An 84934-nucleotide genomic window follows, 5' to 3' on the forward strand; every position below is an offset into this window, starting at 1 on the left:
CCAGCCGGGATAATGATGACGCCGCACTGGCAACGCTGCATCGCCTGCCTGAAACGCAGTGGAACAGCAATATGCATGAGCTGGCTGACCGGCTCGGGCAGGATAAAATTTTTGCCAGCGCCGAAGCGCTTCGTGCGGCAGGGCAGGAGCGGGCAGCGGTGACGCTGCTTTACCAGCAGCCGGTTTCCAGCCGACGCGACCTGACGCTGGCCGACTGGGCGCTGGCTCGCGGGGACGCACAGCAGGCACTGGAGACCTATCAGCAGGTGCTGTCGCGCGAGCCGGATAGCGGCGATGCGGCGCTGGGACGAATCGAAGCGCTGGTCGCGCTCCAGCGCAACAGCGAAGCACGGCAGGCACTTGAGCAGCAGCCAGCCCAGCCCAATACTCTTAATGCCGATCGCCGCGCCGCGCTGGCATGGCAGGCGGTGGGCGAAACCACGCAGGCTGCCGTGCGCTTTGCCAGCCTGAAGCAGCGCGCTGCGTCACTGGCGCCATCACAGGATAAGGCACTGGTGTTTCGTGATGCGGCACGGCTGGAGCGCGCACAGCAGCAGCCAGAGATCGCGCTGGCGGATTATCGTCAGGCGATGACGGCCAGCGGTATCGGCAGCGGCGAAAGTATCAGCCGCGCGACACGCTCTCAGGAACAGGATGACTGGCTGAAGCGCAGTATTCGCAGCGACACCGCAGATCTCTATCGTCAGCGTGAGAGCACACTGACGGTGCAGCAGGACTATTCACGTAATAAGGGTACGGCTGGGGTCTCCGATTTTACTGCCCATACCACCATGCTGCAGGCGGAAAGTCCATTTGCCGACGGACGCGGCTTTTTCCGTCTCGACCGGGTGGACGTCTCGGCAGGGAGTTTTACCACCCGTAACGGCAGCTTCGACGAGCAGTTTGGTAGCTGTGACGACGCCAGTTCCGGCGGATGCAGCCGCGATGCCAGTCAGCGCGCCGAGGGCACTGCGCTGGGCGTCGGCTGGCATAATGACCGCTGGTCAGCGGATCTGGGTACCACGCCGCTGGGCTTTGAGGTGACCAACTGGACCGGCGGCCTGAGCTGGAAAACTGACGTCAGGGATCTTGGCGTGACGCTGACCGCCTCGCGACGGCCGATCGCCAGTTCGCTGCTTTCCTATGCGGGCGCGCGCGATCCATCAGCCAACGGTGGAAAAAGCTGGGGCGGCGTAGTGGCAACGGGTGGCAGCATCGGGCTGAGTTACGATCAGGGCGGCGCACACGGTGTCTGGGGCGACATCAGCGCGCATCAGATCACCGGTAAAAACGTTGCGGATAACAGTCGCGAGCGCTTAATGGCCGGCTACTACTACAAGCTCATTAATAGCGATAATCGCCGGGCCACCGTCGGGCTGAACAGTATGCTCTGGCACTATCAGAAGGATCTCAGCGATTACACCTTCGGTCAGGGCGGCTACTACAGTCCGCAGCAGTATCTCTCTTTTTCCGTGCCGGTCACCTGGCGACAGCGGACAGAAAACTGGTCGTTCGACCTGGGCGGCTCGGTTTCCTGGTCACATTCGAAAACCGATGCGCAGCAGCGCTATCCGGTCAATCCCGGCTTTACCCTGGCCAGCAATCCCGTTTCCGCCAGCAGCACCGGCAGCGGCACGGGGTATACGCTGCAGGGCGTGGTTGAACGTCGTATCACGCCCGCCTGGTTTATCGGGGTGGGCGTCGATATTCAACAGGCGAAAGACTATACCCCAAGTCACGGGCTTATCTACGTGCGTTACTCTGCCGCAGGCTGGGAAGGGGATCTGGATATGCCGCCACAGCCGCTGACCCCTTACGCAGATTTCAAATAATCCCGGCCGGGAAAAAGCCGGACTTTTCAGACGGTAAAAAAGTCAGTTTATGGGATATACTGGCGGGCATTGTACTGTCTGCTATCTGGGCTTTTTTCATCGTCAGGAGAATATTTTTGCGCGTAAGCCGGTCACTTACGATAAAGCAGATGGCGACAGTTTCGCTGGTTGCGGTTATCACCATCAGCATCTTTATCGTCATCCAACTGTTTCATTTTGTGCAGCAGCGCAGGATTGACTATGCCCAGCAGATGGAGAATATCGCACACACCGTCCGCCAGCCGCTGTCGGAAGCGGTACTGCGCGCCGATATTTCTCAGGCTGAACGTATTCTCCATTCACTGAAACCTGCCGGTATTTTATCGCGCGCCGATGTGGTGTTGCCGAATGCGTTTCAGGCTCTGCATGCCGACTTCGAAACGGAGAAACCGGTGCCGCGTCTGGTGGCGCGACTGTTTGAGCTGCCGGTGCAGATTACCCTGCCGCTCTATTCAGTGGAAAATACCGGGATGCCGAAACCGCTGGCCTATCTGGTGCTGCAGGCTAACTCGACGCGCGTCTACCAGTTTATTCTCAGCACGCTCTCGACCATGATTATCACCTATCTGCTGCTGGCACTGATCCTGTCAGTGGCGATCAGCTGGTGTATCAACCGGCTGGTGGTGCATCCGCTGCGCAATCTCTCGCGGGAGCTGCAGGAGCTGCCGCCGCAGTCGATTCTGACGCATAAGCTGTCACTGCCGCAGAGCCACCGCGATGATGAAATCGGCATGCTGATCCGCAGCTACAACCGCAATCAGCAGGTGCTGGAGTCGATACATGATGAGATGAGCCGGCTGACCACCCATTTTCCCGTGACCGATCTGCCCAACCGTACCCTGTTTCTGGCGCTGGTCGAGCAGTTCATGAGCAGCCCGGAACAGCCGCTGGGGCTGATGGTGATCCGCATTGAAACCCTGCAGGAAGCCAACGGCGTATTGAGCGATGAGCAGCGCGATACGCTGATGCTGACGCTGGTGGAGAAGATCCGTAATACGCTGGATGACCATACTCTGCTGGCGCAGACCGGGACCAGCGACTTTGTTCTGTTAATGAAGCGCGCCAGCAATCCATTCCGCGCCCTGCGTCTGGCCCGTAACCTGATGATTCGCCTTAATCAGCCGGTCAACCTCTATCAGCTGCAGCTGCGTCCTAACGTCAGCATTGGTCTGGCGCTGCGCGACGATCAGCCGCTGAGCGCCAGTGATCTGCTTGGCCGCGCGACCTCAGCGATGATGTCGGCCCGTCATCAGGGCAAAAATCAGATCCTGTTCTTTGACGCCGCGTTAACCGAGCGCGCGCAAAAACGTCTGACCCAGGAGCATGATATTCTGCAGGGGTTGCACAATGAGCAGTTCGCCCTCTATCTGCAACCGCAGGTCGATATGCGCACCGGCACGTTAGTCGGCGCGGAAGCGCTGCTGCGTATGCGCCAGCCAGACGGCAGCTACGGTCTGACCGAAGAGTTTATTGCCAGTGCCGAAGAGATTGGCGTGATTAGCGCGATTGGCCGCTGGGTATTTGAAGAGGCGTGCCGCATTCTGGCAGGCTGGCAGCGACAGGGCATTATGTTGCCGCTGAGTGTGAATATTTCCGCTGTGCAACTGCGTGACACGGGCGTGGTCTCTCATCTGCAATCCCTGCTGACGCGCCACCGCATCGCACCTGGCACCTTCGTGCTGGAAGTGACAGAAACGGCTCAGCTTGATGATGCTGAACAGGCGATATCGATGCTGCGGATGTTGCAGCAGACCGGCGTAGCCGTGGCTCTGGACGATTTCGGCATGGGCTACTCCAACCTTAACTACCTCCATCAGCTGAAAGCGTTGCCGGTTAACAAGCTGAAGATGGATCGCAGCTTCGTGGCGGCGCTGCCGCATGACGACACCATGGTCTGCATCGTGGCGGCCATCGCCGAGATTATCCATCTGGAGGTGATTGCCGAAGGCGTGGAGACAGCGGAACAACGTGACTGGCTGCTGGCGCGCGGCATCTCTATCGGACAGGGCTATCTGTATGCTGAAGCGCTGCCTCTGACCCGATTCAATCAGGCATGGATCGAAAACTCCTCACTACCGCAATAATTGCCTGATTCATTGATTTTGCGAGAATTTTAGTTACAAAACCCCCTGCTGAAGCGTTTCAGTTCAGAATTACGATCCCCGGGTTTCCTGGGCGTTTGTCACCCTGTATTAATCACGTAAACAGAGTGTTATTTTCGGGTTACTGTCAGGCGCCACCTCTGTTGCCCGCCAGTCACAATAACGAATCCGACAACATCACCTCACGGCGTTAGTGGACACCTGTTTATGAAAACCTCACTTTTTAAAAGCCTTTATTTCCAGGTGCTGATGGCGATTGGCATCGGCGTTTTGTTAGGCCATTTTTACCCGGAGTTAGGGACCCAGATGAAGCCGCTGGGAGATGGCTTTGTTAAGTTAATCAAGATGATTATCGCCCCGGTAATTTTCTGTACCGTGGTGACCGGCATCGCTGGCATGGAAAGCATGAAAGCGGTAGGACGGACCGGCGCGGTTGCACTGCTCTATTTTGAAATTGTCAGCACCATCGCGCTGATTATCGGCCTGATCGTGGTGAACGTGGTGCAGCCAGGTGCCGGGATGAACGTTGATCCTGCCACGCTGGATGCCAAAGCCGTGGCGATTTATGCGCAACAGGCAGAACAGCAGGGCATCGTTGCTTTCCTGCTGGATGTCATCCCCAACAGCGTGATTGGCGCCTTTGCCAGCGGCAATATTCTGCAGGTGCTGCTGTTTGCCATTCTGTTTGGTTTTGCCCTGCATCGTCTGGGTAACACTGGCACGCTGATTTTCAACGTGATTGAAAGCTTCTCAAAAGTGATTTTCGGCATCATCAACATGATCATGCGTCTGGCACCGATAGGGGCATTTGGCGCGATGGCGTTCACTATCGGCAAGTATGGCGTGGGCTCACTGGTGCAGCTCGGCCAGCTGATTATCTGCTTCTACATCACCTGTATTCTGTTTGTGGTGATCGTGCTGGGGCTGATTGCACGCCTGTTCGCCGGATTCAGCATCTTTAAGTTCATCGCCTATATCAAAGAAGAGCTGCTGATTGTGCTGGGCACTTCCTCTTCCGAGTCTGCGCTGCCGCGTATGCTGGATAAGATGGAGAAGCTGGGCTGCAAGAAATCGGTAGTAGGGCTGGTGATCCCCACCGGTTACTCCTTTAACCTGGACGGCACCTCGATTTACCTGACCATGGCGGCAGTATTTATCGCTCAGGCGACCAATGCGCACATGGACATTTTCCATCAGATTACGCTGCTGGTGGTGCTGCTGCTCTCCTCCAAAGGTGCGGCAGGAGTAACCGGGAGCGGATTTATCGTGCTGGCGGCGACGCTCTCTGCGGTGGGACATCTGCCGGTGGCGGGTCTGGCGCTCATTCTCGGTATCGACCGCTTTATGTCCGAAGCCCGTGCGCTGACCAACCTGATCGGTAACGGTGTGGCGACCGTGGTGGTGGCGAAGTGGGTCGATCAGCTGGATCATAAACAGCTGACCGACACGCTGGCAGGCCGGAATAAGGAGAATAAAGCGTCTGAATCTTCAATTTAATCATTGAATTTCACTTAAATCCCCACAAATGCCCGCTGTCGCTTGCCCTGACAGCGGGCATTTGCATAATAAACCCCACTTGTTTTTTTTGACGTTTTTCACTTCGTTACGCGACATCCTGAGCTTCCTGTGGTCAAACACTTTGTTGTTGGATAACAGCGCGATTCGGCGCCAGCCGAATCGTTAATAACAGCGGCAATATGCGCCAGTGATAACGATATTTGAATTATTTGAGTAGGGGTTCACATGCAGGGCACCAGAATTCGGCTTTTGGTTGGTGGATTAGTGCTGGCAAGCAGCTTTGGTCTCCAGGCAGAAACGCTGCAACCGGATCCGGCCTGGCAGGAAGGCAAGCTGGATAATGGATTTAACTGGCAGTTACTGGCCACACCGCAACGCCCCAGTGACCGTATTGAACTGCGGCTGGTGGTGAATACCGGCTCGCTGGTAGAGAGTGCGCAACAGGCCGGCTTCAGCCATCTGCTGCCGCGTCTGGCGATGGTGCACAACACCGCGCTTGATAACCATCAGCAGCGCGCGCTATGGCAACAGGCGATGGATCCTCAGCATCCGCTGCCACCTGTGATCACCTCCTATGATTCCACCCAATATAATCTGAGCCTGCCGAATAACCGCCCCGAGTTGCTGAAAGAAGCGCTGAACTGGCTGGCGGCCACGGCGGGCAATATGGCCATCACCGAACAGGTGGTCAATACCGCGCTGGCGGCATCGGATCCGGTGGCGACCTGGCCGAAAGATACCCAGGATGTCTGGTGGCGCTACCGCCTGAAAGGCTCCGCGCTGCTGGCGCATGACCCCGCAGCGCAACCACGCGCGCCGGTTGATTTAACCCAGCTCAATGATTTTTATCATCAGTGGTACACCCCGGATGCGATGACGCTCTACGTGGTAGGGAATGTTGACAGCCGCAACCTCTCTGAGCAGATCAATAAAACCTTCTCGGCGTTAACCGGTAAACGAGAAACGCCTGCGCCACTGCCCACCCTGTCGCCGCTGCCGCACGAGCCGGTAAATCTGGTCAGCAGCAGCATGACGCAGGATCGCCTCTCGCTGGTATGGGATACGCCGTGGCAACCGATTCGTGACTCCCAGAATCTGCAGCGTTACTGGCAGGGCGATCTGGCACGTGAAGCGCTGTTCTGGCATGTCCAGCGTGCGCTCAGTGACAGCAAGGCACAGGGCATACAGGTGGGATTTGATTGCCGTGTGCTCTATCAGCGTGCGCAGTGCTCCATCAACCTGGATGGACGCAACGAAAATCTGGCGCAGAATATGAACCTGGTGGCGCGTGAGCTGGCAAACGTGCGTGATAAAGGCTTGCCGCAGGAAGAGTTCGATGCGCTGATGGCGCAGAAGCTGCTGGAGCTGAACAAGCTGTTTACAACCTATGCCCGCACCGATACGGATGTGCTGATGAGCCAGCGCCTGCGCTCCCAGCAGAACGCCGTAGTCGATATCGCACCTGAGCAGTATCAGAAGCTGCGTCAGACTTTCCTGGCCGGCCTGACCCGCGAACAGTTAAACCAGGAGCTGCGTCAGCAGCTGACGCAGGAACTGATGATGGTACTGATTCAGCCGGAAGGCGAAGCGGAAACCAACGTGAAGAGCCTGCAAAACAACTGGGACAAAGTGATGGCACCACCAGCGGCACCGGCGACCAGCAATGAAGCCAGTCCGCCGGATAGCAACGTCAAAGACGTTCCGCCAGCCGCATAAAGTCAGGTTTTTGCCCTGAGCCACTCGGTCACTAACATCGGCCAGCTGGCGAGGGGCAAATCTGCCACGCCGCGGATACCAAATCCGTGCCCGCCTTTCTGATAGAAATGCACCTCTGCCGGGACCTTATGCTCACGCAGCGCGCCAAAAAACGCCATGCTGTGATTCACTGATACATCGTCATCGTCGGCTGCGTGGATCAACAGCGTTGGCGGCACCAGCGGATGAACCCGGGTTTCCATTGAATAAGCGTCAATGGTTTTCTGATCGGGCCAGGCACCCAGCAGGCGGGTTCTGGCTCCTTCATGGGCGATGCCGTCCCGCATGCTGATTACCGGATAGACCAGGACCATCGCATCCGGACGCGGCGAGAAGTTTTCTGCGCCATCCTGCACCGGATAGAGTTTCTCTGCGAAACGCGTACCCAGACTGGCAGCCACGTGGCCACCCGCCGAAAAGCCCATCATGACGATATATTTACCATTCAGGCCGCGCTGCGCCCGTTCACGCAGGACGCGTACCGCGCGCTGAGCATCGGCCAGCGGCGCGTCGGGACCTTCGTGATGTCCATCATAGGGCAGGCGATAGGTCATCACCGCCAGGGTGTAACCCATTGAGGTAAAGAATGTCGCCAGGGCGCTGCCTTCACGATCGATCATCACGCGCTGATAGCCACCGCCCGGTGCGACCAGCAGGGTAATCCCGTTTGATTCGACCGGATGCCAGATCGCCATCTCCGGGCAACGTACGCCGGTAGCGGCCCGATCGTAAGGCTCATACTCTTTTGCCATGTCGACAATCTGCGGCTGTGCGCGCGAATCGCTGGCGCCTGGCGCATCACCGTGTGGCCAGATATTAATAATTTCTGTGTGCATAAATAGATCCTGATGCGGGGAATATTTTAATTGTTTTGTTCGCGGCCGGAGAGAACAGCGTCCTGCTGTCTTTTGATTAAAAGATGGTCTTTTTTCAGGCAGTCGTCCATCCGAAAAGGGGGGATCTGACCAGATTCGGACTATGCCTGGTGGTGGATCTGTTTGTTTAACTTATTAATTTTAATCAATAAATTATAAGAGAGATTGAAGGGGGAGACCGCAGGGGATCTGTTATTAACCACAATTTTTCCGCTTAAGGTAAATAGCTGGCACGGCCCGCTTTATTAGCCGCAATTTACCGGATATCACGCTGTGCGTTCTTAAGGCGACATAATGATTTTAGCGTCAGGATCACACCGTCACGCTGCAGGGGCTAACGTGCCAGTCTCATCTGGGAACGGATAGCATCGGTTACAGTCACGCAGCCAGACGTTACCAGCAGCCTAAAAAAATGCGCCCTCGGGCGCATTTTCTGGCATCGGCACGATCAGTGCCTGTATCAACGACGCTGGCTAGCGCTCTGTCAGTCAGGCATCGCCTCTGCCGGAATAATCGCGCCGCGATGCTGAATCACGGTGCTGGCAGTCAGGTGTCCGCGCTGCGCGGCGACCTCTGCAGAGGCGCCGGTCAGACGGCGAGCCAGATAACCGGCACTGAACGAATCACCGGCTGCGGTGGTATCGATCACTTTCTCTTTCGCCAGACGTACCGCAGGTACATCAATCAGCGGTGCGTCGCCGGTGACCACCAGGCAGGAGTCTGCACCGCGCTTAATCACGATTTCGCTGGCACCCGCCTGACGGGCACGCGCGATAACATCATCCAGCGGCTCTTCGCCCCAGAGCAGATGTTCATCATCCAGTGTCAGGAAGGCGATATCGGTGCAGTTGAGCATGGCGCGATAAGCGGCCTGCGTGCTGGCCCGATCGGCCCATAAACGTGGGCGGTAGTTGTTATCGAAAATTACCTTGCCGCCATTAGCCCGGCAGCGCGCCAGCAGCACCATCAGCTTTTCACGACTGGCAGGCGGCAGAATCGCCAGGCTGATGCCGCTAAGGTAGAGATAATCGTAGTGCGACAGCTGCTCAGCTATCTCTGCTGATTGCGGACTGTCGAGCCAGTAACGCGCGGCGGCATCACTGCGCCAGTACCAGAAGGTACGCTCACCGTCGGCATCGGTTTCAATGAAATACAGGCCCGGCATTTTATTATCGAGCCGCTGAATCAGGTCGGTATTGACCTTCTCCTGCTGCCAGGCTGCGATCATTTGATCGCTGAACGAATCCGTACCCAGCGCAGTGACATAATCGACCCGTAACTGCTGCTCATCAACCTGGCGGGCGAGATAAACGGCCGTATTGAGCGTATCGCCGCCAAAGCCACGTTTAATGTTCTCACCCTTTTCGGACAGCTCAATCATGCATTCGCCGATGATGGCGATTTTTTTCTGCGTCATGGTTTCAGACCTGTAGTGAAATATCGCCTTAGTCTCGCGTCTGGTATGGCAGACGTCAATGGTTTTAAAACAGTGTTTTAATTTACCTTTTAAGGTGGCCATTAGTCCTGGTCTCGGGGATAAACGCCGGGAATGTCGGCTTTTTTTACCGCTTATGCTAACGAAATGACTGAGAAACCCCTTTTTCTGAATTGAATCATCTTACTATCCCGCTTCCCTGATGCTGTTGCCCGCGGTCTCGACTATCTTTAACGCAGACCGTGAATGTGCAAGGAGAAAGCGTAATGTCGCGTACCGGGAAAATAGTCAGCTGGGTAGCAGGAATTCTGGTGTTGTTGATCGTGGTGATTATCGTCGTCATCGCGACCTTTGACTGGAATCGCCTGAAGCCCACCATCAATCAAAAAGTTTCAACCGAGTTAAACCGTCCCTTTGCGATACGCGGGGATCTGGGTATCGACTGGGCGCGAAATCGCGACGAGGCAGGCTGGCGGCGCTGGGTGCCGTGGCCGCAGATCCATGCGGAAGATATCATGCTGGGGAATCCGCCTGACATTGCCGACGTCACCATGGTACATCTGCAGCGGGTCGATGCCACATTGTCACCGCTGTCGCTGCTGCATAAAGAACTGTTCATCCCGTGGATTAAATTGCAGCGGCCGGATGCGCGTCTGATCCAGACCGCGGATAAAAAGAACAACTGGACCTTTACCCTTGCCAATAGCGGCAAGGATGAGAAGAGTGCTGCGCCATCGGCCTGGTCATTCCGTCTGGATAATATTCTGTTCGATCAGGGCCAGATTCGTTATCGCGACGCCATTAACCGCGCAGATGTCACGGTGCAGGTTAATCCGCTGGGTAAACCGGTGCCGTATACGCAGATTGCCGGAGGCAATGATCAGCAGAAGGGCGCAGGCGACTTCGTCTTTGGCTGGCAGGCGAAGGGCACTTATAACAATGAGTCACTCAGCGGCGACGGTAAGATTGGCGGCATGCTGTCACTGCGCAGTCAGAACACCCCGTTCCCGATTCAGGCCGATCTGCGCAACGGCACCACCCGCGTTCAGGTGACCGGCGGTCTGCAGGATCCGATGAACCTCGGCGGGCTTAACGTGCGACTGCGCTTCTCGGGCGATACGCTGGCCAATCTCTATGGCCTGACCGGCGTCCTGCTGCCTGACACGCCACCTTATGAAACCGACGGCCATCTGATTGCTAAATTCAGCGGCGAAAAGGGCGCGGTCTACCGCTATGAGAAATTCAACGGACATATTGGCGACAGCGATATTCATGGGTCGCTGATCTACAGTCAGGTTAAACCCCGCCCGACACTCAGCGGCGAGCTGACCTCTGAGCAACTGCGCATGGCCGATCTGGGGCCGCTGATTGGCGTCGACTCTGGCAAAGGCAGTGAAAAAACTGCGCAGGCCAAAGCCCGGCGCGGGGAGAAATCGAATCAGCCCGCAGACCGCGTGCTGCCACACGATAAATTCGAAACCAAAAACTGGGACGTGATGGATGCCGACGTGAAGTTCAGCGGCAAACGGATCGAACACAGCAATTCACTGCCGTTAAGCGATCTCTATACCCATTTACAGCTGAAAAACGGTGATCTGCTGCTGGACCCGCTGCGTTTTGGTGTGGCGGGCGGCAATCTCAACAGCACTATCCGGCTGGAGGGCGATCGCTCGCCGATGCGTGGTCGGGTTGATCTTCATGTCCGTAAGCTGCAGCTGCGTCAGCTCTTCCCGAATGTGGAGGCGATGAAGAACAGCCGTGGCCAGCTCAATGGCGATGCCAGCTTTACCGGCACCGGTAACTCCGTAGCCGATCTGCTGGCGACCAGCAACGGGCAACTTAAGCTGCTGATGAATGATGGTCTGATTAGCCGCAGCCTGATGGAAATTGCCGGACTCAACGTCGGTAACTACGTGGTGGGCAAACTGTTTGGCGATGACCAGGTGCGTATCAACTGCGCCGCCACCGATCTCAAACTGCAGAACGGTGTGGCGACGCCTAACCTGTTTGTGTTTGATACCGAGAACGCGATTATCAATGTGTCAGGCAACGCGAACTTCGCCAGTGAGCGGCTGGATCTGTCGGTGAATCCGGAGAGTAAGGGCGTCCGCATCGTAACGCTGCGCTCCCCGCTCTACGTACGCGGCACCTTTAAAAATCCTGATGCGGGCGTGAAAACGGGGCCACTGCTGGCACGTGGTGCCGCTGCCGTGGCACTGGGCGCAGTAGTGGGCCCGGCGGCGGCGCTGCTGGCACTGATCTCTCCTAGTGATAACGAAGACAACCAGTGCAGCACCGTCCTGCAGCAGATGAAGCAGAAGAAGTAACTAGTTGCGATAGAGTACTTTGATAATGTGATAACCAAAGCCGGTCTTTACCGGCCCGTAAGGCGTCAGCAGCGGGCAGGTAAAGACCGCTTTATCAAAGGCCGGCACCATCTGTCCCTGCCGGAACTCGCCCAGATCGCCGCCATTCCGGCCGGAAGGACAGGTTGAGTGCTTCTTTGCCAGCTGCTGGAAATTGCCACCCTTCGCCAGTTTCGCCAGAATCTCTTTTGCCAGCGCTTCCTCTTTGACCAGGATGTGTAAAGCCGCCGCGGTTTTCGCCATGTTGGTATCTCGGTTGTGTATAATTGCCGCCCAGTATAAACCCCTTTCTTTTGATTCAATCAGGCGATTTCTCCTATGCGTTTAAACCCCAGCCAACAACGTGCCGTCGAATTTGTTACCGGTCCCTGTCTGGTGCTGGCGGGCGCGGGATCGGGCAAAACCCGCGTGATTACCAATAAAATCGCCCATCTGATCCGTGAATGCGGCTATCAGGCGCGCCACATCGCCGCGGTGACCTTTACCAATAAAGCCTCGCGCGAAATGAAAGAGCGTGTGGCGCAGACGCTGGGCCGCAAAGAGGCGCGCGGTCTGCTCATCTCCACCTTCCATACGCTGGGGCTGGAGATCATCAAACGCGAAACCGCGGCGCTGGGCATGAAGTCAAACTTCTCGCTGTTCGACGATCAGGATCAGCTCGCCCTGCTGAAAGAGCTGACAAAAGAGTGGCTGGAAGAGGATAAGACGCTGCTACAGCAGCTCATCTCCACCATCTCGAACTGGAAAAATGATCTGATCGATCCGCAGGGCGCCGCCGCGCTGGCGCGATCACAGCAGGATAATATTTTTGCTCACTGCTACGCCCTCTACAGCCAGCATCTTAAGTCGTGCAACGTGCTCGATTTCGACGATTTGATTCTGCTGCCGACGCTGCTGCTGCAGCGTAATCAGGAGGTGCGTGAACGCTGGCAGCAGCGTATCCGCTATCTGCTGGTGGATGAGTATCAGGATACCAACACCAGCCAGTATGAACTGGTTAAGCTGCTGGTGGGCGCTCGGGCGCGCTTCACGGTGGTGGGCGATGATGATCAGTCTATCTACTCCTGGCGCGGCGCACGCCCGCAGAATCTGGTGCTGCTGAATCAGGATTTCCCGGCGCTGGAGGTGGTGAAGCTGGAGCAGAACTACCGCTCTTCGCAGCGCATACTGAAAGCGGCAAATATCCTGATTGCCAATAACCCGCACGTCTTTGAGAAGCGGCTCTTTTCGGAGCTGGGGCAGGGCAGCGAGCTGAAGGTGCTCACTGCCAACAGCGAAGAGCATGAAGCGGAGCGGGTCACCGGCGAGCTCATCGCGCATCACTTTATCAACCGGACGCAGTACAAAGATTACGCGATTCTTTATCGTGGTAACCATCAGTCCCGGACCTTTGAAAAGTTTCTGATGCAGAACCGCATCCCTTATCGCATCTCTGGCGGTACTTCGTTCTTCTCACGGCCCGAGATCAAAGATCTGCTCGCCTATCTGCGCGTGCTGACCAATCCTGAGGATGACAGCGCGTTTCTGCGCATCGTCAATACGCCGCGCCGTGAGATTGGCCCGGCCACGCTGCAGAAGCTCGGTGAGTGGGCCAACCTGCGCAGCAAGAGCCTGTTTAACGCCAGTTTTGATGTCGGTCTGGGGCAGACGCTGAGTGGCCGTGGTCTGGAGCATCTGCAGCGCTTCACCCACTGGCTGAATGAGATTATCCAGCTGACCGAACGTGAGCCGGTAAACGCAGTGCGTGATTTGATTCGCGGCATCGACTACGAAAGCTGGCTGTTCGAAACCTCCGGCAGTCCGAAAGCCGCAGAGATGCGGATGAAGAACGTCAACACGCTGTTTCAGTGGATGACCGAAATGCTGGAGGGCAGCGATATCGATGAGCCGATGACGCTGGCGCAGGTGGTGACGCGCTTTACCCTGCGCGACATGATGGAGCGCGGTGAAAGCGATGAAGAGCTGGATCAGGTGCAGCTGATGACGCTGCACGCCTCCAAAGGGCTGGAGTTCCCCTATGTGTTCCTGGTGGGCATGGAGGAGGGGCTGTTACCGCATCAGAGCAGCATCGATGAGAATAATATCGAAGAGGAGCGTCGCCTGGCCTACGTGGGGATCACACGGGCGCAGAAAGAGCTGACCTTTACCCTGTGTCGCGAACGCCGGCAATATGGCGAATTAATCCGGCCGGAGCCGAGCCGTTTTCTGCTGGAACTGCCGCAGGACGATCTGCAATGGGAGACCGAGCGCAAAGTGGTCAGTGCGGAGGAGCGGATGAAAACTGGTCAGAGCCGGGTGGCCGGTCTGAGAGCGATGCTGGATAAGGCGAAAAAGAGTTAAACCAGTGCAGGAGGCGAAGGAGATTCGCCTCACGCGACGGCAATTAAGACAGGGTTAATAACCAGTGGACGTAAGACTGATAATGGCTTTCCTGCTCCAGCAGCTCACTGCGCAACGGATGGGCCTCCAGCCAGCCCGCGGGCAGGGTCAGATACAGGGCATCATCGTCTGCCTGTAGCCGCACCGCAGGCAGGGTGTCATCGCGACGGCGGGTGGAGAAAATAATCGCCAGCCGCAGCAGACGGCACATCCGTTCCGCCAGCCGCGGCGGCAGGGCGTTCTGCTGAGTCAGCAAAGCCAGATCGATGCTGCCGCTCTGGTTTTGCAGTAAACAGGCCAGTAGCTTCTTCTGTGCCGGTGTGAAACCAGGAAGATCGAGGTGACGCACCAGATACGCCGCATGCTGCGGCGCATGACGGAAGTCAACGCTCAGGCCGATTTCGTGGATCGCGCAGGCGCTGAGCAGCAACTCACGACAGCGCTGATCCAGCTTCCACAACGTGGAAACCTGACGGAAAAAGCTCTCCGCCAGCTGACGCACGCGATCCGCCTGCTCGACATCAATGCTGAAACGGCGCTGGACGTTATGCAGCGTACGGGTTCGGATATCCCGGTCAATGGGCAGATGCAGCATGCCGTAGACCAGTCCTTCACGCAGTGCGCCGCCCGCCAGCGTCATGCTATCGATACTGAGCTCCTGGAAGATGGCGATCAGAATCGACAGGCCGCTGGGAAACACCAGCGCCCGCTCCAGCGTCAGCCCTTCGATTTCCAGCTCTTCCAGTTTGCCGCACTGAATGGCGCGCTGCTTCAGTTGCTGCAGCTTATTCAGCGTGATGCGCTCATCCATGCCCTGCGCCACCATGATCTCCTGCAGCGCCTGAACCGTGCCAGAGGCACCAACGCAGGCCTGCCAGCCCTGCTCACGCAGTTGCGCTGCAATGGGCTGGATCATTTCACGCGCCGCCAGCTCGGCCTGGTCAAAGTTCTCTTTTGCCAGATGACGATCGCTGAAGAAGCGCTCCAGCCACGTCACACAGCCCATCGACAGACTGAACAACACCGACGCGTGCGAACCATCGCCGGTAGCCAGCTCGGTGCTGCCGCCGCCGATATCGACCACTAAACGCTGGTCGGAACCGCCGGTGGTGTGGGCCACGCCCTGATAAATCAGGCGCGCCTCTTCTTCACCGCTGATGACGTTGATGGTACAGCCAAGGATCTGTTGGGCGGTGTCGAGGAAGGTCTGCGCATTGGCAGCCAGACGCAGCGTGGCGGTCGCCACCACGCGAATCTGATCGGGGGGAATATCCTGCAGTTGTTCAGAGAACAGTCTGAGGCATTGCCAGCCTCGCGACATCGCGTCGGCTGACAACAGGTTATTTTTATCCAGACCGGCAGCAAGGCGAACCTTGCGCTTAATTTTTGCAACGGTCTGGATACTGCCAGAGACCTCGCGCACCACCAACATATGAAAGCTGTTAGACCCTAAATCAATCGCTGCATAAAGTGACGATGCGCTTAGCATGGTGGCCTTAACCTGAACGTTTACGGTTGTTGTTGCGTGGAGCACCGCGACGATTGGCGTTATTCCCTCCGCGACGTGGGCCATTGCCGGAACGGCTGCGTTGCAGACGCTTAGGCGGTGGTAAATCCGTTAACAACGCTTCGCTGCTGTACTTGCTGACCGGGATGCTGTGGCCGATGTACTCTTCAATTGAAGGCAGATTCAGCGCGTATTCTTCACAGGCCAGGCTGATTGAATGACCGCTGGCGCCTGCACGACCGGTACGGCCAATACGGTGAACGTAATCTTCACAGTCGTCTGGCAGATCGTAGTTAAAGACGTGGGTAACAGCCGGGATGTGCAGACCGCGAGCAGCCACGTCAGTGGCGACCAGAATATCCACATCACCTTTGGTGAAGTCATCCAGAATGCGCAGGCGCTTCTTCTGAGCAACGTCGCCGGTCAGCAGGCCGACACGATGTCCATCGGCAGCCAGGTGGCCCCAGATATCTTCACAGCGGTGCTTGGTGTTGGCGAAAATAATGGCGCGATCGGGCCACTCTTCTTCCAGCAGGGTCTGCAACAGGCGCATTTTCTCTTCGTTAGACGGATAGAAAAGCTCTTCCTGAATGCGATGGCCGGTTTTCTGTTCCGGTTCCACTTCCACATATTCAGCACTGTTCATGTGCTCAAACGCCAGTTCACGGACGCGGTAGGAGAGGGTCGCCGAGAACAGCATGCTCAGACGCTGAGTCGCCGGCGGCATGCGACGGAACAGCCAGCGAATATCTTTAATAAAGCCGAGATCAAACATGCGATCGGCTTCGTCCAGCACCATGACCTGAATAGCACCGAGGTTGACGTGATTCTGTTTCGCGTAGTCGATCAGGCGACCGGTGGTAGCCACCAGAATATCAACGCCCTGCTCCAGCACTTTAAGCTGTTTGTCATAACCGTCTCCGCCATAGGCGAGACCCAGTTTCAGGCCGGTTGAGGCGGTAAGGGGTTCTGCATCTGCATGAATCTGCACAGCAAGTTCACGCGTCGGCGCAAGAATTAATGCCCGTGGCTGGTTAACCTGACGACCTTCCGCCGCAGGATGAGAGAGAAGATGATGAAACGTTGACGTCAGAAACGCCATCGTTTTGCCGGTACCGGTTTGCGCCTGGCCTGCAACATCACGCCCTGAAAGCGTAAAAGGCAGAGCTAACGCCTGAATCGGCGTGCAGTATTGAAAGCCTTTAGTATCAAGGGCTTCCACCACTTTTGGGTGCAGGGCGAAGTCGGAAAACTTCTGTTCAGTTAAGTGTGTTTTGCTCATAGTGTGGTAGAATATCAGCTTACTATCGCTTTACGAAAGCGTATCCGATGAAATAAAGTCAACCAACATTGGTATATTTTACGCCAATTCGCCAGGCATAATCTTGTGGAGTAAAACATGAGCAGCGATAAAATCGTTCATCTGACTGATGACAGTTTCGACACCGACGTGCTGAAAGCCGACGGCGTTACACTGGTAGATTTCTGGGCTGAATGGTGCGGTCCTTGCAAAATGATCGCGCCAATCCTTGATGAAGTTGCAGAAGAGTATGATGGCAAGCTGACCATCGCTAAGCTGAATATTGATGATAACCCAGGCACGGCACCGAAGTATGGCATTCGTGGTATCCCGACGCTGCTGCTGTTTAAAAATGGCGAAGTCGCCGCGACCAAAGTGGGCGCGCTGTCTAAAGGCCAGCTGAAAGAGTTCCTGAACGCCAATCTGGCGTAATTCAGGGCTGAATGTCCGGCAGTGGTGAATTTATCTCCTGCTGCTGGACGTTCGCTTTCAGGCGTGCTAATTTACCAGCACTGCATTACGAACTTACCTTGTAGTTAGCATCTAAAAGTTTTCCCTTGTTGAACCCTGTCGCCCTGTACCTTATAAAGATAGAACGGTTCAGCAATCTTACGGTTAGCTCCAACTCTGGCATCACATTCGGACATCTCCCTGCATACCGATCGCCATTCCATACGATGATCGTCAGGAAGAGCCGAAAAGAGCCATTAACGGCATGGATTAGTTGCCATACCATTCACGACAAACATTCCGAGTATTACCCCGAGTTTAAGAACCCATCACTATGAATCTTACCGAATTAAAGAATACGCCGGTTGCTGAGCTGGTTACTCTCGGCGAAAATATGGGACTGGAAAACCAGGCTCGTATGCGCAAGCAGGACATTATCTTTTCAATCCTGAAGCAGCACGCGAAAAGCGGCGAAGACATCTTCGGTGATGGCGTGCTGGAGATCCTTCAGGATGGATTTGGATTCCTCCGTTCCGGAGACAGCTCCTACCTCGCCGGCCCTGATGATATCTACGTTTCCCCTAGTCAAATCCGCCGCTTCAACCTCCGCACTGGTGACACCATCTCTGGCAAAATCCGTCCACCGAAAGAGGGTGAACGTTATTTTGCGCTGCTGAAAGTTAACGAAGTTAACTACGACAAGCCGGAAAATGCGCGTAATAAGATTCTGTTCGAAAACCTCACGCCGCTGCACGCAAATAAACGTCTGCGTATGGAGCGGGGTAATGGCTCAACGGAAGATTTAACCGCTCGCGTACTGGATCTGGCATCGCCAATTGGTCGTGGCCAGCGTGGTCTGATTGTTGCACCACCGAAAGCCGGTAAAACCATGCTGCTGCAGAACATCGCGCAGAGCCTGGCGCACAACTATCCGGACTGTACCCTGATGGTACTGCTGATCGATGAGCGCCCGGAAGAAGTCACCGAGATGCAGCGTCTGGTGAAAGGTGAAGTTATCGCCTCAACCTTCGATGAGCCAGCTTCACGCCACGTTCAGGTTGCTGAAATGGTGATTGAAAAGGCCAAGCGTCTGGTTGAGCACAAAAAAGATGTCATCATCCTGCTCGACTCCATTACACGTCTGGCACGTGCTTACAACACCGTGGTTCCTGCTTCAGGTAAAGTCCTGACCGGTGGTGTGGATGCCAACGCCCTGCATCGTCCAAAGCGTTTCTTTGGTGCTGCACGTAACGTGGAAGAGGGCGGCAGCCTGACCATCATCGCGACTGCGCTGGTTGATACCGGTTCGAAGATGGATGAAGTGATTTACGAAGAGTTTAAAGGTACCGGTAACATGGAACTGCATCTCGCCCGTAAAATCGCTGAAAAACGCGTCTTCCCGGCGATTGATTACAACCGCTCTGGTACGCGTAAAGAAGAGCTGCTCACCTCTCAGGAAGAGCTGCAGAAGATGTGGATCCTGCGTAAGATTATTCACCCGATGGGCGAAATCGACGCAATGGAATTCCTCATCAACAAGCTGGCGATGACCAAAACTAATGATGAATTCTTCGATATGATGAAGCGTTCTTAATCCGATACTGCCTGGCCGAACCACAGATTCGGCTTTTTTAGTCCAGATGCGCAGAAAATCGACCTCACGCCACGTCTCAACGTGGCGTTTTTCATTTGTGAGCTATAGGATTGAACACTGGCAGGAGCATTTATAATGACTGTGGTAGCGATGGCGAACTTTTGACCGTTCGTCTGTCTCTTTATGCAGAATTCGGAATCCGACACAGCGATAGGCGCGTTTTTTCGCGTATTGTTGTGCGGGATGTTAGCTGAGAGCGTTTAACGTGAATTTACTCACTATGAGTACTGAGCTTGGTTTAATTTTTCTCTTTTCCCTGGCTTTCCTCTTTTTTGCTCGAAAAGCAGCTAAAAAAATTGGTTTAGTTGATAAGCCTAACTCACGTAAACGCCATCATGGCGCGATTCCGTTGGTGGGCGGCATTTCTGTGTTCGCAGGTATCTGCTTTACGTTTGCCATTACCAACTACTATCTGCCTCACGCGCTGCTCTATCTGGGCTGCGCCGGTGTTCTGGTGCTGGTTGGCGCACTGGATGACCGTTTCGATATCAGCGTCAAGATCCGCGCGGTGGTGCAGGCGATTGTCGCACTGGTGATGATGTTTGGCGCAAAACTCTATCTGCTTAGCCTGGGCTTTATCGTCGGCCCGTTCGAGCTTATCGTGGGGCCGTTCGGCTATGTGCTGACGCTGTTTGCCGTCTGGGCCGCGATCAACGCCTTTAATATGGTGGATGGGATCGATGGTCTGCTGGGCGGGCTCTCCTCGGTCACTTTTGCCGCCATGGGGATCATCCTCTACTTCGACGGCCAGACCAGCCTCGCGATGTGGTGTTTTGCGATGATTGCCGCCACGCTGCCCTATATCCTGCTTAACCTCGGCTTCCTTGGCCGTCGCTTCAAAGTTTTTATGGGCGATGCCGGCAGCACCATGATCGGGTTCACCATTATCTGGATTCTGCTGGAAACGACGCAGGGTCTGAGCCATCCCATTACACCCGTTACCGCACTGTGGCTTATTGCCATTCCTCTGATGGATATGGTGGCGATTATGTATCGTCGCCTGCGTAAAGGCATGAGTCCGTTCTCGGCTGACCGTCAGCACATCCATCATCTGATTATGCGTGCCGGCTTTACCTCCCGTCAGGCCTTTGTACTGATTACCGTTGCGGCGGCCATTCTCGCCGGTATCGGTGTGCTGGGCGAATATCTGGCATTTATCCCGGAGTGGGTGATGCTGCTGCTATTCCTGGGCGCGTTTATGGTTTACGGCTACTGCCTCAAACATGCGTGGCGCGTGGCGCGACGTGTCCGCCGCATTAAGCGCCGTCTGAGCCATCATCGCGAAGCAAAAAACAAATTACCCTGAAAAGAGCTGATAAAGGATACCTCTGCCATGCCTTCTGACGTTGTGGACAACGAACTGGATATTCGCAGCTTTTGCTGCCGTTTATGGCGTGGCAAGCGCTGGATTATCGGGCTGGCGCTGCTGTTTGCTCTGGTCGCCTGGCTGGCCACGCTGCTGCTGAAACAGGTCTGGAGCACCACGGCGATCACCGATCGTCCGACGGTGAACATGCTGGGTTCTTACTATGCACAGCAGCAATTTCTGACCAATCTGGATGCGCGCAACAACGCCTTAACCCTGGCCGCACCTTCACCTACGGTGATGGATCAGGTTTATCAGGAGTTCACCATGCAACTCGCCTCCTGGGATACGCGTCGTGAGTTCTGGCAGCAAACGGATTATTACAAGAGTCGTAAAACCGGCAATGCGCATAATGATGCCGCGCTGCTCGACGATATGATCGGCAATATCCTGTTCACGCCCGCTGACGCGGCACATAACCTGCCCGATAACGTCAAACTGAAAGCGGAAACCGCAGGCGACGCCAATAATCTGCTGCGTCAGTACATCGCCTATGCCAGTGAGCGCGCCGCGCGTCATCTGAATGATGAGCTAAAAGGTGCCTGGCGGGCGCGTACCGACCAGTTGCAGGCGCAGGTGAAACGTCAGGAAGATGTGGCTAATGCGGTGTTTCAGCGCCAGCAGCATCGGCTGGAACAGGCGCTGAAGATCGCCAGCCAGCAGGGCATCAATGAGAAACAGACGCGTGAAGCGGGTGAAAATCTGGCAGACAGCGACCTGTTCCTGCTGGGCCAGCCCGTTTTACAGGGACAGCTGGATACGCTGCGCGCTACCGGTCCGGAGTTTGATATCAGCTATGATCAGAACAGAGCAATGCTGACCACGCTGCAGACCGGGCCAAAACTGAACAGCCAGTTCCAGACCTACCGTTATCTGCGTACGCCGGAAGAGCCGGTATCACGTGACAGTCCGCGACGTCTGTTCATGATGATTATGTGGGGTGCCATTGGGGCATTAACAGGCGCGGGAGTGGCGCTGGCACGTCGTCCGCGTCTGATGTCAGACACGCATGAGTGAGAGAAACAGTGTGAAAGTTCTGACGGTATTTGGTACTCGTCCCGAAGCGATCAAAATGGCACCGCTGGTTCAGGCGCTGGCGCAGGATCCCGCTTTCGAATCGCGACTGTGCGTCACCGCACAGCATCGCGAAATGCTCGATCAGGTGCTGCGCCTGTTCAAGCTGCAGCCGGACTATGATCTCAATATTATGCGTCCCGAGCAGGGGCTGACCGAGATCACCTGCCGCATTTTAGAGGGCATGAAAACCGTCCTGCTCGACTTCAAACCGGACATCGTGCTGGTGCATGGTGACACCACCACCACACTGGCGGCGAGCCTGGCGGCATTTTATCATCAGATTCCGGTCGGGCATGTGGAGGCCGGTCTGCGTACCGGCGATCTCGCCTCGCCATGGCCGGAAGAGGGTAACCGTAAACTTACCGGTCATCTTGCCCATCTGCATTTCACCCCCACCTCCCGATCGCGTCAGAATCTGTTGCAGGAAAATCTGCCCGATGCGCGCATTATCGTGACCGGCAATACGGTCATTGATGCGCTGCTGTGGGTTCGCGACAGGGTGCTGGATGACAGCAATCTGAATGCACAACTGGCGGCGCGCTATCCGTTTCTCGACCCGGATAAGAAACTGGTGCTGGTCACCGGACATCGTCGCGAAAGCTTTGGTGGCGGCTTTGAACGTATCTGCAGCGCGCTGGCGCAGATTGCCCGCCAGCATCCCGAGGCGCAGATTGTCTATCCGGTGCACCTTAATCCCAATGTCAGCGAGCCGGTAAACCGGATTCTCAGCGGCATTGAGAATATCATTCTGATTGAACCGCAGGAGTATCTGCCTTTTGTCTGGCTGATGAACCGCGCCTGGCTCATCCTCACTGACTCCGGTGGCATTCAGGAGGAAGCGCCTTCGCTGGGTAAACCGGTGCTGGTGATGCGTGACACCACCGAGCGGCCTGAAGCGGTCGACGCCGGCACCGTCAAACTGGTGGGGACCGATATCGCCCGAATCGTGGCGGAGGTCAGCAGCTTGCTGACTGACGACGCTGCCTGGCAGGCGATGAGCCACGCCCATAATCCGTATGGCGATGGCAAAGCCTGTGGTCGTATTTTACAAGCCTTAAAAGATAACCGAGCCGAATTATGAGTTTTGAAACCATCTCCGTGATTGGACTGGGATACATTGGGCTGCCGACGGCAGCCGTTTTTGCCTCAAAGGGAAAAAAAGTGGTGGGCGTGGATATCAACGCGCGCGCCGTTGAAACCATTAATCGTGGCGCGATCCATATCGTGGAACCCGATTTAGATCAGGTGGTGCATGCGGCCGTTACGCGTGGCGATCTGCGCGCCACCACGCAGCCGGAAGCCGCCGACGCTTTTCTTATCGCCGTACCGACCCCTTTTAAAGATGAGCATCAGCCCGATCTGCGCTTTGTGAAAGCCGCGGCGGAGTCGATTGCGCCGGTACTGAAAAAGGGCGACCTGGTGATTCTGGAGTCGACCTCACCGGTGGGCAGCACCGAACAGATGGCCGACTGGCTGGCGGCGGCGCGTCCCGACCTGCGCTTTCCTCAGCACGGTGATACGCCCGATATTTTTGTGGCCTACTGTCCGGAGCGCGTGCTGCCTGGTCAGGTGATGGTTGAGTTGATTAACAACGACCGGGTGATTGGCGGCATGACGCCAGCCTGTTCCGCCCGCGCCAGCGAGCTTTATCGGCTGTTTTTAAAAGGCGAATGCGTTGAAACCAACGCCCGAACCGCCGAGATGTGTAAGCTGACAGAAAACAGCTTCCGTGACGTGAATATCGCCTTTGCCAATGAGCTGTCGCTGATTTGTGCCGATCAGGGGATTAACGTCTGGGAGCTGATTGCGCTGGCGAATCGCCATCCGCGCGTCAACATTCTGCAGCCGGGCCCAGGCGTCGGCGGTCACTGTATCGCCGTCGATCCCTGGTTCATCGTGGCGCAGAATCCTGAATTAGCCCGCCTGATCCGCACCGCGCGCGAGGTCAATGACGCCAAGCCGCAGTGGGTGCTGGACCAGGTGAAAACCGCGCTGGCGGACTGCCTGACACAGACCGGCAAGCGCGCCAGCGATATCACCATCGCCTGCTTTGGCCTGGCCTTTAAACCCAATATTGACGACCTGCGCGAAAGCCCGGCGGTGGGCGTGGCACAGAAAATTGCAGAGTGGCACAGCGGCACCACCTGGGTGGTTGAACCCCATATTGAGCAGCTTGCTGACGCACTGGCCGACAAAGCCGTGCTGGTCTCTGCCGGGCAGGCGCTGGAACAGGCCGATATTCTGGTGATGCTGGTCGATCACCGCGCCTTCCGCGCCATTGATGGCGCCAGCGTTCAGCAGAACTGGATTGTCGACACCAAAGGTGTGTGGCGATGAGGCGTTTTCTGATCACGTGCGGTGCCGGGTTTATCGGTTCTGCACTGGTGCGCTTTACCGTATAAACGGCTTACATGTGTGGGTGCCTGGCGTAACAGCTGGCTGAGTGATGACCAGTTGCGGGCCGCGGGTGAAGCGCTGACAAAAACCGGCTACGGCCAATACCTGCTGGATTTATTACATGCCCGTCCACGTCAATATTAATCCCCTTAGCTGGGAGAGCGCATTCTTCGGTGTTGATACCGTGCGGCTGGAGCCGCAAGGTGACATTCCGCTGGAACAGGCGCTGCGTCATCCCTGTGCGCTGATGCAGATAAAAGTCGCTGCCAGCGAGACGGCACTGATTGATACGCTGCAGCAGCATCAGTTCCGGCTGGCAGAAGGCGAAGCAGATCTGACGCTGGCGGTGAAACAGACTGAACGGCAGGCGGGAATTCGCATTGCGCGCGAAGCCCAGATCCCGCTACTGCGCGATGCTGCCTCACAGCTCTTCAGCCAGAGTCGTTTTCGCGCGCCCTGGTATGCGCCGGACGCCAGCGGACGCTTCTATGCGCAGTGGATTGAAAATGCGGTACGCGGGGCGTTTGACGATCAGTGTCTGGTGGCAAGCGATGCCGCGGGTCAGCTGCAGGGATTTGTTTCGCTGCGCGCGGTGGATGGCGACGCCCGCATTGGCCTGCTGGGCGTACTGCCCGACGCGCAGGGCCAGGGGCTGGGTCAGCGACTGATGCTGGCGGCGGCAGACTGGGCGCGGGTACGACAGCTGGCTCAGCTTCGGGTTGCTACCCAGCTCAGCAATCTCACGGCGATGCGCCTCTATTTACGCAGCGGTGCCCGGCTCGACAGCACCGCGTACTGGTTTTACAGGAAAGGTCATGATTCCATTTAATGCGCCCCCGATTGTGGGCACAGAAATTGAGTATATGCAGTCGGCGATGAACAGCGGCAAGCTGTGCGGCGATGGTGGATTTACCCGTCGCTGTCAGCAGTGGATGGAGCAGCGGTTTGGCAGCAAAAAAGTGCTGCTGACCCCCTCCTGTACCGCTTCGCTGGAGATGGCGGCGCTGTTAATCGATCTGCAGCCCGGCGATGAAGTGATTATGCCGAGCTACACCTTTGTCTCTACCGCCAACGCCTTTGTGCTGCGCGGCGCCCGCATTGTGTTTGTCGATGTGCGCCCGGACACCATGAACATTGATGAAACGCTGATCGAAGCGGCCATCACTGAAAAAACCCGCGCCATTGTGCCGGTGCATTACGCAGGCGTGGCCTGTGAAATGGACACCATTATGGCGCTGGCGGCAAAGCATAAGCTGTTTGTGATTGAAGATGCGGCGCAGGGCGTGATGTCACGCTACAAAGGTCGTGCGCTCGGCACCATCGGTCATATTGGCTGCTTCAGTTTCCACGAAACCAAGAACTACACCGCTGGCGGCGAAGGTGGCGCGACGCTCATTAACGACGCCAGCCTGGTCGAGCGCGCCGAGATCGTGCGGGAAAAAGGCACCAACCGCAGTCAGTTCTTCCGGGGTCAGGTCGATAAATACACCTGGCGCGATATGGGATCGAGCTATCTGATGGCCGATCTGCAGGCAGCCTATCTCTGGGCGCAGCTGGAAGCCGCTGAACGTATCAACCAGCAGCGGTTACGCATCTGGCAGCGTTATTACGATGCGCTGCAGCCGCTGGCGGCTCAGGGACGCATCAGCCTGCCGGTGATCCCCGCCAGCTGTGAACACAATGCGCACATGTTCTATATCAAACTGCGCGATCAGGACGATCGTCAGGCGCTGATAAACTGGATGAAAGAAGCCGAGATACTGACGGTGTTTCACTATATTCCGCTGCACAGCTCGCCCGCCGGTGAGCGGTTCTCGCAGTTTGTCGGCGACGATCGCTTTACCACGCGGGAAAGTGAACGCCTGCTGCGTCTGCCGCTGTTTTATAACCTGTCGGATAATAATCAGAGCACGGTTATCAGCTCACTGCTGAGCTTCTTTTCCTGATGTCATTAGCCAGAGCCTCAGTGTGGACCGCATCGTCCACGCTGGTAAAAATTGTGGCCGGCCTGCTGGTCGTCAAACTGCTGGCGGTCAGCTTCGGACCCGAGGGTGTCGGCCAGGCGGGGAACTTCCGTCAGTTGATCACCGTGCTGGGTGTGCTGGCGGGCGCAGGCATCTTTAATGGCGTCACCACCTATGTGGCGCAGTATCAGCAGCAGCCCGAGCAATTGCGGGCGATGGTGGGCACGGCATCAACCATGGTACTGGGCTTTTCCGGTGTGCTGGCGCTGCTGTTTCTGCTGGCGGCGGCACCCATCAGCATCGCGCTGTTTGGTCACGACCGCTATCAGGGCGTCATCCGCGTGGTGGCCTTTCTTCAGCTCGGCATCGCCTGGGCCAACTTTACCCTGGCGCTGCTGAAGGGCTATCGCGACGCGCGCGGTAATGCGCTGGCGCTGATTCTCGGCAGCCTGATTGGCGTGGCGGGCTATCTGCTCTGCTGGTGGCTGGGCGGCTATCAGGGCGCGCTGACGGGTCTGGCGCTGGTGCCGGCTTTGCTGCTGCTGCCTGCACTCCTGATGCTGAAACGCCGTGCGCCGCTGCCGCTTAGCTGGCTGCGACCGCAATGGCATCCTGAGCTGGCCCGTAATCTGGCAAAATATACGCTGATGGCGCTGATCACCGCCGTGACCCTGCCGGTCGCCTGGGTGCTGATGCGTAATCTGCTGGCGGAGCAGCAGGGCTGGGCACAGGTCGGATTGTGGCAGGGCGTCACCAGCATTTCCGATGCCTATCTGCAATTTATTACCGCGACGTTTAGCGTCTGGCTGCTGCCGACGCTGGCGCGGCTGGATAACAAACGCGACATCGCGCGCGAGATTGGCCGTGCACTGCGCTTTGTCCTGCCCGCCGTAGCGGTTGCCAGCCTGGGTGTCTGGGTACTGCGCGATTTCGCCATCAGCCTGCTGTTCTCTGAAGCGTTTCGCGGGATGCGCGATCTCTTTGTCTGGCAGCTGTGCGGCGATGTTTTTAAGGTCGGCGCCTATGTTTTCGGATATCTGGTTATCGCCAAAGCCTCGCTGCGCTTTTATGTTCTGACTGAGATCAGCCAGTTCCTGTTGCTGACCCTGTTTTCACGCTGGTTGATCCCGTTACATGGCGCGGCGGGTGCGGCGCAGGCCTATATGTTTACCTATATGGCTTACTTTGCCCTGTGTTGTGGCGCTTTTATTGTTTACTGCCGGAAAAAATGACTTTAATTCACGTTTTGGGATCGGACATTCCCCACCACAATCTTACGGTGCTGCGCTTTTTCAACGACGTACTCAGCGTTGAGCAGCCTGCGGCTGCGCAACGCCATTTTATGGTGGTGACGCAGCAGCCCGAGAGCCTGACGCCGTTCAGTGCGTTGCAGATCGAGTGCTTTACCAGCAAGAAAGCGCTGGCGCAGGCGGTACTGCAGCGCGCCAGAAATCGTCAGCAGCGTTTTTTCTGCCACGGACAGTTTAACCCGTGGATCTGGCTGGCGTTACTCAGCGGTAAGCTGCGTCGTTCACAGCTCTTCTGGCACGTCTGGGGCGCCGATCTTTATGAAGATTCGCGCAGCCTGAAGTTCCGCCTGTTCTATCTGGTCCGCCGGATAGCGCAGGGGCGGGTTGCACAGGTTTTTGCGACCCGGGGCGACCTGCATCACTACCAGCAGCGCCATCGGCGCGTACCCGGTTCACTGCTCTATTTTCCCACCAGAATGCCCGCCGCAGCCGTTGAATCTGTCCCGTCGGAGCCTTTTACGCTGTTGCTGGGCAACTCGGGCGATCCGAGTAACCGACACATCGAAGGCTTAAAAGCGATTCACGCGCAGTTTGGCGAGCAGGTGCGTATCGAGGTCCCTTTGGGCTATCCGCCAGGTAATGAGGCTTATATCAGCCAGATTAAGGCCGCTGCCGATGCGCTGTTCCCGAACGGGCAGGTGAATCTGATGCGTGAAAACCTGGCGTTTGATGATTACTTAGCCCTGCTGGCGCGCTGCCATGTCGGCTATTTTATGTTTGAACGTCAGCAAGGGGTGGGAACACTCTGCCTGCTGATTCAGGCCAACGTGCCGTTTGTCCTGACCCGCAAAAATCCATTCTGGCGTGATGTGGCAGAGCAGCAGCTTCCGGTATTGTTCAGCGAAGATACGCTGTCGCCTGCGGTGATCGCCGAGGCACGTCGTCAGCTGATAAGCTGTGATAAACAGGCTATCGCCTTTTTTGCGCCGGGTTATCTGGCGGGCTGGCGAGCCGCGTTACAGCTCAGCGAAGGGGAGTTGTCATGAGTCTTATGCAGTTTGGCGGCCTGCTGGTGGTCTATCTGCTGTCGCTGGTTTTTATTCTGACCCTGACCTGGCGGGAGTTTAAGCGCGTCCGTTTTAACTTTCATCTGTTCTTCACGCTGCTGTTCTTACTGACCTTTTACTTCGGCTTCCCGCTGACCTCCGTGCTGGTGTTTCGCTTTAATGTTGAAGTGGTGCCGGTTGAGAACCTGCTGGAGGCGCTGCTGTCGGCCACGGCGTTTTACGCCATTTATTACGTCAGCTATAAAGTGCGGCTGAAACCCGCCAGCGCGTCTCCGGCGAAGCCCTGGCTGCAGATGAATCGCGTCGAAACCCATCTGACCTGCGTGATCCTGGCGCTGGTGGCGCTGGGTACCGTGACGGTGTTCTTCATTCATAACGGTTTTCTGCTGTTCCGCCTGACCGCCTATAACCAGATTTTCTCCAGTGAAGTGTCGGGTGTAGCGCTTAAGCGCTTCTTCTATTTCTTTATTCCGGCGATGCTGATCCCCTACTTTTTGAGCCCGACGCGCCGCAACTGGCTGCTGTTCCTGGTGGTGACCGTTGCCTTTGGTTTACTGACCTACGCGCTGGTGGGCGGTACCCGCGCCAATATCATTATTGCGTTTGCCCTGTTCCTGTTTATCGGGATTACCCGTGGCTGGATCACTTTGTGGATGCTGGCAACGGCGGGCGTGCTGGCGATTGCAGGAATGTTCTGGCTGGCACTGCGCCGCTATAACCTCGACGTTATGGGCGATGAAGCGTTCTATACCTTTCTGTATCTGACGCGTGATACCTTCTCGCCGTGGGAGAATCTCGCCTTGCTGCTGGATAACTACGCCAGAATTGAGTTTCAGGGGCTGGCACCGCTGTGGCGTGATTTCTACGTTTTCATTCCGACCTGGCTCTGGCCGGATCGGCCGCTGGCAGTGTTAAACAGTGCTAACTACTTCACCTGGGAAGTGCTGAACAACCATTCTGGCCTGGCGATTTCACCCACGCTGATAGGGTCGCTGGTGGTGATGGGCGGCGTCTGGGCGATTCCGATCGGTGCGGTCGCGGTAGGGATGATTATAAAAGCCTTTGATGCAATCTATCAGCGTGGCTGTCTTGAGACCAACCGTTACACCGGCGCCATCCTGCAAAGCTTCTGTTTTGGCGCGGTCTTTAACATGATCGTGCTGGCACGCGAAGGCCTTGATGCGTTCGGTTCACGCGTGGTGTTTTTCTGCATCATTTTTGCTGCCTGTCTGGGCATGGCTAAATTACTTTTCTGGTTACTGGATCGCGCAGGTTTGATTCGCGACCGCAGCAGGCGGGTGTTGCACAGCCCGCTCTGAGTAGCCTCTGGGATTGACGGAAGATATGACAAAGTTAACTGAGACGCCGCAGTACCGGATCCGCGGCGTTGAGTTGTATGGCTTCGAAAACATGCCGTCGGCGGTGAATTTTCTGATGCCGCCGCACAGCGTACGCAGCGGTATTTTAGTGGCGATTAATGCGGAGAAGATCCTGACCGCTGAGCGGGATGAGGGATTACGCACGCTGTTAGCGCAGGCGGAATATGCATACGCCGATGGCATCAGCATTGTGCGCTCGATTCGTAAAAAGTATCCACACGCGTCGGTGCAGCGCATTGCGGGTGCTGATTTATGGGAAGCGCTGATGGAACGCGCCGGGCGGGAAGGGACGCCTGTATTTCTTATCGGCGGTCGTCAGCAGGTGCTGGATGAAACCTGCGATAAGCTACGTCGTCAGTGGAATGTGAATATTGTCGGGGCGCAGGACGGCTATTTTGCGCCAGCCGATCAGGATGCGCTTTTTGCCCGGATTGCGGCCAGCGGCGCGAAGCTGGTGACTGTAGCGCTGGGGTCGCCCCGTCAGGAGCTGTTGATGCTGGCGTGCCGTGCGCACTGGCCTGATGCGCTCTATATGGGCGTGGGTGGAACGTACGATGTTTTCACCGGCCATGTGAAGCGAGCGCCTGAGATTTGGCAGCGGCTGGGGCTGGAGTGGCTCTATCGTCTGATTCGGCAGCCTGGCCGCCTGCGCCGGCAATTAAAACTGCTTAAATATTTGCGCTATCACTGGCGTGGCGATCTCTGATATTGCTGATAAATGCCGCATTTTTACGCGTTGTGAGAGAGGAAATGCACTATTTGTCGACAAAATGCACAAAGCGTAATCAAACGCGTCTTTTTATTTAAAAAGCACTAGACACGATGGGCGCTTATCTCTAGTATGCACATCCGCAACGGCGCTACGCGCCCGTAGCTCAGCTGGATAGAGCGCTGCCCTCCGGAGGCAGAGGTCTCAGGTTCGAATCCTGTCGGGCGCGCCATATCGTTTGTGCGCATGAGCTTCGGTGGTTGATTTACCGCGGTTGGCAGTAGAGATTTAAATGCTGCAGGTTTTTAACTTGTGACATTAAGTATTGTGGTGGCTATAGCTCAGTTGGTAGAGCCCTGGATTGTGATTCCAGTTGTCGTGGGTTCGAGTCCCATTAGCCACCCCAGATTTTGCTGGGAAACGCGAAGGTGGCGGAATTGGTAGACGCGCTAGCTTCAGGTGTTAGTGTCTTAACGGACGTGAGGGTTCAAGTCCCTCTCTTCGCACCAGGCAAAACAGTTAAAAAAATCGGCGAGTAGCGCAGCTTGGTAGCGCAACTGGTTTGGGACCAGTGGGTCGGAGGTTCGAATCCTCTCTCGCCGACCATTTTAGAAACCTGTCTGAAAAGACAGGTTTTTTTTCGTCTGCAGAAAAGAGGATGAGGACCTCCGAAGGAGGTTTAGGTGGGTACAGCTAAATAAGTTTGCTGTAAATCCGAGCCTGCGAAGGGAACATGGTCAGATCGGAAAGTCGCTTAAGCCATCCATGGCCGCTCGGCCCACGCCGTCCCTGGCGTGGGACGCTTTCCTCTTCTGACCATGCTCCCTGCGCGTTGAGCTTATGCGCTGTGGTCAGATGCATCCGGGTTTAGATCTGTCATTTGTCTGAAGCGTCCTTGTAAGTATCAGATGCGTCTGCCATACGTGAAGCGAAGGGAGCATACGCCTGTAGCAAAGCATCGCGCCGCCCGGATAAAAACGCCGGGAGCGTTTTTGAACAACGCAAAGCGTTGGCCCGACTACGGGCGCACCTCAGGGATGAGGTGCGTAATCGCCCGCGCTGAGGATGGCGTCTTTTGACGTCTTTGCGTAAGACGTATGCCTCCCTGAAGCCCGCACAGCAGTGAGAGCGGGCTGCTTGTTAGCTAATCCTTTGATGCCAGCTCACCCTTGATTTCGCCAGTTGTCAGATAAAGTTGCTTAAACAGGAGCAACAGCGTCGTGAATTGCCGACAAATAAGTCATTGTTATTGTTGATTTCACAGAGAGATTGACCTTGCTGTCTCCATTCAGAGACAGAGAAAATGCCAGCTGTCGCTGGATACCGACATTTCCCGACAGGCCTGTTAAATGAAGCTTTGAGCTAATTCTTTAACCTACTGATTTATTGTGATTTTAAAAATAATCATAAACCTGGCACGGCTTGTGCAATACTTCTGCTGTAGATGCTCATTCCACCTCTTATGTCTGCTGATGCTACATAAACCTGGGAATGATGCAGAGCCAATTTTAGGTACCTGTTGTCTGCCTGCCTGTATCGCGAAAGCCTTACAGGGTTAACAGACACCACGTTGAGTCAGGTACCTCCCGGTTGTCTTACCGACCTGATCTTACACCTGCCAGTGGCAGGTGTTTTTTTTTTGCCTGCGAAAGCGTGCTGGCAGATTGCGGGCACAAAAAAGCCGGGCAAGCCCGGCTTTATCAGGTATGAAAAGAGGATCAGGCGTTGGGATTGTTCTTCAGTGTGAGTAACAACCCTTCACGACGCATCTTCGCCGCTTCTTCCGGGCGACGCAGACGATCATAAACATCCGCCAGCCATGCATAATCAAACGCGTCAGGACGCTGTGCCAGCGCCTGCTGCAGTGCCTCAGCAGCCTGCTGCCATTCACCATGACGCATCAGCAACTGCCCCAGCGTACTGTGCAGCAGCGGTGTTGCGCCGTGTTGTTTGATTTGCTGGCGCAATACTTTCTCCAGCGCTTCCGGATTACCGCTTTTGATACGAGGCATCAACAGTACCAGACGATCGTCATAATGACGCTTGAGGCCCTCCAGCACGATCGATTGCGCGGTGTCGTGATCGTTGCATTCAATCAGATGATCCGCCATGGCCACCTGCAGCGTCGTTTCCTGACGGGTTTTGCGGCTCAGATCGTTCCACCAGCGCTTCAGCCCATCGCTGCCCTGGTCAGCCATCGCCTGATTCATCAGACCCAGCCAGGCTTGCTGCTGTAATGCATCACGATGCAGCTCATCGCCGACCTGCGCCTTCTGCATGGCAGGCAGAATATCCAGCAATGCACTCCAGGCACCAGTACGGACATACGCCTGTTCGGCCAGGCGCAGCACTTCAGGATGACGCGGTGCCACTTCCAGCAGACGGTCAATGCTATGACGCGCAGCATGATCTTCGTTACGTGCCAGCTGAATACGTGCGCGGGCAATTTCTACCGGAATGGTGTTGCTCTCCGACAGCTCTGCAGCACGTTCAAGATGCTGATTGGCACGGATTTCATCACCACGCTGTTGCGCAGCTTCTGCTGCCAGCAGGTAGTTCGCCACCGGCACATCAGCGTGATCGGCATCTTTAGAAAGCAGTTTTTCCACCTGACGGTGATCGCCTTCTGCCAGCTTCATCAGCGCCGACTGAGTATGACGCTGGGCGCGACGGCGTTTACGTCCGGTAAACCAGCCACGGGTACGCGCGCCGGTGTGCAGCACGCGGCGCAGCAGCCATTCCACGGCCAGAATCACCAGCAGGCTGAGGATGAGGATAATGACCAGGCCGGTGACGCTGGTTTCGATGTTCCAGTTATCGGTCTGAATCAGCACGTAACCCTGATGACCGGCAATCATCGGTCCCAGCACCACGCCAGCAATCAGCAGGATAAAGAGGATAAATACCTTAAGCATGCTTAGCCTCCCTGCTGATTAGCAGCGGCAGAAGGTTGCGCTAACAGGTTCCGGACGCGGGTCTGCATCAGCTGTTCCAGCAACGGCTGACTTTCCAGGTTATCCGGCAGATCCATATTGATGTTCTGCTGGCTCAGCTCATCCAACTGGGCAAGGAAGGCTTTGGTAGCGGCATCATTGGTGTCGTACCAGGCGCGAACCCACGCGGACACGGTGTCGATAGATTGTTTATAAATCTCATCCTGATGACGCGGTACCGCCTGAGCAGCAATCAGCAGACGCGAGCGGATATTCTCACGCAGGTAAACATCCTGATTAGGTGCCAGCAGCGGCTGGGCGGTGTTATCGCGGCGGCGGATGGTAATAAAATCATCCATAAAGTTATGCCAGCTTTTCACCAGATTCTGACGCCATTCGCGCACGGAACCTGACAGTTCACCGCCATCGCTGTCCATCGGCGCATCATCGCTGTCGTTATCGGCCAGACGCAGATTATCAACGTTGTTCGACAACTGGTTCAGTTTGAGGATCACGCCGTCATAATCGACCTGCGTAACCGAAGAGAGGTTACTGATATCCTGGGTCAGCGCACGACGCACATTCATGACGCTGGGATCATTCATGTCGGCCAGGCTGGCATCGGCGCTTTTCAGCAATGCAGCGGCGGTGGTGACATCCTGGTCGCTCCAGAGTTTGCGGCCAGCCAGTTTCACCAGATAGTCCGCCTGTGCCAGCAACCAGCTGCGCACGTCGTTGCCAGAAATCACGGCCACTTTTTCACGCAGGGTTTCCAGCTCTTTTGCTGACGCGTTCTGCTGTGTCTGGGCTGTCTGCAACGCGGTTTCAGCGCCGCTCAGTTGCTGAGTCAGCTGCTGTTTGTCGCTGCTGGCCTGCTGTTGCAACGCGCTTAATTGTTCGCTCAGCTTCTGATTGGTTTGTGCCTGTAAATCAGCCTGATGTTTCCCGTTAAGGTATAAACCCGCACCAATCGCCAGCGCAATCACAATCGCAACTGCACCCAGCACCATGCCACCATTTTTCGCATTACGCGGTGGTGTGCTGTTGCTGGAAGGAGAGCGGTCGACCGCTGGGGTGGTTTCTTCAACCATGGCGGAGGAGTCTTTTTGTTCCGTCATATGTGGCACATCCCATTGTTAAAGTTCAGCGTAACGCGCGCAGCAGCGCATCGTTATCGGCACCATCGGCTACCTGAATATCCTGCCAACCCAATCCTGCGGCCAGGGTAGCCAAACGTTCACTGACGACAACCAGTCGGCAGTTGAGCAGCCATTCCTCGCGATCAACTGCGGGGAACAGCGAAAAAAGCTGTTGTAACATTTCACCGCTGGTCACCACCAGCACGGAGACACCGCGATCGCGCCAGCGGCGTCCTTCAACGGGTCCATCATAATACTTCTGGCAGCGCTGATAACAGGCTGCAAACGACACCTCAGCACCTCGCCGGGTTAGCGTCTGAGCCAGCAACTCGCGTCCGGGATCGCCACGCAGGATCAGCGCACGTTTACCCGCAACCTGCTGAAGGGTATTCAGCCGGATCAATTCTTCACTGGTTTCATGCGTATGAGGCCAGGTCACCTGCTGTCCGCTGGCGGTATGAAACGCCAGTGCGGTGCTGCGACCAATTGCATAATAGTCCAGCTCAGCGGGCCATGCTGTGACAGTGTGTTGTGCGTAATGTATAACCTGCTGAGAAAGGATAAAAACCAGGTCGCCAGGGCGAAGTGCGGCGAGCTTTTGTGGCAGAGAGGTGAGATCAGCGCCCGGCGCAAATTCAATCAGCGGCAGGCTCCACGCCTGTTTGCCAAGGGCATGCAGGCGTGACACCAGCTCTGCCGCTGCGGGTTCCGGGCGCGTCACCAGAATGGTCATGCCGGCGGCTGCCCCTGGTAAACTTCTTTCAGGATTTCACGCGCGCCGCCATTCAGCAGTTCATCGGCCAGTGAAATACCCATCTGTTCAGCCTGAGCGCGGGGACCACGACGTTCGCCGCTGACCATGACCCGGCCATCCGGTGCGCCGACCATGCCGCGCAGCCAGAGGTCATCGCCTTCCAGCACCGCGAAACTGCCGATTGGCACCTGGCAGCCACCCTCTAAACGGGTATTCATGGCGCGCTCCGCTCGGACACAGACTTCGGTATCATCGTGATTCAGCGCCTGCAACAGGCTGATTAAGGTGGTGTCGTCCAGACGGCATTCAATGCCGACCGCACCCTGACCCACGGCGGGCAGGGAAACTTCGGCAGGCATCGCCTGACGAATGCGATCTTCCAGTCCCAGGCGTTTCAGCCCGGCGACAGCAAGAATAATCGCGTCATACTCTCCGGCATCAAGCTTGCCGAGGCGGGTGCCGACATTGCCCCGCAGCGAGCGGATCACCAGGTCCGGACGGCGCGCACTAATCTGGCACTGACGGCGCAGGCTGGACGTGCCGACAATGGCACCCTGTGGCAGCGCGTCGATGGAGTCATAATGATGAGAAACGAACGCATCGCGCGGATCGTCGCGCTCGCAGATGGTTACCAGGCCCAGACCTTCCGGGAAATTGACCGGCACATCCTTCATCGAGTGCACCGCCATATCGGCACGGCCATCCTGCATCGCCAGCTCAAGCTCTTTGACAAACAGCCCTTTGCCACCCACTTTTGCCAGCGGCGTATCAAGGATGATGTCACCTTTCGTGACCATAGGCACCAGCTCAACGCGCAGTCCCGGATGGGCACTCATGAGTCGTTGCTGTACATAATGTGCCTGCCATAATGCGAGCGGGCTTTGTCTTGTAGCAATTCTGAAAATTTTGTCTAACATGCTGTTAACCATTTTTATCGTTCACTGAATATCCTATCATCTCTGGGTGAAGACTGTCAGTTTCAACGGATTGAAAACGGCCTGCGTGCGGTTTCAGGCCGGTTTATTAAGCCATAACGTGGGAACCAGAGCTGAAAAGGCGGGAAGCTGGTAAGAACGTGCTAAACTGTCAGGTAGCGCAACTTTCTTTACGGTCAATCTGCAGGGTGTTAGATTGATCACGTTTCCAGCAATTATCTGCCCACTTTTTTACTTTATAAGCGGCAGAGTGTGGAAACAGGGTGCTTAAACACTGGGACAATCAGGCGAAACGTCTTGTACCTCTACATTGAGACACTGAAACAGAGACTGGATGCAATTAACCAGCTGCGCGTTGATCGTGCGCTGGCTGCTATGGGACCCGCTTTTCAGCGCGTCTACAGTCTGCTGCCAACCTTATTACATTATCAACATCCGCAGATGCCGGGTTACCTTGAAGGTAGCGTTCCACATGGCATCAGCTTCTTCACGCCTGATGAAAATCAGCGTCAGCTGCTGGCCGATCTCACCGGCGACAGCGATCTGCGTCATGCCGATGCGCCGAAAGGCGAAATGCCGATCACGGCTATCTATTCTATGGGCAGCACCTCATCTGTCGGCCAGAACAGCGTCTCGGATCTCGATATCTGGGTCTGCCATCAATCCTGGCTCGATAATGAAGAGCGTCTGAATCTGCAGCGCAAATGTACGCTGCTGCAGAAGTGGTGCGTTTCGATGGGCGTAGAGGTGAGTTTCTTTCTGATTGATGAAAACCGCTTCCGCCACAACGAAAGCGGCAGTCTGGGCGGTGAAGATTGCGGTTCAACACAACACATTTTACTGCTGGATGAGTTCTACCGTACGGCAGTTCGTATGGCGGGTAAACGGATCCTGTGGAATATGGTGCCGGGCGAAGAAGAGCACAATTACGACGACTACGTAATGTCGCTCTACGCCAAAGGCGTGCTGACCCCTAATGAGTGGCTCGATCTTGGCGGCCTCGGCACGCTGTCGGCGGAAGAGTATTTCGGCGCCAGCCTGTGGCAGCTTTATAAAAGCATCGACTCCCCGTATAAAGCCGTACTGAAAACGCTGCTGCTGGAAGCGTACAGCTGGGAATACCCGAATACGCAACTGCTGGCGATGGATATTAAACAGCGCCTGCATGACGGTGAAATCATCTGCTTCGGGCTTGATCCTTACTGCATGATGCTGGAGCGCGTTACGCACTATCTGACCAGCGTTGACGATCAGCCGCGTCTTGACCTGGTGCGTCGCTGCTTCTACCTCAAAGTGTGTGAAAAGCTCAGCACCGAAGATCATCAGCACCGCACCGGCTGGCGTCGCGAAATTTTATCGCAGCTGGTCAAAGAGTGGGGCTGGAACGAAGAGAAGATTGCCATTCTGGACAACCGCGCTGAGTGGAAAATCGAGCGGGTGCGCGAAGCCCACAATGAATTGCTGGATGCGATGATGCAGAGTTATCGCAACCTGATCCGCTTTGCCCGCCGCAATAACTTAAGCGTCAGCGCCAGCCCGCAGGATATCGGTGTGTTGACCCGTAAACTGTATGCCGCGTTTGAAGCGCTGCCGGGCAAAGTGACGCTGGTGAATCCGCAGATTTCGCCCGATCTCTCCGAGCCCAATCTGACCTTTATTCATGTGCCGCCTGGACGCGCCAACCGTTCCGGCTGGTATCTCTATAACCAGGCGCCGGACATGGATTCGATTATCAGCCATCAGCCGCTGGAATATAACCGCTACCTGAACAAGCTGGTGGCGTGGGCGTGGTTCAACGGACTGCTGACCCGTAAAACCCGGCTGCATATTAAAGGCAATGAGGTTTGCGATCTGGCGCGTCTGCAGGAGCTGGTTAACGATGTTTCCAGCCACTTCCCGCTGCGTCTGCCTTCGCCGACGCCAAAAGCGCTCTACAGTCCGTGCGAAATCCGGCACCTTGCGATTATTGTTAACCTTGAACACGATCCGACGGCGGCCTTCCGCAATCAGGTGGTGCACTTCGACTTCCGTAAGCTGGATGTCTTTAGTTTTGGTCAGCAGCAGCAGTGCCTGATTGGCAGCATCGATCTGCTCTATCGCAACTCCTGGAATGAGGTGCGTACGCTGCACTTCAGCGGCGAACAGGCGATGATCGAAGGGCTGAAAACCATTCTCGGCAAGATGCATCAGGATGCTGCACCGCCCGATACGGTGGAAGTGTTCTGCTACAGCCAGCATCTGCGCGGTCTGATTCGGACGCGGGTACAGCAGCTGGTCTCAGAATGCATTGAGCTTCGCCTCTCCAGCACACGTCAGGAGCCGGGTCGCTTTAAAGCGCTGCGTATGGCGGGTGAGACATGGGGCCTGTTCTTTGAACGCATGAGCGTTTCGGTGCAGAAGCTGGAAAACGCGGTTGAGTTTTATGGCGCGATCTCCAACAACAAGCTGCACGGACTGTCGATCAAAGTCGAAACGAATCAGACGCCGCTGCCACCCGTGGTCAACGGTTATGCCAGCGAAGGCATTATTCAGTTCTTCTTTGAAAACACCACCGATGAGCGCGGCTTCAATATCTACATCCTCGATGAGACCAATCGGGTTGAGGTCTATCATCACTGTGAAGGCAGTAAAGAGGAGCTGGTGCGCGATGTCAGCCGGTTCTACTCCTCATCGCACGATCGCTTTACCTATGGTTCAAGCTTTATCAACTTCAACCTGCCGCAGTTCTACCAGATTGTGAACACCGGTGAGCGATTCCAGGTGATTCCGTTCCGTAGCCAGACGCTGACGCAGCTGTGTACCTCGCAGCCTGATAACGACAACAGCGACTATCAGCCACGCTATCAGGTGCACTGATGCTGACGGGCTGCCTGCGCTCTGCAGGTGGCCGCTATCTTCCCGGCTTGTCACCCGCTTCACGCTATTTGCGGGCATTTCCTGTTGCTTTTCCACCTTCAACTGCGATGATAAGCATCCAGGTAAAGGACATGAAGAGCATAAAGAATGAAGAAAGTAATAAGCCTGTTGGCCATGACACTGGCAGTAATCAGCCTTGCAGGTTGTGGTCTGAAAGGACCGCTCTACTTCCCGCCGAAGGATCAGCCGAAGAAACAACAAGCCCCAACCGACCGCCAGAAAGCGGATGCCTCTAAAGCCGATGTCGGCGGGCTGGTTACCGGCAATTCAGGCGTAAAAGCGAACTAATCTGATGGCTTATCCGGCGGAGCAAAAAATGCAGTTCTCCAAAATGCACGGTCTCGGCAACGATTTTATGGTTGTGGATGCGGTGACACAAAACGTCTTCTTTTCGCCGGAATTGATCCGCCGGCTGGCCGATCGTCATCTGGGGATCGGTTTTGATCAACTGCTGATTGTTGAACCGCCTTACGATCCCGATCTTGATTTCCACTATCGCATTTTCAACGCCGACGGCAGTGAAGTCGCACAGTGCGGCAACGGTGCGCGCTGCTTTGCCCGCTTTGTTCAGCTGAAAGGGCTGACCAACAAAAGTGACATCCGGGTCAGTACGCAGAATGGCCGCATGGTGTTGACCGTCACGCCTGACGACCAGGTGCGCGTGAACATGGGCGAGCCAAACTTTGAGCCTCAGCAGGTGCCGTTCCGCGCCAACAAAGCCGAAAATCTCTATCTGCTGCGCGTGGCCGAACAGACGGTGATGCTGGGTGCGGTTTCGATGGGCAACCCGCACTGCGTTATCCAGGTCGAAAGTGTCAAAACCGCGCAGGTTGAACTGCTGGGTCCGATTCTGGAGAGTCATGAACGCTTCCCGGATCGCGTCAATGTCGGTTTTATGGAGATCATCAATCCCGAACATATCCGCCTGCGCGTCTACGAACGCGGAGCGGGTGAAACGCAGGCGTGCGGCAGCGGCGCCTGTGCTGCCGTTGCATGTGGTATTCAGCAGGGCATTCTGGCACCCAAAGTGCGTGTCGACCTGCCTGGCGGAACGCTGCACATCACCTGGAAAGGCGCCGGTCAGCCGCTCTATATGACCGGGCCTGCGACACACGTCTACGATGGGTTTATTCATCTATGAAAAATATCGAAGAGCAGGCTGACAGTTCGGTTCTGCTGGACGATCAGGCCGTCAGTGATTATCTGCGGCAGAATCCCGATTTCTTTATCCGCAATGCCCGTGCAGTTGAACAGATGGCCGTGCCGCATCCGGTGCGTGGCAGCGTCTCTCTGGTCGAATGGCATATGGCACGGCAACGCAACCATATTCAGCGGCTGGAAGAAGAGATCACGCTGCTGATGGAGCAGGCCAGCGCTAACCACGAACTGTTTGATCGTCTGCTGTCGCTGGAGAGCCATCTGGCCGCGGCTGACTCGCTGCAGGATATGCTCAACCGCCTGCATCGCTGGGCGCGTGAGCTGGGCCTGGCGGGTGCCAATGTGCGGCTGTTCAGTGATAAATGGCTGCTGGGCGCGCCCTCCGATTTCTTTCAGCTGAGCCTCTCGCGTCAGGCGTTTGAACCGCTGCGTATCCAGCGCTTCGGTAACCAGCATCACTATCTTGGCAACATTAACGGGCCGGAACTGCTGCTGCTGCTGCCGCAGGCCAAAGCGATCGGGTCGGTTGCCATGTCGCTAATGGGTGAGGAGGGCGATCTCGGCGTGCTGGTGTTCAGCAGTCGTGACAGCCAGCACTATCAATCGGGCATGGGGACACTGCTGTTGCAGCATCTGTCGCAGATGATGCCTGATCTGCTCTCCCGCTGGGTTGAACGCGCATGAGCAGCGCGCTGCAGGAGGCCGTCGACGGATTTCTGCGCTACCTGAAAGTGGAGCGCCAGCTCAGTCCGTTAACCCAGAGCAGCTATGCGCGCCAGCTTGCCGCGCTGGTGGCGATTGCTGATGAGATGAAGCTCAGCAGCTGGGCGCAGCTGGAACCGGCGCAGGTGCGCAGCATGGCGGCGCGCAGCCGTCGCGCCGGACTGGCCGCCAGCAGCCTCGCGCTGCGGCTCTCCGCCCTGCGCAGTTTTCTCGACTGGCAGGTGAGCCAGGGTTTGCTTTCTGCCAACCCGGCCAAAGGGGTGATGACGCCGCGTAAAGCACGCCATCTGCCTAAAAACATTGATGTTGATGAAGTAAATCAGCTGCTGGAGATCGACCTTAGCGATCCGCTGGCGGTGCGCGACCGGGCGATGCTGGAAGTGATGTATGGCGGCGGTTTGCGTCTCTCTGAACTGGTGAATATGGATTGTCGCCACGTCGATCTCGATTCAGGCGAAGTGTGGGTAGTCGGTAAGGGCAGCAAAGAGCGCCGGATACCGATTGGTCGCACGGCGGTCGCCTGGATCCAGCACTGGCTGCCGCTGCGTGAAACCTTTGGCGGCCAGGATGATGCGCTGTTTCTTTCGACGCGCGGCAACCGCATCTCGCCACGCAACGTGCAGAAACGCTTTGCCGAATGGGGCATCAGACAGGGCGTGGCCAGCCATATCCATCCGCATAAGCTACGACACTCATTTGCCACGCATCTGCTGGAATCCAGCGGTGACCTGCGCGCCGTGCAGGAGTTGCTGGGTCACGCAAACCTGTCGACGACCCAGATCTATACCCATCTCGATTTCCAGCATCTGGCTTCGGTGTATGACGCTGCGCATCCCCGCGCCAAACGAGGAAAGAACGAATGAAGTTTTATCGTCCGCTGTCGGCCATAAAAGCCATGACCTTCGACCTTGATGACACTCTCTACGATAACTACCCGGTCATCCGTCGTACCACCCTGGAGTCCCATGCCGCGTTGCAGGCTTTTCATCCGGCGCTGCGTGACTTCACGCCGCAGGATTATCAGCAGTTGCGCGATGAGCTGCTGCAGCGCGAACCTGATATCTATCATGATGTTTCGGAGTGGCGACGCCGTTCGGTTGAGCTGGCGATGCTGAATATCGGCCTCTCTGCCGCTGAAGCCACTGCGGGTGCGGCAGAAGTGATGGCGGTCTTCCATCAGTGGCGGAGTCAGGTCGAGATGCCGGATGAGACGCACCAGACGCTGAAAACCCTGGCGGAGAAAATCCCGCTGGTGGCGGTCACCAACGGCAACGCCTGCCCGGAAAAAATGGGCATTGCCGAATACTTCCGCTTCACGCTGCGGGCCGGGCCAGACGGGCGCGCCAAGCCGTGGCAGGATATGTATCAGCTTGCCGCGCAACGCCTTGATATCGCGCCACACCATATTCTGCACGTGGGTGATGACCTGACCACCGACGTGGCGGGCTCACTGCGCTGCGGGCTGCAGGCCTGCTGGATTAACCTGCGACAGGGCAACCTGATGCATATCCCGGATGCGCGCCTGTTGCCGCACGTCGAAATTTCGCGGTTGGCATCACTCACCTCACTGCTATAATGGCTGTAAATTTATCCAGTCGTCTCCACTTTTTGTTTTGCCGCCGTCCCTTATCCGGCACCTGTGTCGCCGCCTGACTGGCAGCGATAACGCCCTGCGGCAGGCGGAATAATCAGTGTGACGACGGCGTTTTTTTCTTTGGTAATCGGTGCTTATGGACGTTTCTGAACTGCTCGATGGTTTGAATGACAATCAGCGCGCTGCCGTTGCGGCACCGCGCAGTAACCTGCTGGTGCTGGCAGGCGCGGGCAGTGGTAAAACGCGGGTGCTGGTGCATCGTATTGCCTGGCTGATGTCGGTGGAGAACTGCTCGCCCTATTCGATTATGGCGGTGACCTTTACCAACAAAGCGGCAGCGGAGATGCGTCACCGTATCGAGCATCTGATCGGCACCAGTCAGGGCGGAATGTGGATCGGAACCTTTCACGGTCTGGCGCACCGCTTACTGCGCGCCCACCATCTTGACGCCGGTCTGCCACAGGATTTTCAGATCCTCGACAGCGAAGATCAGCTACGTCTGCTCAAGCGCCTGATCAAATCAATGAACCTTGATGACAAACAGTGGCCTGCGCGTCAGGGCATGTGGTACATCAATGGCAAAAAAGATGAAGGCCTGCGACCAAAGCATATCGAAAGCTACGGCAATCCGATTGAGCAGACCTGGCTGCGCATCTATCAGGCCTATCAGGAAGCCTGTGATCGCGCCGGTTTAGTCGACTTTGCCGAGCTGTTGCTGCGCGCCCATGAGTTATGGCTCAACAAGCCACACATTCTTAATCACTACCGCGAACGCTTTACCAACGTGCTGGTGGATGAGTTCCAGGATACCAACAACATTCAGTATGCCTGGATTCGGATGCTGGCGGGCGACAGCGGCCGGGTGATCATCGTGGGCGATGATGACCAGTCGATCTACGGCTGGCGCGGCGCACAGGTCGAGAATATTCAGCGCTTTCTGCAGGATTTCCCCGGCGCGGAAACGATCCGTCTGGAGCAGAACTACCGCTCAACCAATAACATCCTGAAAGCCGCCAACGCCCTGATCGCTAACAACAATGGTCGCCTGGGGAAAGAGCTGTGGACCGAAGGCAGCGATGGCGAACCGATCTCGATCTACTGCGCCTTTAATGAGCTGGATGAAGCACGCTTCGTGGTTAACCGCATCAAAGTCTGGATGGAGAACGGCGGCGCGCTTAACGACTGCGCCATTCTCTATCGCAGCAACGCCCAGTCGCGTGTGCTGGAAGAGGCATTGCTGCAGAGCAGCATGCCGTACCGTATTTATGGCGGCATGCGCTTCTTCGAACGTCAGGAGATCAAAGATGCGCTCTCCTATCTGCGTCTGATGGCGAACCGCAATGACGACGCGGCATTTGAACGCGTGGTGAATACCCCGACGCGCGGCGTGGGCGATCGCACGCTCGACGTGGTGCGTCAGACGGCCCGTGAACGTCAGATGACGCTGTGGCAGGCAACGCGTGAACTGCTGCAAAGCCGTGCGCTGGCTGGCCGGGCCGCGTCTGCGCTGCAACGCTTCTGTGAACTGGTTGATTCACTGGCAACCGAAACCGCCGAGTTACCGCTGCATGTTCAGACTGACCGGGTCATCAAAGACTCTGGCCTGTGGCTGATGTATGAGCAGGAAAAAGGTGAGAAGGGTCAGGCGCGTATCGAAAACCTTGAGGAGCTGGTGACCGCTACGCGGCAGTTCAGCTATCAGGATGAAGATGAAGATCTGATGCCACTGCAGGCCTTTTTATCCCACGCCGCGCTGGAAGCGGGCGAAGGCCAGGCAGACAAATGGCAGGATGCGGTTCAGCTGATGACGCTCCACTCGGCAAAAGGGCTGGAGTTCAGCCAGGTGTTTATCGTCGGCATGGAAGAGGGCATGTTCCCGAGCCAGATGTCACTGGATGAAGGTGGCCGGCTGGAGGAGGAACGTCGTCTGGCTTATGTCGGCGTGACCCGTGCGATGCTCAAGCTGACGCTGACCTACGCCGAAACCCGCCGACTCTATGGTAAGGAAGTGTATCACCGGCCGTCCCGTTTTATCGGCGAACTGCCCGAAGCGTGCATAGAAGAAGTGCGTCTGCGCGCCAGCGTCAGCCGTCCGGTAAACCATCAGCGGATGGGTGCCCCGGTGACCAAAAATGACAGTGGATTCGCGCTGGGTCAGCGTGTTCATCACGCAAAATTTGGCGAAGGCACCATCATTAATCTGGAAGGCAGCGGCGAGCATAGCCGTCTTCAGGTGGCGTTTCAGGGGCAGGGAATCAAGTGGCTGGTGGCGGCTTACGCGAAGCTTGAAACGCTTTAGCGTGCGGTTGACGGCTTTTTCGTCTCAGCGTAACATGCGCCCACTATTATCATGAGAGGACAATGCCTTGGACACGCCCAGTCGATGCTGGCTCAATGACCTGGATTCCAGGAATAACATCTAAGGCTACCTCTTTACGCGGGTAGCCTTAGCGGTTATCAGCGACCTCCCTTTTTGATTCCGTCGCGAGTCAGCACTGATTTATCTCTGAAACTCTGTTTCCGTGTTCAGGCTGCCCGTTCCATGTTGAGGAACGGCGGACTGCCTTGTCCCATTTAGTCTGCAATGGGGAGTATTGCTATGCTGAGCGCATTTAAACTGGATCACAGCCGCCTGACGCGACTGGAGCTGGAAGACGAAAACGACAAACTGACGACCTCTGTCTGGGTCGATCTGATCGAGCCGGAAGAGGGCGAACGTGATCGCGTGCAATCTGAGCTAGGCCAGAGTCTGGCAACACGGCCTGAGCTGGAGGATATCGAGGCCTCGGCACGCTTCTTCGAAGATGAAGATGGTCTGCATATCCACTCCTTCTTCTTCTATGAAGATGCTGACGATCACGCCGGTAACTCCACCGTGGCGTTCACCATCCGTGAAGGCCGTCTCTACACGCTGCGCGAACGTGAGCTGCCTGCGTTCCGTCTCTATCGCATGCGCGCCCGTAATCAGACCCTGATCGACGGCAATGCCTTTGAGCTGCTGCTCGACCTGTTTGAAACCAAAATCGAGCAGCTGGCGGACGAAATCGAGAACATCTACAGCGCACTGGAGAAACTCAGCCGGGTGATCATGGAAGGTCAGCAGGGCGAAGAGTACGATCAGGCGCTGTCGCGACTAGCGGAACTGGAAGATATCGGCTGGAAGGTGCGTCTCTGTCTGATGGATACCCAGCGCGCCCTGAACTTCCTGGTACGCAAAGCACGTTTGCCGGGCAATCAGCTGGAGCAGGCGCGTGAAATTCTGCGCGATATCGAATCGCTGCTGCCGCATAACGAATCACTGTTTCAGAAGGTCAACTTCCTGATGCAGGCGGCGATGGGTTTCATCAACATCGAGCAGAACCGCATCATCAAGATCTTCTCGGTGGTCTCCGTGGTGTTTCTGCCGCCGACGCTGGTGGCCTCCAGCTATGGGATGAACTTTGAGTTTATGCCGGAACTGAAGTGGAGCTTTGGTTATCCGGCCGCGATCGGCCTGATGATTCTGGCCGGACTGGCGCCTTATCTCTATTTCAAACGTAAAAACTGGCTTTAAAATAAGAACGGGCCATCTGAGATGGCCCGTTCTGCTGGCTCCTGTCCCCATTTCTGCGTAATCTTACCCTCCTGTTTTTACAAATTATTAACTTCTTATGGGCGCTTTTTCGTTGCGCGCGCAGTGGACGCTGCTGCTGCTGATCTCGGTATTGCTGGGCGCGGTGCTGCACTATTTTCATGTGCCCGCTGCGCTGTTACTGGGACCGATGATTGTGGGTGTAGTGATGGGGCTGTCGGGTGCCACGCTGCGAATTGATAAACGGCTGTTCCTGCTCGCTCAGGCCGTACTGGGCTGCATGATTGCGCAGAGTCTGTCGCCTTCGATTCTGGTCCCGCTGATCCAGGACTGGCCTATCGTGCTGGCGGTGCTGCTGCTGACGCTGGCGGCCAGCGGCCTGTCAGGTTTTCTGCTGGTGCGCTTCAGTCATCTGCCTGGCCCGACCGGCGCATGGGGATCGTCGCCGGGCGGTGCATCGGCCATGGTGGCGATGGCGGGTGACTTTGGCGCTGACGTGCGGCTGGTCGCATTTATGCAATATCTGCGGGTGCTGTTTGTCGCCTCGGCGGCCGCGCTGGTGGCGCGCATCGGGCTGGGTGATGAGGCGCACAGCGTCTCGCTGCTCTGGTTTCCACCGCTGAATCAGGGCTTTGTTATCACCCTGGTGGTGATGCTGACGGGCGCGTGGCTGGGCACCCGACTGCGCATTCCTTCTGGCGCGCTGCTGCTGCCTGCGCTGGCGGGTGCGGCACTGCACAGTAGCGACATCGCGGTGTTACAGGTGCCGGAATGGCTGCTGGCCGTGGCCTATGCACTGATTGGCTGGAGCGTGGGATTACGTTTCACCCGCCCGATTTTTCTGCTGGCACTGCGCACGCTGCCGCAGATGCTGGCCTCGATCTTCGGGCTGATGCTGTTGTGTGGCGGGCTGGCGTGGATGCTGACGCGAATGCTGGATATCGATCTGATGACGGCCTATCTCGCCACCAGTCCAGGCGGGCTGGACACGGTGGCGATCATTGCGGCAGGAACCCAGGTCAACATGGCGTTTGTGATGGCGTTGCAGACGTTGCGTCTGTTTACCATCCTGCTGACCGGCCCGGCTTTAGCGCGCTTTATTTCACGCTATGCGCGAACGGGAACGGAATGAAAACGCCACCGCATCGCAGACAAATACCAGCAGCGCCAGCCAGATAAAGCCAAAAGTCACCATCTTGTCTGGCGTGATGGTCTCACCGTAAAACGCGACCGCCAGCACAAACATCAGCGTCGGGCCGAGATACTGAAAGAAGCCTACGGTGGAAAGTCGCAGACGGCTGCAGGCTGCCGCAAACAGCATCAGCGGAATGGTGGTTACAATGCCCGCCGCTATCAGCTTCAGGTTGAGACTCAGTGGGTTGGCGGATAAGTGGCTGGTGGCGCTGTCGGCAAAACCAAACAGGTAAATCGCCGCCAGTGGAAACAGCCACAGGGTTTCAATCAGCATGCCGCTCTGCGCATCGACCTGAATCTTTTTGCGCACCAGGCCATACAGGGCGAAGCTCAGCGCCAGGCCCAGCGCGATAATCGGTAACGACCCAAACTGCCACAGCTGCACCAGTACGCCGACGGTGGCCAGCAGCACGGCGAGCCACTGCAAGCGGCGAAACCGTTCGCGCAAAAACAGCATGCCGAACACCACGTTGATCAGCGGGTTAATAAAGTAGCCCAGGCTGGCTTCCAGCATATGCTGATTGTTGACTGCCCAGATAAACAGCAGCCAGTTGCCGCCGATAGTCACGGCCGTCAGCGCCAGCAGCAGCACTTTTTTAGGCTGGCGCAACACGCTGCGAACGCCGGGCCAGCTGCGGCTCAGGGTAATCAGTAACAGCATAAACAGTGCAGACCAGATCACCCGGTGCGTCATGATTTCCGTGGCGGGAACCTGCTTTACCAGTTTGAAATAAGCGGGCGCAATGCCCCAGATAAAGTAAGCGCCCAGTGCAAAGCCAACGCCCTGGCGGGTTTGTTGCGTATCCATATGCGATCCATTCAATGGTGTGGTTAGCCGATAAGATAGGTGGCGGTAGCCGTGGCGATATAATCGCCCTGTTGATTGTGCAGTTCCACGCGCGCCACAGCGACTTTGTTACCGGCGCGCAGCAGGCTGCTGGTGGCGGTGAAGCGTTCGCCGCGTCCGGGACGCAGATAGTCGACGCGCATATCAATGGTACCCATGCGTGACAGACGCTGGCGCAGATCCGCTTCGCTGATGCTTTCCTGACGGGTTAACGCATTACTGACGCAGACCATGCCCGCCGCCACATCCAGTACCGACGCGATAACGCCGCCGTGCAGAATCTGCTGCGCCTGGTTGCCCACCAGCATGGTTTTGTTATTGAAGCTGATCTCTGCGTAGTCTGCGTCAAGGCGCATCAGTTCCAGGCCCAGCGCCTGATTAAACGGCATGTGATAAACGAAAATTTCGCCGACCAGCTGGCGAGCGTCCTGCTGTGTCAGCACAGGTGATGACATGATGATGTGTCCTGAAAAAATCGGGCCAGAGGGGCGCGGAACATGAATGAGTTGTGTATTCTATGCCGCCTGCGAGGGTGTTTCCAGTTTAAGAAATCAGCACTCATGCTCACTGCCATTTGCGTGTAGAATGGCCTGCTTTTTACGACACCCTTTCAGTTACTTTGATACGCAGCTGCTCACCGGAGAATTTTATGCGTAAGCATCGCGCCTTGCTGGCGGCAATGTTGATATTTCCTGCGCTGGCGCAGGCGGATGAAGCCCATATTAAAGAGGTTCATGACGCGCCACAGGTTCAGGGCAGCATTATTGCTAACCTGCTGGAGAAGCATGACAACCCGTTTGTTCTCTATCCTTACGAGAACAACTATCTGCTTTATACCTATACCAGCGACCTCAATAAAGAGGCGATCTCCTCCTATAACTGGGGAGAGAATGCCCGCAAAGATGAAGTGAAATTCCAGCTCAGCCTGGCGTTTCCGCTGTGGCGCGGTATTCTGGGCGACAACTCGGTGCTGGCAGCCTCTTACACCCAGCGTTCCTGGTGGCAGCTGTCGAATAGCGCTGAGTCATCGCCATTCCGTGAGACCAACTATGAGCCGCAGATTTTCCTGGGCTGGGCGACCGACTATTCGCTGGCGGGCTGGACACTGCGTGATGTCGAAGTGGGTCTGAATCACCAATCCAACGGACGAAGCGATCCCACCTCGCGCAGCTGGAACCGCGTCTATGCGCGTCTGATGGCAGAGAATGGTAACTTCCTGGCGGAAATCAAACCCTGGTATCGCATCCCTGAAGGGGCGAACAGCGATGATAATCCTGATATCACCAAATACATGGGTTACTACCGCACCCGTCTGGGCTATAAGCTCGGCGACAATATCTTCAGCGTAGAGGGTAACTATAACTGGAACAGCGGTTATGGCGGCGCGACCCTGGGCTGGAGCTACCCTATCACTGAGCACGTTCGCTTCTATACTCAGGTGTTTAGCGGTTACGGTGAATCACTGATCGATTACAACCATCGCCAGACGCGTCTGGGTGTGGGTGTAACACTTAACGACTTGTTCTAATCCATAACGAAAGACAGGAATCGCGTGGCAACCTCGGCAGTTCTTAATCAGGAAGCGCTGGCGCAGCAGGTATTGCAGGATACCTTCGGCTACCAGCATTTTCGTCCCGGTCAGCAGACGATCATTAATGAGGCGCTGAGCGGGCGCGATTGTCTGGTGGTGATGCCCACCGGCGGTGGTAAATCGCTCTGTTATCAGATCCCTGCGCTGGTGCGCGAGGGGCTGACGCTGGTGGTGTCGCCGCTGATCTCGCTGATGAAAGATCAGGTCGATCAGCTGCTGGCGAACGGCGTGGCGGCGGCGTATCTCAACTCCACCATGACGCGCGATCAGCAGCAGACGGTGATGGCCGACTGCCGAACCGGTCGGGTTAAGCTGCTCTACATCGCCCCGGAACGCCTGATGATGGATAACTTCCTGGACAGTCTGGCGCACTGGCAACCGGCGATGCTGGCGGTGGATGAAGCGCACTGTATTTCCCAGTGGGGCCACGATTTCCGTCCGGAATATGGCGCACTCGGCAAGATGCGTCAGCGCTTCCCGGAATTACCGGTAATGGCGCTGACCGCGACCGCGGATGAAACCACCCGCAACGACATCGTTAACCTGCTGCATATGCAGGATCCGCTGATCCAGATCAGCAGCTTTGACCGCCCCAATATTCGCTACACGCTGGTGGAGAAATTTAAACCCACCGATCAGCTGCTGTGTTACGTTCAGGATCAGCGCGGCAAGTGCGGCATTATCTACTGCAACAGCCGGGCGAAGGTGGAAGACACCGCCGCGCGACTGCAAAGCCGGGGCTTCAGCGTTGGAGCCTACCACGCCGGTATCGACAGCGAGCAGCGTGGCCGGGTGCAGGAAGCGTTTCAGCGTGACGATCTGCAAATCGTGGTGGCGACGGTGGCCTTTGGCATGGGCATCAACAAGCCCAACGTCCGTTTTGTGGTCCACTTCGATATTCCGCGCAACATCGAGTCCTATTATCAGGAAACCGGGCGAGCCGGACGTGATGGTCTGCCTGCCGAAGCGATGATGCTTTACGACCCGGCCGATATGGCCTGGCTGCGTAAATGTCTGGAAGAGAAAGTGCCCGGGCCGCTGCAGGATATTGAGCGTCACAAACTCAACGCCATGGGCGCGTTTGCTGAAGCGCAGACCTGCCGCCGTCTGGTGCTGCTGAACTATTTTGGCGAGGGCCGCCAGCAGCCGTGCGATAACTGCGATATCTGTCTTGACCCACCTAAACGTTATGACGGCCTGGTTGAAGCGCAAAAAGCCCTCTCCGGCATCTACCGCGTGGGGCAGCGTTTTGGTATGGGCTATATCGTTGAGGTGCTGCGCGGGTCCAACAATCAGCGTATCCGTGAGCAGGGTCATGACAAACTGCCGGTCTATGGACTGGGCAAAGATCAGAGCCACGAACATTGGGTGAGCGTGTTACGTCAGCTAATCCATCTGGGGCTGGTGACGCAGAACATCGCTATGCATTCGGCTCTGCAGCTCACCGAAGCGGCGCGCCCGGTGCTGCGCGGTGAAGTGCCACTGATGCTGGCGGTGCCGCGTTTGATCACCGCAAAAACAAAAAGCAGCAGTCCGGCGAAGTTTCACGGTGGTAACTACGATCGCAAACTGTTCGCCAAGCTGCGTAAGCTGCGAAAAGCGATCGCCGATGAAGAGAATATTCCGCCTTACGTGGTGTTCAATGACGCCACACTGATAGAGATGGCAGAACAGATGCCGGTCAGCGCGTCAGAGATGCTCAGCGTCAACGGCGTGGGTCACCGCAAACTGGAGCGCTTTGGCAAACCTTTCCTGGTGATGATCAAAGAGCATCTTGATGATGAAGAGTAAAGGACACTGATTATGCTGATGTTATTCGCCACTGTGGCGCTGGTGCATCTGGTGGCGCTGATGAGCCCCGGCCCCGATTTCTTTTTCGTGTCACAGACTGCCGCCAGCCGCTCGCGCAAAGAGGCGATGATGGGTGTACTGGGCATTACGCTGGGCATTGTGGTCTGGGCGGGTGTGGCGCTGATGGGGCTGCATCTGATTCTGGAAAAAATGGCCTGGCTGCATCAGATCATCATGGTCGGCGGTGGACTTTATCTGTTGTGGATGGGCTGGCAGCTGATGTGCTCGGCACGTCAGCGTCATAAACAGCCGCAGCAGGATGAGCCGGTGGTTGCGTTGCCGAAACGCGGCATGAGCTTTCTCAAAGGCCTGCTGACGAACCTGTCGAATCCTAAAGCCATTATCTACTTCGGCAGCGTCTTCTCGCTATTTGTTGGCGACGATGTCGGTTCGGCGGAGCGCTGGGGTCTGTTCCTGCTGATTGTCGGTGAAACCTTTGCCTGGTTTACCCTGGTGGCGGCGATTTTTGCGCTGCCGTGGATCCGCGCTAAGTATCAGCGACTGGCGAAATGGGTCGATGGCATGGCCGGCGTACTGTTTGCCGGTTTTGGTATCCACCTGATTCTTTCGCGTTAAACACCGTTTCAGCCCTTATGCCGGAGTGCGCGTTGCGCCTCCGGCAGAAACCTCCCTTGCTGTCGCTTCCTCCAGAGAGTTCGCTTGTGTGACGGATGTCACATTCCAGGGCTCAGGGAGTTTTGCTGTTGCAACCGCAGATAAATCGTCACTCTTTATTAATCATTCATATCCATATCTCCATTAAAGTCGGGAAGCAGGCGCAACGTTTATGGAGAGGATGATGAGAGTGAAGTTCATATTACTGGTGTTGATGACGGCCTGTATCAGCGCCTGCGCCTCGCCTGATGCCGCCCGCAACCCTGCGCCAGAGCCGGGCCAGACCGATGAGGTTACCTCGATCCTGATGCAGACGCTGCCCGATGTCGATCAGACGCAGGGCGAAAGGATTAGCCGGATCTCTGCGACGTTTCTCGGAACACCCTATGAAGCGGATACGCTGATCGGTTCTCCCACGCGTCCGGAAGCGCTGGTGATCAATTTCAACGGTGTGGATTGTTACACGCTGCTTGATTACGTGCAGGCGCTGAGCCGCAGCCACGATCGTGCCAGCTTTGAGGCTAACCTGATTCAAACCCGCTACGCTGGCGGTGAGGTCATCTACCGGAATCGTCGCCACTTTTTCTCCGACTGGTTTGCCGATAGCCCGCGCAATGCCGATGACGTGACCCGCACTCTTAGCCCGGATACGGTGACGGTGGTGAAGCACCTGAATCGTCAGGCCAGCGGAGCAGAACAGGTGCCCGGTCTGGGTGTGATTGCACGTCCTGTCACTTACATTCCGGCCCGGGCGATCACACCGCAGGTGCTGAAGCAAATTCAGACCGGCGATTACGTGGGGGTTTACGCCACCAGTCAGAGCCTGGATGTTACGCATGTGGGGATTGCTGTCCGGCATGATGGCCGCTTGTGGTTCAGGAACGCCTCTTCGCTGGCCGTTAATCGAAAAGTTGTCGATGCGCCGTTCAGGGAATATATGCGTTCGAAGCCGGGCATCATTGTGTTGCGTGCGGTTCCACTGGCAGCGCCGTAGCGGGGCCAGGGAATAAGGGATAATCTTCCGCGCCGAATTCGGCGCGAAAGACGTTAAGCGATTTTTCTGGCGCTGGCCAGCAGTGCGCCTACCGCCATAAACAGCCCGCCAAAAATGCGGTTCATTAACTTTATCTGTTTTGGTCCCTTAATCCAGCCCGCAATCCGCGTTGCCAGCGTGGCGTAGCCAATCATCACGATGATATCGACCACAACGGTGGTGACGCCCAGCACCAGATACTGCATAAATAGCGGCTGATGCGGCTGAATAAATTGCGGGAACAGGGCGGCGAGGAAGACGATACTTTTCGGGTTGGTCAGGTTAACCAGCACGGCGCGTTTGAACAGGCGACGACGCGGCATCGCTCTGGCGACTGCATCCAGATCAATGCCACCCGCTGAGCGCCACTGCTGAATACCCAGCCAGACCAGATAGGCCGCACCGGCCCATTTCAGAATCTCAAACGCCAGCAGCGACTGAGAAAACAGCGCGCCCAGACCGATGCCGACCAGCACGATATGCAGCGCCAGGCCGACCTGCAAACCGGAGATAGAGGCAACCGTGCCGCGATAGCCGTGGCTGATACCGGTACTCATGGTGTTGATTGCGCCGGAACCGGGCGACAGGCTGAGAATTGTAGTGGTAAGCAGATAGGTCAGCCACCATTCGATGGTCATGGGTCAGGCTCTCTTTAGTAGCGGAATTGTGACACAATACGCCAGAAATAAGCGCGGCGCTACGGCCTGCGCATGGCATTCAGGACTCTTTATCCGGTCATCAGGAGGGCGAATGAATCAACACAAAGCCAGCTGGCTGCGACGAGAAAAAGCCTTTGCTGCCTTCGCTACCGGGCCACTGCTCGATTTCTGGCACAGCCGCGAAGAGCTTGAGTTTACCGGCGTGGGTAATCTGACGCTGCGCTACGTCCGCTTCACATCACCGCAACACAAGCGTGTGATCCTGATTGTGCCGGGACGCATCGAGAGTTACATAAAATATCCTGAGCTGGCGTACGATCTGTTTCACTGCGGATTTGATGTGGTGATCCTTGACCATCGCGGTCAGGGGCGTTCCGATCGCCTGCTGGAAGATTCACACCGCGGTCACGTGGCGGAATTTACCCATTATGTCGACGACCTTGAAACGCTCTATCTGAAAGAGATTATCAGCGGTCACTACCAGCAGCGCTATGCGCTGGCTCACTCCATGGGCGGCGCAATCTTAACGCTGTTTCTGGCGCGTCAGCCGCAGGCGTTTCATGCGGTCGCGCTGGTGGCGCCGATGTTTGGCATTGCTTTACCGTTGCCCTCTTTTCTGGCCCATCGGATCCTGGACTGGGCGGAGAAGCGTCCGGCGATGCGCGATGGCTATGCGCTCGGCACCGGCCGCTGGCGTGCGCATCCGTTTGGCATTAACCGGCTGACGCACAGCACCGAGCGTTACCGGCGAAACCTGCGCTTTTATGCGGACGATCCGGCGATTCGCGTTGGCGGGCCAACCTACCATTGGGTACGTGAAGGCATCCATGCAGGTCGCAACATCATCAGTCAGGTCGATAAGATCACCACGCCACTGCTACTGTTACAGGCCAGCGATGATCGGGTGGTCGACAATCGTTCGCAGGACCTTTTTTGTGCCGCGATGGCAGCGGCGGGTCATCCGTGTGAGGGCAATAAGCCACGGGTGATCGACGGTGCGCGTCATGAGATCCTGTTTGAAAAGGATGAGATGCGCGCCGAAGCACTCAATGCAGTGGTCGACTTCTTTTCCTCGCACCACTGACGTTATTTATCCGACCGGTTAAGGCCGGCAGAACCAGATACCCGAGGTTTTCATGTATCACATCGTTGCATCCGATCTGGATGGCACGCTGCTTTCTCCCGAACATCGTCTGACCCCTTTTGCGCGTGAAACGCTGCAGCAGCTGGTCGCGAAAGATATTCACTTTATATTCGCCACCGGCCGTCATCATATCGATGTCGGACAGATGCGCGACAGCCTGGCGATTCCGGCCTATATGATCACCTCAAACGGCGCGCGCGTGCACAACGCAGAGGGCGAACTGGTGTTCAGTCATAATCTGGATGAGGATATCGCCAGCGATCTGTTTGGCCTGCAATATCATCACAGCGATATCCTGACCCACGTTTACCGCGACGATGAGTGGTTTGTCAGCCGCTCAAGCCCGGCTGAGCAGGACTATTTCCGCGAGTCGGTGTTCAACTATCAGGTCTATGAGCCGGGTCTGCTGCCAACCGATAATATCAGCAAGGTCTTTTTCACCTGCGAAAATCCCGAGCATCTGATCCCGATGGAACAGGCGATTGAAGCGCGCTGGGGCGATCGGGTTAACGTCAGTTTCTCACTGCCTACCTGTCTGGAAGTGATGGCGGGCGGCGTGTCGAAAGGGCATGCGCTGGAAGCGGTCGCGAAAACGCTGGGCCATTCACTGGAAAGCTGTATCGCCTTTGGCGACGGCATGAACGATGTGGAGATGCTGAGCATGGCGGGTAAGGGCTTTATCATGCAGAACGCCCATCAGAGGTTGAAAGATACGCTGCCGGAGCTGGATGTGATCGGTTCAAATGCCGATGATGCCGTGCCGCAGACGCTGCGCACGCTCTATCTTGCTTAAGCCGTCAGCGCAAAAAAAGGGCCGGATATCCGGCCCTTTTTTATTGCCGTCAGGCAGGGGTCTTTTTGTGTTTGTGTTCGCTGACCATGGTCAGTAACAGCAGGATAACCGCCAGCACACAGCCAGCAATCATCACCATGAAGCCGCCGTCCCAGCCGAAGTAATCGACGGTGTAACCGACAATGGCGCTGGCCGCCACCGATCCACCCAGATAGCCGAACAGGCCGGTGAAGCCCGCCGCCGTCCCCGCCGCTTTTTTCGGGGCCAGCTCCAGCGCGTGCAGACCAATAAGCATCACCGGACCGTAGATCAGGAAGCCAATCACAATCATACAGGCCATATCGACGCCAGGATTGCCCGCCGGGTTAAGCCAGTAGATCACGGTCGCGATGGTTACCAGCGTCATAAAGAACACCCCGGTCGCACCGCGATTACCGCGGAACACTTTGTCCGACATCCAGCCGCACAGCAGCGTTCCGGGGATCCCCGCATACTCATACAGGAAGTAAGCCCACGACGATTTATCCAGCGTGAAGTGTTTTACTTCTCTGAGATAGGTCGGCGACCAGTCGAGAATGCCGTAGCGCAGCAGATAAACAAACACGTTGGCCAGCGCGATGTACCACAGCAGCTTGTTCGGCAGCACATATTTCATGAAGATCTGTTTAGCCGTCAGCTCCTCTTCGTGGCTGGCATCATAGTCGGGCGGATAGTCGTTTTTGTACTCTTCAATCGGTGGCAGACCACAGGATTGCGGCGTATCGCGCATCAGCGCAAAGGCCAGAATCGCAATGGCGATGGCGCCAAACGCCGGCATATAGAGTGCCGCTTTCCAGTCGTTGAACCACGCCATACCGAGCAGGAACAGCAGAGGCGGAATACCGCCGCCGACATTATGGGCGCAGTTCCAGACCGAAACGATCCTGCCGCGCTCTTTCTGCGACCACCAGTGAACCATGGTACGTCCACAAGGTGGCCAGCCCATGCCCTGGAACCAGCCGCAGATAAACAGCAGCACGAACATCACCATAATGCTGGAGGTGGCCCAGGGAACGAATCCCATGATCAGCATCACTGTCGCAGCCAGAATCAGGCCTGCCGGTAAGAAGACGCGCGGGTTTGAGCGGTCAGAGACCGATCCCATGATGAATTTTGAAAAGCCGTAGGCGATGGATATGCCGGATAAGGCAAAACCGAGATCGCCACGTGAAAAACCCTGCTCTACCAGGTAGGGCATGGCGAGTGCGAAGTTTTTTCTGACCAGATAGTAGGCGGCGTAACCAAAGAAGATCCCGATGAAAATTTGCCAGCGCAGACGACGGTAGAGCGGATCAACGTGATCCTCCGCCACCTGCGGCTGACGTGGTGCAGGTTTAAAAATGCTCAGCATCAGTGAGGCCCTCCAGGGCACATTATGGTTTTTAATTCCCAGCAGGTTGGGGCAGGAAAAGAGCAGAAGAAAATGGACGCAGAATGTTCCATTTCGCGCAAAGAATAGTGTTAGTTGCGCAACGTTACTGTGATGAATGACACATTTGTTACACTTTTATTACATTCTGGAGCGGAAGTGATCATGCGATGGATCATTTCGCGCATTTTATCTGGCTGAAAAATCTTTATGCAGACAGTTATGTCAGGAGGCGAGAGTCCTTTACCGATGGATATTCTGATCGCCTGGTTTGTAATCAGATGTCAACCAGATTTCACAGCCTGATGGCAGCACATTGTTTACACTGACGGCCTGTTAATTTCGGGGTCGTCACCGTGTTTTTATTGATTATTACCACCATTCTGTGGGCCTTTTCGTTCAGTCTGATTGGCGAATACCTTGCCGGGCAGGTGGACAGCTGGTTCTCTGTACTGATGCGACTGGCGCTGGCTGCGCTGGTATTTTTACCTTTCCTGCGCTGGCGTGGTCATCGCCCTTCAACGCTGTTGCTTTACATGCTGGTCGGGATGCTGCAGCTGGGCGTGATGTATCTGCTGAGTTTCGAAGCCTATCTCTATCTTAGCGTGTCGGAATTCCTGCTGTTTACGGTGATGACGCCGCTTTATGTGACGCTGATTTACGATCTGATCAGCCGTCGTCCACTGCGCATCGGCTATATCTTCAGTGCACTGCTGGCTGTGGCAGGTGCGGCCATTATTCGCTATGACAAAGTCAGCGATCATTTCTGGTTTGGTCTGCTGTTAGTGCAACTGGCAAATATCTGCTTTGCGGCGGGAATGGTGGGCTATAAGCGTCTGCAGGAGACCCGCCCGATGCCGCAGCACACGGCCTTCTCCTGGTTCTATCTGGGTGCAGTGTTGATTGCGGTGATCGCCTGGTGTGCCTGGGGCAATCCACAGAAGTTGCCGACCACCTCATTGCAGTGGGGCATTCTGGTCTGGCTGGGCATTGCGGCTTCCGGTCTCGGCTATTTTATGTGGAATTATGGTGCGACCCAGGTCGATGCCGGCACGCTGGGCATTATGAATAACATGCACGTTCCTGCCGGGCTGCTGGTGAATCTGGCTATCTGGCAGGAGAAACCGCACTGGCCAAGCTTTATTGCGGGCGCACTGGTGATCCTCGCCTCGTTGTGGGTGCATAAGCGCTGGGTGGTGGGGCGCGGTGACCGATCATAAACAGTGCTGTTGCATGGGTGCGGCCTCCCGGGCTGGCGCGTCCGATCGCGAAGGAATCTTCCAGGATGGTTCAGAAATGCTCCCGGCGCTTTTTTTCCCTGCGACGAAGGCTCTAACGATGACCCGCTTTCACTCCCCAGGGCTGGCCTGGTGTTGCTAATTAAAAAGCCATGAAGAAGCTTAAGGGAAGAGGTGGCGCAACTGAGGAGCAAAGCGTCCGAGCCAGGGATGGCGAGGCCGTGCTGCATGGATGCAGGCTTTCTTTGCGATCAGATGCGCCACTTCTGACCACGCAGGTACCCGAAGCGATCAGCCACAGACGTTAAGCAGGCTTTTCACTCTTAGGACGCTGAATCATCGCCAGCCCTTTCAGGAAGTTACGCAGAATCTGATCGCCGCATTCGCGATAGTTCTTATGATCAGGTTTGCGGAAAATCGCACCAATCTCAGCCTGTGAAACGGTAAAATTCACGCGTTTCAGTACATCAGGAATGTCGGTGGTTTTCAGATCAAAAGCGATACGCAGCTTTCTCATGAAGATGTTATTGGTCATCTTGCGCTCAATCGACGGCGCGGGCGCATCTTCACTTTTGCCGCGACGGTAGAAGATCAGGCCATTCAGGAAATAACCCATCAGCACATCGGGGCAGGGACGGAACGCAGCATCGTCATCTTTTTTCAGCCACGCCTGAATATCCGCCAGCGGCACGTCACATTGCGCCAGCGCAAAAATCTCCACCATTTTGGCATCGCTCAGGTTGAGCATATAGCGCACGCTGCGCAGAATATCATTGTTAGTCATGGTGAAATCTTCTCGTGGTCAGTCGACAGGCTGCGCATTATAGGGGATTTTGCCCGCCTTCGCGCAGGTTTGTGCCCGCCAGATTATCGCTGCAACACCGCACCGGGCAGCGCGGCGTCGCGCACAAAAGGCAGATGCTCACAGGCGTGCTGACGGGCAAAGCGGATAAACGCTTCCAGCACCGGCTGACGTTGCTCCCCTTCGCGCACGGCCGCATAAAGACGGCTCCACAGGCCATCGCCCAGCGTGCGGGTGACCACCAGACCCTGCTTCTCAAAACTCTCCACCACCCAGTGCGGCAGCGCGGCAATCCCCATACGTGCCGAGACCATCTGAATCATCAGCAGGGTGTTATCCACACTTTTCAGTGCCGGACTGACGCCTGCGGGCTGCAGGAAGTGACGCCAGATATCCAGACGCTGACGCTGCACCGGATAGATCATCAACACCTCATCGGCTAGATCTTCCGGCGAAATCTGCTCAACCTGCGCCAGCGGGTGATCCGTTGCCAGCACCAGCCGCACTTCATAATCAAACATCGGGGAGTAGAACAGACCCGAGCGCGCCAGGATATCGGAGGTCAGCACCACATCCAGCTCACCCTGTTGCAGGGCGGGTTGAGGATCAAAGGTCACGCCCGATTTGAAATCCATCACCACCTGCGGCCAGCTCTGACGGAATTTATCCAGCGCGGGGGTCAGCCACTGAATGCAGCTATGGCACTCTATTGCCACCCGCAGCGTGGTCTGATGTGGCTCATGGCAGGCCTGCAATGCCTGCTGAATCTGCGGCAGCACCTGCTCTGCCAGCTGCAGCAGAATATCGCCCTGCGGCGTAAAGCGCAGCGGCTGACTTTTACGCACGAACAGGCGGAATCCCAGCCGCTGCTCCAGATCGCTGAACTGATGAGACAACGCCGATTGCGTCTGATGAAGCTGGGCCGCCGCCGCCGCCAGCGAGCCCGTATTGCGCAGAGCCTGAAGCGTCCGCAGGTGCTTGAGTTCGATCATGAGAGTCCTTCACATCGAAAATGAACATATTGCGCTTGAGCAATATACAGTACCCGCAGAGTATAGCAGTGTAAACATCTGGACGGCTAAACATCTTTGGCTGCCCATTTCAGCCAAAGTGAAAGATTATCTGGAGAACAGCACATGACTATCCTGAACCATACCCTCGGCTTTCCCCGTATTGGCCTGCGCCGTGAACTGAAAAAAGCGCTGGAGAGTTACTGGGCTGGCGACAGCACGCAGCAGGCGTTACTGGCGACGGGCCGTGAGCTGCGTGCGCGACACTGGCAACAACAGAAAGAGGCGGGCGTCGATCTGCTGCCGGTCGGCGATTTCGCCTGGTATGACCATGTGCTGACCACCAGCCTGATGCTGGGTAACGTGCCCGCGCGTCATCAGAACAAAGCCGGCACAGTGGACCTCGACACCCTGTTCCGCCTGGGACGCGGTCGTGCGCCGACCGGTGAGCCTGCGGCGGCGGCAGAAATGACCAAATGGTTTAACACCAACTATCACTACATGGTGCCGGAATTTACCCAGGGTCAGACGTTTAAACTGACCTGGACCCAGCTGCTGGACGAGGTGGATGAGGCACTGGCGCTGGGACACAACATCAAGCCAGTGCTGCTGGGGCCGGTGACGTATCTGTGGCTGGGTAAAGTGAAGGGTGAGCCGTTTGAACGTCTGTCGCTGCTGGAGGGAATTCTGCCGGTCTATCAGCAGGTGCTGGCGGAACTGGCTAAGCGCGGCATCGAATGGGTACAGATTGATGAACCCGCTCTGGCACTGGAGCTGCCGCAGACGTGGCGCGAAGCCTTCCAGCCGGCGTATGACGCACTGCAGGGTCACAGCAAACTGCTGCTGACCACCTATTTTGACAGCATCGGCCAGAACATTGATGTGATTCGTGCGCTGCCGGTGCAGGGGCTGCATGTCGATCTGGTCCATGGTCGTGATGATATTCAGCAACTGAATCAGCAACTGCCCGCCAGCTGGCTGCTGTCGCTCGGCGTGATCAACGGACGCAACGTCTGGCGCGCCGATCTGAGCCGCTGGTTCAGCCGCTTGCAACCGCTGACCAGAGCGCGTGAACAGGTGTGGATCGGCTCCTCCTGCTCGCTGCTGCATAGCCCTATCGACCTGAGCGTCGAGACCCGTCTGGATGATGAAGTCAAAAGCTGGTTCGCCTTTGCGCTGCAGAAATGTGCCGAGCTATCACTGCTGAGTCAGGCACTCAACAACAACGATGCGACGGCGCTGGAAGCCTGGAGCGCACCGGTACACGCCCGCGCTCACTCCCGCCGCGTGCATAATGCGGCGGTGGGCCAGCGTATTAAGGCCATTACCCCACAGCACAGTGAACGCCAGAGCGCTTATCCGGTGCGGGCGGTCCTGCAGCGTCAGCGTTTCAATCTGCCAGCCTGGCCTACCACCACCATCGGCTCTTTTCCGCAGACCACTGAAATTCGCGGCCTGCGCCTCGACTTTAAACAGGGCCGGCTCGACAGCAACCATTACCGCACCGGCATCGCGGAGCACATTAAGCAGGCGATTCTCGAACAGGAGCGGCTGGGGCTGGATGTGCTGGTTCACGGTGAAGCGGAACGTAACGACATGGTTGAGTACTTCGGCGAACATCTGGAGGGGTTTGTCTTCACACAGAATGGCTGGGTTCAGAGCTACGGTTCACGCTGTGTGAAACCGCCTGTCATTATTGGCGATGTCAGTCGTCCGGAGGCGATCACCGTTGAGTGGGCCAGATATGCCCAGTCGCTGACCAACAAGCCGGTAAAAGGGATGCTGACCGGTCCGGTAACCATCCTCTGCTGGTCATTCCCGCGTGAAGATGTGTCACGCGAAACCATCGCGAAACAAATCGCGCTGGCGCTGCGTGATGAAGTCGAAGACCTGGAGAAGGCGGGCATCGGGATTATCCAGATTGATGAGCCTGCGCTGCGTGAAGGTCTGCCACTGCACCAGTCTGAATGGGCCGCCTACCTGAACTGGGCGGTGGAGGCCTTCCGACTGAATGCGGCGGTGGCGCGGGATGAAACCCAGATTCACACCCATATGTGTTACTGCGAATTTAACGACATTATGGACGCTATCGCGGCGCTGGATGCCGATGTGATCACCATCGAAACCTCGCGATCTGACATGGACCTGCTGGAGGCGTTTGAGAACTTCGACTACCCGAATGAAATCGGTCCCGGCGTCTACGACATCCATTCGCCTAATGTCCCCAGCGTGGAGTGGATAGAAGCACTGTTGCTAAAGGCGGCGAAACGCATTCCGGAAGCGCGTCTGTGGGTGAACCCGGACTGCGGTTTGAAAACACGGGGCTGGACGGAAACGCGTCAGGCGCTGGCGAACATGGTGACGGCAGCGAAGAAATTGCGTGGAGAAACGGCGTAGGGAATCGGGTCTGGTGGGGCGAAAAAATCAGGGGCGCATAAGCGCCCCTTTTTCATTTACTGCGATGCAACACCATACTGCCTGAACCAGGCCAGCATCCGCTGCCAGCCATCATTGGCAGATTCAGCATGGTAGCTTGCACGATAGTCAGCATTAAAGGCATGGCCCGCTTCGGGATAGACGATGATCTCTGCGGTTGCATTGGCGGCATGCAGTGCCTGACGCATCTGCTCGACGCTCTCCAGCGGGATACCCTCATCCTGGCCACCATACAAACCTAATACTGGCGCATTCAGGTCGACCGCAATATCAATAGGATGCTTCTGCTGCTTCAGCGTACGCTCACCGGTCAGTCGTCCATACCACGCCACGGCGGCGCGCAGTTGCGGGTTATGCGCGGCGTAGAGCCAGCTGATGCGACCACCCCAGCAAAAACCGGTGATGCCCATGCGACGAATATCGCCGCCGTTGCGTGCGGCCCAGTTGGCGGCATGATCGAGATCGGCCAGCACCTGGCTGTCAGGCACTTTGCTGACCAGCTCGCTGAACAGCGTCGGGATATCATTATACTCAGCGGGATCGCCCTCGCGGAAATAGAGCTCAGGCGCAATCGCCAGATAGCCTTCCAGCGCCAGGCGGCGGCAGATATCCCGGATGTGTTCATGCACACCAAAGATCTCCTGCACGACCAGTACGACTGGCCACGGGCCTTCCGCTGACTGGGGTTTTGCAAAGAATGCCGGCATATTTTCGCCCTGGCTGGGCACTGAGGTTTCACCCGCGTGAATCGCCGGGCTGTCGGTAATGATGGTGGTGGAGGCGGTGGGCTGCACGGCAGGGGCAAAGCCGCCCGTCGCCGGTTTTTGTGCCATATTATCACTGGGTTTCATTATTCTCTCCGTGCAAGCATTTGCGCAATCACGTAACTATAGCCTGGCCGGAAAGCGTATGCGCCAGGTGTCGGGTCACAGAATCAGCAGCGAATAAAATCATCCTTCTCTTTAACATTGCGCAGACCCTGACACAGCCCCACCGAGAGCTATCCGCACCAGGAAGATGCTATTGTGTGATTTTCGTCACAATTTATCTTTCGGGAAATGTAACTTTCATTTTCTTAAGTGAATGTTGTCACATATTTATTGGGCGTGCTGGCGTAGAGTGGCGCGCTACCTTCCCTTAACAGGAGTCTGAAAATGACACAGTCTGACGTTTTCCATCTTGGCCTGACCAAAGCCGATCTGCAGGGCGCCACCCTGGCGATTGTGCCGGGCGATCCGGAGCGCGTGAAGAAAATTGCCGGACTGATGGAAGATGCCACGCATCTCGCCTCACACCGTGAATTTACCTCCTGGCTGGCAAAAATTGATGGTAAGCCGGTCGTGGTCTGCTCAACCGGCATTGGCGGTCCGTCGACCTCGATTGCGGTCGAAGAGCTGGCACAGCTTGGCGTACGTACCTTCCTGCGTGTCGGTACCACGGGCGCTATCCAGCCGCATATCAATGTCGGCGATGTGCTGGTGACCACCGCATCCGTTCGCCTGGACGGGGCCAGCCTGCATTTTGCGCCGATGGAGTTTCCGGCAGTGGCTGATTTCGCCTGCACCACCGCGCTGGTTGCCGCCGCAGAAGCCTGTGGCGCGAAAACGCATATCGGCATCACCGCCTCTTCTGACACCTTCTATCCGGGTCAGGAGCGCTACGACACCGTCTCGGGCCGCGTAGTCAGTCGCTTCAGGGGATCGATGAAAGAGTGGCAGGAGATGGGCGTTCTCAACTATGAGATGGAATCCGCTACACTGTTAACCATGTGCGCCAGCCAGGGTCTGCGAGCCGGCATGGTGGCGGGCGTGATTGTGAACCGCACTCAGAAAGAGATCCCGGATGCGGTCACCATGAAACAGACAGAAAGTGACGCAGTGAAGATTGTGGTCGAAGCGGCGCGTCGCTTACTATAACGACCGCGTCTGGCAGCAGGTTTTTTGTCCAGACTCAAAACCTGCTGCCGGTAGTTAACGGCGCGTAATATCAGTGAAACCTGAGAGTTTTTATGCGCAATACTATTCCCGTCCGACGTCCTGCCCCTGGTGCTAATCCGGCCGCACTCAAAGCCATGCTGGAACGCAGTGCCGAACGTTTCCGTGCCGCCATGCAACAGGGCGACTATGCGCTGGCCGCTCAATGCTGTGAAGAGGTATTGCGCACGATGCCCAATCAGATGCAGGTGCTGAGCGACTACGCGCTCTGCCTGCTGCGTCTGGGTCAGTACAATAAATCGTACAAAATCTACCAGAAAATTTATCAGTCACCGCCCGCTGTACAGGCTACCGCCTCCGAAACCTGGCTGGATGGCCTGACCGAAGTGTGTGGCTGGCTGGATAAAAAGGATGAGGTGACGCGTCATGGGCTGGCCTCGCTGATGCGCTCTGATGCGCGTTTCAGCCAGGGGCAGCGCGCCACATTTCCCGCTCCGCAACCGGAGCCTGTCGATCTCACTCATCCGCACCAGAATGTCATCGCTTTCTGCCTCTATGGCGATCAGCCGCGCTACTGTGAAACCTTAATCAAAAACGTTGAAGTGGCGCCTGAACTCTATCCCGGCTGGGTCTGCCGCATCTATCTCGATGACAGCGTGCCGCAGCATGTCTGGCAGCGCCTTGACCAGCCGCACGTCCAGCTGATCGATATGTCCCACGAGAAAACGCTGTTTCCGACCCTGTGGCGTTTCCTGGTAATGGACGATCCGGGCGTGAAGCGTTTTATCGTGCGTGATGCCGACTCGCTGCTCTCGGAGCGCGAAGCGGCAGCGGTAAACGCCTGGCTGGCGTCGCCTTACTGGTTCCACCATATGCGTGACTACTTCTCCCATACTGAGCTGCTGCTGGCAGGGATGTGGGGCGGCTGTCACGGCGTCTTCCGGGATGTGGAACAGGCGATGCGCGATTTCATTGCGCAGTATCAGGGCAGCCAGCGCTTCACCGATCAATATTTCCTCAAGGTGGCGTTGTGGCCGACGGTGCGTGAAAGCCTCCTGAGCCACGATGAGTTGTTTCATTTTCATCAGGCCAAGCCGTGGCCTGACCATGCCCCCGTGCGCTGGCAGACGCCGCATTTCCATGTGGGCAGCAATGCCGGTTTTGCCAGTATGACCGGCAAATCCAGCGCCGCTGAGGGAAGCAGACAGCGCGTCGCGATCACCTCGGGCGGGACAACCTGGCACTATCTGGCGCAGGTTAAAAAGGGTGAATGGCTATTGCCCATGCCGTTTTTCCTGATTGATGAGTGGCAGGCTGGCAAGCTCACGGTGGCGGCGCTGTAAGGCGCTGAACCCTGCTAAAATTATCTGGACATTCATACAGTGCGACTCTACCTTTCCCTCAGCAGCCTGAGTCGCGGGGGAAATCATGGATCAGCACATCATTATCAGCGCCTGTCTGGCGCTTGCCGGGTTAGGGATTGGCTGGATGCTGGCACAGTTACGTGCCGGCCATCAGGTCGCCAGTTTCCAGACCGAGCGCCGTCTGCAGGAAGAGGCGCAACAGCGTCAGCAGCAGCAAATCGAACAGCTTCAGCAGCAGACGCAGCAGCGTGAGCAGGAGCTTCGTCAGCTGCACGGCGCGCTGAGCGGCGCCAATGAGCGACTGCAACAGCTTGATTACTGGCGTAATGAAAGTGAGCAGCTTAATCGTGAACTGCGCAATCAGCTGGAGGTCAACAGCGCACAGGAAGCGGAGCTGCGTGAGGTGACCATTCGCCTTGAAGAGACCCGTTTCGCCGCAGAAGAGAAACAGCGCCTGCTGACCAACAGCGAACAACGCCTTAGCGCCCAGTTTGAAAACCTCGCCAACCGTATTTTCGAAAACAGCGGCCGTCGCGTCGATGAACAGAACCGGCAAAGTCTGGACGGGCTGATTGGTCCGTTGCGTGAACAGCTTGATGGCTTCCGTCGTCAGGTTCATGAAAGCTTTGGCGCAGAAGCGCGTGAGCGACATACCCTGACCCATGAAATCCGGCAGTTACAGCAGCTGAATGCGCAGATGGCGCAGGAGGCGCTTAACCTGACCAAAGCGCTGAAGGGCGATAATAAAATCCAGGGTAACTGGGGTGAAGTGGTGCTGAGCCGGGTACTGGAAGCTTCCGGACTGCGTGAAGGCTACGAATATGAAACCCAGGTGAGCATTCAGTCAGAACAGCAGGGCAGGATGCAGCCGGATGTGATTGTGCGCCTGCCGCAGGGCAAAGATGTGGTGGTGGACGCCAAAATGACGCTGGTGGCCTATGAGCGCTACTTCAATGCGGATGATGAGATCCTACGAGAGCAGGCTATTCAGGAACATGTCGCTGCCATGCGGGCGCACATCCGCCTGCTGGGACGAAAAGATTATCAACAATTGCCCGGCTTACGATCGCTGGATTATGTGCTGATGTTTATCCCGGTGGAGCCCGCCTTTTTGCTGGCCATTGACCGCCAGCCTGAGCTGATTGGTGAGGCGCTGCAGCAGAACATCATGCTGGTCAGCCCCACCACGCTGCTGGTGGCGTTGCGTACCATTAATAATCTGTGGCGCTATGAGCATCAGAGCCGCAATGCACAGCGTATTGCCGATCGGGCAACGCGGCTCTATGACAAGATGCGGCTGTTTGTCGATGACATGAGCGGCATTGGTCACAGCCTGGACAAGGCGCAGAACAGCTATCGCGAGGCGATGAAAAAGCTGTCAGAAGGGCGCGGCAACCTGATTGCGCAGACTGAAGGATTTCGTGCGCTGGGTGTGGAGATCAAACGACCAATTAATCCTCAGCTGGCCGAACGAGCCATGCCGGAAAACCGGGCGGCTGATGACGCAGATGATGACAGTGATGCGGATGAGAGTGAGATGCATGTGAGGCGCCTCCACGAATAGTATGGGCGCAGCGTGCCTGACTTCCGTGACTCTGATACACTTCGGGAAGTATTGTTTGTGGAGCAGGTAAAACCGATGGCAGATGAATCACAGCAGGAAACTACCCATTTTGGCTTTCAGACGGTCGCCAAAAGCGAAAAAGCTGACAAAGTCGCGGACGTGTTTCACTCCGTAGCGGCAAAATATGACCTGATGAACGATTTGATGTCGTTTGGCGTCCATCGTATCTGGAAGCGTTTTACCATTGACAGCAGCGGCGTACGTCGCGGTCAGCGCGTGTTGGATCTGGCGGGGGGTACCGGCGATCTGACGGCTAAATTTTCTCGCCTGGTGGGCGAAACGGGTCAGGTTGTACTGGCCGATATCAACAGTTCCATGCTGAAGATGGGCCGCGAAAAGCTGCGCAATCAGGGCGTGGTCGGCAACGTGAGTTACGTACAGGCCAATGCCGAAGCCCTGCCTTTCCCTGATAACTATTTCGACTGCATTACCATCTCTTTTGGCCTGCGTAACGTTACGGAAAAAGAGAAGGCGCTGGCCTCTATGTTCCGGGTACTCAAGCCGGGCGGACGCCTGCTGGTGCTGGAGTTCTCTAAACCCGTCCTGGATCCGCTGAGCAAAGCGTATGACGCCTACTCGTTCCATATTCTGCCGCGTATCGGACAGCTGGTGGCGCAGGATGCAGAGAGCTATCGCTATCTGGCCGAATCGATCCGCATGCATCCCGATCAGGAGACCCTGAAAGCGATGATGAACGATGTCGGTTTTGAAAATACCACTTACTCCAATATGACCGGCGGCATTGTGGCGCTGCATCGTGGATTTAAGTTCTGAGTGAGATGGTAATGAACCTGACGCCCTTGATTACCGCGGGCCTGGAAACGGCGCTGAACCGTATTCTCTATCGCGATCGTGGCCTGAAACCGGCGCGGCAACGCCTGAATGGCAAAGTGCTGACGCTGCGCCTGAATGAGCTCTCTCATCCGCTGGTGCTGGTCTTCAGTGAACAGCAGGTCGATGTGTTAGCTGACTGGCAGGATCGCAGTGACTGCACGGTGATCACCTCGCTGAAAACCCTGCCGAAGCTGCGCGATCGCCAGCAGCTGACGCCGCTGATCCGTAGCGGTGAACTGCAGGTTGAAGGTGACCTGCAGGTGGTGCAGCAGTTCTCTGCGCTGATGGATCTGGCTGAGCTGGATCCGGCAGAATATCTGGCTCCCTGGGTCGGCGATATCGCCGCACAGGGGATCAGCCAGCGCTCACAACAGGCATTACGCTTTTTCAAAGGTGAAGTGCAGCGTCGCCAGGATTATCTCGGACAGGCCATAACCGAAGAGTGGCGTGTTGCGCCTGGCTCGCTGGAGTTAGCCTGGTTTTCTGAGGAGGTCGACGCGATGGAACGTTCGCTTGAGGCGCTTGATGCGCGTCTGGCGCAGCTGGAGGCAAAATGAGTTTTGGAGAGATCCGCCGCTTATATCTGATCATGAAGGTGTTTCTGACCTATGGCCTTGATGAACTGATTCCTCAGACACGCCTCACTTTCCTGTTTCGCCTGTGGCGTCGCTCTGTTTTCTGGATCCCTAATCTGCATCAGCATGAACCGATCGGCGCACGTATGCGCATGGCGATGGAGCAGCTGGGTCCGGTCTGGATCAAGTTTGGCCAGATGCTGTCGACCCGTCGTGATCTCTTCCCGCCGCTGATTGCCGATCAACTGGCGATCCTGCAGGACCGTGTTGCGCCGTTCGATGGCGTCAAAGCCAAAGCGCAGATTGAAGCTTCAATGGGCGCGCCGATTGAAACCTGGTTTGATGATTTTGATATCAAGCCACTGGCTTCGGCATCCATTGCGCAGGTGCACACCGCCACGCTGAAATCAACTGGCAAGAAAGTGGTGATTAAAGTGATTCGCCCCGATATTTTGCCGGTGATTCGGGCGGACATGAAGCTGATCTATCGCCTGGCCCGCTGGGTCCCGCGCCTGTTGCCGGATGGCCGTCGTCTGCGTCCGGTCGAAGTGGTGCGCGATTATGAGAAAACCCTGCTTGATGAGCTGAATCTGTTACGTGAAGCGGCCAACGCCATTCAGCTGCGCCGGAATTTTGAAGATAGCCGCATGCTCTATGTGCCGGAAGTCTATTCCGACTACTGCAGCGAAACCATGATGGTGATGGAGCGCATCTACGGCATTCCGATTTCAGATGTTGCCACGCTGGAGCGTCATGGCGTTAATATGAAGCTGCTGGCAGAACGTGGCGTGCAGGTCTTCTTCACCCAGGTCTTCCGCGACAGCTTCTTCCATGCGGATATGCATCCTGGCAATATTTTTGTCAGCTATGAACATCCGGAAGATCCACAATATATCGGCATCGATTGCGGTATCGTGGGGTCACTGAACAAAGAAGATAAGCGCTATCTGGCTGAAAACTTTATCGCCTTCTTCAACCGTGACTACCGTAAGGTCGCGGAGTTGCACGTTGACTCAGGCTGGGTGCCGCCCGATACCAACGTAGAAGATTTCGAGTTTGCGATTCGTACGGTCTGCGAGCCGATTTTTGAAAAACCGCTGGCTGAAATCTCCTTCGGGCATGTGCTGCTGAACCTGTTCAACACCGCACGCCGCTTTAATATGGAAGTGCAGCCGCAGCTGGTCCTGCTGCAAAAAACGCTGCTCTATGTTGAAGGCATCGGCCGTCAGCTCTATCCGCAGCTCGACCTGTGGAAGACAGCCAAGCCCTTCCTGGAAGAGTGGATCAAAGATCAGGTGGGATTACCGGCTATTATCCGTGCGGTAAAAGAGAAAGCGCCATTCTGGGCTGAGAAACTCCCTGAGCTGCCGGAGCTGTTTTACGACAGCATGCGCCAGCACAAACTTTTAAGGCACAGCGTCGATAAATTAGTGGGCGATATGAATGCGCAGCGCGTCCGGCACCATCAGGCGCGTTACCTGTTCGGCGTCGGTGCAACGTTGCTGTTAAGCGGAACGGCTGTGCTGCTCACCCGACCGGATTGGGACTTTTTCCCGGCGGTGTTGATGGCAGCAGGAATTGTCTCCTGGTTAATCGGCTGGCGTAAGACAAACTGATTGTCACGTCCGTCTAAAAAAAGGTAATGTCGCTGGCTCAGGCCCGGTTGAAAAGGGCACTCTGTGGTGCATTACCTCATCGTTTTCACAGAATATTAGAGGCTATCTCATGGGCGGTATCAGTATCTGGCAATTGTTAATCATTGCCGTGATTGTTGTACTTCTGTTCGGTACCAACAAATTACGTAATCTGGGTTCAGATTTGGGTTCTTCGATTCGTGGCTTCAAAAAAGCCATGGGTGACGAGGACGACAAAAAGGATCAACCGAAAGAGCAGGACGCTGACTTCGCTGCCAAAACGCTGGCGGACAAACAGCAAACTTCGGCTAACAAAGAAGAAGCCAAGAACGACAAGCAGGTGTAAACCGTGTTTGATATTGGTTTTAGTGAACTGGTATTGGTGTTCGTGATCGGGCTGATTGTACTCGGCCCGCAACGTTTACCGGTTGCGGTGAAAACCGTGGTCGGCTGGATCAGGGCGATTCGTTCGCTGGCAGCCAATGTACAACATGAACTGGCGCAGGAGCTCAAGCTGCAGGAGTTGCAGGAGAGCCTGAAAAAGGTGGAAGAAGCGGGCCGTGGCACGCTCTCACCCGAGCTGAAAGAGTCGATGGAAGAGCTGCGTAAAACTGCGGATTCAATGAAACGCTCGGTCAGTCAGAGCATCGACATTGAAAAAGAGGAAGACGAGGCAAACACCATCCATTCGGCTCAGCACAGGCCCGCGCCTGCTCCGGCTGAGCCTTCGGCGACACCGGCTACAGCAGAACATCAGGCCAGTGCCCCGGCACAGACACCGTCTGCGGTTTCAGACTCAGGCCCGGCGGTGCAGCCCTCTGCCGCACCTTCTGCCGTCGCCAATGCTCCTGCACCGGCTTCTTCAGCGGTTTCATCAGGTCCGGCGGTGCAGTCCTCTGCCGCACCAACCGCTGTGGCCAGCGCACCGGCACAGGCGCCCGCTGGCGACGTTGCCAGGCCGGCAGATCCTGCGCGTCATTCCGCTACCCCCTCTTCTGCAAGTGATGAACGATAATGGCCGTTGAAGATACCCAACCGCTCATCAGTCATCTGATTGAGCTGCGTAAGCGACTACTGAACTGCATCATTGCCGTATTAGCGATTTTCCTGGTGCTGGTTTATTTCGCCAACGACATCTACCAGCTGGTCGCGGCACCGCTAATCAGCCAGATGCCGGTGGGCTCCAGCATGATCGCGACCGATGTGGCCTCACCGTTTTTCACCCCGATTAAGCTGACCATTATAGTGTCGGTGTTTCTTGCGGTGCCGGTGATCCTCTATCAGGTCTGGGCATTTGTCGCCCCGGCGCTTTACCGTCATGAGCGCAGGCTGGTTATGCCGCTGCTGTTTTCCAGCACCTTCCTGTTCTACTTCGGCGTGGCCTTTGCCTATTTCGTGGTCTTCCCGCTGGCATTTGGTTTTTTCACCAAGACAGCGCCGATCGGCGTGACTGTAGCAACGGATATCTCCAAATACCTCGATTTTGTCATGACGCTGTTTATGGCATTTGGCGTGGCGTTTGAAGTGCCGGTGGCGATTGTGTTGCTGTGCTGGACCGGTATCACCAGCCCGGAAGAGTTGAAGAAGAAACGTCCCTATATTCTGGTGGGCGCCTTCGTGGTCGGGATGTTGCTCACACCGCCGGATGTTTTTTCCCAAACTTTGCTCGCTATTCCGATGTACTGCCTGTTTGAAGTCGGCGTATTCTTTTCCCGTTACTATGTGGGTAAAGGCCGCCGGTTACAGGATGAAGAAGAGAATACCGACTCCTGATGCGGACAGCTTTACCCGCACTGGCGGGAAGCGATCACTCCAAACCGCCCTGATGGGCGGTTTTTGTTTATAAACTGTGGGAAAAATTATGTTTGATATCGGTGTAAACCTGACCAGCACGCAATTCGCCTCCGACCGGCAAAAGGTGGTTAAACGCGCGCGTGATGCGGGCGTCACCGGCATGCTTATTACCGGCACTAACGCGCTGGAGAGCCAGCAGGCTCAGCGACTGGCTGAAGATCAAGCGGGCTTCTGTTGGTCTACCGCGGGCGTCCATCCTCATCATGCCAGCGAATGGTCAACGGAAATTGCCAGCACCCTGCGTCGCCTGGCTGAAAAACCGGAAGTGGTTGCCATCGGTGAATGCGGACTCGATTTCAATCGCAATCTGTCGGCTCATGAGCAGCAGGAGTATGCGTTTGATGCGCAGCTGGCTCTGGCGGCGGAACTCAATATGCCGGTCTTTCTGCACTGCCGCGAAGCCCATGCGCGTTTCGCCGCAGTACTGGCGCCCTGGCTGCCAAAATTGCCTGGCGCGGTGATCCACTGCTTTACCGGCACGCGTGATGAACTGGAAGCCTGTCTGGGCATGGGATTATCGGTAGGGATTACGGGCTGGGTATGCGATGAGCGCCGTGGTCTGGAGTTGCGCGAGCTGCTGCCACTGATTCCGGCCGACCGCCTGCTGCTGGAAACGGATGCCCCATATCTGCTGCCGCGCGACATGCGTCCACGCCCGACTTCGCGCCGTAATGAACCCTGCTTTTTACCGCATATTGTGCACCAGGTGGCGACATGGCGTGGTGAGAGTGCTGAGGAACTGGCGACCCGCATCGACCATAATGCGCGGACGTTATTCAGACTGGCTTAAATCTTGCGGAACTGCTTGTTGTCGACGCTGCGCATTACCTGCTTGTTCAGCAAATTAAGCAACAGAATTGAGCGCGTTTCACCATCCGGCTCGGCAAAGATGGCGCGCAGCCCTTCAAACGTCCCGTCGGTGATGACCACTTCATCACCGCTTTGCGGCGTTTCAGGGTCAAGCAGGATTTGCGGGACGTCTGTTTCCAGCGCTTCAATCACGGCTGAAGGCACGGTCGCGGGCGTCGTGCCAAAGCGCACGAAGTGGCTGACGCCACGGGTGCTGCTGATCGTCGTGGTGTGAATGGCTTCCGGATCAAACTCGATAAACAGATAATTTGGGAACAGTGGCTCACTCACGGTGGTGCGTTTACCGCGCACGATCTTTTCCAGAGCGATCATCGGGCTGAGGCAATGCACTTCCTGCCGCTCCAGATGCTCCTTCGCGCGCAGTAGCTGTCCACGTTTGCAATAGAGTAAGTACCAGGATTCCATAACTGCTCCCATTGAATGGACGCTAAGAATAGCAAACCTGTTGCCAGAGTTATAGCGCAGGGGCAGGGTAAAGCGTCCCGCAAAGAAAATAAACTGAGACTTTTCTTAAGATGCCCGATGGCAGCAGAAAAGGTGACTGAAAATTGACGTCTGCTATTGCTCTGTATCAGACTCAATGACCATCACATCTGCAAAAGGATCCTCTGATGGAACTCTTTCTGTTGAGCAACGGCAAGCTGGCGGATGATGCGCCGCTGCTGGGCTATGCGCAGCCGCAGCTGCACGCCATGATTGCCCGACGCGCTATCCGCTCGGCGGTACTGATCCCCTACGCGATTATTCGTGGCGATCAGCAGCAACGCGCCGCCGAACTCAGTGCCTCTCTGGGCATTCAGGTTGAGCGGGTTCAGGCATTCGCCTCACCGGCTGAAGCGATTGCGCAGGCAGAGCTGATTTTAGTCAGCGGCGGCAACACCTGGTTCCTGAATCAGATGCTGCATGAGCAGGGTCTGATCGGGGCGATTCAGCGCGCGGTGCGGGAGCGGCAGGTACCTTATGTCGGCTGGAGCGCAGGCTGCAACGTGGCGACGCCCTCAATCCGTACCACGAACGATATGCCGGTGCGCAGCAGCGTGGTGCTGCCTGCGCTGGGACTCTTTCCGGTGCAGATTAATCCCCACTATCTGGATGCCAGCGTCAGCGGTCATATGGGCGAAACCCGTGACGAACGGCTGGCAGAGTTCTGTGCAGTTAATCCGACTGAATCGGTGATTGCACTGCGTGAAGGCAGTTTTCTGCACGTTCACGACAATCAGCTGCGCTATCACAGCGTGCGAAACGAAGATTTTAAACTGTTTCGCCACGGCGAGCCGATTCAGGGGTATCACGATGCCCGCGCGTTACAACCGCTGGTTCCCTTTCAGTGCGTATGACGCTGCCATATAAACCTCAGCATAACCGCTTAATCAGACCTATAATGGCCGATTCACTCTGGCCGGAAAGCTAAAGCCGCATGAAATATCACGATTTAAGAGACTTTCTCGCGCTGCTCGAACAGCGCGGTGAGCTAAAGCGCATTACCCAGTCGATCGATCCTGAACTGGAAATGACCGAAATCGCCGACCGCACTCTGCGTGCCGGTGGCCCGGCTCTGCTGTTTGAAAACCCGAAAGGGTACGACATGCCGGTGCTGTGCAATCTGTTCGGCACACCAAAGCGTGTGGCAATGGGCATGGGCCAGGAAGAGGTCAGCGCACTGCGTGAAGTGGGTAAACTGCTGGCCTTCCTGAAAGAGCCGGAGCCGCCAAAAGGCTTCCGCGATCTGTTCGATAAGATGCCGCAGTTTAAGCAGGTCCTGAACATGCCGACCAAACGCCTGCGCAATGCACCCTGTCAGGAAGAGGTGTTCAGCGGCGATGAAGTCGATCTGACGCGGATTCCGGTGATGAAGTGCTGGCCGGGCGATGCGGCACCGCTGATTACCTGGGGGCTGACCGTGACGCGCGGTCCGCACAAAGAGCGGCAGAATCTTGGGATCTACCGGCAGCAGGTGATCGGCAAAAATCGGCTGATTATGCGCTGGCTGTCGCACCGTGGCGGTGCGCTCGATTATCTGGAGTGGACGAAAGCGCATCCGGGTGAGCGTTTTCCGGTCTCGGTGGCGCTGGGTGCCGATCCTGCCACTATCCTTGGGGCCGTAACGCCGGTGCCTGATACGCTGTCAGAATATGCGTTTGCCGGTTTACTGCGCGGCAATAAAACCGAAGTAGTGAAATGCCTCTCGAACGATCTCGAAGTTCCCGCCAGCGCGGAAATCGTGCTGGAAGGGTATATTGAAGCGGGCGATATGGCGCCGGAAGGACCTTACGGCGACCACACCGGCTACTACAATGAAGTAGATAGCTTCCCGGTGTTTACCGTTACGCATATTACGCAGCGCCATAAGCCTATCTATCACTCCACCTATACCGGCCGTCCGCCAGATGAACCTGCGGTGCTGGGTGTGGCGCTGAATGAAGTGCTGGTGCCGATTCTGGTGAAGCAGTTCCCGGAGATCGTGGACTTCTATCTGCCGCCAGAAGGGTGTTCATACCGGCTGGCGGTCGTGACGATTAAAAAGCAGTACGCGGGGCATGCCAAACGTGTCATGTTTGGCGTCTGGTCGTTTCTGCGGCAGTTCATGTACACCAAATTTGTTATTGTGTGTGACGATGACGTTAATGCGCGTGACTGGAACGACGTGATCTGGGCGATCACCACGCGTATGGATCCGGCCCGCGATACGGTATTAGTGGAAAATACCCCAATCGATTATCTCGATTTCGCTTCGCCCGTTTCCGGGCTGGGATCGAAGATGGGGATGGATGCGACCAATAAGTGGCCAGGTGAAACGCAGCGCGAATGGGGTACACCTATCGTCAAAGATCCTGCGGTCACCGCGCGCATTGATGCTATCTGGGATGAGCTAGGTATTTTTGATCAGCCGCCACAGCGTTGATGGCGAGCACAACCATAAAGACGACCCGACAGAGGGAACGCATGACAACGTTAAGCTGTAAAGTAACTTCGGTTGAGGCGATTACCGACACGGTCTATCGCGTTCGCCTGATCCCTGAAGCGGAATTCAGTTTTCGCGCGGGACAGTATCTGATGGTGGTGATGGACGAGCGTGACAAGCGTCCGTTCTCACTGGCCTCAACGCCGATGGAAAAAGATATCATTGAGCTGCATATCGGCGCGTCCGATCTGAATCTCTATGCCATGGCCGTCATGGATCGCATCCGTAACGATCGCCAGATTACGGTTGATATGCCGCACGGCGATGCCTGGCTGCGTGAAGAGAGCAGCAAGCCGCTGATCCTGATTGCAGGCGGCACCGGTTTCTCCTATGCCCGTTCGATTCTGCTCACTGCACTGGCGGAACAGCCAGAGCGCGATATCGCCATTTACTGGGGCGGACGTGAGCTCAAGCATTTGTACGATCTGGAAGAGCTGGATGCGCTGGCGGTGAAGCACCCGAACCTGAAGGTGATTCCGGTTGTCGAGCAACCTGAAGCGGGCTGGCAGGGCCGTTCAGGCACGGTACTGACGGCAGTAATGCAGGATTTCAGTACGCTGAGCGAGCATGAGATCTACATCGCCGGACGTTTTGAGATGGCGAAGATTGCCCGCGATCGTTTCTGTGCCGAGCGTGGCGCGGTGGAGTCACAGATGTACGGCGATGCGTTTGCCTTTATCTGATGCGCTGAAGCAGCCTGTAGCAGACAGAAAAAACCCGCCGGTTTACTGGCGGGTAAATCTGACAAAGTAAGACTCAACGTATTACAGACGCTCGAATACGGTCGCAATGCCCTGACCCAGTCCGATACACATGGTGGCGAGGCCAAAACGGGCATCGCGTCGCTCCATAATATTCAGCAATGTCGTGCTGATGCGTGCGCCGGAGCAGCCCAGCGGATGGCCTAACGCAATCGCGCCGCCATTCAGATTGACCTTATCATCCATCCGTTCCAGCAAACCTAAGTCCTTGATGCAGGGCAGCGTCTGCGCGGCAAAGGCTTCATTCAGCTCAAACACATCGATATCACTGACGCTCAGTCTCGCCCGTTTTAATGCCAGTTTGCTGGCCGGTACCGGTCCATAGCCCATAATCGAAGGATCACAGCCCACCACCGCCATGCTGCGGATGCGCGCGCGCGGTGTCAGCCCCAGTTCACGGGCGCGTGATTCACTCATGACCAGCATGGCGGCCGCGCCATCTGACAACGCCGACGATGTACCCGCCGTGACGGTGCCGTTTACCGGATCGAAGGCGGGTTTGAGTGCCGCCAGTCCTTCGGCGCTGGTCTCCTCGCGAATCACCTCATCGAAGTCATAGCGTTTAAGAATGCCGTCGCTGTCGTGACCATAGGTGGCGACAATCTCTGTTGCAAAGTCCCCACGCTGGGTGGCCTGCCAGGCCCGCTGGTGTGAACGCAGGGCAAATGCATCCTGCTGCTCACGGCTGATATGATGCATTCGCGCCAGCATTTCAGCCGTTAAGCCCATCATGCCTGCTGCTTTTGCCACGGTTCGGCCCAGACCGGGATGAAAGTCGACGCCGTGATTCATCGGCACATGTCCCATATGCTCCACGCCACCGATCAGACAGCATTGCGCATCACCGACCATAATGGCGCGGGCCGCATCATGCAGCGCCTGCATTGAAGAGCCACACAGTCGGTTGACGGTGGTGGCCGGCACTGAATGCGGGATTTCGGCCAGCAGCGCGGCGTTACGCGCGATATTAAATCCCTGTTCCAGCGTCTGCTGTACGCAGCCCCAGACGATATCGTCCAGTGATGTCGGGTTCACCGCCGGGTTGCGGCTCAGGAGTTCGCGCATCAGGTGCGCAGAGAGATCTTCAGCGCGCACGTGACGAAAGGCGCCGCCTTTTGAACGTCCCATTGGCGTGCGCACCGCATCAATAATCACCACATTTTCCATCTTTTTGCCCTCAGGCGCTTTTCAGCGCGGCTTCATCAATCGGTTTGGCGGCGGGATACCAGCTTTCATGCTGATGGGCTTTCTGCACCAGCAGCGCAGGCAGGGCATATAAGCCACCGAGCGCGCTATAACGCCGGGCCTGATCCACCACATTGCTGTTGCCCAGGGTATCGAGATAGCGGAAAGCGCCGCCACGGAAAGGCGGGAAGCCGAGACCATAGACCAGCGCCATATCCGCTTCCGCTGGCGAGGCAATAATCTTCTCTTCCAGGCAGCGCACTACTTCATTCAGCATTGGCAGCATCATACGATTCAGGATCTCTTCGTCGCTGAAGACCCGCTTAGGCTGGCAGACCTGCTCCAGCAGCGTATCCACTTCGGTATCAGCCACTTTTATCAGCTTGCCCTTTTTATCTTCTTCCCAGCGCCAGAAGCCTTTGCCATTTTTCTGGCCAAAACGACCGGCATCAAACAGCAGATCGATCGCATCACGATAGTCATGCTTCATACGATCCGGGAAACCGTCAGCCATGACGCTTTGCGCGTGGTGCGCGGTATCGATGCCGACCACATCCAGCAGCCATGAGGGGCCCATCGGCCAGCCAAACTGTTTTTCCATCACTTTATCAATCTGACGGAAATCGGCGCCGTCGCGCAGCAGCAGGCTGAAAGCGGCGAAGTAAGGGAACAGCACCCGGTTAACAAAGAAGCCCGGACAGTCATTCACTACGATCGGGGTTTTGCCCATTTTGCTGGCCCAGGCCACCACTTTGCTCAGGGTCGCTTCACTGGTTTTCTCGCCACGAACCACCTCTACCAGCGGCATACGCGGTACCGGATTGAAGAAGTGCATGCCGCAGAAGTTTTCCGGACGCTGAAGCGCCTGCGCCAGCTGGCTGATGGGAATGGTCGAGGTATTGGAGGCCAGAATCGCATCCTCACGCAGATGCTGTTCGGTTTCCGCCAGCACTTTTGCCTTGATCAGCGGGTTCTCTACCACCGCTTCAACCACCACATCAGCCTGTTCAAAACCGGCGTAATCCAGCGTGGGCTGGATAGTGGCGATCACACTGGCGAGTTTGTTGCCGTCGATTTTGCCGCGTTCCAGCAGCTTATTGAGCAGCTTGCTGGCTTCGTTCATCCCCAGCGTTAACGCCTGTGGATTGATATCTTTCATTCTGACCGGCACGCCTTTCCACGCAGACTGGTAGCTGATGCCGCCACCCATGATGCCTGCGCCCAGTACCGCTGCCTGAGCGGGTGCGCCGCTTTCGCTGCCGCGCTTTTTCGCCAGACCTTTCACATACTGGTCGTTGAGGAAGATGCCGACCAGCGCGCGTGCTTCATCAGACTGTGCCAGCGGCACAAACGCTGCGGTTTCAAGCTTCAGCGCGTCATCGCGGCCAAGGCTGGCTGCAGCTTCAATGGTTTTTACCGCCATCAGCGGAGCGGGATAATGCTTGCCTGCGGTTTGCAGCACCATGGCTTTCGCGATAGTGAAGCTCATGGCCGCTTCAATCGGGCTGAGTTTCAGCGGAGCCAGCTTAGGGGCCCGGCGGGCGCGCCAGCTGCCATCAGTGGCAGCGGCCTTAAGCATGGTGATTCCCGCCTCACGCAGTTTCTCGCGAGACACCACGGCATCGACCAGACCGAGTTTAAGAGCGGCATTGCCATCGACATCTTTTCCCGCCGCAATAATTTCCAGCGCACTGTCGGCGCCCAGCAGGCGCGGCAATCGCACGCTGCCGCCAAATCCCGGCATGATGCCGAGTTTGGTTTCCGGCAGGCCAATACGGGCGTCCGCAGTAGCGATACGCAGATCGGTTGCCAGTACGCATTCACATCCGCCGCCCAGTGCATAGCCGTCAATGGCGGCCAGAGTCGGTACCGGCAAATCTTCCAGACGATTGAAGATGCTGTTGGCGTAACTCAGCCACTGGCTCAGTTTTTCGGTGGGTGCATCAAACAGTGAAAGGAACTCGGTGATATCTGCCCCTACAATAAAGGCAGGTTTAGCGGAGCTCAGCAGCAGGCCGCGCAGTTCTGGCTGCTGCTCCAGCACAGCTATTGCCTCGCCCAGGCTGGCGACAGTTTGCGTATCGAGCTTGTTGACCGAGCCCGTAGCGTCAAAAACCAGCTCGGCGATGCCATCGTCCAGCCAGTGAAGAGTAAGGTTAGCGCCTTGGTAGAGCATGTGCGTCTCCTGAAACCGCGAAAGGTGATCTGGTCATACCAGATGATCGTGAGTGTGGGAGCGATGTTAATTTTTTGCAAACTGGTCTTTGCTTATTTGCTAACAAGATCACAGCTGCGCCGACTTCGGCATCTGCGCAAGGGGTATGCTAAACTGCGGCCATTTCGCGACACTGGAGAGACGTCAATGGATTCACTGAAGACCTTGTATCACGCGCACATCGCCACGTTGCAACAACGGGCGCAGCAGGTGCTGGCACGCAATAAACTGGATGCGATGTTGATCCATTCCGGTGAGTTGTTGACGGTGTTTCTGGATGATCACACTTATCCGTTTAAGGTGAATCCGCAGTTCAAGGCCTGGGTGCCGGTGACGCAGGTGCCCAACTGCTGGCTCTGGATTGATGGGGTGAACAAACCGAAACTGTGGTTCTACTCTCCGGTGGATTACTGGCATAACGTTGAACCGTTGCCGGATAGCTTCTGGACCGGGGATGTCGACGTTATCGGCCTGAAAAATGCGGATGAGATAGCGCAGTTGCTGCCTGCACAGCGTGATAACGTCGCCTATATCGGCCCGGTTAACGCGCGTGCATCTCAGCTCGGCATCGCCTCTGGCAATATTAATCCCAAAGCGGTAATCGACTTCCTGCACTTCCATCGCAGCATCAAAACTGATTATGAACTCGCCTGTCTGCGCCAGGCGCAGAAGCTGGCGGTTGCCGGTCATCGCGCGGCGAAAGAGGCGTTCTCGGCGGGCTTAAGTGAGTTCGATATCAATCAGGCGTATCTGACCGCTACCGGTCATCGCGACACCGATGTACCTTACGGCAATATCATTGCGCTGAATGAGCACGCTGCGGTGCTGCACTACACCCGGCTGGATCATCAGCCACCGGCGAAACGCCATAGCTTTTTGATTGATGCGGGTGCCGAGTATCTTGGCTATGCCGCTGATTTGACCCGCAGCTATGCGGCGCAGAGCAGTTCGCTCTATGCCAGAATGGTTGAGGCGATGAACACTGAAGAGCTGGCCCTGATAGCCACGCTGAAACCGGGCGTACGCTACACCGATTACCACCTTCAGATGCATCAGCGTATTGCGAAGATGTTGCTGAAGTTTGAGCTGGTTCAGGGAATCAGCGAAGAAGCGCTGGTGGCTGAAGATCTGACCGGTCCGTTTATGCCACATGGCCTGGGGCATCCGCTGGGTCTGCAGGTCCATGACGTTGCCGGTTTTATGCAGGATGAGCAGGGCACCCATCTCGCCGCGCCAGCGCAATATCCTTATCTTCGCTGCACCCGCGTGCTGCAACCGGGCATGGTATTAACCATTGAGCCGGGCTTCTATATTATTGATTCGTTACTCAAGCCGCTGCGTGAAGGCCGTTTCAGTCAGCACTTTAACTGGCAGGCCATTGATGCGCTTCGGCCTTATGGCGGGATTCGTATCGAGGATAACGTGGTGATCCATGCGCATCGCGTTGAGAACATGACCCGCGATCTGCATCTGGCCTGATGGAGGCCTTTGATATTCCCGCTGTGCCAGTAAGCAGCAGTGAGGAGACAATCAAAAAGAGTCGCTTCATTACGCTACTGGCGCACACCGAGGGTGCAGAGGCGGCGCGCGCGTTTGTCCAGCAGGTTAAAAGCGAGCATCCCACTGCCCGGCATCACTGCTGGGCCTGGGTAGCGGGCGCGCCGAATGATTCTCAGCAACTCGGTTTCTCTGATGATGGTGAACCTTCGGGTACGGCAGGGAAACCGATGCTGGCGCAACTGATGGGCGCGGATATTGGCGAGATTACCGCTGTGGTGGTGCGTTACTACGGCGGCATCATGCTGGGAACCGGCGGCTTAGTGAAAGCGTATGGTGGTGGCGTCCAGCAAGGGCTTAAGCAGCTGCCACGGCAGCGCAAAGTGCCGATGAAGCTGTTCACTTTGCAATGTGACTATGCACAGCTCAGTGATATTGAACGGCTGGTACAGCGTTTTGAAGGTAAGGTGACCGACAGCCAGTTTCAGGATCGTATTGCATTGACGCTGGCTGTACCTTACGGACAGATCGACGGGTTCAAAAAAAATCTGTCAGACTTTAGTCGGGGCGCGTTATCGCTGATCCCGCTCACACCATGATGTTCATCTCTTTTATTTAAAGGAACGGCTGAATGCACTTTCGCGCCATTACCCGCATAGTCGGTCTGCTGGTGATCCTCTTTTCAGTGACGATGATTTTGCCCGGCCTGGTCGCCTTAATTTATCGCGATGGCGCAGGGCGGGCGTTTAGCCAGACCTTTATGATGGCGCTGGTGATCGGCTCGCTGCTGTGGTGGCCGAATCGCAAAAAGAAAACCGAACTCAAACCGCGGGAAGGGTTTCTGATTGTGGTCCTGTTCTGGACGGTGCTGGGCAGCGTAGGGGCGATGCCCTTTATCTTTGCCGAACAGCCGCATCTTTCGGTGACGGATGCGTTCTTTGAATCTTTCTCTGGCCTGACAACCACCGGTGCCACCACGCTGGTGGGGCTGGACTCGTTGCCTAAGGCGATTCTCTTCTATCGGCAGATGCTGCAGTGGCTGGGCGGTATGGGGATCATCGTATTAGCCGTGGCGATACTGCCGATTCTGGGCGTCGGGGGCATGCAGCTCTATCGCGCTGAAATGCCGGGGCCGCTGAAAGATAATAAAATGCGACCGCGTATCGCCGAGACGGCTAAAACACTCTGGCTGATCTACGTCCTGCTGACGATAGCCTGTGCGCTGGCATTGTGGCTGGCGGGAATGCCAGCGTTTGATGCTATTGGCCACAGTTTCTCGACTATCGCCATTGGCGGCTTCTCAACCCATGATGCCAGTATCGGCTATTTTAACAGTGGCACCATCAATACCATCGTGGCGGTGTTTCTGCTGATCTCAGGCTGTAACTACGGCCTGCACTTTGCCATGTTAAGCGGACGCAATCTGCGTGTGTACTGGCGCGACCCTGAGTTCCGCATGTTTATTGGCGTTCAGCTGACGCTGGTGTTGATCTGTACCCTGGTGCTCTGGTTCCATAATGTCTATGAAAGTGGCTGGCAGACGCTGAACCAGGCCTTTTTCCAGGTGGTCTCAATGGCGACGACGGCGGGATTCACGACCGACAGCATCGCACGCTGGCCATTGTTCCTGCCGGTACTGCTGTTGTGCTCCGCCTTTATCGGCGGCTGTGCCGGTTCAACCGGCGGTGGTCTGAAGGTGATTCGCATACTGCTGTTATGCAAGCAGGGTAACCGTGAGCTTAAGCGTCTGGTTCACCCCAATGCGGTCTACACCATTAAGCTGGGCAACCGGGCGCTGCCGGAACGTATCCTTGAAGCCGTATGGGGATTCTTCTCGGCTTATGCGCTGGTGTTCCTGATCAGCATGCTGGCGATCATCGCCACCGGCGTTGACGACTTCTCGGCTTTTGCTGCCGTTGCCGCGACGCTCAATAACCTCGGCCCTGGCTTAGGGGTCGTAGCTGATAACTTCACTTCAATGAATGACGTGGCGAAATGGATTCTTATTTCCACCATGTTATTCGGGCGTCTCGAGGTATTCACCTTGCTGGTGCTGTTCACGCCTACTTTCTGGCGTGAATAATTAATAAGGATGCTGACATGAAAGCGCTGATTCTCTATTCCACTCGCGACGGACAAACCAGGAAGATTGCCTCTTCTATTGCTGATGTGATCCGTCAGCAGCAGCAGTGTGATGTACTGAACATTAAGGATGCCTCTCTGCCTGACTGGGCACAGTATGATCGTGTGTTAATTGGCGCATCTATCCGCTATGGCCATTTTCAGCCGGTCGTCGATAAGTTCGTTAAACAACACCTTCATGAGTTGCAGCAGCGAACCAGCGGTTTCTTTTCGGTGAACCTGACGGCGCGCAAACCTGAGAAGCGCTCTCCTGAAACCAATGCCTATACGCAGAAGTTCCTGGCACACTCGCCGTGGCAGCCTGATTGCTGTGCCGTGTTCGCAGGCGCGCTCTATTATCCGCGCTATCGCTGGTTCGATCGCGTCATGATCCAGTTGATTATGCGCATGACCGGTGGTGAGACAGATTCGACGAAAGAAGTGGAGTACACGGACTGGCAGCAGGTAAGCACTTTTGCCAATGATTTTGCACAGTTACCAGGCAAATCGTAGCGAAATAGCGCGATTTGATGAAAATTACTGCGAACGATAATCTTTTCGTAATAAACACTTGTCAGCCCGCGCGAACTCCCTATAATGCGCCTCCATCGACACGGAACACCGGCAACGGGATGACAGGTTGAGAGGCACAGGAGACTGCGCCGCCGGAGAAAAACTTCTGAGAAAGAGGTTGACTCTGCAGGAGGAAAGCGTAATATACGCCACCTCGCGACAGGAC

72 protein-coding genes, 4 tRNA genes and 1 pseudogene (1 of these 77 cut by a window edge) are annotated in these 84934 nt (G+C 56.3%); 58 read left to right on the plus strand and 19 right to left on the minus strand.

All coding sequences use genetic code 11. From position 1 onward, the window contains the following. The 4 genes from bcsC to ACVKSX_RS16740 all read left to right on the plus strand — a co-directional run. A protein-coding gene (bcsC, locus tag ACVKSX_RS16725) for a cellulose synthase complex outer membrane protein BcsC (protein ID WP_320503563.1) crosses the window boundary here: on the plus strand, positions 1-1832 show its 3' portion. The gene continues 1636 nt to the left of window position 1, outside the view; the window shows 1832 of its 3468 coding nt (coding positions 1637-3468); its start codon lies off the left edge, out of view; its stop codon occupies positions 1830-1832. A 116-nt stretch (positions 1833-1948) separates the two neighbouring features. Continuing rightward, positions 1949-3955: a biofilm formation regulator HmsP gene (gene hmsP / locus ACVKSX_RS16730; protein ID WP_031292605.1), complete on the plus strand. Its 2007-nt coding sequence runs from the start codon at positions 1949-1951 to the stop codon at positions 3953-3955. 225 nt (positions 3956-4180) lie between these two features. Further along, positions 4181-5470 (plus strand): dicarboxylate/amino acid:cation symporter, encoded by a 1290-nt coding sequence (locus ACVKSX_RS16735; RefSeq protein WP_010257403.1) that lies wholly within the window; start codon positions 4181-4183, stop codon positions 5468-5470. 246 nt (positions 5471-5716) lie between these two features. Beyond that, entirely contained in the window at positions 5717-7207 is a 1491-nt protein-coding gene (locus ACVKSX_RS16740) for a M16 family metallopeptidase (RefSeq protein ID WP_022624849.1), read from the plus strand. Positions 7208-7209: 2 nt separating this feature from the next. Here the strand turns inward: ACVKSX_RS16740 and ACVKSX_RS16745 are convergent, their stop codons facing one another. After that, entirely contained in the window at positions 7210-8082 is an 873-nt protein-coding gene (locus ACVKSX_RS16745) for an alpha/beta hydrolase (protein ID WP_010671660.1), read from the minus strand. A gap of 523 nt (positions 8083-8605) precedes the next feature. After that, a complete protein-coding gene (gene kdgK, locus ACVKSX_RS16750) occupies positions 8606-9538 on the minus strand; it encodes a 2-dehydro-3-deoxygluconokinase (RefSeq protein ID WP_122459654.1) in 933 nt (310 codons plus the stop codon). A gap of 284 nt (positions 9539-9822) precedes the next feature. On the opposite strand from kdgK, the gene ACVKSX_RS16755 reads away from it, so the two are divergent. Beyond that, complete coding sequence (locus tag ACVKSX_RS16755) at positions 9823-11883, plus strand: AsmA family protein (RefSeq protein ID WP_124890412.1); 2061 nt, start codon at positions 9823-9825, stop codon at positions 11881-11883. On the opposite strand, the gene ppiC is transcribed toward ACVKSX_RS16755, so the two are convergent. Next, positions 11884-12165 carry a peptidylprolyl isomerase PpiC gene (gene ppiC, locus ACVKSX_RS16760; protein WP_010257386.1) on the minus strand — a complete coding sequence of 94 codons (282 nt, stop codon included), beginning with the start codon at positions 12163-12165 and terminating at the stop codon, positions 11884-11886. A 75-nt stretch (positions 12166-12240) separates the two neighbouring features. On the opposite strand from ppiC, the gene rep reads away from it, so the two are divergent. Beyond that, positions 12241-14262, plus strand: a complete 2022-nt coding sequence (gene rep, locus ACVKSX_RS16765) for a DNA helicase Rep (protein WP_010257384.1) — start codon at positions 12241-12243, stop codon at positions 14260-14262. Between the two features lie 43 nt (positions 14263-14305). On the opposite strand, the gene gppA is transcribed toward rep, so the two are convergent. Together gppA and rhlB are read right to left on the minus strand one after the other, a co-directional pair. Beyond that, positions 14306-15790 carry a guanosine-5'-triphosphate,3'-diphosphate diphosphatase gene (gppA, locus tag ACVKSX_RS16770; RefSeq protein ID WP_354439223.1) on the minus strand — a complete coding sequence of 495 codons (1485 nt, stop codon included), beginning with the start codon at positions 15788-15790 and terminating at the stop codon, positions 14306-14308. 7 nt (positions 15791-15797) lie between these two features. After that, positions 15798-17090, minus strand: coding sequence for an ATP-dependent RNA helicase RhlB (gene rhlB / locus ACVKSX_RS16775; protein WP_022624852.1), 1293 nt, complete (start codon positions 17088-17090; stop codon positions 15798-15800). 117 nt (positions 17091-17207) lie between these two features. Between rhlB and trxA the strand changes: the two genes are divergently transcribed. The 17 genes and pseudogenes from trxA (at position 17208) to ACVKSX_RS16860 (ending at position 31027) form a co-directional block, all read left to right on the plus strand. Then, entirely contained in the window at positions 17208-17540 is a 333-nt protein-coding gene (trxA, locus tag ACVKSX_RS16780; protein ID WP_003851963.1) for a thioredoxin TrxA, read from the plus strand. A 352-nt stretch (positions 17541-17892) separates the two neighbouring features. Next, positions 17893-19152, plus strand: a complete 1260-nt coding sequence (gene rho, locus ACVKSX_RS16785; RefSeq protein ID WP_010257369.1) for a transcription termination factor Rho — start codon at positions 17893-17895, stop codon at positions 19150-19152. 280 nt (positions 19153-19432) lie between these two features. Then, positions 19433-20518 carry a UDP-N-acetylglucosamine--undecaprenyl-phosphate N-acetylglucosaminephosphotransferase gene (wecA, locus tag ACVKSX_RS16790; protein WP_022624853.1) on the plus strand — a complete coding sequence of 362 codons (1086 nt, stop codon included), beginning with the start codon at positions 19433-19435 and terminating at the stop codon, positions 20516-20518. A gap of 27 nt (positions 20519-20545) precedes the next feature. Continuing rightward, on the plus strand, positions 20546-21595 hold the full coding sequence (gene wzzE / locus ACVKSX_RS16795) for an ECA polysaccharide chain length modulation protein (protein ID WP_192073330.1): 1050 nt from the start codon (positions 20546-20548) through the stop codon (positions 21593-21595). A gap of 10 nt (positions 21596-21605) precedes the next feature. Then, positions 21606-22736, plus strand: a complete 1131-nt coding sequence (wecB, locus tag ACVKSX_RS16800; RefSeq protein ID WP_010257363.1) for a non-hydrolyzing UDP-N-acetylglucosamine 2-epimerase — start codon at positions 21606-21608, stop codon at positions 22734-22736. Next, positions 22733-23992, plus strand: coding sequence for a UDP-N-acetyl-D-mannosamine dehydrogenase (gene wecC, locus ACVKSX_RS16805; protein WP_010257361.1), 1260 nt, complete (start codon positions 22733-22735; stop codon positions 23990-23992). Before wecB ends, wecC begins: the two co-directional genes overlap by 4 nt. 84 nt (positions 23993-24076) lie before the next feature. Further along, positions 24077-24196: pseudogene (locus ACVKSX_RS16810) on the plus strand (glucose-1-phosphate thymidylyltransferase 2 RmlA2); the annotation flags it as partial. Continuing rightward, positions 24174-24881: a dTDP-4-amino-4,6-dideoxy-D-galactose acyltransferase gene (gene rffC / locus ACVKSX_RS16815; protein ID WP_187505912.1), complete on the plus strand. Its 708-nt coding sequence runs from the start codon at positions 24174-24176 to the stop codon at positions 24879-24881. The pseudogene ACVKSX_RS16810 and the gene rffC, both read left to right, overlap by 23 nt. Further along, positions 24868-25998 carry a dTDP-4-amino-4,6-dideoxygalactose transaminase gene (gene rffA / locus ACVKSX_RS16820; RefSeq protein ID WP_010671668.1) on the plus strand — a complete coding sequence of 377 codons (1131 nt, stop codon included), beginning with the start codon at positions 24868-24870 and terminating at the stop codon, positions 25996-25998. The genes rffC and rffA overlap by 14 nt, the downstream gene beginning before the upstream one ends. Continuing rightward, positions 25998-27248: a lipid III flippase WzxE gene (gene wzxE / locus ACVKSX_RS16825; RefSeq protein ID WP_033780852.1), complete on the plus strand. Its 1251-nt coding sequence runs from the start codon at positions 25998-26000 to the stop codon at positions 27246-27248. The genes rffA and wzxE overlap by 1 nt, the downstream gene beginning before the upstream one ends. After that, positions 27245-28312 (plus strand): TDP-N-acetylfucosamine:lipid II N-acetylfucosaminyltransferase, encoded by a 1068-nt coding sequence (locus ACVKSX_RS16830; protein WP_163640828.1) that lies wholly within the window; start codon positions 27245-27247, stop codon positions 28310-28312. Before wzxE ends, ACVKSX_RS16830 begins: the two co-directional genes overlap by 4 nt. Further along, positions 28309-29652, plus strand: a complete 1344-nt coding sequence (gene wzyE / locus ACVKSX_RS16835) for an ECA oligosaccharide polymerase (protein WP_033767575.1) — start codon at positions 28309-28311, stop codon at positions 29650-29652. Before ACVKSX_RS16830 ends, wzyE begins: the two co-directional genes overlap by 4 nt. A 25-nt stretch (positions 29653-29677) precedes the next feature. Continuing rightward, the gene (wecG, locus tag ACVKSX_RS16840) at positions 29678-30418 is read left to right on the plus strand and encodes a lipopolysaccharide N-acetylmannosaminouronosyltransferase (RefSeq protein ID WP_010671671.1); all 741 of its coding nucleotides are present in this window, start codon (positions 29678-29680) and stop codon (positions 30416-30418) included. 158 nt (positions 30419-30576) lie between these two features. After that, a tRNA-Arg gene (locus ACVKSX_RS16845) sits at positions 30577-30653 on the plus strand. A 98-nt stretch (positions 30654-30751) separates the two neighbouring features. After that, positions 30752-30827, plus strand: a tRNA-His gene (locus ACVKSX_RS16850). A 16-nt stretch (positions 30828-30843) separates the two neighbouring features. Continuing rightward, a tRNA-Leu gene (locus ACVKSX_RS16855) sits at positions 30844-30930 on the plus strand. Between the two features lie 20 nt (positions 30931-30950). Further along, a tRNA-Pro gene (locus ACVKSX_RS16860) sits at positions 30951-31027 on the plus strand. A gap of 1112 nt (positions 31028-32139) precedes the next feature. Here ACVKSX_RS16860 and hemY read toward each other — a convergent pair. Genes hemY through hemC form a run of 4 tightly spaced genes read right to left on the minus strand, consistent with a single transcriptional unit; the run spans position 32140 to position 36164 of the window. Then, positions 32140-33336, minus strand: a complete 1197-nt coding sequence (hemY, locus tag ACVKSX_RS16865) for a protoheme IX biogenesis protein HemY (protein ID WP_010257339.1) — start codon at positions 33334-33336, stop codon at positions 32140-32142. A gap of 2 nt (positions 33337-33338) precedes the next feature. Continuing rightward, entirely contained in the window at positions 33339-34472 is a 1134-nt protein-coding gene (hemX, locus tag ACVKSX_RS16870) for a uroporphyrinogen-III C-methyltransferase (protein WP_010257336.1), read from the minus strand. A gap of 25 nt (positions 34473-34497) precedes the next feature. Beyond that, entirely contained in the window at positions 34498-35226 is a 729-nt protein-coding gene (gene hemD / locus ACVKSX_RS16875; protein WP_354439225.1) for a uroporphyrinogen-III synthase, read from the minus strand. After that, positions 35223-36164, minus strand: a complete 942-nt coding sequence (gene hemC / locus ACVKSX_RS16880; RefSeq protein WP_033773337.1) for a hydroxymethylbilane synthase — start codon at positions 36162-36164, stop codon at positions 35223-35225. Before hemC ends, hemD begins: the two co-directional genes overlap by 4 nt. Before the next feature lie 315 nt (positions 36165-36479). Here hemC and ACVKSX_RS16885 point away from each other — a divergent pair, with 315 nt between their 5' ends. The 10 genes from ACVKSX_RS16885 to ACVKSX_RS16930 all read left to right on the plus strand — a co-directional run bounded on the left by ACVKSX_RS16885 (position 36480) and on the right by ACVKSX_RS16930 (position 47276). Next, positions 36480-39038 (plus strand): class I adenylate cyclase, encoded by a 2559-nt coding sequence (locus ACVKSX_RS16885; protein WP_010257330.1) that lies wholly within the window; start codon positions 36480-36482, stop codon positions 39036-39038. 147 nt (positions 39039-39185) lie between these two features. Beyond that, a complete protein-coding gene (gene lptM / locus ACVKSX_RS16890) occupies positions 39186-39386 on the plus strand; it encodes an LPS translocon maturation chaperone LptM (RefSeq protein WP_010257328.1) in 201 nt (66 codons plus the stop codon). A gap of 28 nt (positions 39387-39414) precedes the next feature. Beyond that, positions 39415-40239 carry a diaminopimelate epimerase gene (gene dapF / locus ACVKSX_RS16895; RefSeq protein WP_010257326.1) on the plus strand — a complete coding sequence of 275 codons (825 nt, stop codon included), beginning with the start codon at positions 39415-39417 and terminating at the stop codon, positions 40237-40239. Continuing rightward, the gene (locus tag ACVKSX_RS16900) at positions 40236-40940 is read left to right on the plus strand and encodes a DUF484 domain-containing protein (protein WP_010257324.1); all 705 of its coding nucleotides are present in this window, start codon (positions 40236-40238) and stop codon (positions 40938-40940) included. The genes dapF and ACVKSX_RS16900 overlap by 4 nt, the downstream gene beginning before the upstream one ends. Further along, entirely contained in the window at positions 40937-41842 is a 906-nt protein-coding gene (xerC, locus tag ACVKSX_RS16905) for a tyrosine recombinase XerC (protein ID WP_010671674.1), read from the plus strand. Before ACVKSX_RS16900 ends, xerC begins: the two co-directional genes overlap by 4 nt. Beyond that, the gene (yigB, locus tag ACVKSX_RS16910) at positions 41839-42555 is read left to right on the plus strand and encodes a 5-amino-6-(5-phospho-D-ribitylamino)uracil phosphatase YigB (protein WP_010257318.1); all 717 of its coding nucleotides are present in this window, start codon (positions 41839-41841) and stop codon (positions 42553-42555) included. Before xerC ends, yigB begins: the two co-directional genes overlap by 4 nt. Positions 42556-42709: 154 nt before the next feature. Beyond that, positions 42710-44872: a DNA helicase II gene (gene uvrD / locus ACVKSX_RS16915; RefSeq protein WP_010257313.1), complete on the plus strand. Its 2163-nt coding sequence runs from the start codon at positions 42710-42712 to the stop codon at positions 44870-44872. 67 nt (positions 44873-44939) lie between these two features. After that, positions 44940-44996 (plus strand): YsgD/CorL family protein, encoded by a 57-nt coding sequence (ysgD, locus tag ACVKSX_RS16920; protein ID WP_353748370.1) that lies wholly within the window; start codon positions 44940-44942, stop codon positions 44994-44996. Between the two features lie 176 nt (positions 44997-45172). Continuing rightward, positions 45173-46126: a magnesium/cobalt transporter CorA gene (gene corA / locus ACVKSX_RS16925; RefSeq protein ID WP_003854370.1), complete on the plus strand. Its 954-nt coding sequence runs from the start codon at positions 45173-45175 to the stop codon at positions 46124-46126. A gap of 97 nt (positions 46127-46223) precedes the next feature. Then, positions 46224-47276, plus strand: coding sequence for an AbrB family transcriptional regulator (locus ACVKSX_RS16930; RefSeq protein WP_354439229.1), 1053 nt, complete (start codon positions 46224-46226; stop codon positions 47274-47276). On the opposite strand, the gene rarD is transcribed toward ACVKSX_RS16930, so the two are convergent. Further along, positions 47247-48146, minus strand: a complete 900-nt coding sequence (gene rarD / locus ACVKSX_RS16935; RefSeq protein WP_010257306.1) for an EamA family transporter RarD — start codon at positions 48144-48146, stop codon at positions 47247-47249. The two genes, ACVKSX_RS16930 and rarD, sit on opposite strands and share 30 nt — an antisense overlap. A 23-nt stretch (positions 48147-48169) precedes the next feature. Next, positions 48170-48640, minus strand: coding sequence for a thioesterase family protein (locus ACVKSX_RS16940; protein ID WP_010257304.1), 471 nt, complete (start codon positions 48638-48640; stop codon positions 48170-48172). A gap of 194 nt (positions 48641-48834) precedes the next feature. Here ACVKSX_RS16940 and pldA point away from each other — a divergent pair, with 194 nt between their 5' ends. The 4 genes from pldA to ACVKSX_RS16960 all read left to right on the plus strand — a co-directional run bounded on the left by pldA (position 48835) and on the right by ACVKSX_RS16960 (position 53236). Beyond that, on the plus strand, positions 48835-49713 hold the full coding sequence (gene pldA / locus ACVKSX_RS16945) for a phospholipase A (protein ID WP_010257301.1): 879 nt from the start codon (positions 48835-48837) through the stop codon (positions 49711-49713). A gap of 24 nt (positions 49714-49737) precedes the next feature. Next, on the plus strand, positions 49738-51567 hold the full coding sequence (gene recQ / locus ACVKSX_RS16950) for an ATP-dependent DNA helicase RecQ (protein ID WP_354439232.1): 1830 nt from the start codon (positions 49738-49740) through the stop codon (positions 51565-51567). Between the two features lie 12 nt (positions 51568-51579). Further along, the gene (rhtC, locus tag ACVKSX_RS16955; RefSeq protein WP_010257296.1) at positions 51580-52203 is read left to right on the plus strand and encodes a threonine export protein RhtC; all 624 of its coding nucleotides are present in this window, start codon (positions 51580-51582) and stop codon (positions 52201-52203) included. Positions 52204-52426: 223 nt separating this feature from the next. Beyond that, positions 52427-53236 (plus strand): DUF1460 domain-containing protein, encoded by an 810-nt coding sequence (locus ACVKSX_RS16960; RefSeq protein ID WP_354439238.1) that lies wholly within the window; start codon positions 52427-52429, stop codon positions 53234-53236. A 53-nt stretch (positions 53237-53289) separates the two neighbouring features. On the opposite strand, the gene rhtB is transcribed toward ACVKSX_RS16960, so the two are convergent. After that, positions 53290-53913, minus strand: a complete 624-nt coding sequence (gene rhtB, locus ACVKSX_RS16965) for a homoserine/homoserine lactone efflux protein (RefSeq protein WP_050680554.1) — start codon at positions 53911-53913, stop codon at positions 53290-53292. Between the two features lie 112 nt (positions 53914-54025). Here rhtB and pldB point away from each other — a divergent pair, with 112 nt between their 5' ends. Both pldB and yigL read left to right on the plus strand, forming a co-directional pair. Beyond that, a complete protein-coding gene (pldB, locus tag ACVKSX_RS16970; protein ID WP_010257288.1) occupies positions 54026-55018 on the plus strand; it encodes a lysophospholipase L2 in 993 nt (330 codons plus the stop codon). A gap of 52 nt (positions 55019-55070) precedes the next feature. Then, positions 55071-55871, plus strand: a complete 801-nt coding sequence (yigL, locus tag ACVKSX_RS16975) for a sugar/pyridoxal phosphate phosphatase YigL (protein WP_010257286.1) — start codon at positions 55071-55073, stop codon at positions 55869-55871. A 49-nt stretch (positions 55872-55920) separates the two neighbouring features. Here the strand turns inward: yigL and glpT are convergent, their stop codons facing one another. Further along, positions 55921-57261, minus strand: coding sequence for a glycerol-3-phosphate transporter (glpT, locus tag ACVKSX_RS16980; RefSeq protein WP_010257284.1), 1341 nt, complete (start codon positions 57259-57261; stop codon positions 55921-55923). A gap of 374 nt (positions 57262-57635) precedes the next feature. Between glpT and ACVKSX_RS16985 the strand changes: the two genes are divergently transcribed. Next, positions 57636-58499 carry a carboxylate/amino acid/amine transporter gene (locus tag ACVKSX_RS16985; RefSeq protein ID WP_033773271.1) on the plus strand — a complete coding sequence of 288 codons (864 nt, stop codon included), beginning with the start codon at positions 57636-57638 and terminating at the stop codon, positions 58497-58499. Between the two features lie 322 nt (positions 58500-58821). Here the strand turns inward: ACVKSX_RS16985 and ACVKSX_RS16990 are convergent, their stop codons facing one another. Next, on the minus strand, positions 58822-59301 hold the full coding sequence (locus ACVKSX_RS16990; protein ID WP_010257278.1) for a YehS family protein: 480 nt from the start codon (positions 59299-59301) through the stop codon (positions 58822-58824). Positions 59302-59384: 83 nt separating this feature from the next. Further along, entirely contained in the window at positions 59385-60311 is a 927-nt protein-coding gene (gene metR / locus ACVKSX_RS16995; protein ID WP_003854400.1) for an HTH-type transcriptional regulator MetR, read from the minus strand. Between the two features lie 144 nt (positions 60312-60455). Here metR and metE point away from each other — a divergent pair, with 144 nt between their 5' ends. After that, positions 60456-62726: a 5-methyltetrahydropteroyltriglutamate--homocysteine S-methyltransferase gene (metE, locus tag ACVKSX_RS17000; RefSeq protein WP_010257271.1), complete on the plus strand. Its 2271-nt coding sequence runs from the start codon at positions 60456-60458 to the stop codon at positions 62724-62726. 56 nt (positions 62727-62782) lie between these two features. On the opposite strand, the gene ACVKSX_RS17005 is transcribed toward metE, so the two are convergent. Beyond that, a complete protein-coding gene (locus ACVKSX_RS17005) occupies positions 62783-63616 on the minus strand; it encodes a dienelactone hydrolase family protein (RefSeq protein ID WP_010671680.1) in 834 nt (277 codons plus the stop codon). Between the two features lie 303 nt (positions 63617-63919). On the opposite strand from ACVKSX_RS17005, the gene udp reads away from it, so the two are divergent. The 10 genes from udp to tatD all read left to right on the plus strand — a co-directional run bounded on the left by udp (position 63920) and on the right by tatD (position 73374). Continuing rightward, the gene (udp, locus tag ACVKSX_RS17010) at positions 63920-64681 is read left to right on the plus strand and encodes a uridine phosphorylase (protein WP_010257266.1); all 762 of its coding nucleotides are present in this window, start codon (positions 63920-63922) and stop codon (positions 64679-64681) included. A gap of 92 nt (positions 64682-64773) precedes the next feature. Continuing rightward, complete coding sequence (locus ACVKSX_RS17015) at positions 64774-66042, plus strand: tetratricopeptide repeat protein (RefSeq protein ID WP_354439233.1); 1269 nt, start codon at positions 64774-64776, stop codon at positions 66040-66042. A gap of 85 nt (positions 66043-66127) precedes the next feature. After that, positions 66128-67627: a DNA recombination protein RmuC gene (gene rmuC, locus ACVKSX_RS17020; protein ID WP_307381237.1), complete on the plus strand. Its 1500-nt coding sequence runs from the start codon at positions 66128-66130 to the stop codon at positions 67625-67627. Positions 67628-67702: 75 nt separating this feature from the next. After that, complete coding sequence (gene ubiE / locus ACVKSX_RS17025; protein ID WP_008926452.1) at positions 67703-68461, plus strand: bifunctional demethylmenaquinone methyltransferase/2-methoxy-6-polyprenyl-1,4-benzoquinol methylase UbiE; 759 nt, start codon at positions 67703-67705, stop codon at positions 68459-68461. A gap of 11 nt (positions 68462-68472) precedes the next feature. After that, the gene (gene ubiJ, locus ACVKSX_RS17030; protein ID WP_033785768.1) at positions 68473-69078 is read left to right on the plus strand and encodes a ubiquinone biosynthesis protein UbiJ; all 606 of its coding nucleotides are present in this window, start codon (positions 68473-68475) and stop codon (positions 69076-69078) included. Then, entirely contained in the window at positions 69075-70712 is a 1638-nt protein-coding gene (gene ubiB, locus ACVKSX_RS17035) for a ubiquinone biosynthesis regulatory protein kinase UbiB (protein ID WP_010257248.1), read from the plus strand. The genes ubiJ and ubiB overlap by 4 nt, the downstream gene beginning before the upstream one ends. Before the next feature lie 109 nt (positions 70713-70821). After that, positions 70822-71076, plus strand: coding sequence for a Sec-independent protein translocase subunit TatA (tatA, locus tag ACVKSX_RS17040; RefSeq protein ID WP_010257244.1), 255 nt, complete (start codon positions 70822-70824; stop codon positions 71074-71076). Positions 71077-71079: 3 nt separating this feature from the next. After that, a complete protein-coding gene (gene tatB / locus ACVKSX_RS17045) occupies positions 71080-71745 on the plus strand; it encodes a Sec-independent protein translocase protein TatB (RefSeq protein ID WP_033759483.1) in 666 nt (221 codons plus the stop codon). Further along, complete coding sequence (gene tatC / locus ACVKSX_RS17050) at positions 71745-72503, plus strand: Sec-independent protein translocase subunit TatC (protein WP_010257238.1); 759 nt, start codon at positions 71745-71747, stop codon at positions 72501-72503. The genes tatB and tatC overlap by 1 nt, the downstream gene beginning before the upstream one ends. 88 nt (positions 72504-72591) lie before the next feature. Next, the gene (tatD, locus tag ACVKSX_RS17055; RefSeq protein ID WP_010257234.1) at positions 72592-73374 is read left to right on the plus strand and encodes a 3'-5' ssDNA/RNA exonuclease TatD; all 783 of its coding nucleotides are present in this window, start codon (positions 72592-72594) and stop codon (positions 73372-73374) included. Here the strand turns inward: tatD and rfaH are convergent. Next, positions 73371-73859, minus strand: a complete 489-nt coding sequence (gene rfaH / locus ACVKSX_RS17060; RefSeq protein ID WP_010257230.1) for a transcription/translation regulatory transformer protein RfaH — start codon at positions 73857-73859, stop codon at positions 73371-73373. The genes tatD and rfaH overlap by 4 nt on opposite strands. A gap of 206 nt (positions 73860-74065) precedes the next feature. Here rfaH and pepE point away from each other — a divergent pair, with 206 nt between their 5' ends. The 3 genes from pepE to fre all read left to right on the plus strand — a co-directional run bounded on the left by pepE (position 74066) and on the right by fre (position 77099). Next, on the plus strand, positions 74066-74791 hold the full coding sequence (pepE, locus tag ACVKSX_RS17065) for a dipeptidase PepE (RefSeq protein ID WP_010257226.1): 726 nt from the start codon (positions 74066-74068) through the stop codon (positions 74789-74791). A gap of 80 nt (positions 74792-74871) precedes the next feature. Continuing rightward, positions 74872-76356: a 4-hydroxy-3-polyprenylbenzoate decarboxylase gene (gene ubiD / locus ACVKSX_RS17070; RefSeq protein WP_010257222.1), complete on the plus strand. Its 1485-nt coding sequence runs from the start codon at positions 74872-74874 to the stop codon at positions 76354-76356. Positions 76357-76397: 41 nt separating this feature from the next. Next, the gene (gene fre, locus ACVKSX_RS17075; RefSeq protein WP_010257219.1) at positions 76398-77099 is read left to right on the plus strand and encodes an NAD(P)H-flavin reductase; all 702 of its coding nucleotides are present in this window, start codon (positions 76398-76400) and stop codon (positions 77097-77099) included. An 81-nt stretch (positions 77100-77180) separates the two neighbouring features. Here the strand turns inward: fre and fadA are convergent, their stop codons facing one another. Together fadA and fadB are read right to left on the minus strand one after the other, a co-directional pair. Continuing rightward, positions 77181-78344: an acetyl-CoA C-acyltransferase FadA gene (gene fadA / locus ACVKSX_RS17080; RefSeq protein WP_284672759.1), complete on the minus strand. Its 1164-nt coding sequence runs from the start codon at positions 78342-78344 to the stop codon at positions 77181-77183. Positions 78345-78354: 10 nt separating this feature from the next. Next, the gene (gene fadB, locus ACVKSX_RS17085; RefSeq protein WP_010671686.1) at positions 78355-80538 is read right to left on the minus strand and encodes a fatty acid oxidation complex subunit alpha FadB; all 2184 of its coding nucleotides are present in this window, start codon (positions 80536-80538) and stop codon (positions 78355-78357) included. A 186-nt stretch (positions 80539-80724) separates the two neighbouring features. Here fadB and pepQ point away from each other — a divergent pair, with 186 nt between their 5' ends. The 4 genes from pepQ to hemG are packed head-to-tail and all read left to right on the plus strand — an operon-like array spanning position 80725 to position 84708. Further along, positions 80725-82056 carry a Xaa-Pro dipeptidase gene (gene pepQ, locus ACVKSX_RS17090; RefSeq protein WP_010671687.1) on the plus strand — a complete coding sequence of 444 codons (1332 nt, stop codon included), beginning with the start codon at positions 80725-80727 and terminating at the stop codon, positions 82054-82056. Continuing rightward, positions 82056-82673, plus strand: coding sequence for an IMPACT family protein (locus tag ACVKSX_RS17095; RefSeq protein WP_010257205.1), 618 nt, complete (start codon positions 82056-82058; stop codon positions 82671-82673). Before pepQ ends, ACVKSX_RS17095 begins: the two co-directional genes overlap by 1 nt. Positions 82674-82705: 32 nt before the next feature. After that, complete coding sequence (gene trkH, locus ACVKSX_RS17100; RefSeq protein WP_010257200.1) at positions 82706-84157, plus strand: Trk system potassium transporter TrkH; 1452 nt, start codon at positions 82706-82708, stop codon at positions 84155-84157. A gap of 17 nt (positions 84158-84174) precedes the next feature. Continuing rightward, positions 84175-84708 (plus strand): menaquinone-dependent protoporphyrinogen IX dehydrogenase, encoded by a 534-nt coding sequence (gene hemG / locus ACVKSX_RS17105; RefSeq protein WP_284672760.1) that lies wholly within the window; start codon positions 84175-84177, stop codon positions 84706-84708. Positions 84709-84934: the final 226 nt, after the last annotated feature.

Source organism: Pantoea sp. PvP021 (assembly GCF_054056055.1).

What these genes read in the sequence shown, in the direction of transcription:
- ACVKSX_RS16735 (WP_010257403.1), top strand. Translation starts at nt 4,181, where the DNA reads ATGAAAACCTCACTTTTTAAAAGCCTTTATTTCCAGGTGCTGATGGCG.
- ACVKSX_RS16740 (WP_022624849.1), top strand. Translation starts at nt 5,717, where the DNA reads ATGCAGGGCACCAGAATTCGGCTTTTGGTTGGTGGATTAGTGCTGGCA.
- ACVKSX_RS16745 (WP_010671660.1), bottom strand. Translation starts at nt 8,082, where the DNA reads ATGCACACAGAAATTATTAATATCTGGCCACACGGTGATGCGCCAGGC.
- kdgK (WP_122459654.1), bottom strand. Translation starts at nt 9,538, where the DNA reads ATGACGCAGAAAAAAATCGCCATCATCGGCGAATGCATGATTGAGCTG.
- ACVKSX_RS16755 (WP_124890412.1), top strand. Translation starts at nt 9,823, where the DNA reads ATGTCGCGTACCGGGAAAATAGTCAGCTGGGTAGCAGGAATTCTGGTG.
- ppiC (WP_010257386.1), bottom strand. Translation starts at nt 12,165, where the DNA reads ATGGCGAAAACCGCGGCGGCTTTACACATCCTGGTCAAAGAGGAAGCG.
- rep (WP_010257384.1), top strand. Translation starts at nt 12,241, where the DNA reads ATGCGTTTAAACCCCAGCCAACAACGTGCCGTCGAATTTGTTACCGGT.
- gppA (WP_354439223.1), bottom strand. Translation starts at nt 15,790, where the DNA reads ATGCTAAGCGCATCGTCACTTTATGCAGCGATTGATTTAGGGTCTAAC.
- rhlB (WP_022624852.1), bottom strand. Translation starts at nt 17,090, where the DNA reads ATGAGCAAAACACACTTAACTGAACAGAAGTTTTCCGACTTCGCCCTG.
- trxA (WP_003851963.1), top strand. Translation starts at nt 17,208, where the DNA reads ATGAGCAGCGATAAAATCGTTCATCTGACTGATGACAGTTTCGACACC.
- rho (WP_010257369.1), top strand. Translation starts at nt 17,893, where the DNA reads ATGAATCTTACCGAATTAAAGAATACGCCGGTTGCTGAGCTGGTTACT.
- wecA (WP_022624853.1), top strand. Translation starts at nt 19,433, where the DNA reads ATGAGTACTGAGCTTGGTTTAATTTTTCTCTTTTCCCTGGCTTTCCTC.
- wzzE (WP_192073330.1), top strand. Translation starts at nt 20,546, where the DNA reads ATGCCTTCTGACGTTGTGGACAACGAACTGGATATTCGCAGCTTTTGC.
- wecC (WP_010257361.1), top strand. Translation starts at nt 22,733, where the DNA reads ATGAGTTTTGAAACCATCTCCGTGATTGGACTGGGATACATTGGGCTG.
- rffC (WP_187505912.1), top strand. Translation starts at nt 24,174, where the DNA reads ATGCCCGTCCACGTCAATATTAATCCCCTTAGCTGGGAGAGCGCATTC.
- rffA (WP_010671668.1), top strand. Translation starts at nt 24,868, where the DNA reads ATGATTCCATTTAATGCGCCCCCGATTGTGGGCACAGAAATTGAGTAT.
- wzxE (WP_033780852.1), top strand. Translation starts at nt 25,998, where the DNA reads ATGTCATTAGCCAGAGCCTCAGTGTGGACCGCATCGTCCACGCTGGTA.
- ACVKSX_RS16830 (WP_163640828.1), top strand. Translation starts at nt 27,245, where the DNA reads ATGACTTTAATTCACGTTTTGGGATCGGACATTCCCCACCACAATCTT.
- wzyE (WP_033767575.1), top strand. Translation starts at nt 28,309, where the DNA reads ATGAGTCTTATGCAGTTTGGCGGCCTGCTGGTGGTCTATCTGCTGTCG.
- wecG (WP_010671671.1), top strand. Translation starts at nt 29,678, where the DNA reads ATGACAAAGTTAACTGAGACGCCGCAGTACCGGATCCGCGGCGTTGAG.
- hemY (WP_010257339.1), bottom strand. Translation starts at nt 33,336, where the DNA reads ATGCTTAAGGTATTTATCCTCTTTATCCTGCTGATTGCTGGCGTGGTG.
- hemX (WP_010257336.1), bottom strand. Translation starts at nt 34,472, where the DNA reads ATGACGGAACAAAAAGACTCCTCCGCCATGGTTGAAGAAACCACCCCA.
- hemD (WP_354439225.1), bottom strand. Translation starts at nt 35,226, where the DNA reads ATGACCATTCTGGTGACGCGCCCGGAACCCGCAGCGGCAGAGCTGGTG.
- hemC (WP_033773337.1), bottom strand. Translation starts at nt 36,164, where the DNA reads ATGTTAGACAAAATTTTCAGAATTGCTACAAGACAAAGCCCGCTCGCA.
- lptM (WP_010257328.1), top strand. Translation starts at nt 39,186, where the DNA reads ATGAAGAAAGTAATAAGCCTGTTGGCCATGACACTGGCAGTAATCAGC.
- dapF (WP_010257326.1), top strand. Translation starts at nt 39,415, where the DNA reads ATGCAGTTCTCCAAAATGCACGGTCTCGGCAACGATTTTATGGTTGTG.
- ACVKSX_RS16900 (WP_010257324.1), top strand. Translation starts at nt 40,236, where the DNA reads ATGAAAAATATCGAAGAGCAGGCTGACAGTTCGGTTCTGCTGGACGAT.
- xerC (WP_010671674.1), top strand. Translation starts at nt 40,937, where the DNA reads ATGAGCAGCGCGCTGCAGGAGGCCGTCGACGGATTTCTGCGCTACCTG.
- yigB (WP_010257318.1), top strand. Translation starts at nt 41,839, where the DNA reads ATGAAGTTTTATCGTCCGCTGTCGGCCATAAAAGCCATGACCTTCGAC.
- uvrD (WP_010257313.1), top strand. Translation starts at nt 42,710, where the DNA reads ATGGACGTTTCTGAACTGCTCGATGGTTTGAATGACAATCAGCGCGCT.
- corA (WP_003854370.1), top strand. Translation starts at nt 45,173, where the DNA reads ATGCTGAGCGCATTTAAACTGGATCACAGCCGCCTGACGCGACTGGAG.
- ACVKSX_RS16930 (WP_354439229.1), top strand. Translation starts at nt 46,224, where the DNA reads ATGGGCGCTTTTTCGTTGCGCGCGCAGTGGACGCTGCTGCTGCTGATC.
- rarD (WP_010257306.1), bottom strand. Translation starts at nt 48,146, where the DNA reads ATGGATACGCAACAAACCCGCCAGGGCGTTGGCTTTGCACTGGGCGCT.
- ACVKSX_RS16940 (WP_010257304.1), bottom strand. Translation starts at nt 48,640, where the DNA reads ATGTCATCACCTGTGCTGACACAGCAGGACGCTCGCCAGCTGGTCGGC.
- pldA (WP_010257301.1), top strand. Translation starts at nt 48,835, where the DNA reads ATGCGTAAGCATCGCGCCTTGCTGGCGGCAATGTTGATATTTCCTGCG.
- rhtC (WP_010257296.1), top strand. Translation starts at nt 51,580, where the DNA reads ATGCTGATGTTATTCGCCACTGTGGCGCTGGTGCATCTGGTGGCGCTG.
- ACVKSX_RS16960 (WP_354439238.1), top strand. Translation starts at nt 52,427, where the DNA reads ATGAGAGTGAAGTTCATATTACTGGTGTTGATGACGGCCTGTATCAGC.
- rhtB (WP_050680554.1), bottom strand. Translation starts at nt 53,913, where the DNA reads ATGACCATCGAATGGTGGCTGACCTATCTGCTTACCACTACAATTCTC.
- pldB (WP_010257288.1), top strand. Translation starts at nt 54,026, where the DNA reads ATGAATCAACACAAAGCCAGCTGGCTGCGACGAGAAAAAGCCTTTGCT.
- yigL (WP_010257286.1), top strand. Translation starts at nt 55,071, where the DNA reads ATGTATCACATCGTTGCATCCGATCTGGATGGCACGCTGCTTTCTCCC.
- glpT (WP_010257284.1), bottom strand. Translation starts at nt 57,261, where the DNA reads ATGCTGAGCATTTTTAAACCTGCACCACGTCAGCCGCAGGTGGCGGAG.
- ACVKSX_RS16990 (WP_010257278.1), bottom strand. Translation starts at nt 59,301, where the DNA reads ATGACTAACAATGATATTCTGCGCAGCGTGCGCTATATGCTCAACCTG.
- metR (WP_003854400.1), bottom strand. Translation starts at nt 60,311, where the DNA reads ATGATCGAACTCAAGCACCTGCGGACGCTTCAGGCTCTGCGCAATACG.
- metE (WP_010257271.1), top strand. Translation starts at nt 60,456, where the DNA reads ATGACTATCCTGAACCATACCCTCGGCTTTCCCCGTATTGGCCTGCGC.
- ACVKSX_RS17005 (WP_010671680.1), bottom strand. Translation starts at nt 63,616, where the DNA reads ATGAAACCCAGTGATAATATGGCACAAAAACCGGCGACGGGCGGCTTT.
- udp (WP_010257266.1), top strand. Translation starts at nt 63,920, where the DNA reads ATGACACAGTCTGACGTTTTCCATCTTGGCCTGACCAAAGCCGATCTG.
- ACVKSX_RS17015 (WP_354439233.1), top strand. Translation starts at nt 64,774, where the DNA reads ATGCGCAATACTATTCCCGTCCGACGTCCTGCCCCTGGTGCTAATCCG.
- rmuC (WP_307381237.1), top strand. Translation starts at nt 66,128, where the DNA reads ATGGATCAGCACATCATTATCAGCGCCTGTCTGGCGCTTGCCGGGTTA.
- ubiE (WP_008926452.1), top strand. Translation starts at nt 67,703, where the DNA reads ATGGCAGATGAATCACAGCAGGAAACTACCCATTTTGGCTTTCAGACG.
- ubiJ (WP_033785768.1), top strand. Translation starts at nt 68,473, where the DNA reads ATGAACCTGACGCCCTTGATTACCGCGGGCCTGGAAACGGCGCTGAAC.
- ubiB (WP_010257248.1), top strand. Translation starts at nt 69,075, where the DNA reads ATGAGTTTTGGAGAGATCCGCCGCTTATATCTGATCATGAAGGTGTTT.
- tatA (WP_010257244.1), top strand. Translation starts at nt 70,822, where the DNA reads ATGGGCGGTATCAGTATCTGGCAATTGTTAATCATTGCCGTGATTGTT.
- tatC (WP_010257238.1), top strand. Translation starts at nt 71,745, where the DNA reads ATGGCCGTTGAAGATACCCAACCGCTCATCAGTCATCTGATTGAGCTG.
- tatD (WP_010257234.1), top strand. Translation starts at nt 72,592, where the DNA reads ATGTTTGATATCGGTGTAAACCTGACCAGCACGCAATTCGCCTCCGAC.
- rfaH (WP_010257230.1), bottom strand. Translation starts at nt 73,859, where the DNA reads ATGGAATCCTGGTACTTACTCTATTGCAAACGTGGACAGCTACTGCGC.
- pepE (WP_010257226.1), top strand. Translation starts at nt 74,066, where the DNA reads ATGGAACTCTTTCTGTTGAGCAACGGCAAGCTGGCGGATGATGCGCCG.
- ubiD (WP_010257222.1), top strand. Translation starts at nt 74,872, where the DNA reads ATGAAATATCACGATTTAAGAGACTTTCTCGCGCTGCTCGAACAGCGC.
- fre (WP_010257219.1), top strand. Translation starts at nt 76,398, where the DNA reads ATGACAACGTTAAGCTGTAAAGTAACTTCGGTTGAGGCGATTACCGAC.
- fadA (WP_284672759.1), bottom strand. Translation starts at nt 78,344, where the DNA reads ATGGAAAATGTGGTGATTATTGATGCGGTGCGCACGCCAATGGGACGT.
- fadB (WP_010671686.1), bottom strand. Translation starts at nt 80,538, where the DNA reads ATGCTCTACCAAGGCGCTAACCTTACTCTTCACTGGCTGGACGATGGC.
- pepQ (WP_010671687.1), top strand. Translation starts at nt 80,725, where the DNA reads ATGGATTCACTGAAGACCTTGTATCACGCGCACATCGCCACGTTGCAA.
- ACVKSX_RS17095 (WP_010257205.1), top strand. Translation starts at nt 82,056, where the DNA reads ATGGAGGCCTTTGATATTCCCGCTGTGCCAGTAAGCAGCAGTGAGGAG.
- trkH (WP_010257200.1), top strand. Translation starts at nt 82,706, where the DNA reads ATGCACTTTCGCGCCATTACCCGCATAGTCGGTCTGCTGGTGATCCTC.
- hemG (WP_284672760.1), top strand. Translation starts at nt 84,175, where the DNA reads ATGAAAGCGCTGATTCTCTATTCCACTCGCGACGGACAAACCAGGAAG.